Origin of the sequence: Thermanaeromonas sp. C210, assembly GCF_013167955.1 — a bacterium.
Classification (GTDB): Bacteria; Bacillota; DSM-521; order Neomoorellales; family Neomoorellaceae; genus UBA12545.
On the sequence record NZ_BLWF01000001.1, the window covers coordinates 114,695 to 230,037 of the forward strand.

Annotated in this window: 105 protein-coding genes, 1 tRNA gene, 1 pseudogene and 1 CRISPR repeat array (2 of these 108 running past the window's edge); of the genes and pseudogenes, 86 read left to right on the forward strand and 21 right to left on the reverse strand. The window is 58.2% G+C overall.

From position 1 onward, the window contains the following. The 21 genes from argF (TAMC210_RS00585) to TAMC210_RS00685 all read left to right on the forward strand — a co-directional run. Positions 1-179, forward strand: partial view of an ornithine carbamoyltransferase gene (argF, locus tag TAMC210_RS00585; protein WP_173296883.1) — the end only. Its footprint begins 802 nt before the window's first position; only the last 179 of its 981 coding nucleotides appear in the window; its start codon lies off the left edge, out of view; it ends in the stop codon at positions 177-179. A gap of 191 nt (positions 180-370) precedes the next feature. Beyond that, positions 371-1,600, forward strand: a complete 1,230-nt coding sequence (locus TAMC210_RS00590) for an amidohydrolase family protein (RefSeq protein ID WP_173296884.1) — start codon at positions 371-373, stop codon at positions 1,598-1,600. 100 nt (positions 1,601-1,700) lie between these two features. Beyond that, positions 1,701-2,894, forward strand: a complete 1,194-nt coding sequence (locus TAMC210_RS00595; protein ID WP_173296885.1) for a YgeY family selenium metabolism-linked hydrolase — start codon at positions 1,701-1,703, stop codon at positions 2,892-2,894. Between the two features lie 17 nt (positions 2,895-2,911). Next, a complete protein-coding gene (locus TAMC210_RS00600; protein ID WP_217267207.1) occupies positions 2,912-3,541 on the forward strand; it encodes a flavodoxin family protein in 630 nt (209 codons plus the stop codon). Between the two features lie 418 nt (positions 3,542-3,959). Continuing rightward, the gene (locus TAMC210_RS00605) at positions 3,960-5,060 is read left to right on the forward strand and encodes a 4Fe-4S binding protein (protein WP_173296886.1); all 1,101 of its coding nucleotides are present in this window, start codon (positions 3,960-3,962) and stop codon (positions 5,058-5,060) included. A gap of 71 nt (positions 5,061-5,131) precedes the next feature. Further along, on the forward strand, positions 5,132-6,649 hold the full coding sequence (locus TAMC210_RS00610) for an ABC transporter ATP-binding protein (RefSeq protein ID WP_173296887.1): 1,518 nt from the start codon (positions 5,132-5,134) through the stop codon (positions 6,647-6,649). 136 nt (positions 6,650-6,785) lie between these two features. Beyond that, entirely contained in the window at positions 6,786-8,183 is a 1,398-nt protein-coding gene (locus tag TAMC210_RS00615; RefSeq protein ID WP_173296888.1) for an amidohydrolase family protein, read from the forward strand. 44 nt (positions 8,184-8,227) lie between these two features. Continuing rightward, the gene (locus TAMC210_RS00620; RefSeq protein WP_173296889.1) at positions 8,228-9,307 is read left to right on the forward strand and encodes an ABC transporter permease; all 1,080 of its coding nucleotides are present in this window, start codon (positions 8,228-8,230) and stop codon (positions 9,305-9,307) included. Next, complete coding sequence (locus TAMC210_RS00625; protein ID WP_173296890.1) at positions 9,300-10,229, forward strand: ABC transporter permease; 930 nt, start codon at positions 9,300-9,302, stop codon at positions 10,227-10,229. Before TAMC210_RS00620 ends, TAMC210_RS00625 begins: the two co-directional genes overlap by 8 nt. A 20-nt stretch (positions 10,230-10,249) precedes the next feature. After that, entirely contained in the window at positions 10,250-12,478 is a 2,229-nt protein-coding gene (locus tag TAMC210_RS00630; protein ID WP_254388493.1) for a xanthine dehydrogenase family protein molybdopterin-binding subunit, read from the forward strand. Positions 12,479-12,569: 91 nt separating this feature from the next. Further along, positions 12,570-13,916, forward strand: coding sequence for an amidohydrolase family protein (locus tag TAMC210_RS00635; RefSeq protein ID WP_173296892.1), 1,347 nt, complete (start codon positions 12,570-12,572; stop codon positions 13,914-13,916). Further along, complete coding sequence (locus TAMC210_RS00640; protein WP_173296893.1) at positions 13,913-14,944, forward strand: BMP family protein; 1,032 nt, start codon at positions 13,913-13,915, stop codon at positions 14,942-14,944. Before TAMC210_RS00635 ends, TAMC210_RS00640 begins: the two co-directional genes overlap by 4 nt. Before the next feature lie 160 nt (positions 14,945-15,104). Further along, complete coding sequence (locus TAMC210_RS00645) at positions 15,105-16,427, forward strand: amidohydrolase family protein (RefSeq protein ID WP_173296894.1); 1,323 nt, start codon at positions 15,105-15,107, stop codon at positions 16,425-16,427. An 8-nt stretch (positions 16,428-16,435) separates the two neighbouring features. Continuing rightward, entirely contained in the window at positions 16,436-18,721 is a 2,286-nt protein-coding gene (locus TAMC210_RS00650; protein ID WP_173296895.1) for a xanthine dehydrogenase family protein molybdopterin-binding subunit, read from the forward strand. Between the two features lie 11 nt (positions 18,722-18,732). Continuing rightward, a complete protein-coding gene (locus TAMC210_RS00655) occupies positions 18,733-19,626 on the forward strand; it encodes an FAD binding domain-containing protein (protein ID WP_173296896.1) in 894 nt (297 codons plus the stop codon). Beyond that, on the forward strand, positions 19,601-20,077 hold the full coding sequence (locus tag TAMC210_RS00660; protein WP_173296897.1) for a (2Fe-2S)-binding protein: 477 nt from the start codon (positions 19,601-19,603) through the stop codon (positions 20,075-20,077). The genes TAMC210_RS00655 and TAMC210_RS00660 overlap by 26 nt, the downstream gene beginning before the upstream one ends. A gap of 168 nt (positions 20,078-20,245) precedes the next feature. Then, positions 20,246-21,298 (forward strand): BMP family protein, encoded by a 1,053-nt coding sequence (locus TAMC210_RS00665; protein ID WP_173296898.1) that lies wholly within the window; start codon positions 20,246-20,248, stop codon positions 21,296-21,298. Between the two features lie 68 nt (positions 21,299-21,366). Then, complete coding sequence (locus tag TAMC210_RS00670) at positions 21,367-24,126, forward strand: molybdopterin-dependent oxidoreductase (RefSeq protein WP_173296899.1); 2,760 nt, start codon at positions 21,367-21,369, stop codon at positions 24,124-24,126. 92 nt (positions 24,127-24,218) lie between these two features. Beyond that, entirely contained in the window at positions 24,219-24,890 is a 672-nt protein-coding gene (locus tag TAMC210_RS00675; protein ID WP_173296900.1) for a flavodoxin family protein, read from the forward strand. A 186-nt stretch (positions 24,891-25,076) separates the two neighbouring features. Next, positions 25,077-25,439, forward strand: a complete 363-nt coding sequence (locus TAMC210_RS00680; RefSeq protein ID WP_173296901.1) for a nucleotidyltransferase family protein — start codon at positions 25,077-25,079, stop codon at positions 25,437-25,439. Next, positions 25,436-25,948, forward strand: coding sequence for a hypothetical protein (locus tag TAMC210_RS00685; protein ID WP_173296902.1), 513 nt, complete (start codon positions 25,436-25,438; stop codon positions 25,946-25,948). The genes TAMC210_RS00680 and TAMC210_RS00685 overlap by 4 nt, the downstream gene beginning before the upstream one ends. Here the strand turns inward: TAMC210_RS00685 and hepT are convergent. Further along, positions 25,886-26,233: a type VII toxin-antitoxin system HepT family RNase toxin gene (hepT, locus tag TAMC210_RS13805; protein WP_173297498.1), complete on the reverse strand. Its 348-nt coding sequence runs from the start codon at positions 26,231-26,233 to the stop codon at positions 25,886-25,888. The two genes, TAMC210_RS00685 and hepT, sit on opposite strands and share 63 nt — an antisense overlap. Positions 26,234-26,478: 245 nt before the next feature. Continuing rightward, positions 26,479-26,799, reverse strand: a complete 321-nt coding sequence (gene mntA, locus TAMC210_RS00695; RefSeq protein WP_173296903.1) for a type VII toxin-antitoxin system MntA family adenylyltransferase antitoxin — start codon at positions 26,797-26,799, stop codon at positions 26,479-26,481. 430 nt (positions 26,800-27,229) lie between these two features. Here mntA and TAMC210_RS00700 point away from each other — a divergent pair, with 430 nt between their 5' ends. The 3 genes from TAMC210_RS00700 (at position 27,230) to TAMC210_RS00710 (ending at position 30,491) form a co-directional block, all read left to right on the forward strand. Beyond that, positions 27,230-28,207 carry a 4Fe-4S dicluster domain-containing protein gene (locus tag TAMC210_RS00700; RefSeq protein ID WP_173296904.1) on the forward strand — a complete coding sequence of 326 codons (978 nt, stop codon included), beginning with the start codon at positions 27,230-27,232 and terminating at the stop codon, positions 28,205-28,207. Beyond that, positions 28,200-28,874: a formate dehydrogenase subunit gamma gene (locus TAMC210_RS00705; protein ID WP_173296905.1), complete on the forward strand. Its 675-nt coding sequence runs from the start codon at positions 28,200-28,202 to the stop codon at positions 28,872-28,874. Before TAMC210_RS00700 ends, TAMC210_RS00705 begins: the two co-directional genes overlap by 8 nt. 498 nt (positions 28,875-29,372) lie before the next feature. Next, positions 29,373-30,491 carry an amidohydrolase gene (locus tag TAMC210_RS00710; RefSeq protein ID WP_217267208.1) on the forward strand — a complete coding sequence of 373 codons (1,119 nt, stop codon included), beginning with the start codon at positions 29,373-29,375 and terminating at the stop codon, positions 30,489-30,491. 16 nt (positions 30,492-30,507) lie between these two features. On the opposite strand, the gene TAMC210_RS00715 is transcribed toward TAMC210_RS00710, so the two are convergent. From TAMC210_RS00715 to TAMC210_RS00725, 3 genes are read right to left on the reverse strand one after another with little or no spacing between them, the layout of a single operon-like run. Next, positions 30,508-31,665 carry an ABC transporter permease gene (locus TAMC210_RS00715; protein WP_173296906.1) on the reverse strand — a complete coding sequence of 386 codons (1,158 nt, stop codon included), beginning with the start codon at positions 31,663-31,665 and terminating at the stop codon, positions 30,508-30,510. Further along, positions 31,666-32,841: an HlyD family secretion protein gene (locus tag TAMC210_RS00720; RefSeq protein WP_173296907.1), complete on the reverse strand. Its 1,176-nt coding sequence runs from the start codon at positions 32,839-32,841 to the stop codon at positions 31,666-31,668. Between the two features lie 14 nt (positions 32,842-32,855). After that, entirely contained in the window at positions 32,856-33,464 is a 609-nt protein-coding gene (locus TAMC210_RS00725; RefSeq protein WP_173296908.1) for a TetR/AcrR family transcriptional regulator, read from the reverse strand. A 263-nt stretch (positions 33,465-33,727) separates the two neighbouring features. On the opposite strand from TAMC210_RS00725, the gene TAMC210_RS00730 reads away from it, so the two are divergent. The 4 genes from TAMC210_RS00730 to TAMC210_RS00745 all read left to right on the forward strand — a co-directional run bounded on the left by TAMC210_RS00730 (position 33,728) and on the right by TAMC210_RS00745 (position 39,390). After that, positions 33,728-34,306 (forward strand): RNA polymerase sigma factor, encoded by a 579-nt coding sequence (locus tag TAMC210_RS00730; RefSeq protein ID WP_173296909.1) that lies wholly within the window; start codon positions 33,728-33,730, stop codon positions 34,304-34,306. A 129-nt stretch (positions 34,307-34,435) separates the two neighbouring features. Beyond that, entirely contained in the window at positions 34,436-35,551 is a 1,116-nt protein-coding gene (locus TAMC210_RS00735; RefSeq protein WP_173296910.1) for a zf-HC2 domain-containing protein, read from the forward strand. 293 nt (positions 35,552-35,844) lie between these two features. Continuing rightward, complete coding sequence (locus tag TAMC210_RS00740) at positions 35,845-38,226, forward strand: copper amine oxidase N-terminal domain-containing protein (protein ID WP_173296911.1); 2,382 nt, start codon at positions 35,845-35,847, stop codon at positions 38,224-38,226. 66 nt (positions 38,227-38,292) lie between these two features. Then, positions 38,293-39,390, forward strand: coding sequence for a TolC family protein (locus tag TAMC210_RS00745; protein ID WP_173296912.1), 1,098 nt, complete (start codon positions 38,293-38,295; stop codon positions 39,388-39,390). Between the two features lie 54 nt (positions 39,391-39,444). Here the strand turns inward: TAMC210_RS00745 and TAMC210_RS00750 are convergent, their stop codons facing one another. Next, a complete protein-coding gene (locus TAMC210_RS00750) occupies positions 39,445-40,059 on the reverse strand; it encodes a TetR/AcrR family transcriptional regulator (RefSeq protein WP_254388443.1) in 615 nt (204 codons plus the stop codon). Positions 40,060-40,321: 262 nt separating this feature from the next. Beyond that, entirely contained in the window at positions 40,322-40,663 is a 342-nt protein-coding gene (locus TAMC210_RS00755) for a cupin domain-containing protein (RefSeq protein WP_173296914.1), read from the reverse strand. A gap of 211 nt (positions 40,664-40,874) precedes the next feature. Here TAMC210_RS00755 and TAMC210_RS00760 point away from each other — a divergent pair, with 211 nt between their 5' ends. The 7 genes from TAMC210_RS00760 to TAMC210_RS00790 all read left to right on the forward strand — a co-directional run bounded on the left by TAMC210_RS00760 (position 40,875) and on the right by TAMC210_RS00790 (position 47,048). Continuing rightward, the gene (locus TAMC210_RS00760; RefSeq protein WP_173296915.1) at positions 40,875-42,062 is read left to right on the forward strand and encodes an HlyD family secretion protein; all 1,188 of its coding nucleotides are present in this window, start codon (positions 40,875-40,877) and stop codon (positions 42,060-42,062) included. A gap of 6 nt (positions 42,063-42,068) precedes the next feature. Beyond that, entirely contained in the window at positions 42,069-43,040 is a 972-nt protein-coding gene (locus TAMC210_RS00765; RefSeq protein ID WP_173296916.1) for an ABC transporter ATP-binding protein, read from the forward strand. Further along, complete coding sequence (locus tag TAMC210_RS00770; protein WP_173296917.1) at positions 43,033-43,989, forward strand: ABC transporter ATP-binding protein; 957 nt, start codon at positions 43,033-43,035, stop codon at positions 43,987-43,989. The genes TAMC210_RS00765 and TAMC210_RS00770 overlap by 8 nt, the downstream gene beginning before the upstream one ends. 123 nt (positions 43,990-44,112) lie before the next feature. Beyond that, positions 44,113-45,252: an ABC transporter permease gene (locus tag TAMC210_RS00775; protein WP_173296918.1), complete on the forward strand. Its 1,140-nt coding sequence runs from the start codon at positions 44,113-44,115 to the stop codon at positions 45,250-45,252. Between the two features lie 36 nt (positions 45,253-45,288). Next, the gene (locus TAMC210_RS00780) at positions 45,289-45,897 is read left to right on the forward strand and encodes a TetR/AcrR family transcriptional regulator (RefSeq protein WP_173296919.1); all 609 of its coding nucleotides are present in this window, start codon (positions 45,289-45,291) and stop codon (positions 45,895-45,897) included. Between the two features lie 409 nt (positions 45,898-46,306). Next, positions 46,307-46,552: a hypothetical protein gene (locus tag TAMC210_RS00785; RefSeq protein ID WP_173296920.1), complete on the forward strand. Its 246-nt coding sequence runs from the start codon at positions 46,307-46,309 to the stop codon at positions 46,550-46,552. Further along, positions 46,542-47,048 carry a type II toxin-antitoxin system VapC family toxin gene (locus tag TAMC210_RS00790; protein ID WP_173296921.1) on the forward strand — a complete coding sequence of 169 codons (507 nt, stop codon included), beginning with the start codon at positions 46,542-46,544 and terminating at the stop codon, positions 47,046-47,048. Before TAMC210_RS00785 ends, TAMC210_RS00790 begins: the two co-directional genes overlap by 11 nt. A gap of 7 nt (positions 47,049-47,055) precedes the next feature. On the opposite strand, the gene TAMC210_RS00795 is transcribed toward TAMC210_RS00790, so the two are convergent. Both TAMC210_RS00795 and TAMC210_RS13810 read right to left on the reverse strand, forming a co-directional pair. Further along, positions 47,056-47,517, reverse strand: a complete 462-nt coding sequence (locus tag TAMC210_RS00795; RefSeq protein WP_173296922.1) for a CopD family protein — start codon at positions 47,515-47,517, stop codon at positions 47,056-47,058. Between the two features lie 325 nt (positions 47,518-47,842). After that, positions 47,843-47,998: an AbrB/MazE/SpoVT family DNA-binding domain-containing protein gene (locus TAMC210_RS13810; RefSeq protein ID WP_373996430.1), complete on the reverse strand. Its 156-nt coding sequence runs from the start codon at positions 47,996-47,998 to the stop codon at positions 47,843-47,845. A 297-nt stretch (positions 47,999-48,295) separates the two neighbouring features. Between TAMC210_RS13810 and TAMC210_RS00800 the strand changes: the two genes are divergently transcribed. Continuing rightward, positions 48,296-48,538, forward strand: a complete 243-nt coding sequence (locus TAMC210_RS00800; protein ID WP_173296923.1) for a CopG family ribbon-helix-helix protein — start codon at positions 48,296-48,298, stop codon at positions 48,536-48,538. Then, entirely contained in the window at positions 48,535-48,963 is a 429-nt protein-coding gene (locus TAMC210_RS00805) for a putative toxin-antitoxin system toxin component, PIN family (protein ID WP_173296924.1), read from the forward strand. Before TAMC210_RS00800 ends, TAMC210_RS00805 begins: the two co-directional genes overlap by 4 nt. A gap of 818 nt (positions 48,964-49,781) precedes the next feature. On the opposite strand, the gene TAMC210_RS00810 is transcribed toward TAMC210_RS00805, so the two are convergent. Next, entirely contained in the window at positions 49,782-50,156 is a 375-nt protein-coding gene (locus tag TAMC210_RS00810; RefSeq protein ID WP_173296925.1) for a cyclophilin-like fold protein, read from the reverse strand. 243 nt (positions 50,157-50,399) lie between these two features. Between TAMC210_RS00810 and TAMC210_RS00815 the strand changes: the two genes are divergently transcribed. The 13 genes from TAMC210_RS00815 (at position 50,400) to yfcE (ending at position 64,726) form a co-directional block, all read left to right on the forward strand. Continuing rightward, the gene (locus TAMC210_RS00815) at positions 50,400-50,744 is read left to right on the forward strand and encodes a cupin domain-containing protein (protein ID WP_173296926.1); all 345 of its coding nucleotides are present in this window, start codon (positions 50,400-50,402) and stop codon (positions 50,742-50,744) included. An 89-nt stretch (positions 50,745-50,833) separates the two neighbouring features. Beyond that, positions 50,834-51,982 (forward strand): S41 family peptidase, encoded by a 1,149-nt coding sequence (locus TAMC210_RS00820; RefSeq protein ID WP_173296927.1) that lies wholly within the window; start codon positions 50,834-50,836, stop codon positions 51,980-51,982. 68 nt (positions 51,983-52,050) lie between these two features. After that, entirely contained in the window at positions 52,051-53,964 is a 1,914-nt protein-coding gene (locus TAMC210_RS00825; RefSeq protein ID WP_173296928.1) for a sigma 54-interacting transcriptional regulator, read from the forward strand. Positions 53,965-54,534: 570 nt separating this feature from the next. Further along, positions 54,535-54,819 (forward strand): 4Fe-4S binding protein, encoded by a 285-nt coding sequence (locus TAMC210_RS00830; protein WP_173296929.1) that lies wholly within the window; start codon positions 54,535-54,537, stop codon positions 54,817-54,819. Between the two features lie 18 nt (positions 54,820-54,837). Continuing rightward, positions 54,838-56,004, forward strand: a complete 1,167-nt coding sequence (locus TAMC210_RS00835; RefSeq protein WP_173296930.1) for a transketolase C-terminal domain-containing protein — start codon at positions 54,838-54,840, stop codon at positions 56,002-56,004. 22 nt (positions 56,005-56,026) lie between these two features. Next, complete coding sequence (locus TAMC210_RS00840) at positions 56,027-56,887, forward strand: thiamine pyrophosphate-dependent enzyme (protein ID WP_217267209.1); 861 nt, start codon at positions 56,027-56,029, stop codon at positions 56,885-56,887. Continuing rightward, entirely contained in the window at positions 56,884-57,315 is a 432-nt protein-coding gene (locus TAMC210_RS00845; RefSeq protein ID WP_173296931.1) for a 2-oxoacid:acceptor oxidoreductase family protein, read from the forward strand. The genes TAMC210_RS00840 and TAMC210_RS00845 overlap by 4 nt, the downstream gene beginning before the upstream one ends. A gap of 16 nt (positions 57,316-57,331) precedes the next feature. After that, the gene (locus TAMC210_RS00850) at positions 57,332-58,519 is read left to right on the forward strand and encodes an aconitase family protein (RefSeq protein ID WP_173296932.1); all 1,188 of its coding nucleotides are present in this window, start codon (positions 57,332-57,334) and stop codon (positions 58,517-58,519) included. 23 nt (positions 58,520-58,542) lie between these two features. Then, the gene (locus tag TAMC210_RS00855) at positions 58,543-59,949 is read left to right on the forward strand and encodes an FAD-binding oxidoreductase (RefSeq protein WP_173296933.1); all 1,407 of its coding nucleotides are present in this window, start codon (positions 58,543-58,545) and stop codon (positions 59,947-59,949) included. 41 nt (positions 59,950-59,990) lie between these two features. After that, complete coding sequence (locus TAMC210_RS13815) at positions 59,991-61,220, forward strand: (Fe-S)-binding protein (RefSeq protein ID WP_373996431.1); 1,230 nt, start codon at positions 59,991-59,993, stop codon at positions 61,218-61,220. A gap of 73 nt (positions 61,221-61,293) precedes the next feature. Next, entirely contained in the window at positions 61,294-62,565 is a 1,272-nt protein-coding gene (locus TAMC210_RS00865; protein ID WP_173296935.1) for an SLC13 family permease, read from the forward strand. Positions 62,566-62,767: 202 nt separating this feature from the next. After that, on the forward strand, positions 62,768-64,075 hold the full coding sequence (locus TAMC210_RS00870) for a pyrimidine-nucleoside phosphorylase (RefSeq protein WP_173296936.1): 1,308 nt from the start codon (positions 62,768-62,770) through the stop codon (positions 64,073-64,075). Between the two features lie 81 nt (positions 64,076-64,156). Continuing rightward, positions 64,157-64,726 (forward strand): phosphodiesterase, encoded by a 570-nt coding sequence (gene yfcE / locus TAMC210_RS00875; RefSeq protein ID WP_254388445.1) that lies wholly within the window; start codon positions 64,157-64,159, stop codon positions 64,724-64,726. A gap of 46 nt (positions 64,727-64,772) precedes the next feature. Here the strand turns inward: yfcE and TAMC210_RS00880 are convergent, their stop codons facing one another. Then, positions 64,773-65,258 carry a hypothetical protein gene (locus tag TAMC210_RS00880; RefSeq protein ID WP_173296938.1) on the reverse strand — a complete coding sequence of 162 codons (486 nt, stop codon included), beginning with the start codon at positions 65,256-65,258 and terminating at the stop codon, positions 64,773-64,775. Positions 65,259-65,550: 292 nt separating this feature from the next. Between TAMC210_RS00880 and TAMC210_RS00885 the strand changes: the two genes are divergently transcribed. Together TAMC210_RS00885 and TAMC210_RS00890 are read left to right on the forward strand one after the other, a co-directional pair. Next, positions 65,551-66,972 (forward strand): NAD(P)/FAD-dependent oxidoreductase, encoded by a 1,422-nt coding sequence (locus TAMC210_RS00885; RefSeq protein WP_173296939.1) that lies wholly within the window; start codon positions 65,551-65,553, stop codon positions 66,970-66,972. A gap of 24 nt (positions 66,973-66,996) precedes the next feature. After that, positions 66,997-68,286 (forward strand): adenylosuccinate synthase, encoded by a 1,290-nt coding sequence (locus TAMC210_RS00890; protein ID WP_173296940.1) that lies wholly within the window; start codon positions 66,997-66,999, stop codon positions 68,284-68,286. Positions 68,287-68,353: 67 nt separating this feature from the next. On the opposite strand, the gene TAMC210_RS00895 is transcribed toward TAMC210_RS00890, so the two are convergent. The 3 genes from TAMC210_RS00895 to TAMC210_RS00905 are packed head-to-tail and all read right to left on the reverse strand — an operon-like array spanning position 68,354 to position 72,698. Then, a complete protein-coding gene (locus TAMC210_RS00895) occupies positions 68,354-69,613 on the reverse strand; it encodes an efflux RND transporter periplasmic adaptor subunit (protein ID WP_173296941.1) in 1,260 nt (419 codons plus the stop codon). 20 nt (positions 69,614-69,633) lie between these two features. Further along, positions 69,634-71,994 carry an ABC transporter permease gene (locus tag TAMC210_RS00900; RefSeq protein ID WP_173296942.1) on the reverse strand — a complete coding sequence of 787 codons (2,361 nt, stop codon included), beginning with the start codon at positions 71,992-71,994 and terminating at the stop codon, positions 69,634-69,636. Then, a complete protein-coding gene (locus TAMC210_RS00905; protein ID WP_173296943.1) occupies positions 71,994-72,698 on the reverse strand; it encodes an ABC transporter ATP-binding protein in 705 nt (234 codons plus the stop codon). Before TAMC210_RS00905 ends, TAMC210_RS00900 begins: the two co-directional genes overlap by 1 nt. A gap of 610 nt (positions 72,699-73,308) precedes the next feature. Between TAMC210_RS00905 and TAMC210_RS00910 the strand changes: the two genes are divergently transcribed. The 6 genes from TAMC210_RS00910 (at position 73,309) to TAMC210_RS00935 (ending at position 79,216) form a co-directional block, all read left to right on the forward strand. Further along, a complete protein-coding gene (locus tag TAMC210_RS00910) occupies positions 73,309-73,845 on the forward strand; it encodes a LutC/YkgG family protein (protein WP_173296944.1) in 537 nt (178 codons plus the stop codon). 13 nt (positions 73,846-73,858) lie between these two features. Continuing rightward, on the forward strand, positions 73,859-76,027 hold the full coding sequence (gene ldhH, locus TAMC210_RS00915; protein WP_173296945.1) for an L-lactate dehydrogenase (quinone) large subunit LdhH: 2,169 nt from the start codon (positions 73,859-73,861) through the stop codon (positions 76,025-76,027). A 73-nt stretch (positions 76,028-76,100) separates the two neighbouring features. Then, positions 76,101-76,808: a FadR/GntR family transcriptional regulator gene (locus TAMC210_RS00920; protein WP_173296946.1), complete on the forward strand. Its 708-nt coding sequence runs from the start codon at positions 76,101-76,103 to the stop codon at positions 76,806-76,808. An 11-nt stretch (positions 76,809-76,819) separates the two neighbouring features. Then, positions 76,820-77,686 carry a class I SAM-dependent methyltransferase gene (locus TAMC210_RS00925; protein ID WP_173296947.1) on the forward strand — a complete coding sequence of 289 codons (867 nt, stop codon included), beginning with the start codon at positions 76,820-76,822 and terminating at the stop codon, positions 77,684-77,686. A 153-nt stretch (positions 77,687-77,839) separates the two neighbouring features. Further along, complete coding sequence (locus tag TAMC210_RS00930; protein WP_173296948.1) at positions 77,840-79,087, forward strand: ISL3 family transposase; 1,248 nt, start codon at positions 77,840-77,842, stop codon at positions 79,085-79,087. A gap of 54 nt (positions 79,088-79,141) precedes the next feature. Further along, a tRNA-Gly gene (locus TAMC210_RS00935) sits at positions 79,142-79,216 on the forward strand. A 498-nt stretch (positions 79,217-79,714) separates the two neighbouring features. On the opposite strand, the gene TAMC210_RS00940 is transcribed toward TAMC210_RS00935, so the two are convergent. Further along, positions 79,715-79,996, reverse strand: coding sequence for a hypothetical protein (locus tag TAMC210_RS00940; protein WP_254388446.1), 282 nt, complete (start codon positions 79,994-79,996; stop codon positions 79,715-79,717). A gap of 232 nt (positions 79,997-80,228) precedes the next feature. Between TAMC210_RS00940 and TAMC210_RS00945 the strand changes: the two genes are divergently transcribed. The 14 genes and pseudogenes from TAMC210_RS00945 (at position 80,229) to TAMC210_RS01005 (ending at position 95,064) form a co-directional block, all read left to right on the forward strand. Beyond that, positions 80,229-80,366, forward strand: coding sequence for a hypothetical protein (locus TAMC210_RS00945; protein WP_173296950.1), 138 nt, complete (start codon positions 80,229-80,231; stop codon positions 80,364-80,366). Then, on the forward strand, positions 80,344-80,532 hold the full coding sequence (locus TAMC210_RS00950) for a hypothetical protein (protein WP_173296951.1): 189 nt from the start codon (positions 80,344-80,346) through the stop codon (positions 80,530-80,532). The genes TAMC210_RS00945 and TAMC210_RS00950 overlap by 23 nt, the downstream gene beginning before the upstream one ends. 557 nt (positions 80,533-81,089) lie before the next feature. Continuing rightward, a complete protein-coding gene (locus tag TAMC210_RS13820) occupies positions 81,090-81,635 on the forward strand; it encodes a DUF2284 domain-containing protein (protein WP_373996417.1) in 546 nt (181 codons plus the stop codon). An 811-nt stretch (positions 81,636-82,446) separates the two neighbouring features. Further along, a complete protein-coding gene (locus tag TAMC210_RS00960; RefSeq protein WP_254388447.1) occupies positions 82,447-83,115 on the forward strand; it encodes a Mu transposase domain-containing protein in 669 nt (222 codons plus the stop codon). Beyond that, a complete protein-coding gene (locus tag TAMC210_RS00965) occupies positions 83,100-83,273 on the forward strand; it encodes a hypothetical protein (RefSeq protein ID WP_173296953.1) in 174 nt (57 codons plus the stop codon). The genes TAMC210_RS00960 and TAMC210_RS00965 overlap by 16 nt, the downstream gene beginning before the upstream one ends. Before the next feature lie 9 nt (positions 83,274-83,282). Then, positions 83,283-83,820: pseudogene (istB, locus tag TAMC210_RS00970) on the forward strand (IS21-like element helper ATPase IstB); the annotation flags it as partial. Between the two features lie 27 nt (positions 83,821-83,847). After that, positions 83,848-83,973, forward strand: coding sequence for a hypothetical protein (locus tag TAMC210_RS13620; RefSeq protein WP_256366469.1), 126 nt, complete (start codon positions 83,848-83,850; stop codon positions 83,971-83,973). A gap of 374 nt (positions 83,974-84,347) precedes the next feature. Then, on the forward strand, positions 84,348-84,488 hold the full coding sequence (locus TAMC210_RS00975; protein ID WP_173296954.1) for a hypothetical protein: 141 nt from the start codon (positions 84,348-84,350) through the stop codon (positions 84,486-84,488). A 220-nt stretch (positions 84,489-84,708) separates the two neighbouring features. Further along, on the forward strand, positions 84,709-86,019 hold the full coding sequence (cas7g, locus tag TAMC210_RS00980; protein ID WP_173296955.1) for a type I-G CRISPR-associated RAMP protein Csb1/Cas7g: 1,311 nt from the start codon (positions 84,709-84,711) through the stop codon (positions 86,017-86,019). A gap of 11 nt (positions 86,020-86,030) precedes the next feature. After that, positions 86,031-87,809, forward strand: a complete 1,779-nt coding sequence (gene csb2 / locus TAMC210_RS00985) for a type I-G CRISPR-associated protein Csb2 (protein ID WP_173296956.1) — start codon at positions 86,031-86,033, stop codon at positions 87,807-87,809. A gap of 14 nt (positions 87,810-87,823) precedes the next feature. After that, positions 87,824-91,405, forward strand: coding sequence for a type I-G CRISPR-associated helicase/endonuclease Cas3g (cas3g, locus tag TAMC210_RS00990; RefSeq protein WP_173296957.1), 3,582 nt, complete (start codon positions 87,824-87,826; stop codon positions 91,403-91,405). Between the two features lie 65 nt (positions 91,406-91,470). Beyond that, on the forward strand, positions 91,471-92,460 hold the full coding sequence (locus tag TAMC210_RS00995; protein WP_173296958.1) for a hypothetical protein: 990 nt from the start codon (positions 91,471-91,473) through the stop codon (positions 92,458-92,460). Between the two features lie 191 nt (positions 92,461-92,651). Beyond that, a CRISPR array of direct repeats spans positions 92,652-93,635; the repeat unit is 37 nt; unit sequence GTTGTAACCGCCTCTAAAGAGGCGGCAACGTTGAAGC. A gap of 336 nt (positions 93,636-93,971) precedes the next feature. Next, positions 93,972-94,499, forward strand: a complete 528-nt coding sequence (locus TAMC210_RS01000; protein WP_173296959.1) for a DUF2179 domain-containing protein — start codon at positions 93,972-93,974, stop codon at positions 94,497-94,499. Positions 94,500-94,515: 16 nt separating this feature from the next. Beyond that, entirely contained in the window at positions 94,516-95,064 is a 549-nt protein-coding gene (locus TAMC210_RS01005; RefSeq protein ID WP_173296960.1) for a thermonuclease family protein, read from the forward strand. Between the two features lie 2 nt (positions 95,065-95,066). Here TAMC210_RS01005 and TAMC210_RS01010 read toward each other — a convergent pair whose 3' ends face one another. The 4 genes from TAMC210_RS01010 to TAMC210_RS01025 are packed head-to-tail and all read right to left on the reverse strand — an operon-like array spanning position 95,067 to position 98,128. Further along, positions 95,067-95,861 (reverse strand): ABC transporter permease, encoded by a 795-nt coding sequence (locus TAMC210_RS01010; RefSeq protein WP_173296961.1) that lies wholly within the window; start codon positions 95,859-95,861, stop codon positions 95,067-95,069. Positions 95,862-95,892: 31 nt separating this feature from the next. After that, a complete protein-coding gene (locus TAMC210_RS01015) occupies positions 95,893-96,876 on the reverse strand; it encodes an ATP-binding cassette domain-containing protein (protein WP_173296962.1) in 984 nt (327 codons plus the stop codon). Beyond that, entirely contained in the window at positions 96,873-97,763 is an 891-nt protein-coding gene (locus tag TAMC210_RS01020; protein ID WP_173296963.1) for a GGDEF domain-containing protein, read from the reverse strand. The genes TAMC210_RS01015 and TAMC210_RS01020 overlap by 4 nt, the downstream gene beginning before the upstream one ends. Then, the gene (locus TAMC210_RS01025) at positions 97,763-98,128 is read right to left on the reverse strand and encodes a hypothetical protein (RefSeq protein WP_173296964.1); all 366 of its coding nucleotides are present in this window, start codon (positions 98,126-98,128) and stop codon (positions 97,763-97,765) included. The genes TAMC210_RS01020 and TAMC210_RS01025 overlap by 1 nt, the downstream gene beginning before the upstream one ends. Positions 98,129-98,359: 231 nt before the next feature. Between TAMC210_RS01025 and TAMC210_RS01030 the strand changes: the two genes are divergently transcribed. The 3 genes from TAMC210_RS01030 to amrS all read left to right on the forward strand — a co-directional run bounded on the left by TAMC210_RS01030 (position 98,360) and on the right by amrS (position 101,854). Further along, positions 98,360-99,061, forward strand: a complete 702-nt coding sequence (locus TAMC210_RS01030; protein ID WP_173296965.1) for an N-acetylmuramoyl-L-alanine amidase family protein — start codon at positions 98,360-98,362, stop codon at positions 99,059-99,061. 379 nt (positions 99,062-99,440) lie between these two features. Next, positions 99,441-100,847, forward strand: coding sequence for an AmmeMemoRadiSam system protein A (gene amrA / locus TAMC210_RS01035; RefSeq protein ID WP_254388448.1), 1,407 nt, complete (start codon positions 99,441-99,443; stop codon positions 100,845-100,847). A 5-nt stretch (positions 100,848-100,852) separates the two neighbouring features. Continuing rightward, positions 100,853-101,854, forward strand: a complete 1,002-nt coding sequence (amrS, locus tag TAMC210_RS01040) for an AmmeMemoRadiSam system radical SAM enzyme (protein ID WP_277997655.1) — start codon at positions 100,853-100,855, stop codon at positions 101,852-101,854. Between the two features lie 2 nt (positions 101,855-101,856). On the opposite strand, the gene TAMC210_RS01045 is transcribed toward amrS, so the two are convergent. Then, positions 101,857-102,009, reverse strand: coding sequence for a hypothetical protein (locus TAMC210_RS01045; RefSeq protein ID WP_173296966.1), 153 nt, complete (start codon positions 102,007-102,009; stop codon positions 101,857-101,859). Between the two features lie 74 nt (positions 102,010-102,083). Here TAMC210_RS01045 and TAMC210_RS01050 point away from each other — a divergent pair, with 74 nt between their 5' ends. The 9 genes from TAMC210_RS01050 to argH all read left to right on the forward strand — a co-directional run bounded on the left by TAMC210_RS01050 (position 102,084) and on the right by argH (position 112,923). Then, on the forward strand, positions 102,084-103,265 hold the full coding sequence (locus TAMC210_RS01050; protein ID WP_173296967.1) for a M20 family metallopeptidase: 1,182 nt from the start codon (positions 102,084-102,086) through the stop codon (positions 103,263-103,265). Positions 103,266-103,364: 99 nt separating this feature from the next. Beyond that, the gene (locus TAMC210_RS01055) at positions 103,365-104,327 is read left to right on the forward strand and encodes a hypothetical protein (RefSeq protein ID WP_173296968.1); all 963 of its coding nucleotides are present in this window, start codon (positions 103,365-103,367) and stop codon (positions 104,325-104,327) included. A gap of 232 nt (positions 104,328-104,559) precedes the next feature. Continuing rightward, positions 104,560-105,600, forward strand: a complete 1,041-nt coding sequence (gene argC / locus TAMC210_RS01060) for an N-acetyl-gamma-glutamyl-phosphate reductase (protein ID WP_173297504.1) — start codon at positions 104,560-104,562, stop codon at positions 105,598-105,600. Between the two features lie 85 nt (positions 105,601-105,685). Next, positions 105,686-106,897 (forward strand): bifunctional glutamate N-acetyltransferase/amino-acid acetyltransferase ArgJ, encoded by a 1,212-nt coding sequence (gene argJ, locus TAMC210_RS01065; RefSeq protein WP_173296969.1) that lies wholly within the window; start codon positions 105,686-105,688, stop codon positions 106,895-106,897. Positions 106,898-106,942: 45 nt separating this feature from the next. After that, positions 106,943-107,806: an acetylglutamate kinase gene (gene argB / locus TAMC210_RS01070; protein WP_173296970.1), complete on the forward strand. Its 864-nt coding sequence runs from the start codon at positions 106,943-106,945 to the stop codon at positions 107,804-107,806. Between the two features lie 93 nt (positions 107,807-107,899). After that, positions 107,900-109,102, forward strand: a complete 1,203-nt coding sequence (locus tag TAMC210_RS01075) for an acetylornithine transaminase (protein ID WP_173296971.1) — start codon at positions 107,900-107,902, stop codon at positions 109,100-109,102. A 135-nt stretch (positions 109,103-109,237) separates the two neighbouring features. Continuing rightward, positions 109,238-110,179 carry an ornithine carbamoyltransferase gene (argF, locus tag TAMC210_RS01080; protein WP_173296972.1) on the forward strand — a complete coding sequence of 314 codons (942 nt, stop codon included), beginning with the start codon at positions 109,238-109,240 and terminating at the stop codon, positions 110,177-110,179. Between the two features lie 153 nt (positions 110,180-110,332). After that, positions 110,333-111,547: an argininosuccinate synthase gene (locus tag TAMC210_RS01085; RefSeq protein WP_173296973.1), complete on the forward strand. Its 1,215-nt coding sequence runs from the start codon at positions 110,333-110,335 to the stop codon at positions 111,545-111,547. After that, the gene (gene argH, locus TAMC210_RS01090; RefSeq protein ID WP_173296974.1) at positions 111,544-112,923 is read left to right on the forward strand and encodes an argininosuccinate lyase; all 1,380 of its coding nucleotides are present in this window, start codon (positions 111,544-111,546) and stop codon (positions 112,921-112,923) included. Before TAMC210_RS01085 ends, argH begins: the two co-directional genes overlap by 4 nt. 159 nt (positions 112,924-113,082) lie before the next feature. Here the strand turns inward: argH and TAMC210_RS01095 are convergent, their stop codons facing one another. Continuing rightward, on the reverse strand, positions 113,083-113,526 hold the full coding sequence (locus TAMC210_RS01095) for an OsmC family protein (RefSeq protein WP_173296975.1): 444 nt from the start codon (positions 113,524-113,526) through the stop codon (positions 113,083-113,085). Positions 113,527-113,735: 209 nt separating this feature from the next. On the opposite strand from TAMC210_RS01095, the gene TAMC210_RS01100 reads away from it, so the two are divergent. Beyond that, positions 113,736-114,698 carry a 2-hydroxyacyl-CoA dehydratase subunit D gene (locus TAMC210_RS01100; RefSeq protein ID WP_173296976.1) on the forward strand — a complete coding sequence of 321 codons (963 nt, stop codon included), beginning with the start codon at positions 113,736-113,738 and terminating at the stop codon, positions 114,696-114,698. A 12-nt stretch (positions 114,699-114,710) separates the two neighbouring features. After that, positions 114,711-115,343, forward strand: the 5' portion of a protein-coding gene (locus TAMC210_RS01105; protein ID WP_173296977.1) for a 2-hydroxyacyl-CoA dehydratase subunit D. 633 nt of this gene lie beyond the right edge of the window; only the first 633 of its 1,266 coding nucleotides appear in the window; its start codon is at positions 114,711-114,713; its stop codon lies off the right edge, out of view.

Here is a 115,343-nt window from a genome sequence, read left to right on the forward strand (position 1 = left end):
GCAACGGCCGCCGCATGGGCCTGGCCAAGCCCGAAGCCATCTACATGCACTGCATGCCGGCCGACCGCGGCATAGAGGTTACGGAAGACGTCATCGACGGGCCGCAGTCGGTGATCTACGACGAGGCCGAAAACCGGCTCCACACCATCAAGGCTATCCTGGCGGCCACCATGCGCTAGGCGCAAGGCCTGCCTGACTTCAATGCCGCCGGCCGGGAAGCGGTACGGCGGCAAGGGAGCGGCCTTAACCCGGCGTCCGGGGACGGGCCGTCCAATACCAAAGCCCCCTCCCTGCTCCCGGCGGGGATAAAGGCCAGGCCGGGCCCGGCCGGGAGCAGTAAATTTTTTACCGGAAGGGAAGAGGAGCGGAGATGGACCTTCTGCTGCGGCGGGCCAGGTTTATGGACGGGTCCCTGCAGGACATCGCAATACGGGACGGGAGAATCAGGGACATGGGACCGGATCTCCCCGGCCCGGCGCGGGAGATCGTTGACGTAAAGGGCAGGCTGGTGATCCCGGCCTTTGTGGACGCCCACACCCATCTCGAGAAGGCCCTGGTGGGGGTGGCCGGGGGAGCGGCCTCCTTGGAAGAGGCCATCCTGGCCTTTGCCCGCCTCTACAATACCCTGACCAGGGAGGACGTCCAGGCCAGGGCCGGGAAGGTGCTGGAAATGGCCATCGGCCACGGCACCGGCACCCTGCGGAGCCACGTTACGGTGGTCCCCGAGATCGGCCTGGTGGCTCTGGAGGCCCTCCTGGAGCTCAAGGAGAAGTACTCCCCCTTCATCGACCTGCAGCTGGTGGCCATGCCGGCCGGGGTGGATTACGACCTGGACGATGCCACCCTTAAACTTTTAGAGGAGGCGGCCCGCCTCGGCGTGGACGCCCTGGGCGGCGCGCCCCATCTCTCCCGGGACCCCTTTGATAGCATAGACAAGACCTTTGACCTGGCCGAGAAGTACGGCCTACCCGTAGATTTCCATGTGGACGAGCACGACGAGCCAGACGTGCGGACCCTGGAGTATCTGGCGGAGAAGACCCGGGAGCGGGGATGGGCCGGGCGGGTGGTGGCTGGCCACTGCTGCGCCCTGGCGGCGGTGCCCGATGATGTGGCCGCCCGGGTCATAGAAAAGGTGAGGGAAGCGCGAATCAGCATCATAACCCTGCCCTCGTGCAACCTCTACCTCATGGGGAGGAAGGACAGGCAGCCGGTGCGCCGGGGGGTCACCCGGGTGAGGGAGCTCCTGGAGGCCGGGGTCAACGTGGCCTACGCCTCCGACAACATCCGCGACCCCTTCCGGCCCTTCGGCAATGCCGACATGCTGGAGGAGGCCCTCATTACGGCCCAGGTCCTCCAGATGGGACTGCCCCGTGAACTGGAAACGGTCCTCAAAATGGGGACCTACAACGCCGCGGCTGCCACGGGCCTGGGGGAGGACTACGGCCTGCGGCCAGGAGCCCGGGCCGACCTGGTGGTGCTGGAGGCGGAGAGCCCGGCCGAAGCCGTTATTACCCAGGCGGCGAAGGCCTACGTCTTTAAGGGAGGCCGCCTGGTGGCCCGCGGCCGCAAGGATACGGAACTGTATTTTAAGGTAGAATAATCCTTCCCTGTGTATACAAGGGGGAAGGCAGGAGATCCTTGAGGTTCGTCGAATAATATGCTTAAAATCGTCAGTATCCTTAAAACAGTGGTGAGAACCAATGTCACTAGAGACTTTGCAGAAGTTTGTTGACGGCCTGCAGGACGAGATGGTAACCTTCCTGCGCGAGTTTATCGCCATTCCCAGCCTTTCAGGCCGGGAGAAGGAGGCGGCCGACTTCCTGCTGGCGGGGATGAACAAGCTGGGGTTTGATGAGGTATGGCGGGATTCCACCGGCAGCGTGGCCGGCCGTCTGGGTAGAGGTAAGACGATCATCCTCTATGATGCCCACATGGACACTGTGGAGGCCGGGGACCCCGCCGAATGGGGCTTTGACCCCTTTAAGGGTAAATACGAAAACGGCGTGGTCTATGGCCGCGGGGCCAGTGACGATAAAGGCTGCCTGACCTGCATGGCCTTTGCCGGGAAGGTCATCAAGGAACTGGATCTGCTGGGCGACTTTACCCTGTACGTGGTGGGGGTGGTAGGAGAAGAGATAGGCGAGGGGTTGGCCATTCGGAATTTCCTGGAGGAAACCGGCATCCGCCCCCACTACGTGGTCATCGGTGAGGCCAGCGACCTGCGCTTGTGCCGGGGTCACCGGGGCCGGGCCCTCCTCCAGGTGAGGGTGCCGGGCCGGGAGGGCCATGCCAGCGTCCCCGAGCGGGCGGACAATGCCCTCTCTAAAGCCGCGGCCATCGTGCGGGAAGTGGAGCGCCTCCCGGAGAAGTTTGCCGCGGACCCCTTCCTGGGCAGGGGCAGCATAGCGGCCACCAAGGTGGAGTGCAAGACGCCCTCCCTCAACACCATCCCGGGAGAGTGTATCCTCTATCTCGACCGCCGGCTCACGGTGGGCGAGACGCGGGAGCTGTGCCTGGAGCAGGTAAGGGAGATCGCGGCGCCCTTCGGAGCCGAGGTGGAGATTATGCGATGCGAGGAGCCGGGCTACATGGGGAGGCCCATAGGCGGCGAGGAGTTCTTCCCCGCCTGGAGCCTGCCGGAGGACCATCCCCTGATACAGGTGGCTGCCGAGACCTTCCGGCGCGTCCTGGGGCGCGAGCCCGTCATCGGCCGCTGGGATTTCAGCACCGACGGCACTTATACCGCGGGCATGGCCGGGATCCCCACCCTAGGGTTCGGACCGGGCTCGGAGGAACATCCCCATACCCTTAGAGATCAGATCTCCGTACCACAGCTCTTGGACGCCCTGAAGGTATACGCCTACCTGCCCCGCATGCTGGCCGGGGGGCGTTAGAGGAAGGAGGCCTCGCCGTGGCGGTGAAACTCCTGGGCCTTTCGGGCAGCCCCCGCAGGGGCGCGACGGAGTACGTGCTGCAAGAAGCCCTTAAGGCGGCCACATCTGCCTTCCCCCAAATCGAGACGGAGCTCATGGTCCTGCGCGGCCGCAAGGTGGCGCCGTGCAACGGGTGCGGCTACTGTAAGAAGAACAAGACGCGCTGCTGTATGCAAGACGACATGCAGGAGCTCTTCGACCGGTTCGTGGCCGCCGATGCCTACCTGGTGGCTTCCCCGGTCTACGTAATGGGGCCCACGCCCCAGCTGGCGGCCTTCTTCAGCCGCCTGCGGCCGGTACACCATGTTTTTCCCGAGGCTCTGCGCAACAAGGTGGGCGGGGCCATAGCCGTGGGAGGCACCCGGAATGGCGGCCAGGAAGTGACCGTTAACCTGATAATCAATTATCTCCTGACCCGCGGCCTGGTGGTGGTGGGCGGGGAGATCGGCGGATATGCCGGCGGCAAGGTATGGTCCCGGGATCTGGGAGCCGAGGGAGCCGGTGAGGATGACATCGGTATGGACACGGTGAAGGGGCTGGCCCGCAAGGTGGCCGAGGTGGCCGTCATTATGCACGAGGGGCGGAAGGCCCTAAAGAGCGCCCCTTAGGGGAAGAATACCGTGAATATTTCGGGTCCGGGGTGAGGGGGTTACGGCCTGCGCGCGAAGGGCCGGGCCGGCCCCCCCACCGCGGCAGGTTATAAACGCCGCTAGTTTACGGCAGGGATCACGGCTGAGGAACCTGAGCTATCCCCGCTTTTCGCCGGGGTGGCCTGCTTAGGCTTCAAGGGAGCGATTAAACCGGAGCGGTAGCCAAACTTAACGAAGCCGAAAGCGGAGGCGGACCCGAGGCCTTAAGAGGCCTGCGGCCGGCAACTGAGCTGTGTGTCGAATTTGCCTGGGAAGTCCGCTTTAAACCTTGAGGCTGAGTAAGTTAGGGCCCGCGACGGTTTTTGGAGCGAGCTGAAGCCAAGCAGGCCGGAGTCAAAAGCGGGGTGCGCCAGGTGAGGAACAGGAGGATACAGGCATGGCTGACTTGACGGTGAATTTCCTGGGGAAGAAACTGCGCAATCCCTTCGTCCTGGGGGCCGGGCCGCTGACCTACAGCGGGGAAGCCCTGGTGGCGGCCTGGGAGACCGGATTGGGGGCGGTGGTAACCAAGACCCTGCGCCGGGAACCGGCCGACAATCCCTACCCCCACATGGTAGACATAGGCCGCGGTACCCTCATCAACGCCGAGAAATGGGCGGACCTGACCGCGGAGCAGTGGATTGAAAAGGAGATCCCCCTGGCCAAAAAGCACGGGGTGGTGGTCATCGCCTCCGTGGGGCATACGCCGGAAGAAGCCGAAGAGCTGGTCCGGCCGGTGGAGGAGGCGGGAGCCGATTTCATCGAACTCGTGTCCTATGAAGAGTCTACCATGATCCCCATGGTGGAGAAGACCAAAGAGCGGGTGAAGATCCCGGTCATCGCCAAGCTTTCCCCCAACTGGCCGGGTCTACCCCGGGTGGCCGCCCGTTGCCTGGAGGCCGGGGCCGACGCCATTACGGCCGTGGACTCCTACGGGCCGGTCCTGCGCCTGGACGTGCGGACGGCCAGGCCCCTGCTCGGAGGTCCCTACGGCTTCGGCTGGCTGAGCGGAGGGGGCCTCAAGCCCATCGCCCTGCGGGCGGTGGCCGAAATCTGCCTGGCCAACCCGGGCGTCAAGGTGATAGGCCTCGGTGGCGTGAGCAGCGGGGAGGACGCCCTGGAGATGCTCCTGGCCGGTGCCGGCCTGGTGGGGATCTGTTCGGTGGCCATCAGCCGGGGCCTAAAGGTAGTGGAGACTTTGACCCGGGAACTATCTTCCCTTCTGGACGAGCTTAATTACTCCTCGGTGGAGGAGGCCTCCGGCCGCAGCCTGCCCTATCTCCTCCCCCAGGAGCAGAAGGAGAAGCTCCGGTTCCGGTACGATCCGGAGAAGTGCACCGACTGCCGGCTGTGCGTAACCCGCTGCCCTTACGGCGCCCGGCGGCTGGAGATCAAGAAGATGGAGCTGGACGAGGAGAAGTGCAGAAACTGCGGCTACTGCGTTTCGGTCTGCCGGCCCGGCGCCCTGACTTCGGACCGTCTGCGCGGCTGGGCTTAGGGGCGCCGGCCGGAACCCTGGCGGGGAGAATGAACTTGCACTACCCGACTTGAAGAGGGGAGACCAAAGCCATGGCATGTCTCTTGGAAATGCGGGATATTGTGAAAGATTTCGGGACCCTGCGGGCCAACGACCACGTGAACCTGCAAATAGAGGAAGGGGAGATACATGCCCTCCTGGGAGAAAACGGCGCCGGAAAATCCACCCTCATGAACATCCTTTACGGCCTGTACCACCCCACCTCCGGCACCATCCTCTTCCGGGGAAAACCCGTTAAATTGAACTCGCCCCAGGATGCCATAAATCTGGGGATAGGTATGGTCCACCAGCACTTCATGCTGGTGCCGGCCCTGACGGTGGTAGAAAACATCATCCTGGGCATGCCGCGGCGGTGGGGGCTCGTGGACCTCAAGACTGCGGCCCAGGAAATCCAGGAGGTTTCCCGCAGTTACGGCTACGAGATCGATCCCTTTGCCAAGGTGTGGCAGCTGTCGGTGGGCGAGCAGCAGAGGGTGGAGATCATTAAAGCCCTCTACCGGGGGGCCCGGCTGCTCATCCTGGATGAGCCCACGGCCGTCCTCACCCCCCAGGAGGTGCGGGAGCTGTTCCGGGTCATTCGGCGCCTGGCGGAAGATAAGTACACTGTCATCTTTATTTCCCACAAGCTCAACGAGGTCATGGAGCTATGCACCCGGGTGACGGTCCTCCGCAGCGGTAAAGTGGTGGGCACGGTGAACACCTGCGATACCACCAAGGAAGAACTGGCCCGCATGATGGTGGGAAGGGAGGTTTTCTTCAAGCTGGACAAGGAGCCTCCCCGCCTGGGGGATGTCGTGCTGGAACTGGATAAAGTAGAAGCTCTGAACGAGAAAGGGCTTAAGGCCCTGAAGAACCTCAGCCTGCAGGTGCGGGCGGGAGAAATCCTGGGCATAGCCGGGGTGGACGGCAACGGGCAGAGCGAACTGGCCCAGGTGATCACCGGCATGCGTAAGCCGGTGGCCGGACGCATACGCCTTAAGGGCCGCGACGTCACGGGCATGGGGCCGCGCTTTATCTACGAGCAAAAGGTGGCCCACATTCCCGAAGACCGGCAGGCAGAGGGCCTGGTGATGGATATGACCATCAAAGAAAACCTGATCCTCCGCCAGTACTACCGGCCTCCCTTTGCCAAGGGCCTGTTCCTGAAGTGGCCGGCCATCAAGGAGAACGCGGCCCAGCTGATGAAGGAGTACGACGTCCGCGCCCCCCACGAAGAATTCCTGGTCAAGACCCTGTCCGGGGGGAACCAGCAGAAGGTGGTGCTGGCCCGGGAAGTCTCCCCCCAGCCGGATCTTATCGTCGCCATGCATCCCACCCGGGGCCTGGACGTGGGGGCCACCGAATATGTTCACCGGCGCCTCCTGGCCGAGCGCGACCGGGGAGCGGCCGTGGTTTTGATTTCCACCGAGCTGGATGAGATCTTCAACTTGAGCGACAGGATTGCGGTGATCTACGAAGGCGAGATTATGGGCATCGTGCCGGCGGATAAGGCCGACCGGGAAGAACTGGGCCTCATGATGGCCGGCTCCAAGCGCCTTAAGGCCTCCTGACGCTTCTTACGGGCGGCGGCACCTGCAGGGGGCGGGAGGCCGGGAGTTCTCAGAAGAAGGGCGAAGCCCATCCGGTCCTCGATATGCATGGGATACCCCGGGAGGGGGATGGACCGGGAAGAAGGAGGTTTGCGGTGTGCTGGATCATTTGCTCCTCAACGCCACGGTGGTGACGGTTAACCCGCGGCGGGAGATCATAGAGGGCGGCGCGGTGGGTGTGGAAGGCGACAGGATTGCAGCGGTGGGGCCGGCCGAGGAAGTCCTCCGCCGGTTCGGCACGGCCAGGCAGGTATGGGACCTGGCGGGCAGGGCGGTGTTTCCCGGACTCATCAACACCCATAATCACCTTTTCCAAACCCTCATCAAAGGGTTGGGAGACGACCGGGTCCTTTCCGACTGGCTGAAATACGTTACCTTTCCTACGGCGGCCTATCTGGAACCCGAAGATACCTACTACGGTGCCCTGTTGGGATGCCTGGACGGTCTCCATAGCGGGACCACTACCATGGTGGATTATATGTACCCCCACCCGCGGCCGGGCTTAAGCGACGGCATCCTCGAGGCCTTCCGCACCCTGGGGGTGCGGGCCGTCTTCGGCCGGGGTTACATGAATACGGGGGAAAAGTACGGCGTGCCCCGGGCCATTATGCAGGATAAGGACGAGGTGGAAAGGGATTTCCGCCGCCTCTACAACGAGTACCACGGCGACATGATCAAGATATGGCTGGCCCCGGCCGCTCCCTGGTCCAGCGACCGGGAAACCCTCCTGGCGGTACGGGACCTGGCCCGGGAATTCCAAACCGGCGTGGCGGTTCATATTTCGGAGACGCCCTTCGACCGCTGGGCTACCGAAGACCTCCACGGGGTTCCCGACGTGGATCTCATGGTGGAGCTGGGGCTAATGGGCCCCAACCTCCTCATGGTCCACTGCGTCCACCTGACGCCGCGGGACATCCGCACCATCCGGTATTTCGATGCCCGGGTTTCCTACAATCCTACCAGCAATATGTATCTCTGTTCCGGCGTGGCCCCCATACCCCGGCTGGTAGAGGCTGGGGTTACGGTGGGCCTGGCGACCGACGGCGCCGGGAGCAATAACAGCAACGACATGCTGGAGACCCTGAAGCTCGCCGCCCTGCTGCAGAAGGTCCATCACCTCGATCCCACGGTGATTACGGCCGAGAAGGTACTGGAACTGGCCACCATAGATGCGGCCAGGGCCATCGGCCTGGAAGGAGAGATCGGCTCCCTAGAGCCGGGCAAGAAGGCGGATCTCTTTGTGTTCAACCCCTTTAAGGGGGCCAAGGCCGTCCCCATGCACCACCCCGTCTCCACCCTGGTCTATTCCTCCTCCCAGGCCAACGTGGAAATGGTGATGGTGAACGGCAGGGTGGTGCTGGCGGACGGTAAGGTACAGACGGTGAACGAGGAAAGGGTTTTGCCCGAGGCCCACCGGGCGGCAGTAAGACTGGCCGAGCGGGCGGGAACCGGGCGGTTCTTGGCCGAACGCGGGTGGCGTTCCCTGGCCTTCTAATGCATGCTGGCACTTATTCGCCTTAAGGAGTTGAGGAAGAAGTCATGAAGCGGCTCGTCACTCCAATAGTGGCCGTAATTATCGGGCTCGCGGTGGGCGCCGTGGTGATTTCCCTCATGGGTTTGGACCCGGTGGAAGCCTACCGGAACCTCCTTAGAGGGGCCCTGGGCTCCAAGAACGGCCTGGCCGAAACGGTGGTCAAGGCCACGCCCCTCATCTTTACGGGCCTGAGCTTTGCCATAGCCCGCATGGCGGGGCTCTTGAACATCGGGGCCGAGGGCCAGCTTTATATCGGGGGCCTTACGAGCATTGCCGTAGGCATTTACCTTCAGGGATTGCCCCCGGTGGTGCACCTGCCCCTGGCCCTCCTGGCGGGCTTTGTGGGCGGCGGGCTGTGGGGGCTCATTGCCGGCGCCTTGAAGGTCCGCTTCGGGGCCAGCGAGATCATTACTACCGTGATGCTGAATTATGTGGCCATATATCTTGTAAGCCTTATGGTGACCGGCCCCATGATCGAGCCCCCGGGCAACTTCCCCCAGAGCCCGCCGGTACAGGATAGCGCGCAGCTACCCATTGTCCTGCCGGGGACCAGGCTCCACCTGGGGTTCGGCGTGGCCCTGTTGATGGTGCTCTTCTACTACGTTTTTCTCTGGCACACCACTGTCGGCTACGAAGCGCGGGTGACGGGGTCCAATCCCCGCGCGGCCGGTTATGCCGGTATTAACGCGGCGCGCAACACCCTCCTCATTATGTTCCTGGCGGGGGGTATGGGCGGGCTGGCCGGGGCCAGCGAGATCCTGGGCGTGCAGCACCGCCTGTTCCAGAACTTCTCCCCGGGCTACGGCTTCGACGGGATAGCCGTTGCCCTGCTTGGCTACAATACGCCCCTGGGGATCATCCTCGCTTCCCTCCTCTTTGGCGTACTGCGGAGCGGGGGGAACATGATGCAGATGGTGGCCAAGGTGCCCGTGGCCATTGTGTACGTAATCCAGGCGGTGGTAATCATCCTTGTAGCCTGCGAGGAACTGTTCCGGCGCTGGCAGAAGGCCAAGGGCCGGCCGGGGTTCAGCCTGTCGGCGTTGCTTTCCGCGCAGCCTAGGGAGGTCAAGGAGAGCCATGACTGATTTCATAAAGGAACTCACCAATTTCCTGGCGGCCGACGTCCGCACCGCCGTTCCCCTGCTCCTGGCTGCCACGGGGCTGATTTTCAGCGAGCGCTCGGGGATTGTGAATATAGGTGCCGAGGGCATGATGCTTATTGGGGCCCTGGCCGGGGTTGTGGGGTCTTACTTCCTAGGCGACGCCTGGATGGGGGCTTTGTTGGCGGCCCTGGTGGGCGCCCTTCTGGGGCTGCTGTTCGGCTTCCTGGTAGTCACGGCCCGGGCCGACCAGGTGGTCATCGGGGCGGCCTTCAACATCCTGGGCCTGGGGCTGACTACGTCCCTCGCCCGGGTTATCTTCGGCGTCAATACCTCGCCTCCGCCCATCGACGCCTTCAGGCCGGTGGCCGTGCCCGGGCTGTCCCGCATCCCCGTCCTGGGCGAAGTGCTCTTCCACCAGTCGGAGCTCACCTACCTGGCCCTGCTGCTGGTGCCCGTAGCCTACTTCGTCCTGTTTAAAACCACCCTGGGGCTCAGGGTGCGGGCGGTGGGCGAGTATCCCCGGGCGGCCGACACCGTGGGCATCAACGTCTACCGCATCCGCTACGGTGCCAGTATGGTGTGCGGCCTGTTCTGCGGCCTTGCCGGTTCCTACCTGTCCTTAAGCCTTCTTAACTTCTTCACGGAGAACATGACCGCGGGTAAGGGATTTATCGCCCTGGCGACGGTGATCTTCGGCAAGTGGAATCCCTTCGGCGTTCTGGGGGCGGCCCTGGTATTCGGGGCCGGGGAGGCCCTCCAGTACCGCCTGCAGGCCACCGGAGCCAATATTCCCTACCAGATACTCCTCATGATACCCTACCTGCTCACCATAGGTGCCCTGGCGGGTTTTGTGGGCCGTGCGATACCGCCCGCATCTTCCGGCAGGCCTTATGTCAAGGAGTGAGGTGAAATATTTTGTGCGCCGTGCGTCTTGAAGCCGAGGCCAAGGTTACGGGCCGGGCCAAGTACGCCGCCGACCTGTTCTTCCCCGGCATGGTGCACCTCAAGGTGGTGCGGAGCCCGCTTCCCCACGCCCTCATTAAGAGCATCGATGCTTCGGAAGCCCTGAAGGTGGAGGGCGTCCTGTCCGTGTTTACCGGCGCGGATTTCCCGGGGAGGGTGGCCCAGGAAAGGGAACGGCCGGTCCTGGCCCGGGACAGGGTGCGCTATGTTGGGGACGGAGTGGCCGTGGTGGTGGCGGAGAACGAGGAGGCGGCGGAGGAGGGCGCCCGCCGGGTCAGGGTGGAATACGAGCCGCTGCCGGCGGTGCTGGACCCCCTGGAGGCCCTGAAACCGGACGCTCCCAAGGTGCACGGGGAGAGCAACGTCATCTGCCACCACGTGGTCCAGCGCGGCAACCCTGAAGAGGGCTTTGCCGAGGCCGAGGTCGTCCTCGAGCGTACCTACCGGACCCACCGGGTTCAACATGCGGCCCTGGAAGTGGAGGCGGCCGTGGCCGTGCCGGAGGGGGACCATATGGTGGTCTACTGCCCGGGCAAGAGCCCCTTCAACGCCCGGCGCATAGTGGCCGAGGCCCTGGGCTGGCCCCTGAACCGGGTAATTATAAGGGAGACTACCATCGGCGGGTCCTTCGGCGGGAAGGATTACGATATGGGGGTGCTGGCCGCCCGGGCGGCCCTGGCGGCCAACCGTTTGGGGAGGCCGGCCCGCATAAAGCTCACCCGCGAAGAGTCCACCGTTGAGGGGACCAAACGCCATCCCTACGTACTGAAGTACAAAGTGGGGGCGAAAAAGGACGGGACCCTCTGCGCCATGGAAGTGTACGGCGTGGCCGATGGGGGGGCGTATGTGTCCAAGACCCCCTTGGTGACGTGGCGTTCGGCGGTGGAGGCCACGGGGCCTTACCGCATCCCCCACGTCCAAGTGGACATCTACGGCGTGTTTACCAATAATGTGTACGCCGATGCCCTGCGGGGGTTCGGTTCTCCCCAGGTAGACTTTGCCGTGGAACTGCTTATGGATGAACTTGCGGGGATCCTGGAGCTGGACCCCCTGGAGCTGAGGTTGAGGAACGGCCTCAGGGAGGGGGATACCGGGCCCACGGGCCAGGTCATGCGGGACGTCAGCCTGGCCACCTGCCTGCGGCGGGTGACGGATGCGGCGGGCTGGGCGGAGAAGCGACAGGCCTATGTAAATCAGAAGGGATACCGGCGGCGGGGAATCGGTCTGGCCTGCAGCTTCCGCGGCTCCTGTTTCGGCGCCGGGGGAGAAGGCCTGGACGCTGCCGGGGCCGCCCTCCTGGTCCACAGGGACGGCACGGCCGACCTTTCCTGCGGCATTGTGGAAGTGGGACAGGGCTCCCGCACCGTCTTCGCCCGCATTGTGGAGGAGGTCCTCGGCCTTCCCCTGGACAGGATCCACGTCAATGCCCTGGACACCGCCCGCGTGCCGGACAGCGGCCCCACGGTAGCCTCCCGGGGCACGGTCATCGGCGGCAATGCCGTCCTGCGGGCCGCCGAGCAGGTGCGCCGGGCCATGGAGGGGGTGGCCGCCGAGATGCTGGGGTGCTCACCCGGGGAAGTCACCTTCCGCGCCGGGCAGGTGGCGGCCCGGGACCGGTGTGAGGCCCTGGCCTTCGAGGAGGTGGCTGCCGAATGCTACCGCCGGGGCGTGAGCCTGTACGGTTTCGGGTGGTACAAGGCGCCGGACCTGTCCTGGGACCGGTCCTGCGGACAGGGCGAGGCCTATTTCGGATACGTCTATGCCGCCAGTGTGGCCGAAGTAGAAGTGGATCTGGAAACGGGCCAGGTGGAGGTCCTGGGTTACTACGCGGCCCACGATGTGGGTAAGGCCCTGAACCCGGCCGAGGTGGAAGGCCAGATATGCGGCGGCGCCGCCATGGGGATTGGCTACGCTCTAATGGAGGATGTAGGCCTGGCCGGGGGAGAGGTGCGGAACACCAACTATGATCGCTACCTGCTGCCCACCTGCCTGGACGTGGGCACCCTGATCCCCCTGGTCGTGGAGGAACCCTGCCGGTTCGGTCCCCTGGGGGCCAGGGGCCTGGGTGAGCCCGCCACCCAGATTGTGGCGCCGGCCATCGTCAACGCCATATGCCAGGCCATCGGCGGGCGGCTGTACGAGATACCCGCTACCCTGGAAGCCGTGTTGAGCAAGGCGCGGGGGCGCTAGCAGGGCCCTCCTGCCCCATAAGAAGATTAGGCGCGGGCCGCGGTCGCCGGCCGGGCTCCGCCGGACTACGAGCGAGGGAGCGTGAAGGCTCATGGGCATTCTTATCAAGGACGGCTGGGTTCTCACCCGGGAGGGGGAGCGCCTGGAGTTCAAACGGGGCTACGTATGGATCGAAGGGGACCGCATCCGGGAAGTAAGATCAGACGACGAGCGTAAGACGGTCCTGGAGCAGCAGTGCGCCCTGGTCATCGATGCCCGCGACTGCGCCGTACTGCCCGGGTTGGTAAACGCCCATTCTCACCTCTTCCAGACCTTCATCCGGGGGCTGGGGGACGATAAGCCCCTTATGGAATGGCTCCGGTCCGCCGTCTGGCCCCTGGCCACCTGCATGGAGGAAGAGGACTTCTACCTGGCGGCCCTCATCGGGTGCCTGGAAAACCTTAAAGGCGGGGCCACTTCGGTTATAGATATGCATTACGTCCACACCACCAAGGCCAGCTCCGATATGGTCCTACAAGCCATGCAGGACGCGGGGATACGGGGCTACCTCTGCCGGACCTCGGCAGACCAGAATTACCATCCGCCTCTCATGGAGGATAAGGACACGGTCTTTAAGGAGATGGACCGGCTCCTGAGCCGGTGGCACGGAGGGGCCGGAGGGAGGCTTAACCTGGTCCTGGGCCTGCTCAATCCCTGGGCCTGCTCGGCCGAGCTGGTGAGGGCGGCCGTGGAGTATGCCCGGGGGAACGGCTTGCGGCTGCAAATCCACGTGGCCGAGAGCGATGCGGTAGTGGAGAAGACCCTCAAGGCCTACGGGATGCGCAACGTGGACTGGCTGAAGGAGCAGGGCTGCGTGGGAGAAAACGTCCAGTACGTGCACGGGGTCTGCCTGGAGGACGACGAGCTGGAGGTCCTGCAGCAGCACGGGGTATCCCTGGTCCACTGTCCCATTGCCAATATGTACCTGGCCTCCGGGACCGCCAGGGTTACCGACTGGCTGGCTAAGGGTCTCAATGTGGCCCTGGCTACCGACGGGCCGGGCAGCAACAACAGTCAGGATATGATGGAGGTCCTGAAGTTCACTGCCTGCCTCCAGAAGCTCCGGACCATGGATGCAGCAGCCCTTTCCTGCGGTCAGGTTCTGGACATGGCTACCTTGGGAGGGGCCCGGGCCCTGGGAAGAGAAGACCTGGGAGTGCTGGAGGAAGGGGCTAAGGCTGACGTGATAACTGTGCGTCTGGACCGCATGCATATTGCGCCGGTGCACAGGATCGATTCCGCCTTGGTATATAATGCCAATGGAGGTGATGTAGACACCGTTGTGGTGGACGGCAGGGTAGTAGTGTATCGCGGGCGCTCTACCATGGTGGACGAAGAGGAAGTAATTGCCAAGAGCCAAGAAAGGATAGCCCGTTTGAGGAGGAAGGTGGGCCTATGAAGAAATTGGTGGCAATGTTGGCCGCGGCATTCATGGTGATGTTTTTGGCGGGTTGCGGCTCCGGCTCCAAAACCGGCGGCAACGCCGGGAGCCAGGCGCCCTCTACCGGCGAAGCTTCCGGGGAAAAGGACCAGCTGAAGATCGCCCTGCTTCTGCCGGGACCCATTAACGACATGGGTTGGAATGCCTCGGCCTATGAGGGATTAAAGCAGGCCGAGGAGAAGTACGGCGCTTCGGTGGCGTACGTGGAGAACGTGGCCCAGTCCGACATGGAGGAGAACTTCCGGGGCTTTGCCCTGCAGGGATATGACCTTATTATCGGCCACGGCTTCCAGTTCGGGGATGCGGCCATGAAGGTGGCCTCCCAGTTTCCCAACGTGAAGTTCGTGGTAACCAGCAGCAACATCTCCCAGCAGCCCAATGTGGCCTCGGTAAACATCGACAACGAAATGCAGGGCTTCGTGATGGGTGCCGTGGCCGCCCTGCTGACCAAGTCGGGCACGGTGGGCGCCATAGGCGGGGAGCAGATACCGCCCATTATAGGTTCTGTGGAGGGCTTTGAGAAGGGGGCCAAGTACATCAATCCCGATGTCAAGGTCCTAACGGCCTACACGGGCAACTTTAACGATGTTAACAAGGCCAAGGAGACGGCCCTGGCCATGATAGCCCAGGGTGCCGACATTATTATGGCCAACGCCAACCAGGCGGGCCTCGGCTCCATCCAGGCCTGCCAGGAGAAAGGGGTCTTGGCCATCGGCAGCAACATGGACCAGAATCCCATCGCCCCCGATACGGTAGTGGTGAGCGTCATCAAGAGCGTTCCCGTCCTCATTTCTTACGTTGTAGACCTGATTTACAACAATCAGTTTGAGGCCAAGTTCTACAACCTGGGGGTCAAAGAAGGGGCGGTTTACCTCTCCCCGTGGCACGGATTTGAGAACAAGATACCCCAGGAGGTCAAGGACCGGGTGGCCTCCATTATGAAGGATCTGGAAGAGGGCCGGCTGGATATCCAGCAGTATAAGTAAGGAGCTACAGGCCAAGGGTGGGCTTTCCCGGGCCCGGCGGTATGCGGGCCCGGGAAAGCCCTGCTGAAGAGTCCGACCGCCCCGGAAGGCCGCTGCATGACGCGGCAGGAGGCGGGTATAAGCCCTTCTTCTTTAAAGAACTGGCAGGAGGAAAGAATGAATGGCAGTTATTCTGGGTGGTTACCTTATCCCCTCGGTGGCGCGAGGGCCCCTGCGGGACTGGGGTGTTAAGGTAAGGGGCGATGCCGTCCTGGAGATCGCGCCCAACGGGGAGCTCTTGCGCGGCGCGGGAGGGGAAGAGATATATGATTTCCGCGACTGCATCCTCACTCCGGGGTTTATAAACGGCCACATGCACATGTACGGTGTGCTCTCCCACGGTATTGAGGTGCCGGTGGCGCCCACGGGCTTCCAAAGTTTTCTGGACGATTTCTGGTGGCCCCTGGTGGAAAACCGGCTGGATCACGACATGATCCGGGCCTCCACCGCCTGGGCCTGCCTGGAGATGCTGCGCTCGGGGATTACTACCTTCTGCGACATCCTCGAGGCGCCCTACGCCATCCCCGGCGCCCTTTCGGTGGAAAAGGAAGTGGTGGAAAGGGCGGGGCTGCGGGGCATCCTCTCCTTCGAGGCCTGCGAGCGGGTGAGCCCGGAGAATGGGCGGCTGGGGCTGGAGGAGAACGCCCGCTTGATCAGGGAAGGGTGGAGGGGCCTGGTGGGGGGTCTTATGAGCGTCCACACCACCTTTACGTGTTCCCCCTCCTTCCTGCAGGAGGCCGACGGGATGGCCAGGAGCCTGGGCGCGCTGTTCCACATGCACCTTTCGGAGAGCGGCTACGAGCCCCAGTACTGTCTGGAGAGATACGGCAAGCGGCCGGTAGAGGTCTACCGGGATCTAGGCATCCTGGGACCCCACGTGGTGGCTTCCCAGGGAGTGGATCTCAGCCCGGAGGAAATCGAGCTTCTGAAGGAACACGAGGTGAAGCTGGTCCACATGCCCCTTTCCAACTGCGAGGTAGGAGGCGGAATCGCTCCGGTACCCCGGCTCCTGGAGCAAGGCGTGACGGTAGGGCTGGGGACCGACGGATATATCAACAACTTCTTCGAAGTGATGCGGGGGGCCTTCCTGTTGCACAAGGCGGCCCAGAAGAACCCTGGAGTAATGCCGGCCTCCACCGTCTGGGTCATGGCCACGGAAATGGGGGCCCGGGCCCTGGGTCGGCCGGACCTGGGACGCCTGGAGCCGGGCTGCAAGGCCGACTTGGTAGCCATTTCGGCGGATACCCCCACTCCGGTGAACGAAAAGAACATTTTCGACCAGCTTATTCTGTACCGCAACCCGGAAAACGTCCGGGCCGTCATGGTGGGGGGCCGTCTCGTGGTGGCGGGCGGCCGGGTGCTATCCCTTAATGAGGAGCAGGTCCGGTCGGAGGTAAGGGCTGCTGCCCTCAAACTGTGGGCCTTCAAGGGAGCGGAGGTGTAGGTGAGGTTATGGGCATATTGAGTCGCCCGGTTCCCCGGGTGGATGCTTATGAAAAAGTAACGGGCCGGGCCAAATTCGCCGCCGATCTTTATTTCCCCGGGATGCTATACGGCAAGGTGCTGCGCAGCCCCCACGCCCATGCCCGCATAGTGAGGATTGATGTTTCCCGGGCCAGGGAGGTGCCGGGGGTCCACTGCGTCCTCACGGCCGCCGACCTGCCGGCCGCCCGGTCGTGGTTTACCTACCTCTTTCTGGCGGAGGACGAAGTCCGCTACACGGGCGACGCCGTGGCCATGGTAGCGGCGGAAGACCCGGACGCGGCCGAGGCTGCCCTCAAGGCCATCGAAGTGGTCTACGAGCCGCTTCCGGGGGTCTTTACCATAGAAGAGGCCCTGGAGCCTGGGGCGCTTCAGGTGCAGGACTACGCCCCGGGCAATATCGTCCAGAACAGCCACTGGCCCGTACGCCGGGGCAACGTAGAGGAGGGGTTTGCCCGGAGCGACGTGATCATTGAGCGGGAATACCGCACCCCCTTTATCGAGCATGCCTATATTGAACCGGAGGCGGCGGTGGCAGTACCCGACCCCGTAGATGGTTCCATTACGGTGTACGGCTCCGTTCAGAACCCTTATATGACCCGGCGGTATGTGGCCGCCGCCCTGGGCACTTCCCTGGGTAAGGTGCGCATTATCCAGCAGACCCTGGGAGGGTCCTTCGGGGGCAAGGAAGAGGTCATGGGGTTGATGTGCGGCCGGGCGGCCGTCATGGCGATGAAGACCGGCCGGCCGGTGAAGATGGTGAACACGCGGGAGGAATCCTTTGTCGAGAGCGCGAAACGCCATCCCTTCCGCCTCCGCTATAAAATCGGCGCCACCCGCGACGGCAAGATAATGGCCTTCGAAGCCGAGCTGGTAGATGAGGGCGGGGCTTACAACTCCCAGGCCCAGTTTATGAACTGGCGGGCCTGCGTACACGCGGCCGGTTGCTACGAGATCCCCCATGTGAAAGTGGACGTCTATGCCGTGCATACCAACAACGTGTACGGCGGCGCCATGCGCGGGTACAGTTCTCCCCAGGTCATTTTCGGCCAGGAATCCTTGATGGATGAGCTGGCCGAGGCCCTAGGGATGGATCCGGTGGAGCTAAGGCGCAAGAACGCCCTGCGCTTCGGCTCGGTGACCATCACCGGCCAGAAGCTGGACGACCAGCCGGTTAACGTCTTGCCGGTGATGGAGAAGGTGCTGGCGGAGGCCGATTATTTCGCCCGGAGGGAGGAATATGCCCGCTGGAATGAAGGGGGAGGCCCCCGTCGGCGGGGTATCGGCATGGCGGTGAGCTACCGCGGTTGCGGCCTGGGAGCCGAGACCGCCGACGCCACCGGTGGTTTCGTCTCGGTGCAGGACGACGGGAGCGTAATTATCCGCTCGGGCCTGACGGATAACGGCCAGGGCCTGTCCACCGCCCACGCCCAGATAGTGGCCGAAGAGCTGGGTGTCCCCTTGAGTAAGATTATCTACCAGCGGGTGGACACCTCCACCATGCCCGACGGGGGAATGACGGTGGCCTCCAGGGGCACCTACACCGGCGGACGGGCCATGCTCCTGGCGGCGCGGAAGGTGAAGGAAATCGTCTTCCGGGGTGCGGCGGAGCTCCTGTCCTGCCGCCCGGAAGAACTGGCAAGCTCGGAGGGCGTGATTTTCTGCCCCTCCGACCCGTCCAAGAAGGTATCCTTTGAGGAGGCCGTGCGCCACTGCCTGTTCCGGGGAGAGACCCTGACCCAGCTGGGGTGGGTCATACCACCGGAGCTGCCGTGGGACCGGCCTACCGGGCAGGGCAAGGCCTTTCCGACCTATATGTACAGCTGCGTGGTGGCCGAAGTGGAAGTGGATACGGAAACGGGGCAGGTAGAGGTATTGCGGGTGACCTCGGGCCACGATGTCGGCCGGGCCATCAACCCGGCCCTGGCCGAGGGGCAGATTTACGGGGGCATTGCCATGGGCCTGGGGATGGCCCTCATGGAAGAAGTGGAACTGCAGAAGGGCGTTATCCTGAACCCCAATTTCGATAGCTACACCATACCCACCTCCCTGGATGTGCCGGAAATGAAGTCCCTGCTCCTGGAGAGCGAGGACCCTGTAGGTCCTTTTCACGCCAAGAGCCTGGGCGAGCCGGCCATAGAATGCGTGGCTGCGGCTATTGTCAATGCCGTTGCCCACGCCACGGGCAGGCGGGTGCGCAGCCTACCTGCCAATCTCGAAAGAGTCCTGCTGGGCAAGGCCCTTGCCAGGTCCTAGGAGGTGCGATTGTGCATAAGTTCGACTATGTGAAGGCCCGTTCACTGGAGGAGGCCCTAGCAGCCCTTTCCCAGGGGGGTGAGAAGGCCTGTGCCCTGGCGGGAGGGACGGACCTCCTGGTGGGCTTCCGGGCCGAAGACGCCCGCCTGAGGCATATCGAGCTGGTAGTCGATATCGGCGACCTTACCGAGCTGGCCTACATTCGGGAAGAAAACGGGTGCATAGCGGTGGGAGCCCTGGCCACCCATGCCGCCGTAGCGGAATCTCCCCTCATACGAGAGGCGGCGCCCTTCCTGGCGGCGGCCTGTTCCCAGGTAGGGTCGCCCCAGATACGCAACCGGGGCACGGTGGGAGGGAACCTGTGCAATGCCTCCCCCGCCGCCGACACCCTGCCCGTTTTGGTAGCCCTGGAAGCCGAAGTGGTGCTCCGGAGCCCGGCGGGAGAGCGGAGGGTACCGGTGAGCCGCTTCGTCAAGGGACCGCACCGAACCGACCTCCGGCCGGGAGAGCTGGTGACCGAGATCCGCTTTAACCGGCCCCTTCCCGGCACCCGGACCTGCTTTATCAAACTGGGCCGGCGCAAGGCCATGAGCATCGCCCGCTTAAGCATCGCGGTCCTCCTTAAAAAAGACGGAGGCGGGACGGTAGAGGAGGTGCGGCTGGTACCAGGGGCCGCCCTGCCCGTCCCGGCCAGGGTGACGGCGGCCGAAGAGATCGTCCGGGGCCAAGTGCTTACGGTAGAGCTGGCCCGGGAAGCGGGAGAGAAACTTGCCCAGGAGATGGTGCGCATCACCGGGCAGCGGTGGTCCACGCCTTACAAAGTACCGGCCATAGCCGCCCTTACCAGGAGGGCTATTCTTACAGCTGGGGGGCTCGAGGATGTCACTGCTGGACCTCAAGCTTAAAGTCAACGGCAAGGAGTACCGGGTCAGGGTAAAACCCCACAAGCGCCTGCTGGACGTGCTGCGGGACGACCTGCATTTGACGGGCACCAAGGAGGGGTGCGGCATCGGGGAGTGCGGTGCCTGTACTGTTATCATGGACGGCCGGGCGGTCAATGCCTGCCTGGTGCTGGCGGCCTCGGCCGAGGGAAAGGAGATATACACCATTGAAGGGCTGGAGCAGGACGGTAAGCTCCACCCCCTGCAGGAGGCCTTTATGCGCCACAACGCCCTGCAGTGCGGCTTCTGTACCCCGGGGATGATCATGAGCGCCAAGGCCCTGCTGGACAGGAACCCCCATCCCACCCGGGAGGAAATAAAAGAGGCCATCTCCGGCAACCTGTGCCGCTGCACGGGTTACCGGCAGATTATAGAAGCCATTGAGGAGGTGAGCCGCCTGCCCAGGGAGGAATGAGATTCCTCAGAAAAGCTTGGTCGGCCGCTGTTAGTGGGGACCCAACAGGCCTCCGGCAGCCTTTAAGAAAGGGCGGAGGTGTGCCGACCCGACGGGGTGCGGCCCCCCGGTCCCTGATGTGGGAGGCCTCCGGAAAAACTACCTAAAAAAGTAAGGAGGTATTTAGGAATGAAAAAGCTTCTGGCCGTTTTAACCGCCCTGCTGCTGCTCTTGGGAGCCGCCGCCTGTGGCGGAGGGCAAAAACAAGAGGGTCAGCCCCAGGGTGGGGAGCAGACCCAGTCCAGTGGCCAGCAGGCCGAAGAGAAGCTAAAGGTGGCCCTCCTTCTGCCTGGCCCTGTCAACGACATGGGCTGGAATGCCTCGGCCTATGAAGGTTTGAAGGAAGCCGAAAAGCACCACGGCATCGAGGGCGTCTACCGGGAGAGGGTTTCCCAGTCGGAAATGGAGGAGGCCTTCCGGGCCTTTGCCACCCAGGGATTTGACGTGATCATCGGTCACGGCTTCGAGTTCGGCGATGCGGCCCAGAAGGTGGCCAAGGACTTCCCCGACGTAAAGTTCGTGGTCACCAGCAGCACCATTAGCCAGCCGCCCAATCTGGCCTCCCTGCAGGTCATGAACATCGAAGCAGGTTTCCTGGGCGGCTACCTGGCGGGTCTCCTCACCAAGAGCGGCGTCGTGGCCTATGTCGGCGGCATGGACATACCGCCCATCCGCAATGCCATGATAGGCTTTGAACTGGGGGCCAAGATGGCCAAACCCGACGTCGAGGTCCTAAAGACCATGACCGGGAGTTTTGAGGACGTAGCCAAGGCCAAGGAGCAGGCGAGGGCCTTCATCGAGCAGGGAGCCGACGTGGTCCTGGGCAACGCCGACCAGGCGGGCCTGGGCGTGATCCAGGCGGCCGTGGAAAAGGGCGTGATCGCCGTGGGCTACGACCACGATCAGAGCTCGGCGGCCCCGGATACCATCGCGGGCACCAGCATCCAGAGCTACCCCATTGCCATAGACTACCTGATCAAGCTTGTCAAAGAAGGCAAGTTCGAACCTAAGTTCTACGGCATGGGTGCCGCCGAAGGGGCCACCGGCATCCTCTGGAATCCCCAATTTGAAAGCAAGCTTCCTGCGGGGACCAAGGACAAGGTCCGGCAGGTGATCGAGGACCTCAAGAGCAAGAAACTTGATGTGGAAAAAATGGCCCGGGAGCAGGGCCTGATGAACTAAGCTAAGCCCTACGGACGAGGGGGGTTCCCGGGAGTCCCCCCTCTCCCTTGCCGGGAGGGTGATTAAATGTGGAACGCATCCGGCTCAATGTTAACGGCCAGGACTACGAGGTGGACGTGAAGCCCAACTGGACCCTGCTGAAGGTGCTGCGGGAGGTATTGGGCCTGAGGGGCACCAAGTGCGGATGCTCAAGCGGCGACTGCGGCACCTGCAAGGTGCTGGTGGACGGGGAGGCCGTCAAATCTTGCACCATCCTGGCCCGCAGGGCGCAGGGCAAGAGAATTGTCACTATAGAAGGCTTGAGCCAGGACGGCTCCCTCCACCCCCTGCAGGAGGCCTTTATAGCCACCGGCGCTGTCCAGTGCGGCTTCTGTACCCCCGGCATGATAATCGCTGCCAAGGCGCTGCTGGACAAAAATCCCAACCCCACACGGGAAGAAATACGTGCAGCTCTAGATGATAACTTGTGCCGCTGCACCGGTTACGTCAAAATCATCCAGGCCGTGGAACTGGCCGCCGCCAGGCTCCGGGGCGAGGTAAAAAAGATCCCGGTCCCCCAGGCGGGGGAGGACGGGCAGATTGTCGGCCGGAGGCTTCCTCTCCGCGATGCCGTGGCGAAGGTTACGGGCCGTACGGTGTACGTAGGGGATATGCGCCTGCCGGGTATGCTCTACGGCCGGATCCTCTTCAGCCCGGTGGCCCACGGCCGCATCAAACGGATAGACGTGAGCCGGGCCCAATCCCTGCCCGGAGTGCGGGCAGTGGTCACCTACCAGGATGTACCGCCCGTGGCCTACAACAGCGCCTTGCGCTTTAAGGGCCACGACATTCCCCGGGACGAATACATCCTGACGGACACCGTGAGGTACGTGGGGGACCGGGTGGCCGCGGTGGCGGCGGACGACCCGGAAACTGCCGAAAGGGCCCTGCGGCTTATCGAGGTTGAATATGAGGAACTGCCGGCGGTTTTCGACCCGGAGGAGGCCCTGAGGCCGGGGGCACCGGAGGTCCATGAGGGCGGCAACGTGGTAAAGAAATTGGAGGCCGCGGCCGGCGATGTTGAAAAAGCTTTGGACGGCGCCGATTACGTGTTTACCGACCGTATCAAGCTGCCTATAGTTACCCATGTGGCCTTAGAGCCCCACGCCAGCTTGGCCGAATTCGACGCCACGGCGGGCAAGCTCACCGTATGGAGCGCAAATCAGAACATTTTCGCCACGCGGATCATCCTATCGGAAATCTTCGGCCTGCCGGTGAATAAAGTCCGGGTCATCAAGCCGCCTGTGGGAGGGGGCTTCGGAGGCAAACTGGAGGCGGTCTTGGAGCCGGTAGCCGCCCTGTTATCTATGAAGACCGGACGGCCGGTCCTGGTGGAAATGAACCGGCGGGAGGTCATGGTTTCCACCCGCACACGCCACTCGGCCGTGTACTATTTGCGGACGGGAGTGAAAAAGGACGGCACCATCGTCGGCCAGGACATCACCGCCTACTTCAATACCGGCGCCTACGCCACCAGCGCCCTAAACGTCACGGGGGCCATGATCGACAAGGCCTTCCGCCTCTACCGCATTCCCGACCTCCGGGTGACGGCTTACTCCGTATACACCAACTGTCCCGTGGGAGGTGCCATGCGGGGCTACGGTTCTCCCCAGCTTGTAGCCGCCCGCGAAATCCACCTTAACAAGATAGCCAGAAAGCTGGGCCTCGACCCGGTAGAATTCCGGCGCCGGAATCTGGTCAGGCCGGGAGACATAAATCCCCGGTTTGGGACCTCCCTGGGGAACTGCCGCGTCCTGGACTGCCTGGAAAAGGGCGCGCAGCGGTTCAACTGGGAGGAAAAGGCCCGGCAGCCCAAGGGAGAAGGGCGCTTCCGGCGGGGAGTGGGCGTGGCGGCGGGGAACCACGGCAACGGCACCTTCGGCGTGCACGTGGACATGACCACCGTGGCCCTGAAGATGAACGAGGACGGTACGGTTACCATGTTCACCGGCACCCAGGATCTGGGCCAGGGGGGTACCTCCATGATGTGCATGATAGTTGCCCAAGTGCTGGGCCTGTCGCCCGAGCAGGTTGAGGTTGTGGAGGCGGACACCGAGTTAACTCCCTGGGACCTGGGAACCTACGCCAGCCGCGGCGTATGGGTGGCCGGCAATGCGGCCCTGAAGGCCGCCCGGAGCATACGCCGTCAACTTCTGGAAGTGGCCGCTTCCGTGTTAGGGGTAAAGGAGGAGGAACTTGAACTGGGGGGTGGCTTCGCCTACTGCCGTCACTGCCCGGACAAGAAAGTCCCCTTGGGGGACATCGTGGCGGCGGCCCAGCTGAGCAAGGAGGGCGGCCGGGAGATCAAGGCCTACGAGAGCTTCGCCTCCGTCGCCGGCCCCAACTCCTACGGGGTGCATTTGGCCGAAGTGGAAGTCGACACGGAGACCGGACGGGTAAAGGTGCTCAGGTATGTGGCGGCCCACGATGTAGGGCGGGCCATCAACCCCATGTATGTGGAAGGACAGATAGAAGGCGGCATCCAGATGGGGCTGGGGTACGGGCTGACGGAGGAGCTTATTGTCGATCCGGCCAGCGGCAAGGTACTCAATGCCGGCCTGAAGGGTTACCGGGTGTTCCGGGCCAAGGATATGCCGGAGATAGAAGTTTTGCTCATCGAGGAGGGAGAACCCCCGGGGCCCTTTGGGGCCAAAAGCATCGGCGAGGCTTCCACCGTGCCCGTGGCACCGGCGGTGGTTAACGCCGTGGCCGACGCCCTGGGAGTTGACTTCGACGAACTGCCGGTGACCCCCGAAAGGATCCTGGCCAAGCTGCGGGGGAGGCCCTAGGGCCTCAAGCACATGGTGCCCGGCTCCGCCGGGATTACGGCGGCTCGCCGGGTGCCGCCGGGAAGAAGGTCAGGGGAAGGAGGAAGAAAATTATGCCCGTTATTCTAGGTATCAGCGGCAGCCCCCGCAAAGGGGCTACCGATTATGCGGTGCAGGTGGCCCTGGAAGAGGCCGCCCGCTTTCCCGGTATTACTACCCGCTACTGGAGTGTGAGGGGCAAGAAAATCGCTTTCTGCACCCATTGCGACCGGTGCATACGGGAGAAGACCATGTGCCACATCCAGGACGACATCAAAGAACTGGAAGAGCTCGTGCTGGAAGCCGACGGCTTTATTATAGGTTCGCCGGTATACGACATGAATATCACCGCCCAACTGGCCGCCTGCTTTAACCGTCTGCGTCCCATCTTTTTGGTGCACCCGGGCAAACTCCGCAACAAAGTGGGGGGCGCCATCGCCCTGGGGGGCACGCGCCACGGCGGCCAGGAGACGGCCCTCCTGGCCATTATCAATTTCTACCTCATGCATGAAATCCTGGTGTGCGGCGGCATCGGCGGCTGTTACAGCGGCGGCACGGTATGGACCAGGGACGGCAAAGCCCAGGGGGCTGCCGATGACGAAGTAGGCATGGCCACCGTCAGAGGACTGGGCAAAGCCATAGGCGAGGCCGTGTGGGTCACCTCCATGGGCCGCAGCCTATGGGAAGAGAAGAAACGGGAGCTGGGAGTTGCGGATTCCGGCCCGGTTAGGGACCATGCCATCTAATACCATAGAGGGAAGGGCGGGGGATAAACCCCCGCGCTTTTTTGTTTACCGTGCGCCCCGGCCGGGATAGAGGTCTAGGGATGCCAGCGCAAAGGCCCGTTGACCGTCAACACGGGTGAAGGTACAATACTACTGCAGGGAGCAAGGGGCACGGGGTGTTGGACCCAGAAGAAAGGGGGAAGTTTGGTGTCGGACGATATTACTTCCCTGCGGGAGGCCTGGCGACGGCGGGCGGAAAGGGAGAGGCAGGCGGCCGTCAACCGCCGCCGTGAAGCCCTGGCGAAAGCTCGTCGGGCCGCCCGTTGGTTAAAGGAGAAATACGGGGTTAACAGGGTCTACCTTTACGGTTCCCTGGCCTGGAGCCGGCATTTTACCCCCCATTCGGACATCGATTTATTTGTAGAAGGCTTTACGCCGAAGGAACTTTACTGGCGCATGTGGTCGGAAGTAGAGGCCATCACGGCACCTTTTCCCCCTAGTATCGTCCTGGCCGAGGATGCCCTACCGGGCTTACGGGATGAAGTCAAAAAAAGGGGACATGAACTATGACCAGCGAAGAATTCCTCGTTTTGGAAGGCCGTATACGCCAGGAACTGGAGCATATGGTCCGCCTGGAGGCCGAACTGGCGGAAAGGGGGTTGATAAGCAGAAACCCGGGTACCACGATAACTTTTCCGACCGGCGACTCCTTTTTCCTGCGCGCAACAGGCTCGGTACTCCATGATTTTTATGTAGCGGCGGAAAACATCTTTAAAATCATCGCCAGGGAAATAGACCGCAGCCTTCCCACCGATCCGGAATGGCACCGGCAGCTGTTGGTACAAATGACCCTTGACCTGCCGGAACTACGTCCCCCTGTGATCCAGAGAGAAACGGCCGCTTTATTGGACGAATACCGCGGCTTCCGTCATGTGTTTCGCAACGTTTACGGTTTTAATCTGGTGGCCGAACGCCTAGAGAGATTGGTTCAAAAACTTCCCGAAGGGCTGAGGCTTTTACGTCGGGACCTGCAGGCATTCCTGGCCCATATGCGGGAAGTCATAGTGGGCGAACAATGATTCCGTCAGCGGCGGTCCAGGTATTTGGTATTTAATTATATACCGGGCGAACTCCCGGAAATCTCCCAGTCGGCGGTTTAACACTTCTGCCACCTTGGCCTTATTTACCCTGGCGTACTCATGGACGAGGATATTACGGAAACCCGCCATGCCGGAGATATCCCGGGCAAATTCTGCCGGGAGTACCTTAAGTTTTGCCAGCTCGGCAAATACATCACCGTACTCATCAACTACGATTCCTTCCTCGGCCAGAATATAGCTGCCTATGTCCAGGACAATTTGAATACATTAGTTGTAAGCCATGTTCTATGACCCAAGCCAGGTCTAAGTTACCCTCGAGTTCTTGCGCAGTTGTACCTCTATACTTTTCCAAATGCTTGAGATAGCGGTCCAAATCGTGAGCTTTTGCTTTTGGGCACCTCCAAAGGCCCCGTTCTCCAGGCGCCGGCGCAAGTATTGGGCCTGCATCTTAAGTACGGGTTGGAAATCAAGGAATTCACGTACGGTTTTTTCGTGAAAACGTATACGAGCTAAAGCTTCGCGGCAGAAGAGTAATTTACCGTCTTACAGAATATATGGAAACGAAGGACCGGAGGTGCTTCGTTGAGGACTACTATATCCACACGCCGCCTTAATTGCTGCTGCAATTCAACCACAAGGTTGCTGATGTAACCGTACGGACCCGGAGGCGGCATGTGGGTTTGGTCCACATAGATGGCAATATCTACATCGCTTAAGTTATTAGCTGTTCCACGGGCATAAGAACCGAAAATAAAAGCGAACACGATCTCCGGCCTGGAGGCTAGAAGCTCCCGCAGGTGATTTTCCAGCGAAGAAATTTTATCCGGCATGGCGTTCACGTCGCCTTCCCGCCTTTCCCTTTCTACCCGCCCCAGGCCCCTCCCCCCGTGGTATAGGCCGGAGCCCTCACTTCACTTGAGGAGATTATATAGGCGTCCTATTTTATCCTTTACTTCCCGCCTCAATTTTATAAAAACCTTTCCCGCCGGACAACCGAAATTTTCCTCTTCCCCCTTCAATTCTCTTAATGCCTTTGGCCCCTTCGATCGGCCTTCCAGGCTGGGTTTAAATACCTCTGCCGGCATTGGCTGAGACCTCCCCCTGGTGGGATATCAGCCCCCCTGCACCGGTCGGTTGGTCCCTCTGGCTTAAGCTAAAACATATTGACGGCGAAAGAGAAGTATAGTATGATAGTATAAGCCCTTGGAAAAACAGAGCCATAAAGGCCGAAGAATTCTTGGAAGGGGTTGTACTCGGCCCATGAACCGGAGGGAGTTTCTCAGGCGCTCCCTGGCGGCCGGAGTGGGGGCCTCCCTGGCCCTCACCGGCCTGCAAAGGGTGAGGGCGGCCGAAGGGGCCGTCACCCAGTTCGGTACCTTCATCGACCTCACCAGGTGTGACGGATGTAAAGACCGCAGCCTGCCCCTGTGCGTGGATGCCTGTCGGGAGGCCAACTGGGACAAGTTCCCGCAGCCGCGCAAAGAAGACCTCAAACCCTACTGGCCGCAAAAGAATTACGAGGATTGGTCGGAAAAACAACATGTAACCGATAGACTTACACCCTATAACTGGACCTTTGTCCAGGAAGTAGAAGTGGAGCACGGGGGACAAAGGGTCACGGTGTATATTCCCCGGCGCTGCATGCACTGCGATAACCCGCCCTGTGCCAACCTCTGTCCCTTTAGCGCCCAGGAGAAAAAGCCCCAGGGACCCGTGGTCATAGACCCCCATGTGTGTTTCGGGGGGGCCAAGTGCCGGGAGGTCTGCCCATGGCATATACCCCAGCGACAGGCCGGGGTCGGCCTTTACCTCAAGGTCGCCCCAAAATTCGCCGGGGGCGGCGTGATGTACAAGTGCGATTTATGCTACGGCCGGATTACCCGCGGGGGGATACCTGACTGCGTGGAGGCCTGCCCGCGCGGGGCCCTCGCCTTCGGGCCTAAAGAGGAGATGCGGCAGGAAGCCCACCGCAGGGCCGGGTCCCTGGGGGGCTACATCTACGGGGAGAAGGAGAACGGGGGCACTTCTACCTTCTATGTGTCTGCCATACCCTTTGAAAGCATAAACAAGGCCCTGTTGGCGGCGAAGCAGCAGCCGCCCATGCCCGTGGGAGTGGGCAATTTCCTGGACACGCCCAACGGCCTGGCCCAGGCGGTGCTCCTGGCCCCGGTGGCCGGCCTGGTGGCCGCGGGCGTGGCCGCGTACAGGGGATTGCAGGGGGGGAAGAAGGATGGCTAACGGCCGAGTAAAGCGCCATAGCGGCCTGGTTCGTTTCGTCCACTGCTCCGTAGTCCTCTCCACCTTCTTACTCATTTTTAGCGGCCTGGGCCAACTGCCCCTCTATAAGCGCTATATGGTAGACCGCCTGCCGGGGTTGTCCTGGTCCTCGGATTTCGGGATTACCCTGATAATCCATTATGCGGCCGCCGCCTGGCTGGTATTCGCCGTGGCCCTTCACGTGGCCTATCATGCGGCCAGAAAGGAGTTCGATCTTATCCCCCGCCGGGGGGATTTCAAAGAGTCCTGGCTGGTTATCAAGGCTATGTTCGGTAGAGGTGAAGAACCGCCGGCGGATAAGTACCTGGCGGAGCAGCGCCTGGCCTACGCCTATATGGCCGTGAGCTTTTTTATAATCATCGTCACCGGTTTTATAAAGGTCCTTAAGAATCTCCCTTCGGTTGCCCTGCCCTACGGGGTGGTGACCTGGGCCACCCACCTCCATAATGTGGCTACCGTGCTCCTGATCCTGGGGATAGGGGTCCACCTCGCCGCCTTCCTTTTAAAACCCAACCGGCCCCTGATCTTCAGCATGCTGACGGGTTACGTGAGCGAGGAGTATGCCCGCTGCCGTCACCCCCTGTGGTACCGGCGTATCAAGGGAGAGGAAGGAAAGCCTGGGCTCTAGCACCGGGCCCCTGCTGATTTATCCTCCGCTTTTTGCGGGAGAGGTCTGGCATGCCTGAAAGGGAGGGACTGAACCAGAGCTGCCGCATCGAACAAAGCCCTAAGGGGAGGCGGACCCGCGGCCGCCAGGGCCTTGCGGCCGGTAAACGAAACAGAGTGCTCAAATTCTGCCGGGAAGTCCGCCTCAAGCTTTGAGGTTGAGTGCCCGTTGGGCCCGCGAGGGAGCCATAGGCGAGCGAAATCCAAGCACACCTACCCTCCAAAGTAGGGACACGCCAGGGCTTTGTCCCTCGATTTGAGAGGTTGATTTAGCTGGTGGAAGGGAGGAACTAAATTACGCCCGGCTAGAAAGTTGGGGTGCCCCAGGACCCCCGCCGGGGTGGTATGCACCCGGGTGGGGGCTTTCTTATGCCCTGCAGGGGATCACCGGGCCGGGGCCGGGCAGAAAGTCCTTGTATAAACCCCGTCCCGGGTTTAAGCTAAGGGTGGGGGGATGATTATGGAGGGCCAAAGTATGGGCAGCCGGGGATACGTAGACGCCCACATACACGTATGGGAATTTGCCCTGTTCCACCACTTTGCGGATCTCGAGAAATGTGCCAATCTAGAGGAGCTAGTGGGAACCTTGAAGGCCAAGCCGGTGGAGGGGTGGGCCATAGGGGTCCGCTTTAATCAAGAAGGGCTGGCCGAGAAAACAATCCCGGACCGGGCCTTCCTGGACAAGGCCTTCGGACCGCAGCCGGCGATAATTGTGCGGACCTGCCTGCACCTGGCGGTGGCCAACACTGCGGCCATGGATAGGCTGGGGGTTTTCTCCCGGGACGGGGTTTTCCGGGAGGCCGCCGTTGCCAGTCTTTTGCGGAAGCTCGTCGACGGGCTCAACCTGGACCGCCGCCGCATCCTGGCGGAAGGCTTGCGGGAACTCAAAAACATGGGGGCGGAGTGGGTCATTGATATGGGGATGGACCGCCAGAAGCGCTCCCTCTTCGACGGCCTCGAAGGAGAGATGCGGGTGGATTTTTATACCGTTGACCCCGTCCTTTTGGATGAAGCCCTGGGCTTAAAGATTTTCCTCGACGGGGGACTCGGCGCCCGCACGGCGGCCCTCACCCGGGAGTACACCGATGACCCGGGCAACTACGGGGTGTTGAATTTCACCGACCGGGCGCTTCTTTCCCTGGTGGAAAGGGCGCACCAAAGGAATAAACCTGTGGCCGTCCATGCCATAGGGGACCGGGCCGTGGATCAATTCCTGTGGGTCGTGCGCCAGACCCGCCATCCCCTGGACCGCCTGGAGCACGTCCAGTACGCCAGAGAAGAGCAGCTGGAAGCCCTGGCGGAGCTCGAGATTCCCGTCTGTATACAGCCTATCTTTTCCCGGGAAATGTCCTGGGCGCGGTCCAGGCTGGGCCCGAACCGGATGAATACCGCTTACGCCTGGGGGCTCATGAGGGATAAAGGCATCCGCCTGCTGGCCGGCTCCGACGCCCCGGTGGAACACGCGGACCCCCGGGAGGCGGCCGCCACGGTAGCATGCCTGGAGGGCAGGCATCATCTTGATTTTGAGGAGGTACTGGAGCTCTTCGCCCGGGCCAACCGGGAGTTTTATGATGGCTAAGCAGGGGCTCGCCCTTTCACGTATTTCCCGCCAGGTATTTTCTCTTGACCACCACTACGGTCAGTCCGAAAAAAACGAGGGCCGCGCCAGCCAGGACCAGCAGGTCGGGGAGCATAGTGCTTAGGCCTGCGTCCATCAGGAAGATTTTTCTAACGTTATCCGCATAATAGGTAAGGGGTAAGAGCCGGGCTAAAGCCCTGGCCAGCGGCGGCATGGCCATAAGCGGCCAGGTATAGCCGGAAAACAGAAAGGACGGTACGGCCAACAGCATGGCCACCTGCGTGGCCTCCAGTTCATTGCGGCACACTGTGGAAAGAAAGACACCCAGGCTTAAGACGCAGCCTAAAAAGAAGACGGTCAGCAGCAATAAGTAAAAGTAGTTGCCCTTAAAAGGTATTTGGAAAAGGTAAGCTCCTTCTGCCAGTAGAAGGTTAAGGGTTATCAGGTTGATGAGAAAGTAGGGCAGGATTTTTCCTGCCGCAACAGCCAAAGAGCTCGAGCAGCGCTCCCTTATTTCTCCCAAGGTGCCCTGTTCCTTTTCCCTGATTACGGCCACGGCCATATAGAGGAGAGCTACCTGCTGGATTGCTGTAGCCATGAGACCCAAGAGCAGGAAATTAGTATAGTTATAGGTGGGGTTGTACCAAACCCGCAAGCGGAAGCTTATGGGCTGGATGAACTGGCTGGCTGCCTGGGGCGGGAGGCCGCTGGCTTCTAGCTTCGTAAGGAGGGTGCCGGCAGAAAGGGTCTGGATGATTTCGCTTGCGGCTGTAGTGACCGAGTTCCCGATAATCATATTGGCCCCGTTGACTACCACCATCACCTGGCTGCCCGTACCCCTCTTGATATTCTTCGTAAAGTCCGGAGGGATGACGATGGCGGCCATTATCTTCCCTTTTTCCATGGCTTCTTCCATACTTTTCTGGCTGTCCAGCCTGGTAGTGTACCGGAAGCGGTCGGAATCACAGAAGGCTGTGATGACCGCACGGCTTAAGGACGTATTGTCCATGTCCAGGACACCCAGGCTGATATGGTTTACCACGTGCGCGCTGTAAAGAATGCCGAATAAAGTGATATAAAGCAAAGGTACACCCACCAGGATAAAGAGCAGGCGCTTATTTTTAAGTATATACCGCCACTCGCGGCAAAAGACATACCAGAACTGGGCCAGCATTTACTGTTCCTCCTGCGTAGCCTGGAAGTCTACGGTCACCGACATCCCGGCCTTTAGCTCCGGATGGTCCAGCCTTACTTTTACGTTATAGGCGACAATATCTTTCTCGCCCCTCTCGTTGGTGGCCCGCTGGGTGGCGTAATCGGGCTTCTGCCTGATGGACTCTACCTGGCCGTCGAAGGTCTTACCTGGGAAATTGGGGCTTGTCACCTTCACCTTCTGACCTTCTTTAATTTGCCCCACCAGCGTCTCCTTCACTTTTACGTTCACCCAGTTCTTTTCCGGCTGCTGAATTGTAAAAAGAGGCATACCGGCAGCTATCATCTCGCCCTCATCCACGTACTTAACGGCGATCACACCGTCACGGGGAGCCTTTACAGCGGCTTCTTCCAGGTTACTCCTAACTTCGGCCAGGGCCGCCTCCGCGCGTTTTAAGTCCGCCTCGGCCATTTGCACCGCGCTTTTGGCGATCAGGACCTGTATTTTGCCCGCCTCGGCCTTTAACAGGGCAGCCTGGGCCTGCTGAACGGCAGCCGCCGCGGCGCGGATATCTTCCTCCTGGGTCCCCTCCTCCAGAAGGTTCAAACCTTCTTCCGCATAGCGCATCTCTTGCCTGGCCGCTTCATACTTGGCTTTTACTTCGTCCAGCACCTGCTGGGAGACAGCGCCGGACTCGAAGAGTTGCTTGGTGCGCTGGTAGGACTTTTCCGCCACCTCTAGAGCAGCTTTCGCCTGGTCGAGTTTGGCCCTGGCCTGCTCTACCTGCTGGGCCCGGGGACCTTTTTTGGCTTTATCGTACTGGGACATGGCTTGATTCAAAGCGGCCCGGGCAGCCTGCAGGTCTGCCTCGCTGGCCTTCTCCTGCAGGAGCAGGGCGTTTTGGGCCTTTTCATACTGGGCCCGGGCGGCCTCCAACGCAGCCTGGGCCTGTTTTTCTTTTTCTTTCAGTTCTTTAACTTCTATGTACGCCAGCACCTGGCCCGCCTTTACCGTATCCCCTTCCTTTACTTGAATTGTTTCGATACGGCCTGGTATCTTGGCCGCCACATCCACCTCCTCGGCCTCCACCACCCCGTCTACTTTAAAGGCTAATTCCTCGTCTCTTTTGCTGCATCCCGTGAGCATCAAGATAAGGATGAGGAATAAAGATAGCGCGGGCACCATTCTGCGGCGCAAAGGCGTTCCCTCCTTTAGAGCAGGACATTTTTTAACACCAAGTCGAGTATGTGCTCCAAGCGTTTTTCTAAGTTCTGCGGGTGGGCCGGGTTATCTTGCCAAAGAACTGCCAGTATGTCCTTTTTGGTGAAATAGGAAATGCATAAACTGCTTATACTTGTCAGCATCTGCCTTATATCCAGGTCAGGGCGGAAGACCCCCCTGGCCTTTCCTTCCTCCAGTATCCCTTTAAGCTGGGGTAAGCCTTCCTCCCATATAAGTGGCAGGACTTTTCTCGCGTAGACACCGCCTTCCAGGGCCTCCCAGGACATCAAACGGGCGAAATGGGGGTTTTGAGCCAGGAAATAGAAGTAGGTCTTTATCGCTTCCACCAATTGCTCTTTGGGATCGCCTTTGCCTTTAGCGGCCTGGCTAGTGGCGGCCAGGACCTTCTCGAAATTAGCCTCGAGTACTGCGGCATAGAGATCTTCTTTACTGCGAAAGTAATGATAAAGCATCCCCTTATTGACTTTAGCTTTAGCGGCGATCTCGTCTACCCGCGCGCCACGTAGACCTTTGGCGGCGAAAATTTCCTCGGCGGCCGAAAGAATTCGCTCTTTGCTTTGTATCGCAGGATGCGCCATTGAGCTTACCTCGACGGAGTTTTATAATGCAAAGTAACTAACCAGTTAGTTACTCTATCATAATACAACACCCTACTCAAAGGCTGTCATTCCCTTTAAATAACAGCAGACCGGGGAAAGAGGCAGTTTACCCCGTGATTTACCTGTTTTTCTGTTTATGGCGCCCAAAATTTTTCCCTCCTCTGCGAAACTTCATCTCTTCTCCTTCGTGTCTATTAGCAGGATTCCGTCACCAGCTATTCCCCTTAAAAAGGAGCTTACCCATGGGTGATGCGGAAAGCTTAATAGCCAGAATACAGGAGGGGGATACCTCTGCCTTTGAAGAGCTTGTGGTCATCTACAAGGACAAGGTATACTCCCTGGCCTTAACTTTGGCGGGAAACCGGGCAGATGCAGAAGACCTGACCCAGGAAATCTTCTTAAGGATTTATACCTCCTTGCCCGATTTCGCCAGGGGGAAAGGCAGTTTCGACGCCTGGGTACATAGGATAGGCGTGAACCTGTGGATAGATTCCTGGAGGCGGCGGAAAAAATTGCAGACCTTTTCTATAGATGGAGCAAGCACCTCGGAGGAGGAAGGAACGGGGTGGGAGCTGCCCAGCGCAGAGGAAGATGTACAAGAAAAGATAGACAAGAAGGAGTTCTGGCAGGCCGTTTGGAAGGCCATGGGCGAGCTGCCGGAAAACTACCGCCTGGCTTTAAAGTTAAGGGCCATAGACGAGCTCTCCTACAAGGAGATAGCCGCCACCTTGGGGGAAAGCGAGGCGGCGGTCAAATCGCGGCTTAACCGGTGCCGCCAGTTACTTAAGGAGAAATTACGCCGGGATGGCTTCCTCCCTTAGCACTGCAAAAAATTTTTTTAAAACCCCGCGAAACTTCCCGGCCGGTTGTTCGTTATTATACACAGAAACACGGGGAAAAGGCAGGAGGCCCTGGAGGCGGGCGAAGGGATAAGAAAGGTGGTTGGCGCTATGAAGTGCCGCCAGGCGAAAAAACTATTATCCCCATATCTGGATGACGAATTAAGGGCGAAAGAAAAAGCTGCCTTGGAAGAGCACCTGACGGGTTGCCCCGCCTGCCAGGCTGAACTTGAGAGATTACGTAAGATATCCGAGGGCTTAAAAGGTATATACCGTGAAGTGAAGCCTCCTCCCGACTTCCTCGACCGGGTCATGGCCCGGATAGAGGAAATAGAAAAAGGGGGAGCGTACCATCCGGCCGAAGGAAAGGCCCGGAGGTTAGGAGGGTGGCGTAAGTTCGCCCTGGCGGCTGCCTTAACGGCGAGCGTAGGCCTATTTATCCTTCATTATAGCCGTACCGGCACCGGAAGCGGTCCGTCAATGTGGCCGGGTCCTTACAATACGGCCGCTCCGGGCACCACGGTGATTGCTGAAAACCATGGGGGCGCTCCGGCGGGTGGAAAACCAAGCGCCGGCGAGCAGGAGCAGGCCGTGGGAACAGCGGCGGACAGCAACGCGGTGGAGCGGGTTCGTGCTGGAGGCGTACCTGGTGAGCCGGAGAAAAAGGCGAGTGGCCAGGATGGATCGCCAGGAGCAGCGGCGGAGAAAAAGCACGTAAGCGCTGCTGCAGGGCAGAAACCCCGGGAGCAGGGTGAAAGCGGAAATCGCATAGCTTCCGGGGAGGAAGTCACTGCCCGGCCGCAAGCCTTCCTCAGCAGGAACAGGCACGTGCGCACCACCACGGTCAAGGTGGAAGTGGATAATCTACCCTACGCCAAAGAAATAGTGGCCGTCCTGGCCGAGAAGGCGGGAGCCGGGAGGCCGCAGGAAGTCTGGGTCTACCAGCAGGAAGAAGCTATCCTGCGGGCGGTGCTGCCTGCAGACAGCACCGCTCAGTTCCTGGAGAAGGTGGTTAAACTGGGCAAAGAAATCGACCGGGAGCGAGAAACGGTGGACATAACAGCCGGGTTCGACCGCAAGCTGTTGGAATACCAGGAACTGGTAGGCAGGAAGGACAGCGCGAGCCTGGCGATGGCCAGGGTTTTAGAACAGCAGCTAAAAGACCTTGACCGCGAAACCCTGGAAGCAGGGAACGAAGTGGTGAATGTGTGGTTAAAACTCCGCTAGCCGGCTTATCCGGCGCTGCGGGGTAGTGATAAAACGCCGGCAGGGCGCTATAGTCTTACCGGCGCGGAAACCGGAAAAGGGGGGATGCGGTCCCGCACGTCGACCGTCCCGGGCACGCGGGTTCGTGAGTGACGAAGAAGAGCCTATAAATCCGGCACCCGGGGTGCGACAGGAGCGGTGAAGACGGCGGGAAAGTTGGAGGGGATGGTAGGGCTCAATTAATACTCAAACGCTGCAATGATGCAGCAACACTAAACCAAAACTAAACCGAAACTCTCTGGGAGGGGAGAAAGTTGCTAAAAGCGAGGAAGAAATGGCTATCAATCCTCATTACCCTGGCCATGCTGGTCGGTTTGATGGTGCCCTTCGCAGGACCGGCAGCGGCTGTGGGTACGGTGTATACGCCAATGACGGTTCCGACAGTAGAAGATGATGGGACGCGGGAATTAGGATCTTTCCAGATTGAAATTGACCCGATGTACAGCAGTGAGAACTCGGAAGCTATGATCGAGTTACCGGCAGACTACGAAATATATACGGCTACAATAACGGCATACGTGTATGATGAAACCACCGGCAAGAAGCTGAGAAAGACATGGAACATCGAAGACATTGCAAAATCAAGTACTCCTCCAGTGGCATTAAGCGAAGGTGGAAACGAGGCGGCAAAGCTAATAATCAGCAATATAACGGACCGGGGCTTTAAGTTAAAGCTTGACGGAGACGGTATAGATGGAGTGGCCGGGGAAAAGTTCCGTATTCTCATCGGGTTCCCCAGCGTTAAGGTACCCGCGGGGGTATCCGAAGATATTAAGGTCAGCATAACCCACATCAGGGGTCAGCTTGTCGACGGCTCAGTAGTTGTAGGTAAAATCAGTGAAGGCGCATTAAAGGTCAGTGTAATGGACGATGAAAGCTTCTCAGATGAGGGCGGATATGTGACATTGCGGGTGGAAGAAACTGTACCTGGTACCTTCGCTGCAGGCGACAAGCTTAAACTAGAACTCCCTGATGGCTTCTCCTGGGGCGGGGTAGTGAATGTTGATTTTATATTTGGTACGCTAGAGGAGAAGGGTAAGACAGCAGGAGCTAGTAAAGTTGTAAGTGATCCCGAGGACAAGTTTAGCATTGAACCCGACAGCGATGAGGATACGTTAGAGATCACACTTAAATCCACTGGTGACTCCAGTACGTATTATGAGAGCACTCAGCGCATGGCCATCGAGATCAAGGTGCGCGTAGAGGTAACGGACAGCGATGAGGCAGAATCTGGCGATGTCGTTGTGAAGGTAAAGGGTGATTATGACGTAAGTCCTACTGAGATAATTGTTGGTCAGTATGGAGAATATGAGACAGAGATCGAAGCTAAAGACCCGTCTATAGTGGCTTATGCTGGCCAGGTGGATCAGGAAGTTAGCGATATCGTAATCAAGGAGAGTATCAAGGGCAGCTTGGTAGATGGGCGAACCATTACGCTCACGCTACCCGAGAACGCCAGGTGGTTCAAGATCGATGATCAAGAGCTCGCGAAGGACGGTAGCGGAAAGTGGACCTCAACATCTAAAGACTTTGAGGTTGACAGCGATAACGGCGTGAAGTTAAAATTTGTCGGCCTTCAGGGAACCGATGATCGCACCGCCAAGTTCAAGATTGAGCGCAGCTCCACTGAAGAGGATCCTGCCGAACTGACCATCGAGGACATCAGCGTAGCGCTCAAAGCTGGCGTGACCGGCGATCTTAAGGTTGAGGTCGGTGGCAGCGCAGGCCTCACCGGTGAGATCACCATAGCCAAGGTCGTTAACCCGGTGACGGTAACTGCTGAAAAGACGAACGTGCAGATAGGTAAGGCCGACCAAGCGGCTGGCAAGATAGTCATAGCTGAGTACGCGGCGGGAGCCATTGATACTGACGACGGGAACAGGTCCATAACCTTAACCCTGCCCGAAGGTGTTAAGTTCAGTAGCAAGCCTACGGTCGAGGTAACCAAGGGTGACATCGAGATTGAGACGGTTGATGTTAAGGATGCCGATGACGGCCGCGATGATGCCGTACTCGAGATTGAGTTTAAGGATAATAGTGACGAGGCGAGTACTATCGAGATCAGTGATATTTACTACGATATCGATCGGACCTTCGGCGAGGGTGATATCAAGGTTAAAATTGGTGGCAAGGCGCTCGTATATTCCAGTATAGATGGGTATGATAGCAAAGAACCCTCTGACGATCCATTCTTCGAGGATCCTGATTATCTAGTCAAGGTAGCCAACGCCACCTGCGTGACCCCGGCTCCGTCCGAGGTTAAGCAGACGGCCGTGTTCACCATCAACAGCACCACCTACACCGTGAACGGCGTGCAGGCCACCATGGACGTTGCTCCGTACATTAAGGACGGCCGCACCTACCTGCCAGTGAGATATGTGGCTTATGCCCTCGGCATCTCGCCCGAGAACGTGATCTGGGACGGCGTTAAGGCCACCTTCATCGGGCAGGTCCGTGTGGTGCAGGTCACTCCTGGCAGCACTATCCTGGCCATCAACGGTGCGCCCGTCACCATGGATGTGGCAGCCGAAGTGGTCAACGGCCGCGTGATGGTGCCGTTCCGGTGGGTGGCCCAGGCCTTCGGTGCTCAGGTAGACTGGGACGAGGCTAACCAGACCGTTACCATGAACCTGTAAGCCTGCGGGGCTTCCGGGACCCGGGCCCGGGGATGGGCCCGGGTCCTCTACTTTGGGGGTGGTAGGTTGAAGCGGTGGGTAATAGCGCTAGTTCTGGCCCTTCTAGTGTTCTTTGGCACGGCGGGAACCGCTGCTGCCAAGGATACGCTTAGTTTAGACGAGGCCATCAAGCTTGCCTTGGATTACGATAAGGGTCTTAAAAAAGCCGAGGCAGAGATCGAGCGCACTAAGGCGATTAGGGACGACGCCCAGGAGGACGTGCAATTCACCCCGGTTCAGGGCGGCTACAGCGGCCCTTACGGCCCGCAGATAGAGGCGAGCTGGAATAAGCTTCTCTCTGCTGACCTCGCCTGGCGGGCTAGCAAAAAGGACTACGAGGCGAAGGTCGACGCCTTAGTTTTAGATGTGTGTAAAAAATACTGGGACGTACAGGTTGCCCAGAGCAAGTTATTGCTACAGGAAAAGCTCAAGGAGCAGGCTTTGATTAACCTTCAGAACGCGAGGGCGGGTGCAGCGGCGGGAACTGTGGCTCCGTCTATGCTAGTGATAGCTGAGGCCCAGTATGAGCAAGCGGTAAAGAACTACGAGCAGGCCAAGCACGCCTTGGGTGACGCTTACAATGCCCTAAACCAGGCTATCGGTCTGGATGCCGCAGCAAGGCCCGAGCTCACCGATGATGTGAAATTCGAGCCTCTGCAGGTGGATAGCCTGGACTCCGCGGTGTCTAGGGCTCTGGAGAAGGCCCCCACTGTGTGGAAGGCGCGGCAGAATATAGATTTGAAGCGCTGGGCCGCAGATATGATGTACTTTACCGGGTCCTACACACCTTACGACGCCCGGCAGAAAGAGCTCGAACAGGCGGAGCTTGACTATGCCACTGTGCAGGAGCTTATGGCTAAAGCAACCCGCACTGCCTACTATCAAGCCAAACAGGTGGAGGAAGGATACGCTGCAGCGCTGGAGGCCCTTAAGATGGCCGAAGAGAAGCTTCGCGTGGAGAGGGCCAAGTACGAAGTGGGGATGTCTACCAAAGCGGACCTGGTTTCGGCTGAGGTGTCTGTGGTCCAGGCCCGGCAGACCCTGGATCAACTGGTGCGGAACCACGCTTATCTAAAGCTGGCCTTTGAAAAGCCCTGGGCTATGTCGGCGGGAAGCAGTTCCTAGGGTGGTCTATTGTGGGGCTTGCGGAAAATTTCCCCGGCAAGCCCTTAATATGTATTAGGGATTGGCCAGGATGTATCTTAAGACAAGGTCCAGGATGTGTTCCAGGCGCTTCTTGAGGTTTTCCGGGCTGGTAGGCTCATCCTTCCATAGGATAGCCAGGATGTCCTTTTCCATAAAGTAGGAAGTACACAGGGTGTGTATAGTGGTGGCCAGCTGGCGGATGTCCAGGTCGGGACGAAAGGGGCCCCGGGCCATACCCTGCTCGATTATGGCTTTTAGGTTGGGGACGCCTTGCTCCCAGATAGGTGGCAAAACCTTGCGGGCGTGGACGCCTCCCTGAAGGGCTTCCCACGATAAGAGCCGGGGGTAATGGGGGTTGGCGGCTAAAAAATAGAAGAAGGAAGTAATAATGGCCCTGACTTGCTCCACGGGATCCGGGCTCCTGGTAATCGCCCGACCTCCCAAGGCCAGAAGCTTCTCAAAGTTGGATTTTAAGACCGCTGTGTAAAGATCCTCTTTACTTTGGAAATAATGGTAGAGCATGCGCTTATTGATATTAGCCCTGGCGGCTATTTCATCCACCCGGGCCCCTTCTAGGCCCTTGGCGGCAAAGATTTCTTCGGCTGCGGCCAGAATTATTTCCCTGCTGCCGTGGCGCGAGCGTGGCAATGAGGGAACACCCCTTGCGTACAGCGCAGTTTCGCTCATATACTAACGCAGTCCTTACTGGCTTGTCAAGTGACCCTCCTAGTTGGCTCCATAGCCTGTGGCAGACGCCTCTCAAAAACAAATGATGGGGTCCCCTTTGCCTTTTCTAAACTCGAGTTGAGAGAGAATAGGTGGAGCGCCTCTGGAATGCTCTTATAATGGAATTAAAAAAGCCCGGAACCCCTCCTTCCGGGCCGGCCTCTGCGCCTACCAAATCTTGGTCTTACGGTTGTACCTTGCTCAATGACTTGGGATTGGGAGTCTTGATGACCAGGATGCTGAAGCTGCTTGCTGTATCTGCCTGTAGGCCGTGGGGGATGTGGGCAGGGCTGACCACTATATCTCCGGCAGTAACTTCGGCCATTTCGGTTCCTATAGTCACTTTCCCTTTACCCTCTATCACATGAAAAAGAACATCTACTGGTGTGACATGGATGGGCACTTCCTCACCCGGGGATAAAAGGAGATTGATCACGTTTACCACTGGCCGGTCTACCAAAGGGCGGGCTTTTACTCCCCTGGGTGTAGGCTTGATGGGCTGCTCGGCGATACGAATTATTTCCATTCCAGATAAACCTCCTAACAGGTATTTTAAGGAAATTCTAAACTGTAACGGCGACAAGGGCTGTTAAATAGATCACAAGTAGTGGAAATAGGCCGGGCACTAGTAGAAAATTTTTAAAGGCCGCGAAACTAAAAAGGTGATCTTTCGTTATAATATAAAGTAAGTGAGTACTCACTTCCTAAAACACTAAAAATGGCAGGGAGGGGAAGGGATGGAAGTGCAGGCGGTTTGGCCCAAGGTCAGGAAAGGGTTTATACCCTTAGCCGTGGCGGCAGCCCTGGGGGTTATCCTTATGACTACGAGGGACAACCAGGGTACTACCGTAAGAATACAAAATGGCGGCATGGTGCTTCAGGCCTCGGGCACCATCGAAGGGACGGAAATAGGAGTGGCGCCGGAAATTTTGGGCCGGATCAAGCAAATATTCGTCCAGGAAGGGGAATGGGTGGAAGCCGGGAAGGTAGTGGCTGTACTGGAGGACAGTGTCCTTAAGGAACAGGTGGCCCAGGCCCAAACGGCGGTGGCAGAGGCCGAGGCTCGCTTGGCCCAGGCCAAGGCCAATTTAGAGATGGAACGGGCCAGAGTGGAGGGAAATATCCAAAGTGCCCTGGCCAACCTACAAAAGGTGGAGAGCGGCGCACGGCCCCAGGAAATCAACGAAGCGCAGAAAAATCTGGCCCAGGCTCAAGCTGTGTTTAAAAATGCTGAAGAACAGCTGCGCAGGATGGAAGTATTGTACAAACAAGGTGTCATTTCCGAACAGCAATTTCAAGAGGCTCAAACCAATTATGAGGTGGCTCAAGCCAAGGTGGGAACTGCCCAAGAAAAGTTATCTTTGTTACTTGCTGGAGCGCGGGAGGAAGATAAGCTTATGGCCCGAGCCAATTATGAGATAGCCCTGGCCGGCCGGTATCAAGTGGAGCTGCGGGCTAAAGAAGTAGAAGCGGCTACTTTAGCTGTGGAGAAAGCTAAGGCCGGCTGGAAAATGGCCCAAGAACAATTGGATAAAACTGTAATACGCTCCAGTGTAAACGGCATTGTACTTAGGACCAACTTTAGTACAGGAGAAGTAGTCAACCCGGGGGTACCCATTGTAACCTTGCTGGACCCCAGTGATATGTGGCTGGTCATCTATGTGCCGGAACCGGCCATTGGGTATGTGAAGATAGGCCAAGAGGCTTTGGTTACCGTGGATTCCTTCCCGGGCAAGACTTTTAGGGGTAGGGTAAGCGAGATTGCTACCCAGGCCGAGTTTACCCCTAAAAACGTCCAAACCAAGGAAGAACGAGTAGACCTGGTGTTTAGGGTTAAAATTACCCTCTCTAACGAAGAGCGGGTGCTAAAACCAGGTATGCCGGCTGATGCCGTGGTCTATTTAGATGCCGGGGAGGTAAACTGAAGCTTTATGGGTGCTAAGCACGGCGATCCAGTTATAAAAACGGAAGGGCTCTGCAAAAGATTTAGCCAGATCCGGGCTGTAGACAATCTCCACTTAGAAGTAAGGGAAGGGGAGATCTTCGGCCTGGTGGGTCCCGATGGGGCAGGGAAGACTACAACCCTAAGGATGCTGGTGGCCATACTTTGGCCGGACGAGGGAAAAATTTCTGTTTTAGGACGGGAGGTTCCGGCTGAGGCCGAAACTATTAAGCCCCATATAGGTTATATGCCCCAGCGCTTCAGCCTTTACGGGGATCTGACCGTGGAGGAAAACTTGGATTTTTATGCTGAAATTCATGAAGTACCTGGCCGCTTGCGAGAGAAACGCAAACAGGAACTTCTGAGTTGGGCCGGCCTTAAGCCCCATAGCTATAAGCTGGCCGACCAGCTTTCAGGAGGAATGAAACAGAAGCTGGCCCTGGCCTGCAATCTCATCCATGAGCCTGCGGTTCTTTTTCTGGATGAGCCCAGTACCGGCGTAGATCCCGTGGCGCGGCGGGACTTCTGGCGCATTCTCTTTAGATTACGGGAACAGGGTTCTACCATTTTGGTGAGCACGCCTTACATGGATGAGGCTGAACGCTGTGATCGCATTGCCTTTATACATAATGGCCGGATTTTAGCCTGCGCTACGCCGCAGGCCATCAAAAATCTTTTCCAGGGGCATCTCTTACTTCTGCTAACGGAAACCATCGATATGCTCCATGTAGCTAAAGAGCGCTTGCGGCAGGAGCCCTGGTTAGACGATGTATTAATCTATGGTAATTCTCTTCACCTTACGGCCCAGGATAAGGAGCAGGCCGGTAAGTTGGTACCGGCAATATTGAGGCGGGAAGGGGTGAGGGTGGTCGAGCTTAAACCTATTGCCCCCTCCCTGGAAGATGCCTTTACCTTTCTAGTGAAACAGGGAGGAAGGGTTGGGGGGAAGCGTGATGCTTGAGAGCAGGTGGGCTATCGTAGTGGAAGGTTTAACCAAACGTTTTGGCAGTTTCTTAGCTGTAAACAATGTTTCCTTTAAGGTGCGACGAGGGGAAATCTTCGGGTTTCTTGGCCCCAACGGCTCGGGAAAATCCACTACCATCCGCATGCTTTGCGGTCTCTTAGTCCCTACCAGTGGCCAGGCTACCGTCTTGGGATATGATATTGTACGAGATTCCGAAGCTATTCGCCTTAAGATAGGATATATGTCTCAAAAGTTTAGCCTCTACGAGGACCTGACGGTAGGAGAAAACCTGGAATTTTACGCTGGAGTTTATCAACTAGCGCCTGAGCGTTTCAGGCAACGTAAAGGGGAAATTTTAAATCTTATTGGTTTGGCTGGTAAAGAACGCACCCTTACCGGGAATCTTTCGACCGGCTGGAAACAGAAACTGGCCTTAGGATGTGCCTTGCTCCACGAACCGGAGCTTGTACTTTTAGATGAACCTACTAGCGGAGTGGACCCTGTGGCCCGCCGGAATTTCTGGGACCTTATTTATGATCTGTCCCACGCTGGTGTCACTGTTTTGGTCACCACCCATTACATGGATGAAGCTGAGCATTGCCATACTATTGGTTTTATTTATAACGGCAAACTGGTAGCGTTTGGTACCCCTGATCACCTTAAGAAGACCAAAATGCAGGGTGAAATCCTGGAAATCCAATGTTCGCCCCTCATGCCTGCCTTGGAGGCTTTGGCTGAGGTTCCGGGAGTGTTAGAGGCGGCTATGTACGGAGCAGGGCTCCATGTAGTAGTGGGAGATATATTTCGGGATAGCCCTTATGTGCGCCAGGCTTTAGAAAGGGCGGGAGTGGAGGTAAAATCTATTCTCCCTGTGGAACCGGGTTTAGAAGATGTTTTTGTGTCGTTAGTAGAAGGTGGTTCTCGCCCGGAGGGGGTTTCGGTTTAAGACACCGACAAAAAGGGATGCGGCAGAATTATGGCATGATGGCCGAGGGCCGGATATGGATAGGGGATGAGCGGGATAGAAGGAGTACGGAGGCCCATCTACTTGGGAGGGGGTTGGTGAAGGGTGAACTTTAAACGTATCTGGGCCATTGCAAGAAAGGAATTTATTCACATAAGGAGGGACCCCCGGACTATTGCCTTAATCCTCCTTATGCCGGTTATGCAGATGTTTCTTTTCGGTTATGCGGTCTCTACTAATGTGGAGCACATAAAGACGGTGATTTGGGACCAGGCGAAAGATCAGAGGAGCCGGGAGTTCGTCCAGGCCCTGGTACAGTCTCACTATTTTGACGTTGTGGCCTATGTAGAAAACCACGACGCTATACGGGAATGGGTGGATAAGGGTAAGGCCCGGGTGGGGTTTGTTATCCCGGCCGATTTTTCCCGCCGGATGGACCGGGGAGAGGCAGCTCCGGTGCAGGTACTAGTGGATGGTTCGGATCCTATGACGGCCAGCACTGTGTTATCTACGGCCGGGGCCATTGCCCAGGCCAAATCTTCGGAATGGATGGTCCATACTTTGCGCCAGCGAGGTATAGAAAGCAGCAGGGCTCCCCTGGCCAGGATAGATTTGCGGCCCTGGGTGTGGTATAACCCCGAGATGAAAAGCGTTAACTTCAATATTCCCGGGCTCATCGGCGTGATACTGCAAAATATTACCATGATGCTTACGGCCTTTGCTATAGTGAGAGAACGAGAAAAAGGTACTCTGGAGCAGCTTATAGTGACGCCCATCAAACCCGTAGAGCTTATGTGGGGGAAAGTTATTCCTTATATTATCATCGGTTTTGCCGATCTGCTTTTGGCTATAGCCGTGGGTATATTGTGGTTTCGTGTACCCGTGCACGGGAATCTTCTTCTCCTTTTGGCCCTTTCCTTTGTGTTCTTAGTGGGCGCCTTGGGTATCGGCCTTCTCATTTCCACTGTTTCCCGTACCCAGCTCCAGGCCATGCAGCTTACTATGTTTTTGGTCATGCCCAATATTCTGTTATCCGGTTTTATGTTTCCCCAGGATGCCATGCCCAAGGTGGTGCAAAAATTAGGGGAAATAATACCTTTGACCTATTTTATCCAAATATTGCGGGCCATAATTTTAAAGGGTGTGGGGTTGTCTTATCTTTGGTTCCAGGTAATTTATCTTCTTGTATTTGGGGTGGTCATCATTATCATAAGTGCCCTGAAATTCCGCAAAAACCTGGAGTAAGCTCGACCTATTATTGTCTTCAGGAGGCGGCTGCCGATGGCTGCAAAAGCCAGCACTGCCGTGAGGCAGGAACAGATAGTTGCTGCTATTTTAAGAATAGTAGACAGTAGGGGGCTGAATAATCTTACTACCGCCGCCCTGGCCCAGGAAGTGGGTCTAACAGAGGGCGCGCTTTTTAAGCATTTTGCCAGCAAGGAAGAGATGTTAAGGGCGGCAGTAGAAAAAGTGGGCTACACTTTAGTAAAGAAAGCTGCGGAGATATCCAGAAGTGCTCTGCCTCCGGAGGAAAAAATAAGAGCACTTTTAAACTTTCATTTGGGTTTGGTGGAAACAAATCCTGGTATGTCCAGGATCATTTTTTCAGATGAGCTATATACTAGCTACCCTGGTTTAAAAGAGACTATAAAAGAAATAATAAGCGAGTATATTTTACACATTAGGGCTATCTTTAAACAGGGTATGGCCCAAGGGGTATTCCAGTCCCATTTTTCCCTTGAGTGTTTGGCTGATATTTTTGGAGGGCTTATTCAAGGGGCTATTATTCGCTGGCGATTATACGATAGGAAGCTCTCTCTCCCAGAGCAAGCTGGCCATATTTACCGGGCTATAATGCTCCTGGCGGGCTATCGAGGAGATAATCCTTAAAAACGGAGAACCCCGTCACTTACATGAGAGGCGGGATTCCATTTTTCCATTAACTTGCGGCAGCCTGAAAAGAAGTGGCGGCAGCTAAAAAGCGAGGACCCGGCCTGCCATCACTAACCCTACAAAGCGAGACAAGTAGCTATCGAGCAAGCTGAGCTGTATGCAGCTAATAGAAAAAACGACATGAAGGCTAAGGTCAGAAGTTTATACTTTCAGAGGCCGAAAGCGGAGGTAAGCCCGAGGCCCCAGTAGCCTTACGGCGGCAACTGGGAGAGGCTTTTTAATCCATCCTACGGGCGGGGTATATGAGGACGATGCCGGAGCTATGAAAATGGAGGTAAACGCTGTCTAGAAACAATCTTGACGGTCCGACTACCAGAGTCTTATAATAGAACGTGAGGTGAATGATATGCGGCAAAAAATAGGTACAGCCCTCAGCCCCCGGCTTCTTTACAAGGCTAAACTCGTAGCTAAAAGTAAAAAGAAGCCTGTTAATGCTATAATTGAAGAAGCATTGGAACAATACCTTTATAAGAATAAGAACAAGAAGACTGGAGAGGAAGCTTCTGTAGTTCGGAGCACGAGAGGTAGTATACCAGCCCAGGCTGAAGTAGTGAGAAAGATCCTCGAGGAGGAAGACTTTGTTGAGGTTTGAAGAATTACCAGATGGTAGCCAGGTTTTCATCGATGCTAACATTTTTATTTACCACTTTGGCGGTATATCCAACGAGTGTACCTCTTTTCTAGAAAGATGCGAAAGGGAGGAAATTTTCGGCTTTACTACCGTAAATATTCTCCTAGAAGTTATGCACCGTTTAATGATGTTGGAAGCAGTAACCGGGGGTTTTGTTACTCCGGGAAACGTAGCCAAGAAGTTGAAAAGCAGACCGGAGATTATTAGGCAACTTCACATTTACGCTGAACAAATAGAAAAAATTCCGGCAATGAATATCCACTTGGTACCGGTTACTGAGGAGTTGTGTTTAAAGGCGCTACCCTGGCAGCAGAGGTACGGTCTTATGACTAACGATTCCATCTTGTTAGCAGCTTGTCAGGAATATAACTGTTGGAACTTAGCTTCTAATGACCAGGTATTTGCTAGGATAGAGGAATTAACTCTATGGAAACCTTCCGATGTGGAGGGAGATTGAACCGGGTTCAACTTAGATATGCGCTCATACTGCTTAGCAGTAATACCACTACGCCCAGGCCCATATTAAGATATAATATGCCCATCTTTAATTTCTCTCTATCCCTGTCTGGCTGACCTCTTCTTACCAAGACCAGGCTCCTGGTTAATCCCAGTGCCATCATGGCTAGCACTAGCACATGCTTGATAGTCAGGGTGGTAGAGTAAGTATTATCGAAGCTAAACAGACCCTGGAAGTGGGGATTGTTTCTGGCAAGCGGCAACCCGGTGATAATCAGGATCACCATGCTGATGTAGACCAGGGTGCTTAGACGCTTTTGAAAACCCTCCATCAGTTTTCGGAGGTGAGGGCCTGGTCCCAGCGCTTGGCGGGCAGAAGGCAAAAGAACGATTCCCAGGGTGAACATGCCTCCCAGCCAGACAACGGTGGCCAGATCATGCAACCATCTCATTACGATCAACATCTTCATAGGAAACATGGAACCTCCTTCCCTAAATTTTGCCGTACCCTTTTAGCCTTTTCCTAATGAATGGTGGTTAGAAGGATTTGCCTTTATCTTAAAGGAGTTGCTAGCATGAGTCTGTGATTTTTCTCACAAGTTCCTTTAATTTTTTCCAGCTAATTTGGCCGAAAAGGGAAGCGAACACAATCTCTGGCCTAGGGGCCAGAACTTCGCGCAAGCGATTTTCTAAAGCAGTTACGTATCTCATCTATTCCGCTACTCAGCCCGCGATTCTAATAAGAATTCCAGGTAACCTTTCCCCTTACCAGCGCCCCGGAACCTTTTATGTGGTTCAGGAGGGAGGGGAATTACCTTTATTTCTCCTTCCTGTTAAAACCCAGGCAAGCGGGCTACCTTCTTCTATACCGTAGCGCTTTCTAATATGTGCCGGAATAACTGTTTGGTAAGAGGGATAGCCGGTGATAGAAGTGAGGGAGTGGGCTATAATCCATACCTACTTCAGGAAGGGATGCCCATAAGCCGTATTGCCTAAAACCTCCAATCGGGTCGTCGCGGAAGACCAGGGGTAAAGGACGCTGAAGGGCCTGGAAAGCAAACGGGGTGTCACGTTTCGGCGGCCCTGGGGTGGTCGGCGCAAGAGGTTTCTGCCGCCCTGGGAATTGCTGCAGGCGGCCAGACGTAAGCCCGGGTGGAAGCCCTAGACCTTGACATGGCGCAGTGTTGATGCTAGAGTAATACTAAGTAATACCCACTTTTTCGACATCCGATTGGGAGGGTGGTTAAAGTGCGGGAAACAGTGGTTTGGACCATCTCCCTGCCCCCTAAAATGGCCGAGACGGCGGAAGCCCTGGCCAAACTCGAGAACCGCTCTAAAAGCGAACTCATCCGGGAGGCGCTGCGCCAGTATATGGCCCTGCGGGAATGGGAACAGATGCAAGCCAAGGCCTCCCTTAAGGCACAGACCCTGGGGATAACGGACGAAAGCAAAGTGGAACAGATCATTGATGAACTGCGGCAGGGGCAATGAAGGCGGTACTAGACACGAACGTGCTGGTCTCCGCCCTCCTGTTCCCCGGCGGGCCGCCCGACCGGGTATTCAGGGCCGCCCTGAGGGGCCACTACGAGCTGGTGGTCAGCCCCTTCATCATCCGGGAGCTTGCCCGCGTGCTCGAGCAAAAATTCGGATACACTGCCGAAGAAGCAGGGGCTGTGGCGGGGTTGGTTGAAAGCAACGCGTCCACAATTGTAGAGCCGACAGAGGTGCCGAAGATCATCGCCAGCAAAAAGGCCGACAACGAAATATTAGCTTGTGCGCTGGAAGCCGGGGCCGATTACTTGGTCACAGGCGACCTGAAGCACATATATCCCCTTCAGAACGTAGGCAAGGCAAGAATAGTCTCCCCTTCTGAATTCCTGGCCATCCTTCAGTCGGAGGGCAGGGTTGCTCCGTGAGCACTGATGCTTTTCAGGATTCCCAGGAAAAGTCCCTTATGCAGGCGTATCTTTAACGAGAACCTCTGCCGCAAGGACATTTTAGCCTTCGCCCGGTGGTATCTGGAGAGTTGCGGCGAAGAGCCGATCAGCAGCATCGACCTGCGTGAGTACCAGTCCTGAATGCGGGACGTGAGGGGGTTAAAGCATATTGCCGCTATGTCCGAGGCCCTGGTCCTGGCCACCAAAGCCGGCGTAGAACTCTTCCTTCGCCCTCTATTACATGGAAGAGAACGTTTCCCTCGCGGGCCAAATTAGTGCTTGGCTCAAGGCTACGGCAGGCTTCCCGGCAGAATTTAAACCTCCTGCCTCAGTTGCCGGCCGCAGGCCTCTTAAGGCCTCAGGCCTGCCTCCGCCTTTCGCCAAGCTTAAGTTTGGCTACCGCGAAGGCTTGCTCGCTCGCTTCCAAGCCCAAGCAGGCCCCCTAGCAAAAAGGTGGGGATAACTCAGAGATGGACGCTCATACTGCTCAGGAGTAAGACCACTACACCCAGGCCAAAGCCAAGGCCAGGAGGTGGGTTCCAGTTTCCTAGCGTTTTTCAACCTATTTTTGAGTGCACCCTTCATGACCTCAAAAAAGGTGCGAATATCGCCTTGGAATGAGTTGTCCAGTTCTGGCAGGGATAGTAGGCGGTTTATCGAAAACCAACAGCGTATGCTTAATTTAAATCGCATATTATTAAGCCATACTCTAGTTATGAGTTACAATCTGTACTCCAGAAGACCCAATTGGCGCGTTTTATGAGCAAAAAGCCGGCACACTGTGCCGGCTGATAAAATTATGGTGACGGTATTTTTCTTAGCTGGACTTTTTCTCCATCTTTAACATTCTTTAGCACCTTGGGGTCGCCTACCACCTTGCCCACTACGGTAACAGGGCTATAGGGGCGGATTTCCCCCGGAGCAGAGATGGGAGTGGGTCCAAAGAAGAGGCATAGGGCATGACCCGGCGGCCAGTAAGCTACATCCCCTTCGTTGACCAGTTCTTGAGGTTTCTCCTGCTCCGTATGTACCGGTATGCTGAAATAAATTTCATCGCCCCAGGTGTTGACCCGGGCTTCTAGGGGCAGGGCTTCCCTTACTTTCTGGGAAGTGGCGGTATCGTTTAACTCTATTTCTATCTGGGCCTTGGCGGCCTCGAACAGAATACGCATGGGTTCTCCTCTCCCTCGCGTGAAAATTCAGTAACAAAATTATACCACGCCTTCCTTTCGTCGGGAACCGCGGCTGACCCTTAAAACCGCGTCTAAAGGAGGAAAATACAGGAGGAGAGGGGGGCGACCCGCGCATTTTGCAACAGAGCCGGATCCTTCCTTGACATCCCTTTATCCGGATGCTATTTTGGCATTACGAGGCGAGGGCCTCGAGGGAACATTTTTGGCAAGGAGGTACATATCGTGGAACAGTCCGGGCGGTTTCGCAACATAGCTTTTTCCCAGCCCCTTAACCTGGCGGGTCTGGTGGACTACCAGGAAGGCACTGTAGTAAGCAGGACCCTGGCTCAGGGCAAGAACGTGAGCATAACTCTCTTTGCTTTTGCCCGGGGCGAGGAGATAAGCGCCCATACCTCCCCCGGAGATGCCCTGGTGCACGTTTTGGAGGGGGAGGCGGAAATCACCATAGGAGAGGAAAAGATGAAGGTTAAAGCCGGTGAGGCGGTGGTCATGCCGGCAGGTATTCCCCACGCCTTGTATGCTGAGAAGCCCTTCAAGATGTTCCTGGCGGTAGTGTTCAATCCTTAAGCCTTTCGTTTGACATCCATGGGGAAAGCAGGAAAAGGCCTCCTTTTGCCGAATACCTTTAACCATGCAACGGCAAGGGGGCTTTCTTCATGTTGCAGTTGGGGCGAGCTCAAAGGGTCCGTTTGATGCTTTATGCAGTCCTGGCCCTGGGCTACTTTATATTCTCACCTGCGGCGCTGGCGGAGGAACGGGGGCAGACCGTTCCGGAGTGGCCTCTGTTGACAGAAGTGCGCGAGTTGATTGAAAAGAACTATGCCGGCGAAGTAGACCCCTATTCCCTGGAAGAGGGGGCCATCCGGGGGATGATCCGGGCCCTCGGCGACCCTTACAGCGACTACCTTTCTCCCCGGGAGGTAGAAGCCTTTCAACAGGTTCTAAAAGGCGAATATTCGGGTACCGGCATGGTGGTTGCCGAGGAGAATGGAGTCTTTACCATCCGGGCCGTCCTACCATCTTCTCCGGCAGCCCGTCAGGGCATCCGGCCGGGGGGCGTCCTGTTAAGGGTAGACGGAAAGCCCCTGAAGGGGCTTCCCCTGGAAGAGGTCATATTATTGCTTCGAGGGGAGCCGGGCACCCGGGTGACGGTGGAAATAACCTGGCCGTGGGATGCTCAACCCCGGAGCTTCACCCTGGTGCGCGAATTGATCCGCCAGCCGATGGCGGAAGCGGCCCTTTTGGAAGGAGGGGTGGGGTATCTGGCCATCTGGTCTTTTACGTCGCGGACTCCGGAGGAGGTTGCCTCCAGCCTGGAAGAGCTGGAGGGAAAAGGAGCACGCGGCCTGGTCCTGGACCTGCGGGGTAATTCCGGGGGGTATCTCGGGGCCGCCGTGGAGGTGGCGTCCCTTTTCCTGCTGGAGGGCACGCCGGTGGCGCAGGTAGTGGATAAACAGGGGTGGGTGGAGGTATTGCGTTCGGAAGGTCCGGGAATCGACTGGCCGGTGGTGGTCCTGGTGGATGGAGGAACGGCCAGCGCCGCGGAGCTGTTGGCAGGCGCCCTCCGGGATACGGGTGCGGCCCTTTTGGTAGGCACCCGTACCTTTGGCAAGGGAAGCATCCAGAGCCTTTTGCCTTTGAGGGACGGCGGCGCCCTAAAACTTACCACAGCCCATTATCTTACTCCCGCCGGCCGCCAGATCGACGGCGAAGGCCTTGAGCCGGACTTTAGCGTCGACGATCCGGAAGAACAGCTGCGTACGGCGGTTCATTTGCTCCAACACCGGCATCCGTCTGCCGCCTGAAGCGGTCATACAGAAACAGCGGTTCATAGGTGTACAACACAGGCGCTGCTGCGGGGGGAGGGCCGCCCATGGCCGAAATAGCCTTTATTGCGCCCTATGAAGATTTGGCCCATGTTGCTCGGCAGGTGAGCCAGGAGCTGGGGATGGATGTAGAGATCCATGTGGCCCGCATGCAGGAGGGCGTGCGGGTAGCACGCGAAGCAGCCCAGAGGGGCTGCCAGGTTCTGGTGAGTCGGGGGGTGACCGCCTACTTGATCCAGCAGTCGGGCCTGGATCTGCCGGTGGTGGATGTCCCCATCGGGGGATACGATATCCTGCGGGCCTACTATCAGGCCAAGCAGTTCGGCGGCCCCATCGGCATTGTGGATATTCCCGACGTGATCCAGGGATTGGAAAGCCTGGAGAACATCCTGGGGGAAACCTTTATTAAATACAGCCTTAAGGATCAGGATGAGGATATCCGGCGGGGGATTCTGGCCGTGAGGGAGGCCGGGGCGGAAGTAATCATCGGTAAGATCGCCATGGCCAGGGAGGCCCGCAACTTCGGCCTGAACAGCGTGATTATTACTTCAGGCAAAGAGGCGGTCTACCAGGCCTTGAAGGAAGCCCAGCGGGTTCTCGTGGTGAGGCACCAGGAAAAGCGCCGCTCCGAGCAGTTGAAGGCCATCCTGGACTTTGCCTACGACGGGATTATCGCCCTGGATGAGGAAGGGTGCATTACGGTATTCAACCCGGTGGCGGAAAAACTATCGGGATGGCGGGCGGAGGAGGCTTTGGGCCGCCATGTTACGGAGGTTATCCCGGCAGCCAGGTGCCACCTCTTGCTGGAGAGTGGCAAACCCGAGCTGGGAGAAATACTGGAGATCGGTAATACCAGGGTAGTAGCCAACCGGGTGCCTATTGTGGTCGACGGCCGGACGGTGGGGGTGGTCACCACCTTCCAGAATATTGCCAGCCTGCAGAGCCTGGAACATAAAGTCCGCCGGATGCTGGCCGGCCGGGGCCACGTAGCCAAATATACCTTTGGGGATATCCTGGGCGAGAGCCCGGCGTTTAAAGAAGCCATCCGGCTGGCCAGGGAGTACGCCAGCACCCAGTCTACGGTGCTTATCTACGGGGAAACGGGTACCGGCAAGGAAATGTTCGCCCATGCCATCCATCTGGCCGGGTCGCGGCGGGCAGGGCCCTTTGTGGCCGTCAATTGTGCGGCCCTGCCGGAAAACCTCCTGGAGAGCGAGCTTTTCGGGTATGTGGAAGGGGCCTTTACCGGTGCCCGCAGGGGAGGAAAGCCGGGGCTTTTTGAGCTGGCCCACAAGGGGACCATTTTTCTCGATGAGATCGGCGAGATGTCCGCGCGCCTCCAGGCCCGGGTCCTCCGGGTGCTGGAAGAAAGGGAGGTCATGCGGCTGGGGGATGACCGGGTCATTCCGGTGGATGTGCGGGTAATTGCCGCCACCCATCGGGATTTGAAAACTATGGTGAAGAACGGGGCCTTTCGGGCCGACCTTTACTACCGCATTAATGTCCTCAATTTAACCCTTCCCCCCCTGCGGGAGCGGGGGACGGATGTTGTTTTGCTGGCCAGGCACTTCCTGCAGGAGTTTTGCCGGGGCCTGAGGCGGCCGGCGGCCCTCCTTTCTCCCGAGGCGTGCCGGGAGCTCCTCCTTTACCCGTGGTCGGGCAACGTCAGGGAACTGCGGAACGTAATGGAGCGCCTGGCCTTGCGCCATCACGGCGGTACCATCGGCCCGCGGGAAGTGCGCCTGGCTCTGGAGCGGGAAACCCCGGGGGAAGAGGGCCATACAGGGGAGGAGGCCTCGAAAGAGAGCGCGGCGCGGCCAGCTTGGGTCTCTGAGGTTAACCGCCTGGAGCGGACCGTCATTGAAAGAACCCTCATGGAAACGGGAGGCAATAAGGCAGAGGCAGCCCGGCGTTTGGGAATAAGCCGCACTACCCTGTGGCGCAAGCTGAAAAGAATCTGAGCTCCCGTGCGTTACCCTTGTCCCTCCTGAAACGTTCCAAGGGGGCGCTTGAGGTTTCATAAATGCAACACCCGCGGCTGTTAAGGAAACCGGGGGCTGAAAAAAGGAGCAGCGGCGGCAAGGCCTCGAAGCCGGCGGCCTGTTTCGGGGGCTATGGCATGCTTTTTGCTATGTATGTTAACTGAGGCCAGAATAACAAGAGGGCAGCCCCCGGGCCATCGCCGCTTTTTGGCCGAATGTAATCCGGCCCCCCTTCGCGCCAATAGCTTCGCGGACCGAGAACGGTACTCCATTGGCGGCTTCGGGGGGTTCCGGCTCGACCGGCTTTCGTCCCTCGGGCCACGTCCACAGTCTTCTTTATTGGTACACGCCCGGCCCCGTTTCCATGCAGGAAAAGCTCGGCCTTCGCCTCGGCTCAATTTGCCCAGTTGCGGGGTAAATCACCTTCATAGACTCGGGGATACGTCGGCGCAGCACGCGGGAGGCGGTTCCGGAGAAAAAAGATATAACAAAAACGGAATTAACATAATAGAAATAATTGCCTTAACGGAAGGAGTGATCACCGCTGTCATGAAGGACTTACCCCTGGTTCCCTCGGCAGCACCGGGCACGGCGGCCGCCGGCCCGGGAGTATCCGGCTGGCGGGAAAGGCGGCCGGTGTGGAAAAGGGAGCGCTGTAACTTCTGCCGGGATTGCCTCTTGTACTGCCCGGAAGGAGCCCTGGGTTTGGAGGGTGACGAGCTGCGGATCAACTTGGCATTTTGTAAAGGTTGCGGCATCTGTGCCCATGAATGCCCCTTGCAGGCCCTGGACATGGTTCCGGAATACACGGGGCAAGCCGGGTTCCTGGCGTAGAGAAGGGAGTAGAAAAGGATGCGGGAACTTCTTAACGGCAACGAAGCTGCCGCGGAGGCCGCCCGGCTGGCAAGGATAGAGGTCCTGGCCTCCTATCCCATCACCCCGGCGGCTCCCGTCATGGAGAGACTGACCGGTTTTATAGCCCAGGGGACCCTTAAGGCCAGGTTTATCCGGGTAGAGTCCGATCACAGCGCCCTGGCCGCTGCCGCGGGGGCGGCCCTGGCCGGGGGCCGAACCCTGGTAGTTACCAATTCCCAGGGAATCGCCTATATGAGCGAGGTGCTCTACCATGTTTCGGGACTCCGGCTTCCGGTAGTAATGGCGGTGGTGAATCGGGCCCTGGCCGCTCCCCATTCGCGTTTTCCCGACCACGGAGATGCCGTGGCCCAGGAAGCCTGCGGGTGGATCCAGCTCTTCTGTGAGAACAACCAGGAGGTATTGGATACCGTGATCCAGGCTTACCGCCTGGCCGAGGACGACCGGGTGCGGCTGCCGGTAATGGTCAACTATGAAAGCTATATCCAGTCCCATACCCGTGAGGTAGTGGAGGTTCCCGAGGAAGAAATTATAGACGGGTTTCTGCCCTTGAACAGGAGGGCCGCCCTGGATGTAGATAATCCGCGGGCCATCAACGTGGTAACCGGGCCGGACTTGTACATGGACTATAAGTACCGCCAGGATGCAGCCCTCAGAGGGGCGGCGAAAGTCCTGGCCGAGGTGAGCGGTGAGTACGGCAGGCTGACGGGAAGGAACTGGGGCGGTCCGGTCGAGGGTTACCGGTTGCAGGAGGCCGGGCACGTCCTGGTGACCATGGGTTCCCTGGTGAGCACCTGCCGGGAAGCGGTGGACCAACTGCGGGCGGCGGGTGAACCCGCCGGGTTGCTTAAGATACGGGCCTTCCGCCCCTTCCCGGTGGAGGAAGTGCGGGAGTATCTAAAAGGAGTTAAGACGGTAACCGTGCTGGATAAAAATATTGTGTATGGATCAGGGGGGGCGCTGGCCCGGGAGGTGAGGGCCGCCCTGTACGGCGAACCGGAGGCACCCCCGGTGTTCAGCTACATCGCCGGCCTCGGGGGCCGGGACGTGACGTCCGCCGACGTGTGTAAGATTTTCGGGCTTACCCAAGAGAAGCGGCGCGCCGGCGCAAAACCCCCGGCCTTTGAATGGTACGGGTTGGAATGACCGGGCAAGGGAGGCGGGCTAAGTGGATTTATTTACGGGAGGACACTCGGGCTGCCGCGGTTGCGGTGCCGCCATTGCCATGCGACAGGCGATGCAGGCTCTGGGCCCCAGGACCATTATGGTTATACCGGCCTCCTGCATGGCCACCATAGGCGGTTCGGGGCTTAAAACGGCCTGGAATATACCTTTTTATCACTCCCTTTTCGCCTGTGCACCGGCCGTGGCCTCGGGGGTGCGGGCCGCCTTGGAAATCCGGGGTATAGAAGGGGTAAAGGTTGTGTCCTGGGCCGGGGATGCGGGAACGGCGGATATCGGGTTCCAGGCCCTGAGCGGGGCGGCGGAGCGCAACGAAGATATTATTCACGTATGTTACGATAATGAAACCTATATGAACACGGGCGGGCAGGCAGGAGGAACCACCCCCCTTAGCGCCTGGACCCCGGATACTCCGGCAGGAAAACCTACCAAGCCCAAAGATATGCCGGCCCTAATGGCCGCCCACCGCCCGGAATACCTGGCCACGGCCTCCATAGCCTACCCCCGGGATTTTATAGAGAAACTTAAGCGCGCCGCGGAAGTCAAAGGTTTCTGTTACCTGCACGTGCTGGCCCCCTGCCACCGGGGCTGGGGCATAAGGGAAGAGGAAACGGTAGAGATGGCGCGGCTGGCGGTAGAGTGCGGCCTGTGGATTCTCTACGAAGAGCGGCAGGGTCGGCAGCGTTTAACCGTGGTGCCGGAAAAGAGGCTGCCGGTGAGGGAGTATATCCTGCGCCAGCAGAGGTTCCGGGAGTGCCGGGAAGAAGATATAGAGGCTTTGCAGGCCGAAGTGGACCAGCGGTGGCAGAGGATGGCCGCCGGCGCCGGTGGGGAGGAGTTGGGATGATAGAACTGCGCTTTCACGGGCGCTACGGGCAACCGGTTACGCCCTGGGCCATGGCGGTGGCCACTAAAGCCTTGCAGCAAGGGCGCTACGTCCAGGTCTTTGAGAATTTCGGCGCCTTTCGGTCCGGTGCCCCCATGCATACCACGGTAAGGATAAGCGATAACTTTATATATACCAGGTCTTCCAACCATACGAGTCCGGATATAGTGGTGGTACTGGATAACAGCCTCTTCGGGGTAACGGATGTGACCCGGGGATTAAAACCGGGCGGGATAGTGGTGGCAGCCGGGCTGCAGCCGGAGGGGCTGCAGGCTTTAAAGGATTTCCGGTTTATTTCCGTTCCGGTGCCGCCCGGCGCGGGCCAGGAGGAACGTAAAAACGCCCTGCTGGAAGCCCTGGCGGACTTAGGGGTAATAAAAAGGGATTAGCGAGGTCTTGCTACCTATGCATTATGCGCACCGTGTTTTAGCCCGGGCAGCCGGCCGCCAACAGGCGGAAATAGGCGAAATTATCGAAGTGCCCGTAGATCTGGCCCTGGGGCATGACGGCAGCGCCGGTGAATTCCTGGCCGCCTGGCCGCCGGGGGCGAGGGTGGCCATCCCTGCCAAGACGGTATTTACCCTGGATCACCTCCTGCCGGCCCCTACGGTGGAGGCCCGGGAGTTACACCGCCGGCTCTTGAGCTTCGGCCGGGAACAGCAGGTCCACGTGTTCGCCCGCGGGGAAGGAGTCCTTCACCAGGTGGTGGCCGAGCGCTTTACGCCCCGGCGCGGGTGGATCATAGCGGGCGCCGACGGGCATGTGGCCACCGCCGGGGCCTTTGGCGCCCTGGCCTTTTCCCTAAAGCCTAAAGACCTGGTAAAGGTGCTGCTCACCGGGAAGGTGCAGGTATCAGTACCGGGAGTCTATACTGTGGAGATTAAAGGAAGCCTGCCCCCTGGAAGAACAGCCCGGGACCTGGCGTTAGAAGTAATCCGCCACCTAAACCGGGAGGCCATCCGGGGCAAGGTGCTGGCCTTTCAGGGAGAAGGAGTATGGCAGCTCAGTGTTTCCGGGCGGATGGCTTTATGTAACCTTATTGGAGAAACAGGGGCGGTGACGGGTTTAATTATACCTCCGGAAGAAACAGCACCCGGTACCAAACCTGACCTGGAACTGGTGGCGGAAGAGATAGAGCCTCTGGTGGCCTGTCCGCCCTCTCCCGCCAACGTGCGGCCCCTGCGGGAACTCTACGGGCTGCCCATAACCCAGGCGGTAGTGGGGGGATGTTCCAGCGGGCGGCTGGAAGATATGAGGGAACTGGCTTGTGGCCTTGGGGAGAATAAAGTCCACAAAGATGTCACCCTGCTGGTGGTGCCCGCTTCGGCCTGTGTTTTGACCCAGATGGAAAAAGAAGGGCTGGCCGGGACCTTACGCGAACAGGGAGCCTTGATACTCCCGCCGGGTTGCGGACCCTGCCCTGGTAAACATCTCGGTCTCCTGGCCCCAGGCGACCGCGTACTGGCGGCAACGGTTAGGAATGTTCCCGGACGGATGGGTTCAATAGAAGGGGAGATTTACCTGGCTTCTCCCCGGGCCGTAGGCGCTGCTGCCGCTGCCGGGGCCGTAGCTCCTGTACCGTTCGGAGAGTGAGCCAAGCCGGAGGGAAGAGAACTATGTTATCTCCGGGGATTCTTTCCCGCCTGAAGGAAATCGTCGGTAGGGAGCGTTGCTTTGAGGGAGAGGTGGATAGACTCTGTTATGCCTATGATTCCTCCCTGGAATCCCAGCTTAACCGGTGGCTTCCCGATGTGGTAGTACAGCCCCAAGACAGGGAACAAGTAGTGGCCATCCTGAAGCTGGCCAACGAGCACCGGATACCGGTGGTCCCCAGGGGAGCGGGGACGGGACAGTGCTGCGGAGCCGTGGCCCACCGCGGCGGCATAATCTTGGATATGTCTTTGATGAATCGGATTTTGCGTTATGATTTAGAAAATCTTCAAGTGGTGGTACAACCGGGGATTGTTCACGCGGAATTAAACCAGGCCCTGGCCGCTCACGGCTTCTTCTTTCCCCCCGACCCCGGCAGCACCAAGATGTGCACCCTGGGAGGCATGGTTTCGTTCAATTCCAGCGGGATGAGGGCCGTAAAATACGGTACGACCAAGAACTACGTTTTGGGATTGGAAGTGGTTTTGCCAACGGGAGAGGTTATAGTAACCGGAGGTCAAAGATCCCGGGCCCTAAAATCGGTGGCCGGCTATGACCTGACTTCCCTGTTTGTGGGTTCGGAGGGAACTCTGGGAGTAATAACGGCCATACGCCTTAAAGTGCTGCCTCTTCCCGCCAAGCGGGGCTTAGTGGTGGCCTATTTCGACAACTTGGAGGCTTCGGGAGAGGCGGTCATACAAGTTTTCAGATCTCGCTTATTCCCGTCGGCCATTGAGATTTTAGATCGGAGCGCTATTAAAGCGGCCATAAAGTATAAGCCGGCATTAGTTCTGCCGGAAGTAGAAGCCATGCTCCTGTTTGAGGTCGATGGACCACCCCCCAGCGTCGCCTATGAGGCTCAGAGCATTGCCAGAGTTTGTGAGAATTTCGCTTGCAAAGTGGAATGGACGGATGATCCTGCAAGGTTAAACCAGCTCTGGACGGCCAGGAGCGTAGTAGGGGCTGCCGCCGGGCAGCTTAAAGAGGGAGCCACCAGGGTCTATATAGGCGAGGACATTTGTGTGCCCGTCTACCGGGTCCCGGAAGCCCTGAGGCGCATCCGGCAGATAGGCGAGGCCTACGGCATAACTATAGTTACCTACGGCCACATCGGCGACGGGAATTTACACGCAGCTCCGGTAATTAACACTTATGATCCCTCGGAAATCGAAAGAGTGCGAAAAGTAGGGGATGAAATACACCGCCTGGCCCTGGAACTGGAGGGCACTACCACGGGCGAGCACGGAGTGGGGTTAACGCGGGCGGCTTACATGGAAGAAGAGCACGGGATTTCCTTCGAGCTGATGCGGCGACTGAAAAAGGCTATAGATCCTTTAAATATCCTGAACCCGGGTAAGATGGCCCTGGACTAAAGAGGGGATAACCGGTGGAACCGGGCGACATCAGGGCGGCCATGATCCGTTGCGTGCGGTGCGGCCAGTGCCGTTCCGTTTGTCCCGTCTTTCTAGTAAAAAAGGTAGAAAGCGATTCCACCCGTGGAAGAGTGACCCTTATCAGAGCCCTTCTGGAAGGCGAGATATCGTTTAGCGAGGAGCTAGGGGAAAAGGTGTGGCAATGCCTTTTATGCCATAGCTGCTCCCAGGAATGTCCCAGTGGCGTGCAGGTGGAAAAGATTATTCTGGCCGCGCGTTCGAAAATGGCGGAACTCCGCGGGTTACCCTTTAGCAAGAAGGTCCTAATTCAAGGGTTACTTCCTAATCTCAAATCATTGAGTAAATTGATGGCGTTAGGTAGGTTCTTGCAGAGCTTTGGCGGGAAAGAGGTACCCGGGGGCTACTGGCTACCGTCGTTCTCTTTGCCTCTGTTCTCCTCCAGAGTGTTACCAAGACTAAATAGCCGATCTCTGTTCCAAATGGTACCTTCTGAAGCACCTTTTATTCCCAGACCGAAGGGCAGGGCTGTTTTTTATGCCGGGTGTATGTTGGCTTACGGTTACCCCCGGACGGGCAAAGCCGTGGTGGAAGTGTTATATTACAACGGCATTGAGGTAGTAATCCCGCCGGACCAGGTGTGTTGTGGTTTGCCAGCTCTTGCTTCCGGCCACCGAGAGACTTTTACCCGTTTGCGAGAGGCCAATCTTCGCGTTCTAAAAAGGGTGAAGGCCGATGGTATTGTAACCGCCTGTCCCAGCTGTGGTTCGACTCTAAAGGAGTATTATAGCAGCGAACTGCAAGCAAAGATTTTCGACTTCTCGGAGTTTCTTGTGGCCGCTGACTTCAAGCCGCCGGACAGAGAGTGGAAGAGCGTAGTAACTTATCATGATCCGTGCCACTTGCGCAAAGCCCAAAAAGTGGTACGGCCCCCGAGGAGGATACTGGCTTCCATCCCGGGCATTAAGTTCAAAGAGGCGGCAGATCCTGGCCGGTGCTGCGGTTTTGGGGGCACCTTTGGCCTTTATTATCCCGGCCTTTCCCGGGAGATAGGAAGGGCCAGGGCCGGGTCACTCCTGGATACAGGGGCGGAAGCGGTGGTTACTTCCTGCCCGGGTTGCATGTTGCAGCTGGCCGACAGCCTGTACCGGCAGCAGAGCACAGTGCCGGTACGCCATCTGGCCGAAGTGCTGGCCGAGGCTTACGGTTTTCATAAGCCCCTTACGGCTAAGGAGGTGGTACGTCCTGGGTAAGGTGTGATCCTTTGGGGTCTTAGACGGACGGCTACGGAAATATTCTGAATTCGGGGGAGGGAATCGAGAACCGATGTTGTCAGTGCCCGTAATTTCTCTACTCGCCCTGTTGTTTGCCATTATAGTTAGCTGTGTTACTACCCTGAATATAGGCGCCCTGTCCCTGGGGCTCTCTCTTCTGGTGGGCCATTATATAGGAGATGTAAAGGTAGCAGATATTTTGAAGGGATATCCTGTCAATATATTCATTATGCTGGCCGGCACCACTTATTTGTTTGCCCTCGCTCAAGCAAACGGTACCTTGGAGAAAATAGTAAAATATACTATTAAAACTGTAAAAGGAAATGCCGCCATTCTTCCCATTATTTTCTTCTTCCTGGCTTTTGTGCTTTCTTCCATGGGCCCCGGCCAAATAACCATTGCAGCCCTCATGGCGCCCATGGCCATGTTGCTGGCCGAAGAAGTGGGAATCAGCCCCCTGCTCATGGCTATTGTCGTAGGTAACGGCGGCCAGGCCGGGGCCATGTCGCCCATTGCCCCGGCGGGAGTTATAACGGCGGGCCTGACCCAGGAGATGGGTCTCAGCAATGTAAGCGGGATCCTATGGCTAAACCAGTTGCTGGGCCATTTCATAGTATCGATACTGGCTTACGTTGTTTACGGCGGGTTAAAATTATGGAAAGTTAAGGATACAGGCCAGCGGCAGACCTTAGCCAGTATTCAAATTGAACCCTTTACCCGCAACCAGTGGATAACCCTCGGGGCCATCCTGGTGTTCGTCATAGGCGCCCTTTTCTTCAAGATGGACGTGGGACTGGGCGGCTTCCTCATCGGTACCATCCTGTCCCTCTTAAAAGTATCCGATGAAGGCAAGGCTGTCAAGCAAATGCCCTGGGGCACCATTCTATTCGTAACGGGCGTTACCGTACTCATTAATCTCATGAGCAACATAGGGGGTATGGATCTTTTCGCGAGTATTATAGCTAAGTTCTCTACGCCCTTCACCTTGACACTGCTGGCCGGTTTCCTGGCCGCGCTGATCTCCGCTTATGCCAGCACCACGGGAGTTATTCTACCCGCCTTTATCCCCCTGGCTCCCGTTTTGTTGGAAAAAGTGGGCGCACCTTCAACGGACCTCATTCCCCTCCTTTCGACCATCGTAGTCTGCGGCTTCCTTACGGATTTGAGCCCCCTTTCCACCACTGGCGCCCTCTTCTATGCCAATGCCGGGGCGAAGACGGACAAACAAAAGCTCTTCCGCGACATGCTTATCTGGGGCCTATCCATGTCGGTGGTCGGAGCCGTAGTGAGCTGGTTGGCCTTCACCGTGTTGAGGTTGCCTTAAATCAACACCGTCCTTCTGGCCTGCCGCCCCGGCAGGCCTTTTTTGCGGATCCCGCCAGAGGGCCAGGCCCACCTGTAAGAACGGCCCGCTAGGTTTTTGCCGGTGGTTTAGAACTGGGATTCTGTGTTAAAATCTAAGGGAAAAGCAACCCCGAAAGCTTTGCCGCGAGGACTAATTCGGAAGGGCCGGGTGACGGACAAATATGAGAATGTACGATCTGATTAAAAAGAAACGAGACGGTGGGTCCCTGACCAAAGGGGAAATCGACTTCATCGTAGAAGGTTTTACCTCCGGGCAAATTCCCGATTACCAGATGGCGGCCCTGGCCATGGCCATATATTTCCGGGGTATGGACCGGGAGGAAACCTTGAATCTGACCCTGGCCATGGCCGCCTCGGGGGACATGCTGGATCTTTCCGGCGTGCCGGGGATAAAGGTGGATAAGCACAGCACTGGTGGCGTGGCCGACACCACTACTCTGGTGCTGGCGCCCCTGGTGGCCTCCTGTGGAGTACCGGTGGCCAAGCTTTCCGGCAGGGGCCTGGGGCACACGGGCGGTACGGTGGATAAGCTGGAGGCAGTCCCGGGTTTTCGGGCTGAAATCTCCACGGAAGAGTTTATAACGAATCTTAAGCGTTACGGGATAGCCGTCGCCGCCCAGTCGGCGGAAATAACCCCGGCGGACCGCAAGCTGTATGCCCTGCGGGACGTAACGGCTACGGTGGACTCCATCCCCCTTATTGCCAGCTCGGTGATGAGCAAAAAGATCGCCGCCGGAGCGGACGCCATTGTGCTGGATGTAAAGGTGGGGCGGGGCGCCTTTATGAAGGATCTGGCCGCAGCCCGGGAACTGGCGCGGGCCATGGTGGATATAGGAGCCGCGGCCGGCCGGGCCACGGTGGCCTACATCACCGGGATGGATCAACCCCTGGGCCTGGCCATCGGAAACGGTCTGGAGATGGCGGAAGCCATCCAGGTGTTAAAAGGGAGCGGGTCCCGGGATCTGGTGGCCTTATGCCTGGAGCTCGGGAGTGTCATGTTGGTGCTGGGGGGCCGGGCCAAAGATAAAGAAGAGGCCAGGCAAAGGCTAGAGGATGCCCTGTACGGCGGTGCGGCCCTGGAGAAATTTCGGGAGCTTATCATCGCCCAGGGAGGCGATGGCCGGGTGGTGGACGACCCAAGCCTTTTGCCCCGGGCCCGGTATCAGGAAGCCTGGGTGGCCGAAGGAGATGTTTACCTGGCGTTCCTGCCGGCCGACAAACTCGGGGAGATAGCCATGAAACTGGGGGCTGGCCGGGAGAAAAAGGGAGATCCCATCGATCCCGCCGTGGGCATCGTGTTGGGCGGCAAGGTGGGGGACCTTATAAGGAAGGGGCAGCCGGTGGCCACGGTCTTCGCCAACGACCGGGAAAAGTTGAAGCAGGCCCTGGCGGAGCTTAAAGGCTGCATAGTACTGTCGCCGGACCCCGTCACTCCGCCGCCGCTGGTGCTGGAGGAGATCCGCGGTTGAAATAGCCGGCGGGGATGTTCACTCCGGCGGAACCCGGCCGAAAGCGGGACCCGCGGCATGGAAAGGGGGTGGGTATCAGTTTTGCCAAACCTTAGTCGGATAGGGGTGACCAGTGATACCCACGGAGACGTATCGGCCTGGGAGAAGGCCCTGGAGCTTTGGGGCCCGGTAGACTTAATCCTCCACGCCGGGGACGTGCTCTACCACGGCCCGCGCAATCCTTTAGTGGCAGAATATCGGCCCCCGAAGTTGGCGGAACGGATTAATGCTTCTTCCGTGCCCCTCCTCATCGCCCGGGGGAACTGTGACGCCGAGGTAGACCAGATGGTGCTGGAATGGCCCCTTCAAAGCCCCCTGGTCCTTTTGCAAACGCCTTTCCTGCGCCTCATAGCTGTTCACGGCCACGGCATGGATAAGGGGGCCATGGCCGGGCTGGCCAGGCGCTACCGGGCGGATGTGTTGGTTTGCGGACACACCCATGTGCCGCTGCTGGAAGAGGTGGACGGTATTCTCCTTTTTAACCCGGGAAGCCCGTCCCTGCCCAAAGGCAAGGAAGGACCTACGGTGGGGCTGATTGAGGGGCGGACGGTCACCCTGAAAGCCCTGAGCAACGGCGAGACCCTGGGCCGGGTAGAACTGCCCGTCGGTTAACGGCCGGCGCCCCTCCCTGGTCGAACCCCGGGCGGGAGGCCGGGCTTTAGCGGAAACTTATTTTAATGCGGGGTCCACCGCGCCGGCCGCTTCCCCGGGGGTCCCCGGCGGTGGCTGGCGGAGGGGGTGCTGGGGTGTGGGCTTGCCGCGGAGCCGCAGGCGAGGCTGGCAGGGGAGGAGCGGGCTGGTCCGGAGGTGGGTGATTTGGGTCGGTGGGCCAGGGAGGCACGGGGGGCCGATCCCCGGGAGGACCGGAGCCCGCTTCCGGCGATCCCGCACCGGCCAGTGGATGTAAGGGGGAATGGACAATGGTTATGCTGTTAAGGAGGGTTTCCTCCTCCCACACCAGGCGGCCGTCCTGGTAGCGGCGCCGGCGGAGCTCGGCCCTGGGGATGAAGGCAGACGCTTCGTGGGGCCAGGGAAGGCTGCTGTGCCGCACCATGCGCATTGTTGTACCGTTGATGCTGATTTCTATCTCATCTCGGCTGTAGGCGGGACCAGAGGAGTCCCCGAGGTGCCGTTTTTCGACCATGGGTATCACCTTGCTTTATCTTATGCTCCCCGGCGAGGGGCGGTTAGCGTGTAAGCGGCCCCTTGTTTAAGGCGGGTCTCCCAGGCCGGGGGCAGGGGGTTTCGCAGGGCGAAAAAATGTTGCGGCACCTACCGACGCGGCAGGGGAGCCTTGATAATCCCTCTCCCTTTTGTTAGAATATTGCCTGGCTGCGAGGAAGGCTGCCTAACCCGTGAAGGGGTTATTTTTTTGCCCGGGTTTTCCGGGGGCGTTGGTTAGTTTTGAGCCTTGGAGCTTTGAAGGAGGGTCAAGGGTGGCGGCCAAATACGATGTGATTATTGTAGGAGCCGGGCCGGCGGGGATTTTTACGGCCCTGGAGATGGTCCGGCAGGGAAGCGGCCTTAAGGTGTTGATCCTGGAAAAGGGCCACGATTTAGACAGGCGCGTCTGCCCGTCGAAGGAAACAGGCTGTCCTTGCCGGAACTGCGCACCCTGTTCGGTGGTTTGCGGGTGGGGTGGCGCCGGGGCCTTCAGCGACGGTAAGCTTACTCTGTCGTCCGAGGTAGGGGGCTGGCTGAGCGAGTATGTGCCGGAGCAAGATGTGGAAAGGTTAATTGCTTATGTGGATGAGATTTACCGCTCCTTTGGGGCGCCGGAAAAAGTTTACGGCGGGCCCGAAGATGAGCGGATTGCCGATATTCAGCGGCGGGCTATCCTGGCCGATCTCAAGCTCATACCTGCTCCCATCCGCCACCTGGGTACCGGCCGAACCCAAGAGATACTCCGGGCCATGAGGGATTACCTGGAGGAAAAGGGTATAGAAGTAAGGACTGAGACGCCGGTAGAGGAGATAATCATCCGGGAGGGGCGCGTTGAAGGTGTGGTCACCAGGGCCGGTGAGGAGCTTCCGGCCTCTTATGTTGTCCTGGCCCCTGGGCGTCAGGGAGCGGACTGGCTGCGGCAAGTGGCCGGCAAAGTAGGCCTGGATCTGGCCGTCAACCCGGTGGATGTGGGTGTACGGGTTGAAGTGCCGGCGGTGGTCATGGAGCACCTGACCAGTGTCATCTACGAGTCGAAATTTATTTTCTATTCCCGAAAGTTCGATGACCGGGTGCGTACTTTTTGCATGAACCCCTATGGCGAGGTCGTGCTGGAAAATAATGAGGGCCTGGTAACGGTGAACGGTCATTCCTATGCCGATAAAAGGACGGACAATACCAATTTTGCTCTGCTGGTGAGCAAAACCTTTACCGAACCCTTCAAAGAGCCCATTGCTTACGGCCGTTATATAGCAGGCCTGGCCAATCTTCTAGGGGGAGGCGTGCTGGTCCAGCGGTTAGGCGATCTCCTGGCCGGCAGGCGCACGACCCCCGACCGCTTGGGAAAGGGGCTGGTGACCCCCACCTTGCGGGAGGCTACGCCAGGCGACCTGTCCCTGGTTTTCCCTTACCGCCATCTGACGGCCATTGTAGAAATGTTAGAAGCTATGGATAAAATAGCACCAGGGATTTTCTCCCGGCACACCCTTCTTTACGGGGTAGAGGTTAAATTTTATTCCTCCCGCTTAAAACTAAATTCAGGGCTCATGACCCAGGTAGAGGGGTTATATGCTGCGGGAGACGGCGCCGGGGTTACCCGGGGCCTGGCTCAGGCGTCGGCGGCGGGAGTTATCGCCGCCCGGAATATCATGGCCAAAGAGGGCAAAGGCAGGCCGGTGAGCGCCGGTTCGCGGTAAGGCTTAAGAAAGGCGGTGACTTATATGCCCGCAGTGGTCCTCGTCGGGGCCCAGTGGGGTGACGAAGGAAAGGGCAAGATTACCGATTACCTGGCCGAACAAGCCGATTTGGTGGTGCGCTACCAGGGAGGCAACAATGCCGGCCACACGGTTCAGGTGGGCGAAGAAGAGTTTAAGCTTCATCTCGTGCCCTCCGGCATTTTATACCCTGGGAAAACCTGTATCATCGGCAACGGAGTGGTGGTAGACCCGGGGGTATTGGTGCAGGAACTGGAGGAGCTGCAGCGGAGGGGCATAGATACCTCGGGCTTGCGGCTGAGCCTCCGCGCCCACCTCATTTTGCCCTACCACAAAAGTCTGGATGCAGCAGAAGAAGAGCGGCGCGGGGCCGGCCGCCTGGGTACCACGGGGAGGGGTATTGGCCCAGCCTACGTGGATAAAGTGGCCCGTACGGGCATCCGGGTTTGCGACCTGCTGGACCCGGAAGAATTCCGGCAAAAGCTGGCCCGTAATCTCAAAGAAAAGAACGAGATACTCACCAGGATCTACGGCCACCCGGGCTATTCTTTGGAAGAAATCCTGGAAGAATACCTGGCCTATGCCTGGAAACTTCGCCCCCTGGTGGCCGATACCGGCCGGCTGGTAAACGATGCCCTTAGAGCGGGGAAAAAGGTGCTCTTTGAGGGGGCTCAGGGGACCCTGCTGGATTTAGATCAGGGGACTTATCCCTATGTAACCTCTTCTTATCCGGTGGCCGGGGGGGCCTGTGTGGGAGCCGGAGTGGGTCCCACGGCCATCGACGCGGTGATAGGGGTGGTCAAGGCCTACACTACCCGCGTGGGAGAAGGGCCCTTTCCCTCGGAGGCCAGGGACGCTACGGGGGATTACCTGCGCCGGCGGGGGGCGGAATTCGGAACCACCACCGGCCGACCCCGGCGGTGCGGGTGGCTGGACGCGGTCATCCTGCGCCATGCAGTAGAGGTAAACGGCCTGACCGGCATGGCCCTCACTAAGGTGGATGTGCTCACAGGGTTGAGCCCTTTGCGCATTTGCACCGCCTACCGGTACAAGGGTGAGGTCTTAAGGGAGTTCCCCGCCAGCCTGAAAGTTTTGCAGGAATGCGAGCCCATCTATGAAGAGGTCCCCGGCTGGGAGGAGGATATTACAGGTGCCCGCTCCTTGGCCGAGCTTCCGGCCGGCTGCCGGGCCTATATCAGACGGCTGGAGGAGCTGGTAGGGGTACCGGTAGATATTATCGCCGTCGGGCCCCGTCGCGACCAGACGGTGGCCGTGCGTGACCTTTTCAGCCGGTAATAAGAAGAAAAGGGGGTGCACCCGCATGACGGCGGGACCCCCCTTAGTTTTACTGCAGCGAAGCACCTCAAGAGCCCACTCTCTTCCCGGGTTCCAGGCCCTCAAGCTGAGGGTTCTTAATAACTATGTCCCCCGGCTCAAGGCCGTCCTCGATGACCACCAGGTCATCGGTTTCCATTCCCTTTTTTACTTTCTGGATATGGGCCCTGCCCTTTCGCACAACCCACAGGGCATCCCCGCCTTCGTAAGGGAAGAGGCATGTCTTGGGCACCGCTAGCTTTCCTTCCTGCTCCATTAGGGTAAATTCAACGTCCAGGGAGTAACCCGGCCGGAGTTCGGGCGCCTCACCCTCCGGCCGGATGGAGACCTTCACCCTCCGTTCTACAAGCCCCAAGGGAGATACCCTTTCCACCGCGGCCGGGGCGATGGATTTTACGATGCCCTGGAAGACGTGGTCCCCGTCTCGTCTTTCTTGGATGAGGGTGACCTTCATGCCCGCCTTAACGGCAAGGACATCTTCGGCCAGGAGGTAGACGTTGATTTCGTAGTCTCCCGGCACCACCAGCTTCATCAGCGGCATCTGGGGAGAAACCACCGTTCCCTCCCGGACGTTGATTTCCTGCACTACGCCGTCGATGGGGGCCACTATCCGGCTTTTCTCCCTCTGGTATTCCAGATGGCTTATCTGCGCGTCCACGGCCTCGATCAAGCCCCGGAAATACCGGCCCGTGGCGGTTCCTGGGGGAAAGGCGGCTTCCAGGCTCCCGGCCTGTTCCTCCAGGAACGCAAGCCGCGCTTCCTGGCGGGCCAGTTCGTTTTTCAATCTTTCCAGGGCCTTTTCGGCGGCCTCGACCTCCGTCAGGGCGGCGGCGCCGGCCTCATACAAAGACTTAAGCCTCTCATAGTCGGCCTCGCCCTTCGCCAGCTCCAGTTTTACGTCTTCTACCGCCAGCCGTTGTTCTCTTATCTGCTCCCGGAGCTCCTGGAGGGATTTTTCTTCCTGGCCGGCCAGGCTTTTGCGCTGGGCCTTCAGTTGAGCCAGTTGAAACTCCAGCTCCCGGGTGTCGATCTGCGCTAGCAGTTGGCCCCGGGATACCCGCTGGCCTTCCTTGACGGCGAGGGTTAGGATTTCGCCGCTCACCGGGCTGTACACCATCCGTTCCGAGGCCGCCTCCACGATACCCTCTTCTTTGATTTTTTGGGCCACCCTTTGGGGCTTTACTTCTATGAGTTCCGCTTTAAGGGGCCTGGTGGCATGGAATACTCCGTAGACGATAATGAGTGCTAAAGCGGCGATTATCCCCGCCGCCTTTACGGATTTCTTCACGCCGCTTCACTCCTTCAAGGTTACTCCCTTTCCTTCAATACTTCGACGAGGTCGAGGCCTTTCACCTTGCGGGCTACCCACCGCTGGGCCAACCATATGTAAAGAGTCGTCCCCAACAAAGCCAGGATGAGGGATTCAGGAGTGGTTACCGCAGGAAGGGTGTAGAGATCGCTGCTCATTCCGGCGGCTATCCCCTTGTTCATGGCATAGGCGAGGGGTATGCCCGCCAGTATACCGCCTATTCCTATAAGCCACTGCTCGACGAAGACCACCTCCATTACTTCTCCGGGGCGCATGCCCAGCACGCGCAGGGAAGCCAGCTCCCTTTTCCGTTCGGCAAGGGTTATGATGCTGGAATTGTAGACGATAGCAAAACCGGTGAATACGGACAGTAAAGCCATGATCCCTATGGTATATTTCGAGGTAGCCATGAGTTCTTCATAGAGATCGATGGTGTGCTGCCTTTCTTCTATGGTGCTTATGTACTTTGAAGTGCTATATTTTTCCTTTAAAGCTGGGATTTGTTCTTTGTCTATGGAGACCAGGGCCGCGGTGGCTACGGAACCCTGGCCAAGCAACTTCAGTAGCGCTTCCCGGTTCATATAGACGTTGGCGCCCAGGTACTGGGGGATGACTCCCGCAACTTGCACCTTTACCGGCGATTCCCTCGCCCACACGCAGGTAAGGCTCAAGACGTCGCCCGCCCCGGCCTTCAGCTGGCGGGCTACCTGTTCGGAGAGGATCAAGCCGTCCGCGGGTATCGGTATCGGGTTCCCCTCCTTGTCACGGGGGGTATAGAGCTCGCCCTCCGGCGCCAAGCCCAGGGCTATTACCTCCGCCTTCCGATGCAGGTTTTGTAGGGTAACCGGTACTTCCAGGACGGGTTCAACTACCTTAACCCCGCCGTTTCTCTGCAGCTCACTCCTCACCGCCTCCAGGGGCAGGGGTTGGGAGAAAGTGATTTTAAGATCGTATTTTTGTACTTTAGTAAATTGGTCCAGGACCATTATGTCCATCATGGCGTACATGGACCATATGGCCGCCATCAGGCTGAAGGTAAAGGCAATGCCGATAAAAGTAAAGAAACTCCGCCCCTTATTCCGCAGCATGTTCCTCACGGCCATACGCCCCGTGACGGTAAAGGCCGCCCAGAACCACGGGGTTCCTTCCGCCCATGATTTCCGGCTAAAAGAGGGCACAGGTGGACGCAGGGCTTCGACCGGCTTCAACTTAAGAACAGACTTGGCTCCCTGGAAGGAGGCTGCCAGGCTGAAGACCACGGACAAGAGTACGCCGCCGGCGAAGTACTTTAAGGAGAAGTTGCCGGTGAGGTCCGGCAGGCTGAAGAATTCCCTGTACACCTCCATCATGGACATAGACAGGGCGGTGCCGAGGAGACCGCCCAGGATGCCTCCGGCCAGGCCGACCAGGAGCCCGTAAGAAAGGTAGTGCCGGAGGATTTCCCCGGGGCGGTAGCCGAAGGCCTGGAGAATCCCTATCTGCCCACGCTGCGATTCTACCAGTCTTTTCAGCATGATGTATAAGATAATGGCCGCAATACTTAAGAACAGGAGGGGCACACTGGTAGAGGTCTTGGCCAGCCCTTTTAGTTCCTCCTCCAGCATGGCATGGCTGGGCTGGTCTTGGCGGGGGATAAGGCTTTCCAGGCCGTATTTTTCCAGGCGGGTCTTTAGCTGCCCTTCTACGTCTTCGAATTCGTACCCCGGTTGAAGGGTGAAAGTTACATCGTTGACTATTCCCTTCAGGTTAAACAGGTTTTCCATCACACTGTAGGGTATGTACGCCACTTCAAAGGCCTGGGGGTCGGCAAAGATATTCCCGCTGTCCCTGATGGCATAAACATATTCGGGGCTCTGGCCGGTGCCAGTAATCGTCAAATCTACTTTTCGGCCCTCGATGATCACAGTGATGGTTTCGCCCAGGTTAAGCCCGTGGGCGGTAAAGAATTTGTCGGCCAGGAGTATTCCGCGCTCCTGTTCCTCGGGAAAGGAGCCCCGCAGCAATTTTACCCCGTTTAGAGGGTACGGCTGTCGGTCGTCGAGGGATATCAGCCTTAGGTATACGTTCTTGTCTTCCGTCAGCCCCAGGACCCGGACGTCTTTTACCAGCCGTCCCCGGACTACGTGGATTCCCGGGATTTCCCTTAATTTTTCCACCTCGGGGTACGGCATGGACCTTACCCCGGCAAAGCCCTCGGCCAGGTGAAATTTCTCATAGAATTCGTCTCGCGCCGTAAACAAGTTGTCCCTGGCCGTTTGCAGGGCGGTGTAGGTGATTAATCCTATCGTTATCACCGCTGTACAGGCGAGATAGGCCATTTTATTGCCGGCGATGTCCCGCAGCATTTTCCTTATCAACATTACCAGGACACCTCTTCCGGAGGTACGGGAACGGCAATCTTTTCAATGCGGTCCAACCTGCCATCTTTGAGGTAAAAAACCCGGTCGGAAATTCGGGCGATGGCCGCGTTATGGGTGATGACGATCACGGTCTTTTTGTACTGCCGGTTGAAATCCTTGAGAACCTTCAACACCTGGATGCCCGTAGCGGAGTCCAGGGCTCCGGTGGGCTCGTCGCACAGCAGTATATCGGGGTTCTTGGCAACGGCCCGGGCAATGGCCACCCTCTGTTGTTCTCCCCCCGACAACTGGGCCGGGAAGTGATCCGCCCGGTCGGCCAGTCCCACTTGTTGCAGCACATTTTTTACCGGCAAGGGGTTCTTGGCTATCTCCACCGCTAGGAGGACGTTTTCGTAAGCCGTGAGGTTGGGCATGAGGTTGTAAAATTGAAACACGAACCCCACAGCATGGCGCCGGTATTCGGTGAGGGCTTTTTCCGAGGCGCGGTGGAGAGGCATGTCCCGGTAATAAATCTCACCGGAAGTGGCCACATCTATGCCGCCGATTAAGTTCAGCAGGGTGCTTTTGCCGGAACCGCTGGGCCCCAGCACCACGATGAATTCTCCCGGGAAAATATCAAAACTCACACCCTTTAAAGCCTCTACAGTTACTTCCCCCATTTGATAGTGCTTGGTGAGGTTGTGGGCCGTAAGAATTGTTTCCATGGTCTTTCCTGCCTTCCCCGGGCCTTTTCTCAACGCCGCAATGAGAACCATACCTTTACCGCCGCCGGTGGGCATCCTCCCCAGCGGGTAATTTTCCGGCCGCGTGCCTATATTATCCCGGCTATACGGGCGGCCGGGCGTGTTCGGGATAATCATATATTGAGGGGTGGCCCTTGTCAACGGTATAAGGCGGTCTGGGGTAAGAAACTTTAAGGGGGCGGTGCCGGGGCGTGGACCTGAGGCCTGAGTATCCCCGGCTTTCAGAGGGTGATTTAGCCCGCAACCGGCTGGGGCCAGGGGGAAGACCAAACTAAGGAAAATGAGGGACGGAGGCGGGGCCGAAGCAGCAAGAGGCCTGCGGCCGGCTCCTGGGGCACGGAAGCCGGAGGAGCCGGGAACCCCGCCGTAGCCCGAAAATTGAGGGCCAGTTTGATCCGTGAGGATGGTGGTGGGAGCTGGAACTAAATCTCGGCCGGTAAAAACTGGGGACCGCTAAAGATCGAAGCCAATTGAATTAGCGCTGGATAAAGGGTATAATTAAAACATTAGGTGGTCAGGCCAGACGAAATTAACAGAGCTTTCTAAACTATGCTGGGAGGAGGGAAGGCTAATGGGGTCCTCGGACTTGTTAACAACCTTCTGCCGCCAGGCGGAGGCCATGGGCGCCCAGACCCTCTGCGTGGCCGAAGGGGAGAAGGCGGCGGACAGGATTATTGCCTCCATGCGGCCGCTGGGCAGCAGGGTTGCCCTGGTAGCCTCGCCCCTGGTGGAGGAAATCGGCCTGGAGGAAGCCCTGGCAGGGGCGGAATTTGAGGTAGAGAAGGAAGGGCGGGACTTCGCCCGGCACGCCGACATCGGAATAGTGGAATTCGATCTGGGTATTGCGGAAACCGGTACTTTAGTCCACGATGCCACCGACCTAAAAAAGCGCCTCGCCTCCATGCTTCCTTTGCACTGCGTGGCCCTGTTGCGGTCCGGGAAGGTGGTACCTGACATGGCGGAGGCCCTGAGCTTTTATCTTAAGAGCGGCCAATGGCCGGGATACTTGGCCATGGTTACCGGCCCGAGCCGTACGGCGGACATAGAGCGCAGCCTCACCATCGGCGTCCATGGCCCGGAAGGATTACTTATCGTCTTGCTCGGCTAGGGGAGGTGGAATAATGGCCAGTAGGGATTTCCAACAGAGGCTTCAAAAGGCCCTTCAAAATCCGAGCCTGCGCGGGGCTCTGGAGCGTTTTGCCGACTCTTATGTGGTTTCCCGGGAACAGGTTTTTGCCGGCCGGGATTTTCAAGCCCTGCGGGAGAGGATAGCGGCCATCAAGGCGGACGCCGCCGGCCGGTATGAAGAGCTGGCCCGGGAATTTGCCCGGCAGGTTACGGAGCGGGGCGGTAAGGTTTTCTTCGCCTCCAGTGCTGCGGCGGCTAGGGACTATATTCTGAAAGTCGCCCAGGAACACAGGGTTACGGAGATAGTTAAATCCAAGTCCTTCGCCACCGAGGAAATTCACCTGAACGAACACCTGGAGGGGCACGGCATCCGCTGCTTCGAAACCGATCTGGCCGAGTGGATACTGCAGCTCATGCCGGGAGAGCGGCCTTCCCACATGGTCATGCCGGCCATCCACCTCCCCAAGGAAGAGGTGGCCCGGGTCTTCAGCAATTACCTCGGGGAACCCGTGGAACCGGACATCAAGAATATGGTGCGCATTGCCCGCCGGGAACTGCGGGAGCGCTTCCTCAGGGCGGGCCTCGGCATAAGCGGGGCCAACATCGCGGTGGCGGAAACGGGCACTGTGATCATCTGTACCAATGAGGGTAACGGCCGCCTGGCCACTACCGTGCCCCCCGTCCACATAGCGGTTTTCGGGTACGAAAAGCTGGTGCCTCGTATGATGGATGTGGTGCCTATCCTGGAGGCCCTTCCCAGGAGCGGGACGGCCCAGCCCATTACCAGCTATGTCACCATGATAACCGGCCCGGTCCCGGTAGAACGGGACGGTAGGGAAGGTCCCAAGGAATTCCACGTGGTTTTGCTGGACAACGGCCGGTTGAAGATGGCGGCAGACCCCGTGTTCAAAGAGGCGCTGCAGTGCATCCGCTGTGCGGCCTGTACCAACGTATGCCCGGTCTTCCAGCTGGTGAGCGGCCAGGTATACGGCTTTATTTATTCCGGGGGAATCGGGAGCATCCTCACGGCCTTCTTTAATTCCCTGGCCGACGCGGCCGATCCCCAGAGCCTCTGCATAGGCTGCCGCCGGTGCGCGGAGGTCTGCCCGGCCCACGTTAATATTCCCGATCTGGTGCTGAGGCTGCGGGAAAGGGTGGTAAAAGAACAGGGCCTGCCGTTATCTTACCGGGCGGCCCTGCGGGGGGTAGTGGCCCACCCGGGGCGGATGTACACCCTGGTTAAAGCGGCCTCCCGGCTCCAGGGCCCCTTGAGCCGCGGCCAGCCTTTTATCCGCCGCCTGCCCTTCTTCGACAACTTCACCCGGGGGAGGAGCCTGCCGGCCCTGGCCCGGGAACCCCTGCGGGACCGCGCCAGGCGCCTGGCCCCACCGCCGGAGCGGCCGCGCCTGCGGGCCGCCTTTTACAGCGGCTGCGTAATCGATTTTATGTACCCGGAGATAGGGGAGGCCATTTTCGCGCTCCTTCGGGAAGCCGGGGCGGAGATAGTTTTTCCCGCAGGTCAGGGATGCTGCGGTGCACCGGCCTCTTACGCCGGCGACCCCGATACAACCCTGCACCTTGCCCGGCTGAACATTGCCTCGCTGGAAGGGGCGGGGGCCGACGTGGTGGTGACGGCCTGTCCCACCTGCGCCGTGGCCCTAAAGTATGATTATCCCCGCCTCCTGGGCCGGGATGAAGTATGGTCCCGGCGGGCCCAGAGCTTGGCGGCCAAAGTCAAGGATTTCACCGAGCTCGTCGGGGAGCTGGGACCCCTCCCGCGGCTCCAGGGGGAGGCGGAAGCTGCGGTAAAGGTTACCTATCATGACTCCTGCCACTACAAGCGCCACCTCCACCTGGATCAGGTAGCCCGGGAGGTGCTGAGAGAACAGGCCGGGGTGGAACTGGTGGAGATGGCCGAGAGCGAGCGGTGCTGTGGCTTCGGCGGTTCTTATACCCTTAAATACCCGGAAATCAGCCGGGCCCTCCTGGAGCGCAAGCTCCGGCGGATACAGGAAACCGGGGCTAAAGTGGTGGCCACGGACTGTCCCGGGTGCCTCATACAACTGCGCGGCGGCCTGGACCAGAAGGGGAGCCCCATCCGGGTCATGCACACCGCGGAAGTTCTTTACCGGGCAGGATTTAAGGCCGAGAGAGTCGAATAATTAGGCAGAATGTAACTTAAGCAGGCGATTTAACAAGTTAGAAGCAAATTATTGAGATAGGTAGGGAGCTACTTTGGAGTTAAAGCCCATCCATACCAGGAAGATCTACGAAGAGATCGTCCGGCAGATTAAAGAGCTGATCGGGGACGGGAACCTGAAACCGGGAGATAGGCTGCCGTCGGAGCGGGAGCTGGCGGAGCGACTGGGTGTCAGCCGGGCTTCGGTCCGGGAGGCCCTGACGGCCCTGGCGGCCATGGGGGTCATTTCAGTGCGACCGGGGGAAGGAACCTTTGTCCAAACGGTGCGCAACGGTGCTATTGTGGAACCCCTGGCCATGGCCCTGCTAATGGACCGCCAGGCCGCCGTGGACCTTTTCGAGGCCCGGGGGGTGCTGGAAAGCGAGGCGGCGGCTTTGGCTGCCCGACGCGGCAGCAAAGAAGATATAGAAAAGCTGGGGGAAATAATAAAGGAGATGGAGCGGCAGCTGGAAGAGAACGACCTGCTGGAGGAGGAAACCGACGTCAGGTTTCACCTGATCATAGCCGAAGCCGCCCATAACAGCGTGCTGGCCCGTTTGATGTATACGGTTTCCGAAACCATGCGCCAGGTATTGCGGGATAGCCGCCGGCGCCTGTATGAGGCCCCGGGCAATTCGGAAAAACTTTTAGAACAGCACCGGCTCATTTACCAGGCCATAGCTTCCCGCGACGGCCGCGCTGCCCGGCGGGCCATGAGCCGGCACCTCCATTTTGTAATCCGCGAGTTGAAGAGGGAAAGGTAAGGAACTCGCCCATGGACATTATCCACCAAAGCTCCTTTTGGGTACAGGCCTGGCAGGAGGCGCGCCGGCAGTCCCTTTACGGTCGCGCGTTACCGGGAAGGCAGGGGAGCGCCTGGTGGGACCGCCGGGCGGCCGGGTTCGCCGCCCGCGGCAGGGGCGGTGAAGCCCAGAAGCGGTTGGCCAAGGTACTACACTTGTTGGGGCACCACGGCGGTCTGGAACCGGAGGCCGAAGTGCTGGATATAGGCTGCGGGCCGGGGAATTATGCCCTCGCCCTGGCCCGCCGCGTTAAAAAGGTGGTGGCCCTAGACCCCTCTCCGGCCATGCTGTCCCTTCTTAAGGCCCGGATGGAGGAAGAGGGCATCCATAATATTGAGCCGGTGCAGCTCCCCTGGGAAGAAGTGGATCTGGATGGGCTGGGCTGGCGGGGGCGCTTCCGGGTGGTGCTTGCTCTAATGACCCCGGGGATTCACGATGTGGCAACCTTAAAGAAAATGATAGACGCCTCCGCGGGAATATGTCTCCTGGCAGGTCACCTGCGCCAGGAGGAAGAAGCCCGGCGGGAACTGTGGTCAAAGGTGATGGGCGGGCCCCTACCTTCTCTGCCGGAGGATGCCCTGTATGTTTTTTCCCTCCTTTATTCCTGGGGGTACTTACCCTCTTTGGAGCTGGAGCTCAGGTCGAGCAGCCGGGAGATACCGGCCGGGGAGGCCGTGGAAGAATTGCTCAATTTCTTTTACCCTTACACGGAGCTGACCGAGAAGGTGCGGCAGGCGGTTGAAGATTATGTAAACGCTCGTTCCCGGGACGGGATTTACCTTCAAAAGAAAGAATTCGTGACGGCCTATCTCTGCTGGTCGGTGGAAATTTCGGGGTGAATAAGGAGCGGGTTCGGCTCTATAATAAAAAGTGTGGGAAAGGGTTAAGTAGAGGGGGAAGAGGGGGTGAGTTAGAAGAAAAGGAGGAAAAGGACGGGGGCACATCCAATTAAAGTTAGTAACCAGAAGCCCCTAGAAGAAAGGAGTGCCCCCATGCATAAGATTAACACGTTCACTCTTGAAGGACAAGAGAATTTTGGGAAAATACTACAGACTATTTTAGAAGCACCTCGCGACCAGGGAGATATTGTGTTAAGGGTGACCATAGACCCTCCAGCCGTATGTCCGGCATGCAACGAAGGCAAATTACATAGACATGGCTTTTTAAAGGGAAGGGAGAAGAAGCCCAAAGAAAGGAAAGTTCGTCATGCTTTTTTATACGGGAGGTGGGTTATTCTCTCTTGGGTGCCGGTACGGTATAAGTGTTATCGTTGTAAGAAGACTTATACCCTTCGTCCTCCGGGTACCAACGCCTGGGCCAGATTTACAAAATTAGGGGTGCAGATAGTAGTTTATTATGCCCAGAGGATGAGCTTTACCGGTGCTGCCCAAATATTAAACCTCACTCCTGGTAGGGTTATAAGAATAGTGGACAAGTATATCCAGCCCGGTCTTCGCGGGGATGATACTCAAGGGCCCGTAGTGTTAACCTTAGATGAGCTATCCTTTAGCGGGAAGGATTTTGTATGCGTAGTAGGGAGGTTAGCACCGGACAAGAGACCTTTGAGTATTTTAGAGGACGTGAGAACGGCTACTATAAGGGCTTATCTAGAGGGGCTCAAAGAAGCCGGGGTGAAAGTAGAGGCGGTAGTAATTGATATGAAAGACTCTTGGCGGAAGTTAATCAAAACGGTTTTTCCTTCAGCCAAGATAATAGTAGACCCCTTCCATGTAATTCAGGACGCCAACCGTCGCCTAAATGAAGCCCGGAAAGTAGAACAAGAAGCAAGCAAGGAGAACATACCTCGCCTACCTTTGATTAAGGCTAAGGAGAGACTTACTCCCAGACAACGAGAGACGTTAGAAAAAATTAGAAATAAATACCCGTCCCTCTATGAACTATACCAGCTAAAGGAAGATTTGCGCCAGATCCTAAAGATGGACCGGGTAGAGGAGGCTCAAGCTGCCTTAAGCCGTTGGCTCATAAATGCCGAATGCGCCGAAGATGCAGAAGGACGGGTATGGGCGCGTACTATCAAGTCTTGGAGGTCAGAAATATTAAATTTGGTAACATATACTCAACAAGGTCGGCGGTATACTAATGGCTATATTGAAGGTAAAAACACCTTAATTAAAATGTTAAAACGCTTAAGTTTTGGCTTTGGCAATCGTACCCATTTCATCAAGAAAATGTTTCTGGGATGCTGCCCCCAAAATCTAATCCCACAACTATTGACATAGAGCCAGCGGGTTCTTGACAGGTGCAAAGGGATGGACTAAAATAAAGATAAACGGGCGGAAGTAGCTCAGTGGTAGAGCATCGGCTTCCCAAGCCGAGGGTCGCGGGTTCGAATCCCGTTTTCCGCTCCAACAAAATCAAGGGTTCCCGGCATCGGCATCGGTGCCGGGAATTGTTTTTCGTGCCATTTCGGTGCCATAGCTAAGGAGGTTATCCGGCGTGCTGACGGCCTGCCTCTTAACCTCCATAACAACGTGCGAAAATATATCTGTTGTGGTGAATATTTTCGAGTGGCCCAGCAACTCCTCCTGGGCTCTTTTTTTGGTCGACCTATTAGGGCGGTCTTTATGTTGGCAGCCGTGCTATTGGCAACCTTGACGTTGACAACTTTGACGGGGAAGTGGCCCGGGATGCCGTGTGCTACCATGATGGAAGCGCACGTATGCCAGAGATCATGGGGACACAGTTCCGGCACGCCTGCTGCTTTGGCTATTTATGGCCCGGTGGACGTTCCTTTAAATAAAGGAAGTTTCATTGGCCGTAAGGGACTGCTACAACAACAAAGGCTGTTGACTTAATAACGCGTCAACAGCCTTTGTATGGCGTAATGCTAGGCGCAGCTTCTCGGGTTAGGAGTCTATTTGTACGGGATTAATCTCAACAGCACAAATACGGCCTGCGGGGATTATGATGGCCCTTAAGATCTGTTGCTCGACAAGCTTGCTGCCGCTGAACACCTTCAATAAAAGGGAATCACCACGGTCCGGAAGCAGGACGGCAAAATTCTTAATAAAGAACAATTTGGACCCGTTTATGACTTTTTTGCAACAATCGCCGCACTCGAACTCAATGCCAAATTTCTTGTCTTGGTCACGTTGCAACTCGTCGAGAACGGACCCGAGTCCTTCCAATGCTGGATCCCTTTCGGGCCAACTCTCTCTAATCTTGTCAAAAATTGCATTCACATCAGCTTGAGACACCGGGATCACTCCTCTCCTTAATCTTTAATAGTATGGGTTTATCTGGAAAATGGTAACACAATAAGCCAACTAACTAAGCTAAAATTTGTTAATGAACGGCTATAGTGCAACCGAGTGGCCGTAGATACAGCCCGTGCCAAGTCTACCCGAGGGGGAATGTAAAATGCCAGCCCCAACTGAAAGCATATGCTTTATTTATGGCAGAGAGTGGGAAGGTCCCGGCGGGGAATTGTGCCCCGACTGCCGGCTAGACATAGCCGTTGCAGAGGTGGCCGTCGATGTTAATCTGCATGAAGGCTAGCCGTGACCTCTATTATGTCGGCGAGTTTATCACCATAGACGCCGCCACGGTCAAAAAATGGATCGCCGCCGGCGTGGCCGAGCCGGCATTGTGTCCGGAGTGCGGTAGCCAATTGGAGGCCGCCGGGATGCCGGGTGTATTGCCCAGACTGCGGGTACAAACATAATTAAGGAGGGATAAGAGAAGCCCCTGGGTCTCACCGGGTCCGGGGGCTTTTGTGCCTATCACACACAAACAGCCCCCTCGAAACAGGGGGCTAAACGACCAGGAATTTTAACAGATTTTAGTCATCCCCAAAGGCCAGCAGGATGAGGATTAGGAACAGTATAAAAGCAAATCTGTGGTGAAAAAAGCCAAAGCCTCCGCCCATAAAGCTCCTCCTTTCCCATTTCTTACTATATCGTATGAAACAGGCGGAGATGTGTGAATGGTATCGCCTGAATTTGGATCTCGTTGAGGACGGTGCAGGGGAGGTGGTGCCTACGGAGACTGCCTGCCTAAAATGAGAGAAGCCCCTGGGCCTGCGGCACTATATGCCTGTGGGTACTTTGCCCGGGGTTTTGCGGCGGTCGGCAACTGCTTGTACGATATAATATCCTCAAGGAGGACCGAACAAAACCCGATAACCTGTGATTGGCGGGACCGGGGCACCCTTAGAGTTCAGCCTGGAGAAGCGTGGAGTAGGTTGCCGGTTTGATGAAACTTTGGGAAAGGGGTTAGAGAATGCACCGGTTGATCACCCTGGCTGAATCTGAAGGCGCGGAAAATGTTAAGATTATCTCTGCCCAAGACGTGGTGGTTGATGAACGCACCCGGCTTAAGTGTCAAGTCCCCCTTTGCCCCAACTATAACCGCGCTTTGCTCTGCCCACCTCATCTTCCGCCTGTCTCATGGTTTAGGTCTGTGTTAGACCGATACGAGCGGGTCCTTCTGCTCCAGGTTCGAACACCGGTTGGCGAAGGAGTTTCTAACCAAGAGGAGGTACTCCAAGGCGCGGTCAAACTTCATAAAATAGTGAACAAGGTAGAGAGAGCCGCTTATAATTTGGGATTTCGTTTTGCTGCTGGCCTCATAGGAGGACACTGCCAGCTGTGCCCGGAATGCGTTGGGGTACATTCTAATCTTCCTTGCCGGCACCCTTATAAGGCCCGTCCTTCTGTGGAGGCCATGGGGATTGATGTAGGTGAGACACTCTCTAAAATAGGCTTGACCTTAAAGCTTCCACTGGAAAAAGAGGTATTCTGGACGGGTACGGTGCTGCTGGATTAAAAAACAACATCAACCCCGTGCCGAGACCCTAAACCTGGGGAGGCGACCTACTAATAACTCTTGATTAACCTTGATTTGGTTTTCTTGTAGGAGACCCACGCTGTTTTCAATTTATTGTGAGAGCGGTGACCTTAGAGATACTTACAGCCCGGCGGCCGGGTAGTTGTTATCGGCGGCCAGGCAGGCATTAAAGCGGCCGAGAGACTTCGCGCCGGGGGCCTTAATGTTCACCTGGTAGTCTCCTCTGGCCGCACTTCTTTCCCAGTTTTTAGATTATACCGGCGCGGAGCTGGTGCGCCGGGTTATGACCGACGCCGGTTTTGCCATCCACCTCCAGGAAGATCTGGTGGCCCTGGAAGACGAGGATAGAGTGACCAATGCAGTCTTAAGCTCTGGGGCTTCGGTACCGGCCGAGAATACCCGCCATATAATATCCGTGGCGTTCGAGAGCATCTGGCCCCGGAATCGGCGGCCGAACAGCCCAAATCCTGGAGCTGGGTCCCTGCGATGCATTGGTCTTTCGTGGTGCCTTTTTCTTCCTAGATGAGGGCGTCCTTGGGGAGATATACCGGGTCTAGAACATGCAGCAACGCCCGGGATGTGTGTGGTAAAGTAAAAAGGACCCACCTTGGGCGGGAATGGTAACAAAAAAGGGGACCACCCTTAACACATCGAACCCCTGTTGCTGGTTGACCAAAAAAACGGCGACAGGGGGTAGAAATAGGTGTTAGGGATGGTCCACATCGAGTAGGAAGCCTTCTTTGAAGCACATAAGCTGGCCTTCGAGTTTTTCGGCGGTGTACCCAAAAGGGTGATCTATGACAACCTGAAGACGGCGGTTAAAAAGGTGCTTAAGGGTATTAAGCGCGAGGAACAGGAAGCTTTTATTGCGTTACGCTGCCATTACGTCTTTGCCGCCGACTTCTGCAATGTAAGGCAGGCCCACGAGAAGGGCCAGGTGGAAAACGGCGTAGGCTTTGTCAGGCGCAACTTCCTGGTGCCCGTGCCGCAGGTGGCTTCCCTGGAGGAATTCAACGCCCTGCTTTTGGACAAGTCCCTGGCCTATGCCGGGGAGCATAAAGTTGCGGGTACCCAGAAGACCGTGGCCGAGGTCTGGGAGGAGGAAAAGAAAGCCCTCTTGGCCCTGCCGACCAAACCCTTTGCCTGCTGCCGCGAGATCGAGGGAAAAAGCGACCGCTATTCCCGGGTCTTTTTTGAGACCAACCGCTACTCGGTACCCGTGGCCTACGCCGGCTCCTTCTTAACCCTGCGGGCCTATGTGGACCGCATTGAAGTCTGGCAGGGCGGGCAATGCCTGGCTAGCCACAAGAGGAGCTACGGCCGCGGCGAAGAAATCCTCGACCCCGTGCACTACCTGCCGGAACTGGCCAAAAAGCCGCGGGCCTGGCAGAACGCCCGGCCGCTAAAAACGGGCAAACTCCCGCCCGTCTACCACACGGGATGGTGCATCTGGCCTTAGAGGGCAAAGAAGGCATCAAAGAGTTTGCCTGCATCATGGTGCTGGAACCCCTCTTTGGCCGGGATATCCTTACCCTGGCCTTGCAGAAGGCCCTGGCGGACCATGTTCTTAAGCCTTGCCGCCGTGCGGGAATACGCGGCAAGCATTGCCCGAGGTAATGGCAATCTCCGTCCCTAAACAAAGCCAAGGTCCTGGCCCTAGCGCAAGGGGAATTTATTGCCAGAAAAGAAACGGTTATTTTTTATCGGGAACTGTGGTACCGGGAAAACGCATCTGGCCATCGCCCTAGGGATGTGTGCTTTGCGCAAAGGCTACAAAGTGCGGTTCTACACTGCTGCCGGGCTGGTCAACGAACTTTTGGAGGCAAGCCAGGAATACCGACTTAAGAAACTGGAAAAGCAGTGGCTGGCCCAGGACCTGATCATCCTGGACGAAGTTGGCTACGTACCCTTCACCAAAACCGGCGCAGAACTCTTATGCCAGTTCTGTGCCAGCCGCTACGAAAGGGGCAGCGTCATCATTACCACCAATCTGGAATTTGCCCAATGGACGGAGGTGTTCGGAGACGAACGGCTGACAGGTGCGCTGCTGGACCGGCTCACCCACCGGGCGCACATCCTGGTGATGAATGGCCAAAGCTACCGGTTTCGGGAGAGCCTACGCAGGCGCGAGCAAGAGCGCGCAAATTCGCGCGAGCCCGCATAGTCTAAGACTAGGCGGGGGTGGTCCCCTTTGCGTTACCACAGCGGTCCCCTTTTCGATTGCCACAAACACCCGGGACTGGCCGCCGCCGGGTCCGGCGATCTCCGGGTGGTTTTCCTGGGCGATCCCATCTCAGCTGGGGAACTCAAAGGGTGATGGAGGTGTTGGAAAGGCAGGTATTTTTGTGGCGTTGCAAATGATGCCTTCAAATGGTGGATGTGGTATAATGCTCGATAAAGATGGCCATCATAAATACTAAAAAAGGAAAAGTAAAATTTTTACTCCTCCGATAGGTTGTGCCGGAGGGGCAATGTTGAAGGATTGGCGAGTTGAAGAAATTGGCAACAAAATGATAGCTTTAACCGCTCGGTAATATCTGTCCGGGCGGCAACGTTTCAAGTTCTCTTGCTGGATAGGGATTAACAATTATACCCAGGGAGACAATTATTGAAAAGAGCCTGCCATGGTGTATTTGTTCTGGTAGGCTACTTATTTTTTATGCCCTCTATGCCATCGCCGTAGTCGGGGGCATGATGGAGCAGATAGGCGTCCTGGTGGAGAGCACCGCAGCCCTCCATACCGACGTGGTCAAAAGCGTCACCCGTCCGGGGGGACGCCGTCTATCGGCGGTTGTTAAGCGTAGAAAGCTGGATGATTGCCGTGCGGCGTGACAAGATAGCTTTAACTTCCTAAAATATATCCTTTCGGGCAGCAACTTTTCGAGGTCTCTTGCTGGATGTTTAACAGTTGTCCCCAATGGATTCTACTCAATGGAGTAAGTCAAAGAAAGAGCCCATATTATCTTTAACTCTCCAATAAATACTTGACATACCCCCTGCTTTCTGCTATTTTAAACTTAAAGAATCTTCGCCGGAAAGGAGAGTTATTATCATGCAAAGCGTCTCAACCCTTTACGAACGCTTAAAGGCCGACCTCTCCGACCGTGGTACAGCAGCTGGAATCACGGTGTCGCAGAAGTTAAGTCCCTTTGAGAGCGGTTTTGATGTTCAACCCCCCACATATTCTACTGGTGAGGAGGGACGGGGTGGACGGCAAACACAGACAAGGCATTTTTCTATCCGGAATATTTCGGGGAAAAGGGCGCTTACAGTTCTCCTGGATTCTATTCCCTCCCAGGCTAACCGCCTCGAGGAAATCATGCGCAACCGCGCTAAAGACCTGGACCTTCCCGTAGTGGGGGTGCGCGTAGGGGGAACAGGTTACCTCATCACCCAGTATGATGCCCCTCATCGTATCTATGATGGCTATTTTAAATTTTCTAAGCTCAACGGGCAGCCTTTTTTTGCCTCTCCCGTAGGGCAGGATATCCTCTGGGCGGATACTTTCTATGCCACCCCCCTTTACCGCTGGTCGCCAAATACGCTCCTTTTTGGCGGGTGGGCTTCCCACGCGGACGAAGCGGTTATGCAGATTTCAGGTTCGGAAGGGCGTTTCCAGCGCGCCCAGGCCAAACTCGAACGGGCCATGGAAGCTACCATCATCGGTGTGGTGACATATTTCCAGGATCATGAACTGGACTTGGCGCGTGGCCCCGAAATAATGAAAGCCCTCAAACAACTTTTTACAGTGGGGCGCACTCAGAGCCGCTATGACCCTCTGAACCCGTCAGCACCCAAGGGGAAAGAGCCGAACAAAGAAAAACTTTCCCAACTCGGCCTCGGACACATTCTCCCTACTATTGAGGAAGACAGCGGCTACGTAAGCGTAGAGGAAATCTTCTACCAGGCCGTTTTGAAATTTGCCTCCTTACGGAAACTTTATTTTCCGCCCGGAAGCTCCGGACAAGTTCCCTATGCCCACGAGCGCGATGTTGCAGGACGGGTAGTTCTCGCTTCCCTCGGCCTCTATCTCCTGGCTATTTACTTGTCCCAGGGTGCCTTGAAGCTTCGTTCCCGCGCAACCCTCATTCCCCGGGACGGGGCTGTCAGGGCAGAGTACCTTACAACTCCCGGGCAGAGGGAGGACTTTATGTTGGAGCCGGGAATCATGAAAGAACTTTACGAGCGGGCTAAGGACGACGCGCAGAAACACGGCCTCACTTTTGCCAAGGAGTGCCTCCTGCTCGAACTCAACGAAAAAGAACTCATGGAAAAGACGAATTTTGTTTTCAAAGTACCCGTTGCACCCAGCTATATTTATGAGATTTGCCCGCAATTAGCCGGTGGCACGCCGCACGAGTAGGAGGGATAAAAGTGGCCTTTATCCTCAGGGTGGACTACTTGAACCACCTAGTCACGGGTTGCGGAGGTCAAAAGGACAAACTAGAATACCCGCCGCACCCGGACCGCCTCTTCATGGCACTGGTAGCGACGGCGGCCAAAACACGCGTTTACGACGCCGGCGCGAAAGAGTACGTCCCCAAGCTAAAATACCCCCTCTACCGCCGCGCCCTGGAGTGGCTTGAAAGTCAGGAACCCCCCGCTATTTACGCGCCGCCGGAACTTTTAGATTCCGGTGTCCTTCACACCTTTGTTCCGGTGAACTACAAAATCCACAACGCAGGAAATAAAATTGTCCTTCCGCCGTACGACCCGGGGGCGCGGTATCGTGTTCCCCGCCTGCGCCCCATCGGCATAATAGACCGGCCCCTCTTTTATGCGTGGCAATCCGACCCGGAAGGGGACATCCGGGAGGCATTGGCCGATCTGGCGAAAGATGTCCCCTACCTGGGTACGACCTGGAGTTCGGTCGCCGTGCGCGTCGTAGCGGAAATCGAGGAGCCCTACCGGAACGGGCCCTGCCTCAGGCCCCTCAAACAAACCGGCACCCCTTATGGAGGCCGACTTGCATTGCAGTCACTCCGTGTCCCTGCTCCGGGACGTATCGACGACCTCGACCGGGAGTACCGGCGGGTTATCGCCTTCCTAAGGAATACTTCAACGAAGCCCTCAGAAGCGCGCGAAATCAGCATGAGGACTTTCATCGGCGCCCCCCAGGTACGCTATATTTGGGACCGGCCCATAAAAGGAGAAGGACACGTCTTTGCACGGAGTGCGGTGGCCCGCTTTGGCGTGCGTCCTTCAATTCCCCTTATCTGGAGCGGCCTTCTTGCCGAAGCGGTACACGCCTCTTTAGCCAGTGCCGTAGCCGGCCTGGGGAAGCGTTTTCCAGACACCGATGTCGAGGGGTACGCCACGGGAAATGGGTGTTTTAAAGAGCGGCCCCATATATTTTTCGTTCCCCTGTCGAACGTAGGCTTCCAGTATTCCGATGGAACCATCAAGGGCTTTGCTCTGCTCTTCCCGGCAAGCGAAGGGATCAGCCGCGCGGCCGTGGAGGCCATCTATTACGCCTTCAAAAATTTCCTCGCCCCCCAAAATGAACTCTACCTCGACTTCGGCCGAGTAAAAAATACCACGACCATCTGGCCGGGAGGCCGGCGTATCTCCCTCTTCGTAGAGCCCCTTGAGGATCAGCCGTACTTTGGATATGTTTTCGGTGATGACGGGCGGAGCTTTCATCCGGAAGCAAGTGGGGGAGAAGGTTACGGGCGGACGGTGCGCGTGCTCGGGCCAACAACCCTTGAATGGTGGCGCTGGCGGCAGGATTCACAGGTCTGGGCTAGCGTCACCCCGGTTATTTTGCCGCGTTTTCCCAAGAAAAATCTCTCGGTGCTCCAGATTGTAAACCATCAGTTAGAAATTCTCGGGCTTCCTCCTGCCCGGCGGGTCACATACCGTTCCCTGGGAGCCCTCAAGGGGACGCCGTCGGTTCACGAGTTTCGCGCCTTCGGCACGCGGTACTTTGAGAACGTCTGGATGCACCTCGTCCTCGAGTTTGGGGAACCGGTTCGGGGGCCGCTCCTCCTCGGGAGGGGGATGTATTTCGGCTACGGCTTTCTAGCACCCATGCTGCCTGGCGAGGACGAGAACTTCGGAAGGCATGCGCATTACGCTGCTTCGGAGGAGAATCCGGGACTCGAAGATGTAGGCGCCAAACAGCCATTCCAGAACAGTCAGGGCCTGGTTTAAAAGGAGGGCACAGGATGACCAGAGAGATTCCAGCTGTAGGCGGGCTCGGCCCCGGGGATTTTGAGACCTTTTTCGCCGAAATAATGGCAAGGGTTTCAGGGGAGAGACATTCTCCCTACCCATGGCAAAAGCGCCTTCTGGCAAGGGTCCTTAAGGAAGGCTGGCCGGAAGCATTGAAGCTGCCCACCGGAACGGGGAAAACTTCCGTCCTTCTTATCTCCATCTTTCTTCTCGCCCTCGATGCCGGTAAATCGGTGACCGAGAGGAAAACCGGTTTAAGGCTCTTTTATGTCGTAGACCGGAGGTTAATTGTCGACCAGGCGGAACGCCTGGCGCTAGAAATGATGAAGGCTATTAACAACGCTGACGAAAACGACGGGAGCATTTTGGGCCGCGTTAAGGGTGCCCTTCTTACCTACGGCGGAGAAAAACCCTTAGATGTCCTCAAGCTGCGCGGCGGGCTCTACAGCCGCCTGCCGTGGATACGCGAACCGAACCAGCCGACAATAGTGCTTACCACAGTCGACCAGATCGGTTCACGGCTCCTTTTTCGCGGCTACGGTACCAGCCCGTTACAGTGGCCGGTCCAGGCGGGACTTGCTGCCCTCGATGCTCTCTATTTCCTGGACGAAGTGCACCTCTCCTGGTCCTTTGCCCGGACGCTCCAACGCCTGCGGGAGTTACTTCAACGAGAGCCCCTTGTTGAGGCCGGCCTTCCCCCTCTTCACCCGGTGATCATGAGCGGGACGCTTCCCGAAACAGGCACGATTGCCCCCGGGAATATCTTCGAGCTTGCAGAAGAGGATTGGGAAGAAGAGCGACTAAAAAAACGCCTCAATGCGAAACGCTATGTGCGTATTGTGGAGAGGAGGCTGGGCGGGAAGCCGGGTGCGCCGGTAGCCCCATCAGAGAGCGGCGGGTCCATAGAAACAGAAGAGACTGGGGAAGGGGAAGAAGGAGCCGACCTTACCTTTTTGGCCCGGGGAGAGATGGAGGGAGAAACCGGTGATGTCCCGGCCCAAAGGGCTTCTGTTCCTGTCAGCGACGGGCAAGACCTCGAGGCGGTTAAAGAGATTGCCGAAGCACTGGCCGAAGAAGCGCGTGAACTTTTGCGACAGGTTGAGGGGCCCATTGCCGTCATTGCCAACCGCGTGGCTACGGCAAGGCTCGTCTTTGATAAGCTCAGACGGCACCTCCGGTCTACCGGCGAAAATGACCTCGTCGGGGTAACGGCAGGGGTGGAAACACCCGGTGGGGAAGAGCAGGCCAGGGTTTTGGAGGATGAAGATATCACGAGTAGCGACATCCTGCTTTTGACGGGTCGGGTGCGACCCTTTGACCGCGAACGGCTCAACAAACGGCTTTTAGACGGCAATAGACCTTTTCCTCGGGTTGTCGTGGCGACCCAGACCATTGAGGTAGGGTTTGATTTTTCCTTCGCAGCCATGGTGACGGAAGTGGCGCCCTGCGACGCCCTTATTCAGCGGCTTGGCCGTTTAAACCGCGACGGAAAATTTGACGGAGACAACTTTCCTCGCTGCATTGTGGTGGTGCCGAAGGGCAAGAGCTATCGGCCTTATCCCTACGGGGAAGAAGAAATTGAAAAATGCGTGCAGGTCCTGGAAAGTCTTCCGTCTACCGAAGACATCGCTGAGGAGGGGACAGGGGCGCAAGGACCGAAACAGCGAAGGAAGAAAAATGCAAACAAAACCCGGGACAAATGGCATGACGTCTCTCACCGGGTGTTGCGTGCCATGGAACCGGAGTTGCCTTTGCCAGAGCCGGGGGATACACCGCCCCTGACCCATGTGGAGATCGAACGCCTTGCCCAGACAAGCTTCGCCGGGGTAGAACCCGACATTTCTCCCTACCTCCACGGGTACGAAAGCCGCCCTCTGGATGTCTACATAGTCTGGCGCGAAGACTTGCATGAGGCTGACCTCGCCGATGCGTCGCCGGACAACCTGCGCCGGCTCAAGGATTATTTCTCATTCATGCCGCCTATGGCCTACGAGATGCTACCTTTGCCTTTTTACACGGCATTAAAATGGCTCCGGCGGGAATGGGCCGACGCCGGTGATGTAGAAGGCGGTGCTTCGACGGATACGCCCCGGATTTCGGGCTTGCGTCCGGCGTACCTCTGGCGTCCCGGCGCCGAAGATTTAAACGTCCTCCTTTCCCAAAGAGAAGCACAGGCCTTATCCGGGAGACCTGAATCTTTCCTTCTTAAACCCGGCGATGTTGTCGTCGTACCTGCCTCTTATGGTGGGGTTGACGCTTTTGGTTGGCGCCCTCCCCGTTCCCTGCGGGGCAAAGGAGGGGGAGAAGCGCTTTCCAGGTACACCGCTGTGTATGCAGCAGGCATCCGCCAAGGACTGGAGTACGTTCCCAGGACAATTTACCTTCCCCTTACGCCGCGCCACATCGAGCGCTATGTAACGGACGAAGAGACCAAGCGCGCCCTCGTCTACGAACTGCGGGAACTTGTGGGCTCCCTGGAACATCTTTCACCCGACGAATTGAAGAAGATACGCATTAAGGACGTAGGGGCTGTTGACGGGCAAGAGGAGGACCCCAAAACTGCCGGCCAGCCTCCCGGCGTCTCCGGGGAGACAACCGGGGCGGGGGCGCTTGCCCGGCGCCTTGCCGCGTTCTTAGAGACTCTTACCCGGGAAGAGGGTGCCGTTCCAGAGTTCAGGGAACTAGCCGGTTTTCTCAGGAAGAGATCTGGTGGCGTGGCCCTGCATCCTTTTCTCGATGCTGGCGTCGACGAAGAGGAAGTTCCGCGCGGTATCCTTTTTGCCGTTTATGCGGAAGATTATCATCCTGATTCCCCGGGATACGAAAGCGAAAGCTTCGACGAGACGGATGAAGAAGCGGGGGTGGTACGGGAGGTGGAGCTGGAAAAGCACCTCGGGGACGTAGAAAAACTGGTGACCCGCTACGTCGAGGATCTGAAGATAGACATGCTCAAAGGATGGGGTGCGCTTCTTACCCGGGCGCTGCCCCTTGCAGCCCGCTACCACGACCTGGGGAAATTAGACCCGCGCCTGCAAAAGATACTTTACGGGGAAGTGGGAATAAGCGCCACAGCAGTCCCTCTGGCAAAATCCGGGAAAGTTACGCGCAACTACAGGGAACGGGAAAGATTCTATCGTAAAGTGGACTATCCCTTCGGCAAGCGCCACGAGTACACGTCTGTTGTCCTCCTCACATCCCCTGCTTCCATTACGGCTCTTGCCCGGGAAACTAATGAAGTTCGGGAGCTTGTCTTATACCTTATCGGCACGCACCATGGCCACGGCCGTCCTTTCTTTCCACCCCTCCGCTGGCGTCCGGATGAGCCCTGGCAACCTGTGGATGCCCGGCTCTTTGATTCTGAAGTTATAAGCTTCGGGCCTGAATTTTTTGCCGGCCTGGCCGAAGCAACTTCCCTCAAGTCTGCGTGGCCGGAACGCTTTTTTGAGCACCTTGAGCGTTACGGCTGTTACGGCCTGGCCTACCTGGAAGCCCTTTTGCGCCTGGCTGACTGGCAGGCATCCAGGAAGGATGGAACCCCTAAACAAAAGCCGAGAGTCAGGAAACGTGAATTTTAACGGGAGGTGTGACAATGGGCGATTGTGAACTTCATCTAACTTCCCTTCGCCTTGCCGACGCTCCCATGAGCGCCATGGCAGCGTACGGAATTTTACGCCTCGCCGCCGAAGAACCGGAGTTTCAGGGCTCCCCTTTTGTGGGTGCCGATATGTCCCCCGGGGCGAATTTCAAGCATAAAGTGTTTTTGAAATGGGTGCAGGATTCCCGGCGAAGAGATCATTACGCCGTTCTTGTCTTTCGTGGCGGGAATTTACCCCCGGACTGCCGGGCGAACTTTCTCCAGGCGTTGCATCAGGTCCTTGAGCGGCGCGCTAAATACCCCCTGAGTTTGTTTACCGCCATGGCTCCTTATAATTTACAGATCCCCGGGGAGATTAAAGAAATATCAAAAAGGGAGAGGCAGGGGGTGTACGACAGGCTCTTTGGTGCCCTTACAACTTCTCATGCCCCTCTATACGCCCTTCTTGCCCTGGGCCGATGGATAATTGGGAGAAAGGGAGAGAAAAAATTTCAGGATACGCCGCTTTTAACCTATGCCGGACAAATTGATCCTTTTGGCACCTATAAAAGTGTACTGGATTATTTAGAAAAGGAGGCAAAGGAAAACCCGCAAAAACTAAGCGATTCCCTTTTCGGTGGGCCCTGGCCTTTTCTCGACAGGGTTAAATCCTTCCGCTTTCACCCCGCTATTGTTCAAGAAGACGCGTACATCAGCTATGAGGCTTCGGGGAAAAAAATGCCCACCGAAGCAGTAGGAGAGTGGCTGGCCTTTGAATCCCTCCCGCTCTATGTTACGTACCTTGGGCGGAGTGGCCGGGATATAGTACTGCCCGGCGTTGTAATGAGAAACGGGGAGGTCATTTTTCGTTTTCCTGTGTGGCACGACCCTATAAGTTTGCCGGTTTTAAGAAGCCTTTTGCACTTCGTTGTGACCGAAAATCTTGCTCTGGAGCAATTCGGCCAGTATGGCATTACCGGTATCTACGAGATCGCCCAGTACAGGGTTGGTAGGGGGGAATACAGGAGCGTTGCCACACCTGTTGTTGTATTGTAAAGTAAAGTTGCATTTTCTTACCAGCGCGAACTTCCAGCGGCGTCGTTTTTACAGGGGGATTCGCGATTCAGCATTATCAAGGCTTCCCGGGCTTTTTTTATGAATTTATGCCTGCAGCTTATCAAGGTGAAAACCGGGTTCGCGAAAACACCTTCGGAAACGCTTGTCTTTCAAAGGATAGCAAGGCCAGAGTTGTAACCGCCTCTAAAGAGGCGGCAACGTTGAAGGAATGCCGGCCGCCACTTTCCAAACGCCCTTTACCCCGTTGTAACCGCCTCTAAAGAGGCGGCAACGTTGAAGGGTGGTTTGAGGAAGTGGCGCCCACAGGGAGCCCGGAACCGTTGTAACCGCCTCTAAAGAGGCGGCAACGTTGAAGCCACATCACCTACAGCCGCCGTATCTGCGGTGTTACGTTGTAACCGCCTCTAAAGAGGCGGCAACGTTGAAGCCACATCACCTACAGCCGCCGTATCTGCGGTGTTACGTTGTAACCGCCTCTAAAGAGGCGGCAACGTTGAAGCATGTTCGATGCCGATTGTTACTTTATTCGGATTTGTGCCGTTGTAACCGCCTCTAAAGAGGCGGCAACGTTGAAGCCCGAACATAAATGTTTTTGGTCGGCATTTTTTTATGTTGTAACCGCCTCTAAAGAGGCGGCAACGTTGAAGCCAAGGAGAGTGTATCAAAAATGGCTAAAGCAAGCAGTTGTAACCGCCTCTAAAGAGGCGGCAACGTTGAAGCTCTACAAAAAAGCCGACCAGAGGGCCGAGAGAACGGTTGTAACCGCCTCTAAAGAGGCGGCAACGTTGAAGCTATTGAAGCCGTCACCAAAGCGGGCCTCATGAGCGGGTTGTAACCGCCTCTAAAGAGGCGGCAACGTTGAAGCACCTCATTGCAGAAGTTTTCAAGAGCCTCGATACGTTGTAACCGCCTCTAAAGAGGCGGCAACGTTGAAGCTTCAAGGATGCGGCTTTCATTTGAAGGCCTGGTATGTTGTAACCGCCTCTAAAGAGGCGGCAACGTTGAAGCGTCTCCCTGGCCGATGATGAGTATGCTGCTTTGCTTGTTGTAACCGCCTCTAAAGAGGCGGCAACGTTGAAGCTTGTATAATCAACCTAGAGGTGAGAACATGAAGAATGTTGTAACCGCCTCTAAAGAGGCGGCAACGTTGAAGTGTAGCTCCTACTTGAGCAGGATTTTACCCAGTGATTTTCGAGGCAAAAGCCTGCCCGGCGGACCGGAGTATGCTATAATTTTGCCATGCTTCCGGAAGGCTTCCCAGCGGGGCAGGTTAGTCCTGCCCCCAAAGCCTGCCCCGGCCGGATTTCATTTTGTGGTGCTTATCCCCCGAGGACAGCAGCAGGTCGGGGTGACCGGCGGAGGCCGGTCGGGGGCGAGCCTTGTAGGCTGCTGAGAAGACCGATCCCGGGGGCGGGCTTAAGGGTAATGAATGCCCGAGGCCGTCACAGAAAGAGGATGTCGGGCATCAAAGGGTACAGGGGGGACGGCAGGTGTGGGCCGTTGTAGGCGGATATTTGCTCATGTTCTTGGCCAGGGTGACCGACGTGACCTTGGCTACCCTGCGGATGTTGTTTCTCGTCAGGGGGAAGCGCTTTCATGCTGCCGCAATTGGGCTTTTTGAGGTTTCCATTTATATAATAGCATTAAAATACGTCATGGAGCGCCTAGACGAGCCGGTAAGCCTGATTTTTTATGCCCTCGGTTTTGCAACGGGCAATATCGTGGGCAGTATGATAGAGGAAAAGGTGGCCCTCGGCCAGGTGAGCGTGCAGGTCATCACGTTGCATCAACCCCTGGAACTGGCCGAAGTTTTTCGCTCTGCTGGTTACGGGGTAACGGTGACCGAGGGATACGGCCGGGAGGGCGTTCACCTTATCCTTAATCTCAGCCTCCCCCGCAAGCGGTTGAGCGAGGTACAGGAGCAGGTGAGGGCATGGGACCCCCAGGCCTTTATGGTTATTAACGAAGTGCGGAGCGTCTACGGCGGCTTTTGCCGGTCCGGGAGGAAGGGTAAATAGGGGAAGGAAGTTTTTGATGGGTTACCGCAGGAGGCGTAAAACAACTGGGAAAAAATTTAGCCGGAGGATACTAAGTCTGCTGGTCATGGCCTTCTTGAGCCTGGCCGGTTACCTCGCTTGGGCCCCCGAAGGGGATTTTCACCCGGCCCGGGTAACGGAAGTGGTGGACGGCGACACCCTCGATGTGGTTCTGCCCGGCGGCAGGGAAGAAAGGGTCCGTTTCATCGGTGTAAACACTCCCGAGAGCCGGGGCAAGGTTGAGCCCTACGGCAAGGAAGCGTCGGCCTATACGGAGAAACGCTTGCGAGGCCGGACCGTGTATCTGGAGATGGATGCAGGGGAGCGGGATAAATACGGCCGCCTTCTGGCCTATGTCTGGCTGGAACGGCCCCGGGACGCCTCGGAGGATGAAGTAAGGGCCAAGATGTTTAATGCCGAGCTCTTGCTCGAAGGTTATGCCCAGGTGATGACGGTGCCCCCCAACGTGAAATACTCCTCCCTTTTTGTCGAATTCCAGCGGGAGGCCCGGGATAAGGGCAAGGGGCTGTGGGGATTGCAGGACTAAGGTTAATCCTGCCGGCTGAAGGACCAGGTGCCCAGGATAACCAGGCCGATGGTTACGAGGAGGAGGATGGAAAGGTCGGTCGTAAGGTTGTAGCGAACGAGAAAGGCCGTTACCCGGGGATCGGCACCGGTGTAGATGACGCGTCGCAAAGCGTCTACCCCGTAGGTCAGGGGATCCAGGCGCATGAGCAAAGCCATCCAGGGGGGCGCGCCCTGCATGGGGAACATGGCCCCGCTAAGGAAGTAGAGGGGCATAACCAGGAAGTTCATGATCATCTGGAAACCTTCCATGGTTTGCATGTGGCTGGCTATGGCCACGCCGAAAGAGGTCAAAGCCAGGGATATGAGGAACAGGATGGCCAGCAGTTTCAGGACCATGATGAAGTTTAAGGAAACCTGGGCTACGGGGGCCAGGCAAAGGAGGATACACGCCTGGGCCATGGCTACGGTGCTGCCGCCTAAAACTTTGCCCAGGGCAGTGGCCCAGCGGGGTACAGGGGCCACCAGGACTTCCTTCAAAAAGCCGAATTCCCGGTCCCAGATGATGGAGATGCCGGAAGAAACGGAAGTAAAGAGAACGGACATGGCCAGGATGCCGGGATACATAAACTGGACGTAATTAAGGGGGAGCCCGGCAGGAGCCCCGCGGAAACCCATGGCGGACGAGATGCCCTGGCCCACGACGAGGAGATACAGGAGGGGCTGGCCTATCATCCCGAAGAGGCGGCTTCGCTCCCGAACAAGGCGTAGGGATTCGCGGTACCACACGGTGTAGATGGCCCGAAGGGCGGCCTCCATAGGCAGAGCATACCCCTTTCTACCTAAAGCTTTAGTGCCGGCGGCGCAGGTGCCCGCGGGGGCTGAAGTGCATGCGGTCGGCGGCCGACACCTTTTCTTCTCGGATGGCGCGGCCCGTAAGACTTAAGAAGACGTCGTCCAGGGTGGGACGGCGCAGGTTGATGCTCTTTATCCGGCCGCGCAAATCGGCAGCCAGTTGGGGAATGAAGGCAGCCCCATCGGCTACCTGCAGGCGCAGCCCCTCCTCGTCGGGTTGGGGCTGCAGGCCGTAACGCTCACCTATGAGGGGGGCGAGGTCTGCGCCGTCCGCAGGTGTAATGATCAGGACGTCTCCGCCCAGCCGCTGCTTTAAATTGGCGGGCGTATCCAGGGCCTGTATGCGGCCGTGGTCTATGATGGCGATCCGGTCGCAGTTTTCGGCTTCTTCCATATAATGGGTGGTCATAAAGATGGTTATGTTCTTCTCCTTCCGCAGGCCGTGAATGTGCTCCCAGATGGCCTTGCGGGTCTGGGGGTCCAGCCCGACGGTAGGCTCGTCCAGGAAGAGGATGCGGGGATGGTGAAGAAGGCCTCGCGCTATTTCCAGGCGGCGCCGCATACCCCCGGAAAAATTGCGGACGAGGTCCTTCTTCCGCCCGGCCAGGTCCACCATCTCCAGGACCTCGTTCATGCGCTGTTTGAGAAGGCGACGGGGAAGGCCGTAGAGAAGGCCGTGAAGGTATAGATTTTCCGCGGCCGTTAAGCGGTCGTCCAGGGAGTTCTCCTGGAAGACTATACCGATGGAGCGGCGGACGGCTTCCGACTCCCGTACCACGTCGAAGCCCGCCAGGAGGGCCCGGCCGCCCGTAGGCCGCAGTAGGGTACAGAGAATTTTGATGGTTGTAGACTTGCCCGCACCGTTGGGCCCCAAGAAGCCGAAAATTTCTCCTTCTTTTACCTCAAAGGATATGTTGTCTACGGCTACTACAGAATGAAAGACCTTCTTCAGGTCGTACACCTCGATAACGGCGCTCATCCTTCTACCCCCGTAGGAGGCCGCCGTTCCGGCAGGCGGTCGGTGTTGGCGACCATTACCGGCACCTTCAGCCTCTTGGCCGTGGTAGAAGCTAAACTGGCCTGGTTTACCAGCTTCTCGGCCAGTTCCTTAAGATCGCGCACCGTATCCATACCATCAACCCGGCGACCTCCCGCTATACCGGCGGAAAGGGTAATATGGATGGGAAGGGACCATTTTTCTCCCTGGACGGCTTTCACCATTTCCCTGGCCAGGCCTTCTGCTGCGGCCAAGGATTGGGGAGTGAGGACGGCAAACTCATCCCCGCCGTAGCGGCACAAAGTGTCCCGTCCCTCCACGGTAAGGCCCTTTAAAATCTGGGCCGTGCGCACCAGGATGTGATCGCCGTGGACATGGCCGTACTGCTTATTAAGGCGGCCGAAGTCGTCCAGATCCAGGAAAATAACGGAGATTTCGCAACCCTTCGTCAACAGCTGTACAGCTCTTTCATAGAGGATTTCTGCTTTATGTAAATTGGTAAGGGAATCCACGTACTTGCCCAGCTCGGCCATGACCTTGGTCCCGGTGATTATACCTATAACCTGCTGGCCTTCCATTACCACCAGCCTTTCCAGATTATGGGTGACCATTAAATGGTGGGCTTCCCAAAGGGAAGCGGAAGGGTTGATGGTAATAACTTGGCGGCTCATGGCATCGGCGACCAGCCGGTTGGGGTGGGAGCCCTTGATATCCCTGGAGGTTATTATTCCCACCAGTTTACCCTCTTCGTCAATTACGGCTAAAGAGCCGATTCCGTGGTATTCCATAACGGCGCCCGCCCGGCGGACGCTGGCCCAGGGCTCAATGGTATAGAGGGCGGTGCTTAAAAGGTCCTCCACCGTGGGCATTACAGGTCCACCGTCCGGGATACCTGGACGGAGATATTCACCTGGGCCTTGATAACCATGTTGGCGTCGGCAATGCGGTTCCCCTCTTCGATTACTACCGGGAGGAGTTTGTCCTTGGGAAGCAGGGTGAGCAGGGATTTCTTTACCACTATAGCTTCGAAAATTTCGTGGTCGAGGGAAATGATCTCGTATTGTTCCGGGGATACCGCATCGACCATGCGCCGGGCGGCTTCCGGTCCGATGGGCGCCTTCCGGCCCACCAGGAGAATATCCTGGGTAGGCGGGATCTCGAATTCGGAGAGTTTGATGACCAGTTCTGCCTTGCGGCTGGGCTCGGGCGACGAGAGTATTTCCCGCGGTGTCACCGTGTATACCCCCTTTTTGGCCGCGGAGCAATCTTTAAGGCAACAGTCAATTCAAACAACATTATAAACTAATCTTACCTCTTCCAACAGCGTAGGAGCAAAATATTAATGGATAATTTCGCCTGATTACTCGGGCCTGCGGTTGCTTGAAGAGGCGAAAAGCGAGGAAATTGTTGGCTGGCCTATTAAGTTCACCACTTTCATATGCATAAGGCAGGGGGTTGGAAGGGGATGGCCGGTCGCCGGAGACGCAAAAATCTTAAGGCCGCAGCGCTAATTTTGCTGACTCTTATACTTTTCGCGGCTGCAACTTATGTTTATGTTGGTAGAGCGTACCGAGAGCGCCAAAGCGTGGAAGCTCTATCCTGGGCGGTGGCCGGCCAGGTGGTGGTGGTGGACCCCGGTCATGGCGGCATCGATGTGGGAGCCCGGGGACCCGGCGGCACCAACGAATCGGAGGTCGTTCTGGCCATAAGCCGGCACCTGGCGGAGTTCCTGCAGCAGGGAGGGGCGCGGGTGTTTCTCACCCGCCAGGATGACAGCGTGACGGAAGGGGAGAGCGGAGACGACCTGTTGGAGCGGGTGAGGTTGGCCCAGAAGGTTAAGGCCGACCTGTTCATATCCGTCCATGCCAATGCCTTCGATGACCGGGAACGGGGCGCCCAGGTATTCTTCGACCCCGCCTCTCAAGAGGGCAGGAAGCTGGCCGAAGCCATCCAGGCCGAAATACGCCGCCTCCTCAAGAACACCGACCGGGAAGCCCTGGGTTTAGATGCCTTCGTTTTACGCACGCAAGAAATTCCGGCCGTGATCGTGGAGGTCGGCTTTCTCTCCAACCCGCAGGAGGAAAAGCTCCTGGCCGATCCTTCCTACCAGCGAGAGATGGCCTTTGCCATTTATGCGGGCATAGCCTCCTACCTGGGAGGATCTTAAATTATCCCCCTTTTTACGGGAGAGGCCTGCCTTGGCTTGAAAGCGAGCGACTAAACCCGAGCGGCTGCCAAACTTCACGAATATGATAAGCGGAGGCGGACCCGAGGCCATGGAGGGCCGAGGCCGGCAACTGAGACAGGATGTCGAATTTGCCGGGAAGTCCGCCTCAAGCTTTCAGGCTGAGTGAAAGTTTGGCCCGCGAGGGTTTCTGGAGCGAGCGCAAGCCAAACAGGCCTAGGCTGGGATGCGCTGGGGCAGAATCCCCTGACGAAGGGAGCGGCGATGTGGTAAATTAAGCTTGAAAGCATTACATTAAAGATGGGGTCTTGAGCCATATTAAGGAATAGTTCCGGACCCCGAAACCCTAAGGAGAAAAGGGATGATGGACATGGGCCAATTACTGGACATCGCCTTCCTCCCCCACCCGCCCATAATGGTACCGGAAGTGGGGCGCGGCGAGCTGGCCGGAGTTGCGGCCACGGTTAAGTCCGCCAGGGAATTGGCCGCCAAGCTCGCGGCCCGCGGCCCCGAAGCGGTGGTCATAATTTCCCCCCACGGCCCGGTCTTCCGGGATGCAGTGGGGCTGTGGGCCGTACCCGAATTAAAGGGTCATTTGGGAGCCTTCGGCGCCCGGGAGGTCGCCTTCCGCTATCCCCTGGACTTGGAATTGACCCGGGCCGTAGCCGATGCCGCCCGGGAGGACGGGATTCCCGTGGCCTGGTTGGATGAAAAGGCCGGCCGGCGGTACGGCCTGGCCCCAGAGCTGGACCACGGCATGATGGTCCCCCTCTATTATCTCCGGGAGGCGGGCATAGAGGTTCCCCTGGTGGCCATGGGTATGGCCCTTCTGGACCGGATGGAGCTTTACGCCTTTGGAGCCGCCCTGGGAAGGGCCATCCGTTCCGGACGCCGCAAGGTGTTGCTATTGGCTAGCGGGGATCTCTCCCACCGCCTCCTCCCGGGAGCGCCCGCCGGCTACGATCCGGCAGGCAGGGTCTTCGACGAACGGCTGAGGGATTCGGTGGCCGCCCTGGATGTGGAGGGCCTGCTGAACCTGCCGGAAGACCTGGCCGAGCGGGCCGGAGAATGCGGGCTGCGCTCCTTTATCATGGCCGTGGGAGCCCTGGACGGATACCGGATTTCGGGGGAGGTCTTATCCTATGAGGGCCCCTTTGGTGTGGGCTATCTGGTGGCCAGGCTTACCCCGGAGAAGGAAGAACCCGGCCGTAGCCTACTTAAGGATAAGGCAAAACCGGAGCTTCCCTTGCCCGTTCGCCTGGCCAGGGACAGCCTGGAGCATTACCTGTTGACGGGACAAGTTCTCCCGGCGCCCGATCCCCCTCCGCCGGGTCTGGACCGCCGGGCCGGAGTCTTTGTATCCATAAAAAAGGGAGGAGAGCTCCGGGGGTGTATCGGCACCATCAGTCCTACCCGCTCTAACATTGCCGAAGAAATCATCTATAACGCCCTGAGCGCCGGGCTGGAAGATCCCCGGTTCCCGCCGGTTACCAGAGAAGAGCTGCCCTTGCTGGAGTATTCCGTGGATATCCTGGAGGAACCCGAACCGGTGAAGGGCCTGAAAGACCTGGACCCCCGCACCTACGGCGTTATTGTCTCCCACGGCTACAAGAGAGGCTTGTTGCTGCCCGACCTGGAGGGGGTGGACACTCCGGAGGAGCAGGTAGCCATTGCCAAGTGCAAGGCCGGCATTGCCCCCGGGGAACCCTGCCGCCTCGAGAGGTTTCGGGTAACCCGATACCGCCAGGAACGCCGTGACCGTGCCTGAAGGGGGTGAGGGTCATACGAGAGGCGAAGTATTATGTTAAGTTAGACGAGGATAGGGTGGAGTGCCGCCTCTGCCCCCACACTTGTATACTGGCCCCCGGGCGCCGGGGCCTCTGCCGGGTGCGGGAAAACCGGGAAGGCCGCCTGTACAGCCGCAATTACGGCCTGTGTTCTTCCCTGGCCGTAGACCCCATCGAAAAGAAACCCCTCTATCATTTCCATCCCGGCCGCCTCATCCTGTCGGTGGGGACCGTGGGGTGCAATTTCGCCTGCCAGTTCTGCCAGAACTGGGAGATCGCCCACGGTGAGCCGGAAGTGGTGCCCCTCACCCCCGAGGTGCTGGTGGAAAAGGCCCGTGACCTGGATACGGTGGGCATAGCCTACACCTACTCGGAGCCGGTGGTATGGTTTGAATTCGTCCTGGATACGGCCGGGCTGGCCCGGGAAAGGGGTTTAAAGAACGTCCTGGTGACCAACGGGTTTATCCGGCCGGAACCTCTCCGGGAATTGCTGCCGGTCATCGATGCCCTGAACATAGATGTTAAGGGATACAATAAGGAATTTTACCGCCGGGTGATCCGTGGCGATTATGAACCGGTACTGCAGACGGCCCGCCTGGCGCGGGAGGCCGGCTGCCATATAGAATTGACCACCCTCCTGGTGACCGGAATGAACGACGACCTGGGGGAACTGGAGGAGCTGGTGAAACGCATAAGGGACGAACTGGGGGAAAGCACACCCCTCCACTTTTCCCGCTATTTTCCCCACTACAAGCTCCATCTGCCGCCCACTCCCCGGGAGACCATGGAGCGCGCCTGGGAAATGGCCCGCGCCCGTCTACATTATGTTTATCTCGGCAATATAGAGCATCCCCGGGCCAGCAATACTTACTGTCCCCGCTGCGGCAGCCTGGTTATAAGAAGGAGGGGCTATACGGTTTCCCCGGCGGGTTTGACGGGAGAAGGGGCCTGCGGCCGGTGCGGCGAGAAGCTGGCGGTAATCATGTAGAATTACCCTAAGGGAAATCCCTCCCGGCGGTTCCCCGGGGCCTCGAGGGGCCGCCGGGGGCAGAAGGCGGGCAATCCCAAGTCCATAGCCTTGTCCAGTTCGCACTGGCCATCGCGGCCGAATTTACACTGGCAGTCACAAACTATAAGGGGCATGGGCGGCTGTCTCCTCCTCGATATGGTATCCTTATCGAATCTATTATGCCCGGGAGGTACAGAGGTAATAATCCATGGCAGACCGTCTTAAGGAGCGCATAGCCCGGGCCATCCGGGAGCGCCGGGAAGAAATTGCCCGCGTGGCGGAGGAAATTTTCGATCACCCGGAGGTGGGCCACCAGGAATTTTTCGCTTCGGACCTGTTAACCCGTATCCTGGCCCGCAACGGTTATGAGGTTACCCGGCCATGGCCCGCCCTCCCTACCGGTTTTTGCGCCGTTCTGAGGGGCGGGGCACCGGGTCCCCGGGTGGCCCTGCTGGCCGAATACGATGCCCTGCCCGGGCTGGGCCATGCCTGCGGGCATAATTTGATTGCCGCCGGGGTGCTGGGGGCAGCTCTGGGCCTTGCGGCCGGCCGGGATGAATTGCCGGGAGAAGTCATCGTCTTCGGCACGCCCGCCGAGGAGAGCAACGGCGGCAAAGTAACCCTGGTGGAAGAAGGGGCCCTGGCCGGAGTCCATGCGGCCCTCATGTTCCATCCGGGGGATGCCAATGTACTGGAGGTATCCTCCCTGGCCCTGGACGCCCTGGAATTTGTTTTTAAAGGTAGACCGACCCATGCCTCTTCCGGACCCCAGGAGGGCATCAACGCCCTGGATGCCGTTGTCCAGTTCTTTAACCTCATTAACAGCCTCCGGCCCTATCTAAAAAATAACGTGCATATAAACGGCATTATTACCGAGGGAGGAGTCACACCCAACATCATTCCCGAGCGGGCGGTGGCCCGCTTTTACATCCGGGCCGAAAACCGGCGGGACCTGAAGGAAGCGATCCGGCGGGTAGAAAACTGTGCCCGGGCGGCGGCCCTGGCCGTGGGGGCCACCTTCACCTACCACCGGTATGAGCTTTCCTATGAGGCCATGGTCACCAATAGGGCCCTGGCCGGAGCCTTCAGGGAAAACCTCCTGGCCCTGGGGGTGACGGAACTCGCCCCTCCCCGGCGCATCCGAGGTTCCCTGGATATGGGCAACGTGAGCCGGGTGGTCCCTTCCATTCATCCCTATTTGGCCCTGGGCCGGGACAAGGTGATTCCCCATACCGGGGAATTTGCCCGGGCTGCCCGGGGAGAAGAAGGGAAGGAGCTGGCCCTTCTGGCCGCCCAGGCCCTGGCCTGGACGGCCGCCGATGTCTTGCTGGACGCGGGTCTCCTTAGCCGGATTCAGGCCGAGTTTCGCGCATACTGCTCCGAAGATTAAGGGCCCCCCGCCCCCACCTTTGCCTATCCTTTTTAGGCTTTCCCCGGAATAAGTATTGAAGTAAGAAGAACGGGCGCAGGCCCGACGGGAGGGAGCCCTATGGCGAAAAGGCGTTTGATCCGGGCGGCGGGACTGCTCTTCCTGGCCCTGGCCTTGCTAGGGGGCCTTTTTTTTGTCCGCGCGCCCCTTCTCGTACCGCCCACGGCCTACGAGGCCCGGGCCCTGGCTGTCATGGCGTCCGAAGGGGCGGCCACGGAGGAGCTCCTGGAGCAGATCCTGCGGGGGGAAAGGGAGGAAGGAGGCCATTTTCGCGTGGAGGGAGATGTGGCGCCGGAGCCCGGACGGGAAATCATTGTCGGCGCGAGCCTTTCTAAAGACCGGGGTGCCGTGGGCATCTTTTCCATGGCCGGAGAGCAGCCGCGACTTCTGGCCTCCCTCGCCACCCTGCCCTTACAGGAGATTAAAGTGGTGGAGATAGAGCCTGGCCTTTGCGGTATCCTGTTGCGCGAACTTTTAGATGAGCGTTTCGGCGCCTATTTTTATACCGTCTTTTACACCCTGTACACGTACGAAGAAGGAGCATGCCGGGAGATCTGGCGGAAGGTGGTAAGTAATGAGGAGTCCTGGCAGAAGAAGTGGTTGGGTGGGGGTGAGGGGTGGCAGGGGGTAAAGGACACGGCGGAAGTGGAATTCGCCCGGGAAGACGGAAGACTGGTCATCAAGACCCGGGAGACGCGGGTCCTGTGGGAGGGGCCGGAGCCCGGCGGTTCCCCTACGGGAACCCGCGAGCGGTCGTGGGCCCGGGTGTACCGCTGGGAACCCCGCTGGAAGGCCATGATCCTGGGAGAAGGCGTGGTGGAAGAGGATACCTTCCTGCAGGCCAGGCAGGGTAACCGGTATGTACCTTTAGAGAAGCTGGCGGCCGGCGAAAGGCTGGCCATTCTTGATGAAGAGGAAGTCTGGGATGCCATGGGCGGGGCGGCTGCCGAGTTTTACCGGGTAAAGACAGCGGCCGGCTCAGTTGGCTTTGTGGGCAAGGAGGCGGTGTCATTCCGGCGGTAAAAATTTCTCTTGCATTTTTATGCAAGTAGGATGTATAATTATACAAAACCGGGGCGCCCGGAGGCCTGCCTACCTTGTGCCGGGGCAGGCCGGCCTGACGGCCGGAGAGCTTGCCGCGGGTCGGTCAGGAGGTGCTCCGGCAGACGGGCATTTTTGGTCAGAGGTTAAAGCCCGGGCAGGCCGGGTATCTCAGGTTACGGCCCGGGAACCCGGCTCTTTAGGAGGGTTGCAGTTGGTCAAAGTTGCTGTCATCGGTGCTACCGGTTATACGGGGGCGGAGCTCGTCCGGCTGCTGGCAAGGCATCCCCACGTCGAACTCGCGGCCCTTACCTCCCATAGTTTTGCCGGCCAGAATATGGATCGGGTGTATCCCTCCCTGCGGGGTTTTACCAGGGCCGCCTGCGAGGACCTGGATCCGGTAGAGGCCCTATCCCGGGCGGAGGTGGTCTTCCTGGCCCTGCCCCACGGCCATGCCGTGGTGGTGGCCGAAGAGGCGGAGAAGCGCGGGGTAAGGGTTATCGACCTGGGAGCCGATTTGCGTTTCCGGGACGCCCGGGTTTATGAAGAGTGGTACGGCTTAAAGCATCCCAATCCCGCCCTGTCGGCCCGGGCGGTGTACGGGCTGCCGGAAATCTACGGCCGGGAAATCGCAGGGGCCCGCGTGGTGGCCAACCCTGGATGTTACCCTACCAGCGCCATCTTGGCCCTGGCGCCCTTGCTGAAGTCGGGCTATGCCGAAATCGGCAGCATTATCATCGATGCCAAATCTGGAGTTTCTGGAGCCGGCCGCAAGGCTCAGCTCACCAGCCTTTTTGTGGAGTGCAATGAGAACGTCCATCCCTACGGCGTGGCCGCCCATCGCCACACCCCCGAAATCGAACAGGAATTGAGCCGCCTGGCGGGAGAAGCGGTGCGGATTTCCTTTACCCCTCACCTTCTCCCTATGAGCCGGGGCATCCTGTGTACTGTTTATGTCAACTTAAAAGAAGGGGTGGAGGAAGAGGAACTGCGGCGGCTTTATGAGGAGTTTTACCGGGAGGCGCCCTTCGTGCACCTGCTACCGCGAGATCAGTGGCCCCATACCCGTTGGGTTTACGGCAGTAACTTGTGCCATTTAAACTTGAAGGTCGACCGCCGGACCCGCAGGGTGATTATAGCTTCGGCCATTGATAATTTGACCAAAGGGGCTTCGGGGCAGGCCGTTCAGAACCTAAACCTCATGTTCGGATGGCCGGAAACCACGGGCCTCGAACACCCGGGACTTTGCCCTTAGAGGATTCGGCGGCTGCCCGACGGCGGGAACCGGGGAGGAACTTATCCTTATTTTAGCTTCTGGAGAAGGAGGACCGGATGACTTTATGGAGTGGGATGTGGTACCGGGCGGTATAACGGCACCCCGGGGTTTCCGGGCGGCCGGGGTGCATGCCGGGTTAAAGAAGGCCAGGAAGGACCTTGCCCTTATCGTAAGCGATAATCTGGCCGCCGCAGCAGCGGTCTATACCACCAATAAGGTGCAGGCGGCGCCCCTGGTGGTGACTAGGGAACACCTCGCCGGCGGCTATGCCAGGGCCGTCGTGGTAAATAGCGGCAATGCCAATGCCTGTACCGGCGAGGAGGGCCTCCGCGATGCCCGCTGTATGGCGGAGGTTACGGCCCGGGAAGTAGGCTGCCGGCCCGAGGAAGTGGTGGTGGCCTCTACCGGGGTAATCGGCGTACCCCTGCCCATGGAGAAGGTAACCTCAGGAATCCGCCAGGCGGCCCGCAACCTCTCGGTGGAGGGCAGCCGGGATGCGGCGGAGGCTATCATGACTACGGACCGGCGGGTAAAGGAAATAGCCGTCCGGTTTAACCTGGGGGGCCGCCAGGTAACCATAGGCGGGGTAGCCAAGGGATCGGGCATGATCCATCCCAACATGGCGACCATGCTGGCCTTCATCACCACGGATGTGGAGATGACCCCGGCCGACCTGAGGAGGGCCCTGGTGGCCGCCGTGGACGCTACTTTCAATATGGTAACCGTGGACGGCGACACCAGTACCAATGACATGGTGGTTATCCTGGCTAATGGTCAGGCCGGTGCCGGGCCGACGGACGACAAGGAGTATGCCTTGTTTGCCGGCGCCCTGGAGTATGTCTGCCGCTACCTGGCCCGGCTCATTGCCCGCGATGGAGAAGGGGCCACCCGCCTTATAGAAGTGGAGGTGCACGGTGCCAGGACCCGGGAGGACGCTCGCACCATTGCCCGGGCCATTGCCCGGTCCAACCTGGTAAAGAGCGCCGTCCACGGGGCCGACGCCAATTGGGGCCGCATCCTCTGCGCCGCGGGGTATTCCGAAGCCGAGCTGGATCCGGAAAAGGTCGATATTTTCATCCAGAGCCCGGCCGGCCGGGAGCAGCTGGCCGCCGGGGGCCGACCCTTCCCCTTCAGCGAGGGAAAGGCCAGGGATATTCTAGCGGCCGAAGAAGTAAAGATCATAGTTTATCTTAACCAGGGTTCGGCCGCAGCCGAAGCCTACGGGTGCGATTTGACATGTGAATATGTTACCATCAATGCCTCCTACCGGACCTGATCCTTACAGCCTTCTTACCGCGGAGTGGAGGGAGGTGCCTCAGCCTTGGAGCTTTCTCCTTTAGAGAAAACCGGTATCCTCATTGAAGCCCTGCCTTATATTCGCCAATTTTACGGCCAGACGGTAGTTATAAAGTACGGCGGCCACGCCATGTTAAACTGCGAGCTGAAACAGGCAGTCATGCAGGATGTGGTCCTCATGCACCTGGTGGGCATGAGGCCGGTCCTGGTGCACGGCGGGGGCCCGGAGATCACCCATATGCTGGAGCGCCTGGGGAAAAAGTCCGAATTCGTCCAGGGCCAGCGGGTGACCGATGCGGAAACCATGGAAATTGTGGAGATGGTCCTGGCAGGCAAGGTGAATAAGGAAATCGTGGCCCAGCTCAACCGCATTGGGGGCAAAGCCATAGGCCTGTGCGGCAAGGACGGCAACCTCATCGAAGCGGCCAAACAGGACGACGGTGGTCAGGACCTGGGCTTTGTCGGCAGGGTGAAGCGGATCAACCCCGATATCATCGAAACGGTGATTGCCGAGGGGTATATACCGGTGGTGGCCCCCGTAGGTGTCGGAGCGGAGGGGGAAAGCTACAACATCAATGCTGATTATGTAGCCGGTGAGCTGGCCATAGCCCTGAAGGCCCACAAGCTGGTGCTGCTCACCGACGTAGAAGGGATCCTGGCCGACCCCCGCGACCCCTCTTCCCTCATCCCCACCGTGGAGGTGGCCAGGGTGCCGGAACTCATCGAAGCCGGTACCATTTCCGGGGGGATGATCCCCAAGGTGCAGTGCTGCGTGCGGGCGCTGGAAGGCGGTGTGGCCACCACCCACATTATAGACGGCCGCCTGCCCCATGCCATACTGCTGGAAATCTTTACAGATAAAGGGATAGGCACCATGGTGGTTTCCTAGGTAGCCCCACCGTTGCGTTGACCCGCGGTATACCTTCGTGGCGCGGACCCGGGAAGGGTCTCATGCAAAGTCTGCCTTAGGGGAGTGTCGCCCGTGAACAATGCTGAGATTATGGCCCTGGGCCAGCAGTACGTGATGCACACCTACAGCCGGTACCCGGTGGCCCTGGTGCGGGGCGAGGGAGTCAGAGTATGGGATGCCGACGGCCGCGAGTACCTTGATTTTGTAGGCGGGCTAGCGGTGAATTCCTTGGGGCACTGCCACCCCCGGGTGGTGGCGGCTGTACGGGAGCAGGCGGGAAGGCTTTTGCATTGCTCCAACCTCTACTGGATCGAACCCCAGGTGAAGCTGGCTCGGCTCCTGGTGGAAAACTCGGATCTGGATAAGGTTTTCTTCTGCAATAGCGGGGCTGAGGCCAACGAGGCGGCCATTAAGCTCGCCCGCAAGTATGCCAAGCTGCACAGGGGAGAGGACTGTTACGAGATCATAACTATGCGCCGCTCTTTTCACGGCCGGACCCTGGCCACCCTTACGGCTACGGGACAGGAGAAATTCCAGCGGGGATTTGAGCCCCTTCCCTCCGGCTTCCGCTATGTACCCTTTAACGATCTGCAAGCCCTGCGGGAGGCCGTTAATGCCCAAACCTGTGCCGTCATGCTGGAGCCGGTACAGGGCGAAGGGGGGGTGTACCCGGCGGACCCCCAGTACCTGCGGGCGGTGGCCGAATTGTGCCGTAAAGAAGGACTGCTCCTGATCTTTGACGAGGTCCAGTGCGGCCTGGGCCGAACCGGCTACCTCTTTGCCTACCAGTATTACGGCGTGCAGCCGGACATCATGACCCTGGCCAAGGCCCTGGCCGGCGGAGTGCCCATCGGCGCCATGCTCGCCCGGGAAGAAGTGGCCGCAGCCTTCGCTCCGGGCGATCACGCCTCCACCTTCGGCGGCAATCCCCTGGCGGCGGCGGCCGGGGTGGCCGCCTTGGAGGCCCTCCTGGAGGAGGGGCTGGTGGAAAACGCGGCCCAACAGGGGGAATACTTAATAACGCGGCTGAAATCCCTGGCTTCTGCCTTCTCTCAGGTAGTGGATATAAGGGGTCGGGGCCTTATGGTGGGCATGGAAATCGAGGGCCCCGCCGACGCAATAGCCGGGGCCTGCCTGGAACGGGGTCTGCTGATCAACTCCTGTCACGGACGGGTGTTGCGCTTCCTGCCTCCCCTGACGGTTAAAAAAGAAGAGATTGACGCCGCCCTGGCCATCCTGGAAGCCGTTATGAAGGAATTCCTTCAGGGCCCGTAAGGGACGGGAGGCGAGGGACGCCTTCGGCAGCCCGCCGGGTTTTCGCTGGGGCCGGCCACGGCTGTAGGTTGTCAAGGCGGCAGTAAGACGAGTAAAATAGTCTCGACAGATACTTCGAGGAAGGGAGCGGTAGAGGTGACAGAGGCGGCCTCCCCCCTGAAGGGGCGCGATTTTCTTTCTTTAAAACATTTCACCCGCGAAGAAATCATCTACCTTCTCGACCTGGCGGCCGACCTAAAGGGTAAGCAAAAGCGGGGCGAGCCCCATCCCCTGCTGGCCGGTAAGACTCTGGGCATGATTTTTACCAAGCCCTCCACCCGCACCCGGGTGGCCTTTGAGGTGGCCATGTACCAGCTGGGCGGTTATGCCCTTTACCTCAGCAGGAACGATCTCCAGCTGGGCCGGGGAGAGACCATCGGCGACACGGCCAGGGTGCTGTCCCGGTACCTGGACGGCATCATGATCCGCACCTATTCCCACGAAGAGGTAGAGGAGCTGGCCCGTTTTGCCACTATCCCGGTCATCAACGGCCTAACGGATTTTCTCCACCCGAGCCAGGTCCTGGCCGACCTGCTTACCATCAGGGAATGGAAGGGGACCCTCCAGGGGTTAAACCTGACCTTCATCGGCGACGGCAACAATGTGGCCCATTCCCTCATGTACGGCGGGGCCCGGGTGGGTATTAATGTTACCATCGCCTGCCCCGCGGGCTACGAACCCCTGCCCCAGGTGGTGGAAGAAGCCAGGCGCATGGCCGCCGACAACGGGAGCAACATTGCGGTGACCAACGATCCTCGGGAGGCGGCCGTGGGGGCCGACATCCTCTATACGGACGTGTGGGCCAGTATGGGCCAGGAGGGGGAGGCCGAAAAACGGCGCCAGGCCTTCCGCGGCTTCCAGTTAAATGCCGAGATACTTAAATTGGCCCAACCGGAAGCCATGGTCCTCCACTGTCTGCCGGCCCACCGGGGAGAAGAGATTACCGACGAAGTCATAGACGGTCCCCAGTCGGCGGTGTGGGACCAGGCGGAAAACCGCCTCCATGCCCATAAGGCCATCCTGGCGGCCTTGCTCTAACGGCTTAATCTTCCATTACCGGCCGGTTCTGGCGACCGGATTCCTCCCGCGCGGCCGGAGCAGAAGCCGGTCTGGCGAGGGAGGATGGAGCCTCCGGATTGTAGGGGCAGGATGGGCTAAAGCTTATACCAAAAAACGAGGGAGGATGCTGTAGTGGCAGAGAAGGTAGTGCTCGCCTATTCCGGCGGCCTGGATACTTCCATCATTATCCCCTGGCTCAAGGAAACTTACCGCTATGAAGTCATCGCCGTGGCCGTAGACCTGGGACAGGGCGAAGAGCTGGCACCCCTGGAGGAAAAGGCCTTGAAGAGCGGGGCCAGCAAAGTCTACATACTGGATAAGAAACGGGAGTTTGTAGTAGATTTTATCTGGCCCACTTTGAAGGCCGGGGCCGTATACGAAGGGAAATACCTCCTGGGCACTTCCTTTGCCCGGCCCCTCATAGCCAAGTGCCTGGTGGAGGTGGCGGAAAAGGAAGGGGCCACGGCTGTGGCCCATGGGGCCACGGGCAAGGGCAATGACCAGGTGCGGTTTGAGCTCGCCATCAAAGCCCTGAAGCCGGAACTCAAGGTAATTGCTCCCTGGCGCGTCTGGTCCATACGGTCCCGGGAGGAAGCCATTGATTATGCTCAGGCCCGGGGCATCCCGGTGCCGGTGGGGAAAGATCGGCCTTACAGCATGGACCGGAACCTGTGGCACTTGAGCCACGAGGGCGCCGACCTGGAAGACCCCTGGAACGAGCCCGGGGAAGACCTGTATTTCATCATCACACCGCCGGAGAAGGCTCCGGATAAGCCCACCTACGTTACCGTTGATTTTGAAAAAGGGGTGCCGGTGGCCGTGGACGGAGAGCGGCTGGACCCCGTTTCCCTGGTGGAAAAACTCAATGAGGTGGCGGCGGCCAACGGCGTGGGCATCGTGGACATAGTAGAAAACCGGCTGGTGGGACTGAAATCCCGCGGGGTCTACGAGTGCCCCGGCGGCACCGTCCTCTATACCGCCCACCGGGAACTGGAGCACCTGACCCTGGACCGCATGACCATGCATTTTAAAGAAATAGTGGCCGCCAAGTACGCCGAACTGGTCTACGACGGGAACTGGTATTCCCCCCTCAAGAAAGCCCTCGATGCCTTTGTGGACAGCACCCAGGAGACGGTAACGGGCACCGTGCGCCTTAAACTCTATAAAGGCAACTGCACCCCGGCGGGAGTAAGGTCGCCCTACTCAATTTACAGTGAAGAACTGGTGACCTTTGGCGCCGGCGGGGACTACGACCACAAGGATGCTACCGGGTTTATCAACCTCTTCGGACTGCCCCTTAAAGTTAGGGCTATGATGGAGGCCAGGACGGGGCTGAGGAAGGGATGAAGCTCTGGGGCGGCCGTTTTCGCAAAGAAACCGACAGGCTGGTGGAGGATTTTCATTCCTCCCTTTCTTTTGATCGGCGCCTTTACCGCCAGGATATAAGGGGTTCCATGGCCCACGCCCGCATGCTGGCTGCGGTGGGGCTCATCAGCCCCGAGGAAGCCGGGGAAATAGTCCGCGGCCTGGAGGAGCTCCTGGCCGATATCGAGGCCGGCCGGGCATCCTTCGAGGTCGGCGCGGAAGACATCCATATGAACATTGAGAAGCTCCTCACGGAGAAAATCGGGGAAGCCGGCAAGAAGCTCCACACCGCCCGCAGCCGCAACGACCAGGTGGCCCTGGACCTGCGCCTCTATCTCAAAGATGAGATCCGGGAAATATCCCGCCTCCTGGCCCGGCTGCAGGAGGTCCTGGTGGATCTGGCGGAGAAACACCTTTTTACCTTGATGCCCGGTTACACCCACCTGCAGAAGGCCCAGCCGGTCACCCTGGCCCATCATCTCTTGGCCTATTTTGAAATGTTTGAGCGCGACCAGGGTCGCCTGGAGGACTGCCTGAAGCGGCTGGATGTATGCCCCCTGGGCTCGGGCGCCCTGGCGGGCACTACTCTGCCCATAGACCGCCGGCTGGTGGCCACGGAGTTGGGGTTTAAGGATATTTCCGCCAATTCCCTGGATGCGGTGAGCGACCGGGATTTTGCCGTAGAATTTTTGGCCGCTGCCAGCCTCATCATGATGCATTTGAGCCGCTTGGGCGAGGAGATAGTCCTCTGGTGTACGGAGGAATTCGGGTTTCTCGAGCTGGACGATGCCTACAGCACCGGCTCCAGCATGATGCCCCAGAAGAAAAATCCCGATGTGGCCGAACTCGTCCGGGGGAAAACCGGGCGGGTTTACGGCCACCTCATGGGACTTTTGACGGTCCTGAAAGGCCTTCCCCTGGCCTACAACAAGGACCTGCAGGAAGATAAAGAGGCCGTCTTCGACACCGTGGACACCCTGAAGGGATGCCTCCTCGTCATGGCCCCCCTGCTGGCTACGGCCCGCTTTAAGGAGGAGCGCCTGGGGGAGGCCGCCCGGCAGGGCTTCAGTAATGCTACCGACGTGGCCGAATACCTGGTAATGAAGGGGGTACCTTTCCGGGAGGCCCATCGCATAGTGGGATCCCTGGTCCTTTACTGCCTGGATAAGGGCTGCGCCCTCAACGACCTGAGCTTGGAAGAGCTCCGGAGATACTCGCCGGCCTTTGAAGAAGACATCTCCGATTACTTGACGGTTGAAGCCTGCGTAAAGCGCCGCAAGGTGCCCGGAGGTCCTGCCCCCGAGGCGGTGCGGGAGGCCCTGGCCCGCGCCCGGAGTATTCTGGCGAGGCGCGAGTAGCGGCCGGCCGGCGTATTGTGCGGAGGAGCCCAGGAAGAGAATAGGAGGCAGGGGATAACTGCCGTGGTCCCCCAGTCGGTGGGATACGGCTAAACAAGAGGCTGGGACCGGGCCGTAAGGGACCTTTTCTGCATCCCTCCGGCCCGGGAGCCCGGCCCTTTACTTATCGACCTCGGGAATCTTAACAACCTTGACGCCCTTCAAGGTGTCGGATACCGGGCAGCGTTCCTCGATCAAATCCAAGAGCCGCTTAATATTGCGCTCCGGAGATGGGGATTCGATGTAAATGCGGTACCTGATCTCCTGGTAACCCTTACGGACGTCCGGGTTTTTCCCCAGGAACCCGTCGGGATCCAGGTCGCCTTCCAGCTCCACCCGGAAATCCTTGAGCTCCACATGGCAGGCCGGGGCAAAGGCGGCGGCACAGATGGACATGCAGCCTCCCAAGGCGCAGAGGAGGAGTTCCACGGGGTTCATGGCTTTATCGGTACCTCCCAACTCTGGGGGCTCGTCTACGGCCACCTTGAATCCCCGCGCTTCCCCCTCGCAATAAAGTCCTTGACCGGACCAGCGGACGGTCGCCGAGAAAGTGGTTTTAGCCATGTCGACATTCCTTTCCTAAGATGATTTGGTGTGCTGTAAATGGTGCACTGTAAAAGATATTACAATCGCTTACCGGTGTCAAATAACGCACGGCATGGGCAGTCAGGCAGCTTTCGTAAACTGTTTACGGTATGGTATAATCTACCTTGGACCTCATGGGTGGTTAATTACCGCATTATAAACGGGAGGCTGGCAGCAGGCAATCTTTTATGGGCGAAGCGAGGAAGGAATTAATCGGCTGGTTTTGCAGCTACACCCCGGTGGAACTGATCCGGGCTCTGGGGTTAACACCCCTGCGCTTGTTGCCCCCGCCGGGCAAAACGCCGAGGGCCGACGCCTACTTTACAGGTAATCTATGCCCCTATGTTAAAGCCATCCTGGAGACCGCCCTGGCCGGAGAATTTCCCGCCCCGGCCGGTATTCTTTTTGTGGCCTCCTGTAACGCCATGATCCATCTGAGCAATATCTGGCGTTCCCTGAAGCTAACGCCCCGGGTGTGGATTCTGGATGTGCCCCGGCGAGCGGACTCCTTGGCAGTGAACTACTGGGCCCGGCGCCTCAAGGAACTGGGAGGGGAGTTGTCCGCCTCTTTTAGCCGTCCCCTGGAAGAAGAGGCTTTATGGCGGGCCCTGGAGGAAGAAAGCCACGGACCCCGGCAGGACGGGTCTCGGGGGGAGCGAGGGCGGGAACGGAATGGCCTTTCCCCGGGACGGAAGACTTCCCGGCCGCGCCTGCTCCTGGTCGGCAGTGTCTTGCCCGACGTCCTCCGGGACATGGTAGAGGAGGCAGGGATGTCCGTGGTCTACGAGGATGCCTGCAATGGCGGGCGGCTGGTGGGGGAGAGAAACGTCACCGGAGCGGGTGAAAGGTCGGGTGGAGACCCCTACCTCTACCTGGCGCAACGGTACCTGTACAAGCCGCCCTGCCCGCGCATGGTTGCCGATAGGGACCGGCGGAGGATCTATTTGCGGGAGGTTGTGAAGACCTATGAGGTTCAGGGCGCGGTTTACCATGCCATGAAGTTCTGCGACCTGGCCATGGTGGATTTTACCCTGGTAAAGGATGAATTGGAAGGGATGGGCATCCCCGTGCTCAAGCTGGAAGGGGATTACGCCGGTGGCAACCGGGGCCAGTGGGCTACCCGCCTTGAAGCCCTGCGGGAGATGCTGTGAGGTGTAGAAGAATTGGACCTTTACCCGAAGCTGCGCTCGGTCCTGGCAGAGCCCTTAAAGCGCAGGGCCCTGCATTCACCTCTGGTGGTTAAGCTGGTAAGACAAATCATCTCCGCCCAGAAACGCGCCTTCCCCTGGGAGGCCTCGCACCGGCTGGCCCTTAAGGCCATCGACCAGGCGGCCGATGCCTTCTTGCGGCGCGGACCGGTGGTATGGCATAATGTGTTTTTCCCCTCCGAGCTGCTCTACGGCCTTGGAGTCGTACCCTTTGCGCCGGAAGCGGCCGCGGCGGTGGCCGTAGGCCTGGGTTTGGTCGACGAAGCCTTCCGGGCGGCCGATGGCCGCTGGTTCGGAAGCGACGGGTGTTCCTTTCACCGGCTGGCCCTGGGCTGTGAACTGGCGGGCTACTTCCCCCGGCCGGATGCGGTGGTCTGTACTTCCCACCTGTGTGATATAGCTCCCCAGTCCCTGGCCCTGACCGCTGCCCGCCACGAGCGGCCCTTCCACCTGGTGGACGTCCCCCGGCGGGCCGGGGTATCGGAAGCCCATTATGTGGCCCGCCAGCTGAAGGGGATATTTTTTTCCCTGGCCGAGGAGCTGGGCCTCAAGCCCGATATGGCAAGGCTGGAGGCGGCCCTGCGCCGG

Bases quoted from the DNA above. Each gene is read 5' to 3' on its own strand.
- TAMC210_RS00835 (WP_173296930.1), top strand. From the start codon at position 54,838: ATGCGGGAACTTCTTAACGGCAACGAAGCTGCCGCGGAGGCCGCCCGG.
- TAMC210_RS00620 (WP_173296889.1), top strand. From the start codon at position 8,228: ATGAAGCGGCTCGTCACTCCAATAGTGGCCGTAATTATCGGGCTCGCG.
- TAMC210_RS00755 (WP_173296914.1), bottom strand. From the start codon at position 40,663: ATGGAAATAATTCGTATCGCCGAGCAGCCCATCAAGCCTACACCCAGG.
- TAMC210_RS00705 (WP_173296905.1), top strand. From the start codon at position 28,200: ATGGCTAACGGCCGAGTAAAGCGCCATAGCGGCCTGGTTCGTTTCGTC.
- TAMC210_RS00810 (WP_173296925.1), bottom strand. From the start codon at position 50,156: ATGCGTATTCTGTTCGAGGCCGCCAAGGCCCAGATAGAAATAGAGTTA.
- TAMC210_RS00650 (WP_173296895.1), top strand. From the start codon at position 16,436: ATGGGCATATTGAGTCGCCCGGTTCCCCGGGTGGATGCTTATGAAAAA.
- TAMC210_RS01005 (WP_173296960.1), top strand. From the start codon at position 94,516: ATGGGTTACCGCAGGAGGCGTAAAACAACTGGGAAAAAATTTAGCCGG.
- argH (WP_173296974.1), top strand. From the start codon at position 111,544: ATGAAGCTCTGGGGCGGCCGTTTTCGCAAAGAAACCGACAGGCTGGTG.
- TAMC210_RS00665 (WP_173296898.1), top strand. From the start codon at position 20,246: ATGAAAAAGCTTCTGGCCGTTTTAACCGCCCTGCTGCTGCTCTTGGGA.
- TAMC210_RS00645 (WP_173296894.1), top strand. From the start codon at position 15,105: ATGGCAGTTATTCTGGGTGGTTACCTTATCCCCTCGGTGGCGCGAGGG.
- mntA (WP_173296903.1), bottom strand. From the start codon at position 26,799: ATGCCGGATAAAATTTCTTCGCTGGAAAATCACCTGCGGGAGCTTCTA.
- TAMC210_RS00605 (WP_173296886.1), top strand. From the start codon at position 3,960: ATGGCTGACTTGACGGTGAATTTCCTGGGGAAGAAACTGCGCAATCCC.
- TAMC210_RS00770 (WP_173296917.1), top strand. From the start codon at position 43,033: ATGCTTGAGAGCAGGTGGGCTATCGTAGTGGAAGGTTTAACCAAACGT.
- TAMC210_RS00855 (WP_173296933.1), top strand. From the start codon at position 58,543: ATGTTATCTCCGGGGATTCTTTCCCGCCTGAAGGAAATCGTCGGTAGG.
- TAMC210_RS01100 (WP_173296976.1), top strand. From the start codon at position 113,736: ATGGGCGAAGCGAGGAAGGAATTAATCGGCTGGTTTTGCAGCTACACC.
- TAMC210_RS00640 (WP_173296893.1), top strand. From the start codon at position 13,913: ATGAAGAAATTGGTGGCAATGTTGGCCGCGGCATTCATGGTGATGTTT.
- TAMC210_RS00830 (WP_173296929.1), top strand. From the start codon at position 54,535: ATGAAGGACTTACCCCTGGTTCCCTCGGCAGCACCGGGCACGGCGGCC.
- TAMC210_RS00635 (WP_173296892.1), top strand. From the start codon at position 12,570: ATGGGCATTCTTATCAAGGACGGCTGGGTTCTCACCCGGGAGGGGGAG.
- TAMC210_RS00730 (WP_173296909.1), top strand. From the start codon at position 33,728: ATGGGTGATGCGGAAAGCTTAATAGCCAGAATACAGGAGGGGGATACC.
- TAMC210_RS00660 (WP_173296897.1), top strand. From the start codon at position 19,601: ATGTCACTGCTGGACCTCAAGCTTAAAGTCAACGGCAAGGAGTACCGG.
- TAMC210_RS13820 (WP_373996417.1), top strand. From the start codon at position 81,090: ATGCACCGGTTGATCACCCTGGCTGAATCTGAAGGCGCGGAAAATGTT.
- TAMC210_RS13815 (WP_373996431.1), top strand. From the start codon at position 59,991: ATGATCCGTTGCGTGCGGTGCGGCCAGTGCCGTTCCGTTTGTCCCGTC.
- TAMC210_RS00945 (WP_173296950.1), top strand. From the start codon at position 80,229: ATGCCAGCCCCAACTGAAAGCATATGCTTTATTTATGGCAGAGAGTGG.
- TAMC210_RS01095 (WP_173296975.1), bottom strand. From the start codon at position 113,526: ATGGCTAAAACCACTTTCTCGGCGACCGTCCGCTGGTCCGGTCAAGGA.
- TAMC210_RS01010 (WP_173296961.1), bottom strand. From the start codon at position 95,861: ATGGAGGCCGCCCTTCGGGCCATCTACACCGTGTGGTACCGCGAATCC.
- TAMC210_RS01030 (WP_173296965.1), top strand. From the start codon at position 98,360: ATGGCCGGTCGCCGGAGACGCAAAAATCTTAAGGCCGCAGCGCTAATT.
- TAMC210_RS00930 (WP_173296948.1), top strand. From the start codon at position 77,840: ATGCATAAGATTAACACGTTCACTCTTGAAGGACAAGAGAATTTTGGG.
- TAMC210_RS00925 (WP_173296947.1), top strand. From the start codon at position 76,820: ATGGACATTATCCACCAAAGCTCCTTTTGGGTACAGGCCTGGCAGGAG.
- TAMC210_RS00795 (WP_173296922.1), bottom strand. From the start codon at position 47,517: ATGAAGATGTTGATCGTAATGAGATGGTTGCATGATCTGGCCACCGTT.
- TAMC210_RS00785 (WP_173296920.1), top strand. From the start codon at position 46,307: ATGCGGCAAAAAATAGGTACAGCCCTCAGCCCCCGGCTTCTTTACAAG.
- TAMC210_RS00995 (WP_173296958.1), top strand. From the start codon at position 91,471: ATGAGCGCCATGGCAGCGTACGGAATTTTACGCCTCGCCGCCGAAGAA.
- TAMC210_RS00725 (WP_173296908.1), bottom strand. From the start codon at position 33,464: ATGGCGCATCCTGCGATACAAAGCAAAGAGCGAATTCTTTCGGCCGCC.
- TAMC210_RS01045 (WP_173296966.1), bottom strand. From the start codon at position 102,009: ATGCCCCTTATAGTTTGTGACTGCCAGTGTAAATTCGGCCGCGATGGC.
- TAMC210_RS00765 (WP_173296916.1), top strand. From the start codon at position 42,069: ATGGGTGCTAAGCACGGCGATCCAGTTATAAAAACGGAAGGGCTCTGC.
- TAMC210_RS00825 (WP_173296928.1), top strand. From the start codon at position 52,051: ATGGCCGAAATAGCCTTTATTGCGCCCTATGAAGATTTGGCCCATGTT.
- TAMC210_RS00805 (WP_173296924.1), top strand. From the start codon at position 48,535: ATGAAGGCGGTACTAGACACGAACGTGCTGGTCTCCGCCCTCCTGTTC.
- argJ (WP_173296969.1), top strand. From the start codon at position 105,686: ATGGAGTGGGATGTGGTACCGGGCGGTATAACGGCACCCCGGGGTTTC.
- TAMC210_RS01050 (WP_173296967.1), top strand. From the start codon at position 102,084: ATGGCAGACCGTCTTAAGGAGCGCATAGCCCGGGCCATCCGGGAGCGC.
- TAMC210_RS00595 (WP_173296885.1), top strand. From the start codon at position 1,701: ATGTCACTAGAGACTTTGCAGAAGTTTGTTGACGGCCTGCAGGACGAG.
- TAMC210_RS00625 (WP_173296890.1), top strand. From the start codon at position 9,300: ATGACTGATTTCATAAAGGAACTCACCAATTTCCTGGCGGCCGACGTC.
- TAMC210_RS00780 (WP_173296919.1), top strand. From the start codon at position 45,289: ATGGCTGCAAAAGCCAGCACTGCCGTGAGGCAGGAACAGATAGTTGCT.
- TAMC210_RS00870 (WP_173296936.1), top strand. From the start codon at position 62,768: ATGAGAATGTACGATCTGATTAAAAAGAAACGAGACGGTGGGTCCCTG.
- TAMC210_RS01020 (WP_173296963.1), bottom strand. From the start codon at position 97,763: ATGCCCACGGTGGAGGACCTTTTAAGCACCGCCCTCTATACCATTGAG.
- TAMC210_RS00820 (WP_173296927.1), top strand. From the start codon at position 50,834: ATGTTGCAGTTGGGGCGAGCTCAAAGGGTCCGTTTGATGCTTTATGCA.
- TAMC210_RS00760 (WP_173296915.1), top strand. From the start codon at position 40,875: ATGGAAGTGCAGGCGGTTTGGCCCAAGGTCAGGAAAGGGTTTATACCC.
- TAMC210_RS00710 (WP_217267208.1), top strand. From the start codon at position 29,373: ATGGAGGGCCAAAGTATGGGCAGCCGGGGATACGTAGACGCCCACATA.
- TAMC210_RS00905 (WP_173296943.1), bottom strand. From the start codon at position 72,698: ATGGAAACAATTCTTACGGCCCACAACCTCACCAAGCACTATCAAATG.
- TAMC210_RS00610 (WP_173296887.1), top strand. From the start codon at position 5,132: ATGGCATGTCTCTTGGAAATGCGGGATATTGTGAAAGATTTCGGGACC.
- TAMC210_RS00845 (WP_173296931.1), top strand. From the start codon at position 56,884: ATGATAGAACTGCGCTTTCACGGGCGCTACGGGCAACCGGTTACGCCC.
- cas7g (WP_173296955.1), top strand. From the start codon at position 84,709: ATGCAAAGCGTCTCAACCCTTTACGAACGCTTAAAGGCCGACCTCTCC.
- TAMC210_RS00890 (WP_173296940.1), top strand. From the start codon at position 66,997: ATGCCCGCAGTGGTCCTCGTCGGGGCCCAGTGGGGTGACGAAGGAAAG.
- TAMC210_RS00700 (WP_173296904.1), top strand. From the start codon at position 27,230: ATGAACCGGAGGGAGTTTCTCAGGCGCTCCCTGGCGGCCGGAGTGGGG.
- TAMC210_RS00850 (WP_173296932.1), top strand. From the start codon at position 57,332: ATGCATTATGCGCACCGTGTTTTAGCCCGGGCAGCCGGCCGCCAACAG.
- TAMC210_RS00950 (WP_173296951.1), top strand. From the start codon at position 80,344: ATGTTAATCTGCATGAAGGCTAGCCGTGACCTCTATTATGTCGGCGAG.
- TAMC210_RS00880 (WP_173296938.1), bottom strand. From the start codon at position 65,258: ATGGTCGAAAAACGGCACCTCGGGGACTCCTCTGGTCCCGCCTACAGC.
- TAMC210_RS00910 (WP_173296944.1), top strand. From the start codon at position 73,309: ATGGGGTCCTCGGACTTGTTAACAACCTTCTGCCGCCAGGCGGAGGCC.
- TAMC210_RS00735 (WP_173296910.1), top strand. From the start codon at position 34,436: ATGAAGTGCCGCCAGGCGAAAAAACTATTATCCCCATATCTGGATGAC.
- ldhH (WP_173296945.1), top strand. From the start codon at position 73,859: ATGGCCAGTAGGGATTTCCAACAGAGGCTTCAAAAGGCCCTTCAAAAT.
- TAMC210_RS01055 (WP_173296968.1), top strand. From the start codon at position 103,365: ATGGCGAAAAGGCGTTTGATCCGGGCGGCGGGACTGCTCTTCCTGGCC.
- TAMC210_RS00590 (WP_173296884.1), top strand. From the start codon at position 371: ATGGACCTTCTGCTGCGGCGGGCCAGGTTTATGGACGGGTCCCTGCAG.
- TAMC210_RS00685 (WP_173296902.1), top strand. From the start codon at position 25,436: ATGACCAGCGAAGAATTCCTCGTTTTGGAAGGCCGTATACGCCAGGAA.
- TAMC210_RS01015 (WP_173296962.1), bottom strand. From the start codon at position 96,876: ATGAGCGCCGTTATCGAGGTGTACGACCTGAAGAAGGTCTTTCATTCT.
- amrA (WP_254388448.1), top strand. From the start codon at position 99,441: ATGATGGACATGGGCCAATTACTGGACATCGCCTTCCTCCCCCACCCG.
- TAMC210_RS00865 (WP_173296935.1), top strand. From the start codon at position 61,294: ATGTTGTCAGTGCCCGTAATTTCTCTACTCGCCCTGTTGTTTGCCATT.
- TAMC210_RS00675 (WP_173296900.1), top strand. From the start codon at position 24,219: ATGCCCGTTATTCTAGGTATCAGCGGCAGCCCCCGCAAAGGGGCTACC.
- TAMC210_RS00975 (WP_173296954.1), top strand. From the start codon at position 84,348: ATGATGGAGCAGATAGGCGTCCTGGTGGAGAGCACCGCAGCCCTCCAT.
- cas3g (WP_173296957.1), top strand. From the start codon at position 87,824: ATGACCAGAGAGATTCCAGCTGTAGGCGGGCTCGGCCCCGGGGATTTT.
- TAMC210_RS00715 (WP_173296906.1), bottom strand. From the start codon at position 31,665: ATGCTGGCCCAGTTCTGGTATGTCTTTTGCCGCGAGTGGCGGTATATA.
- TAMC210_RS00900 (WP_173296942.1), bottom strand. From the start codon at position 71,994: ATGTTGATAAGGAAAATGCTGCGGGACATCGCCGGCAATAAAATGGCC.